General features: G+C 72.9%; 99 protein-coding genes (2 of these 99 only partly in view). 66 read left to right on the forward strand and 33 right to left on the reverse strand.

Annotated elements, in window-relative coordinates; all coding sequences use genetic code 11:
- From ACIBCA_RS12070 to glmM, 4 genes are all read left to right on the forward strand, one after another.
- A protein-coding gene (locus ACIBCA_RS12070; RefSeq protein ID WP_396282740.1) for an ABC-F family ATP-binding cassette domain-containing protein crosses the window boundary here: on the forward strand, nt 1–158 show its final stretch. It extends 1,501 nt beyond the left edge of the window; 158 of the gene's 1,659 nt are visible here — the last part of the coding sequence; its start codon lies off the left edge, out of view; its stop codon occupies nt 156–158.
- A gap of 233 nt (nt 159–391) precedes the next feature.
- Nucleotides 392–835, forward strand: coding sequence for a 50S ribosomal protein L13 (gene rplM, locus ACIBCA_RS12075; RefSeq protein ID WP_030055846.1), 444 nt, complete (start codon nt 392–394; stop codon nt 833–835).
- A gap of 45 nt (nt 836–880) precedes the next feature.
- Nucleotides 881–1,390 (forward strand): 30S ribosomal protein S9, encoded by a 510-nt coding sequence (rpsI, locus tag ACIBCA_RS12080; protein WP_396282741.1) that lies wholly within the window; start codon nt 881–883, stop codon nt 1,388–1,390.
- A gap of 168 nt (nt 1,391–1,558) precedes the next feature.
- Nucleotides 1,559–2,923, forward strand: a complete 1,365-nt coding sequence (glmM, locus tag ACIBCA_RS12085; protein WP_396282742.1) for a phosphoglucosamine mutase — start codon at nt 1,559–1,561, stop codon at nt 2,921–2,923.
- A 55-nt stretch (nt 2,924–2,978) separates the two neighbouring features.
- On the opposite strand, the gene coaA is transcribed toward glmM, so the two are convergent.
- Nucleotides 2,979–3,974 (reverse strand): type I pantothenate kinase, encoded by a 996-nt coding sequence (gene coaA / locus ACIBCA_RS12090; protein WP_396282743.1) that lies wholly within the window; start codon nt 3,972–3,974, stop codon nt 2,979–2,981.
- Nucleotides 3,975–4,073: 99 nt separating this feature from the next.
- Here coaA and glmS point away from each other — a divergent pair, with 99 nt between their 5' ends.
- On the forward strand, nt 4,074–5,930 hold the full coding sequence (glmS, locus tag ACIBCA_RS12095; RefSeq protein ID WP_396282744.1) for a glutamine--fructose-6-phosphate transaminase (isomerizing): 1,857 nt from the start codon (nt 4,074–4,076) through the stop codon (nt 5,928–5,930).
- A 29-nt stretch (nt 5,931–5,959) separates the two neighbouring features.
- Here glmS and ACIBCA_RS12100 read toward each other — a convergent pair whose 3' ends face one another.
- Nucleotides 5,960–6,607, reverse strand: coding sequence for a Uma2 family endonuclease (locus ACIBCA_RS12100; RefSeq protein ID WP_396282745.1), 648 nt, complete (start codon nt 6,605–6,607; stop codon nt 5,960–5,962).
- Between ACIBCA_RS12100 and ACIBCA_RS12105 the strand changes: the two genes are divergently transcribed.
- The 3 genes from ACIBCA_RS12105 (at nt 6,595) to ACIBCA_RS12115 (ending at nt 10,738) form a co-directional block, all read left to right on the forward strand.
- A complete protein-coding gene (locus tag ACIBCA_RS12105) occupies nt 6,595–8,070 on the forward strand; it encodes an NAD(P)H-hydrate dehydratase (protein ID WP_396282746.1) in 1,476 nt (491 codons plus the stop codon). The genes ACIBCA_RS12100 and ACIBCA_RS12105 overlap by 13 nt on opposite strands.
- A 170-nt stretch (nt 8,071–8,240) precedes the next feature.
- Nucleotides 8,241–9,440, forward strand: coding sequence for an alanine racemase (gene alr, locus ACIBCA_RS12110; RefSeq protein WP_396282747.1), 1,200 nt, complete (start codon nt 8,241–8,243; stop codon nt 9,438–9,440).
- On the forward strand, nt 9,437–10,738 hold the full coding sequence (locus tag ACIBCA_RS12115) for an alpha/beta hydrolase (protein WP_396282748.1): 1,302 nt from the start codon (nt 9,437–9,439) through the stop codon (nt 10,736–10,738). Before alr ends, ACIBCA_RS12115 begins: the two co-directional genes overlap by 4 nt.
- Before the next feature lie 80 nt (nt 10,739–10,818).
- On the opposite strand, the gene ACIBCA_RS12120 is transcribed toward ACIBCA_RS12115, so the two are convergent.
- Complete coding sequence (locus ACIBCA_RS12120) at nt 10,819–11,760, reverse strand: LAETG motif-containing sortase-dependent surface protein (RefSeq protein ID WP_396282749.1); 942 nt, start codon at nt 11,758–11,760, stop codon at nt 10,819–10,821.
- 302 nt (nt 11,761–12,062) lie between these two features.
- Between ACIBCA_RS12120 and tsaE the strand changes: the two genes are divergently transcribed.
- Both tsaE and ACIBCA_RS12130 read left to right on the forward strand, forming a co-directional pair.
- On the forward strand, nt 12,063–12,557 hold the full coding sequence (tsaE, locus tag ACIBCA_RS12125; RefSeq protein ID WP_396282750.1) for a tRNA (adenosine(37)-N6)-threonylcarbamoyltransferase complex ATPase subunit type 1 TsaE: 495 nt from the start codon (nt 12,063–12,065) through the stop codon (nt 12,555–12,557).
- 170 nt (nt 12,558–12,727) lie between these two features.
- Nucleotides 12,728–12,937, forward strand: a complete 210-nt coding sequence (locus ACIBCA_RS12130) for a hypothetical protein (RefSeq protein ID WP_396282751.1) — start codon at nt 12,728–12,730, stop codon at nt 12,935–12,937.
- A gap of 22 nt (nt 12,938–12,959) precedes the next feature.
- Here the strand turns inward: ACIBCA_RS12130 and ACIBCA_RS12135 are convergent, their stop codons facing one another.
- On the reverse strand, nt 12,960–13,526 hold the full coding sequence (locus ACIBCA_RS12135; RefSeq protein WP_396282752.1) for a L,D-transpeptidase: 567 nt from the start codon (nt 13,524–13,526) through the stop codon (nt 12,960–12,962).
- 157 nt (nt 13,527–13,683) lie between these two features.
- Between ACIBCA_RS12135 and tsaB the strand changes: the two genes are divergently transcribed.
- From tsaB to ACIBCA_RS12165, 6 genes are all read left to right on the forward strand, one after another.
- Nucleotides 13,684–14,340 (forward strand): tRNA (adenosine(37)-N6)-threonylcarbamoyltransferase complex dimerization subunit type 1 TsaB, encoded by a 657-nt coding sequence (tsaB, locus tag ACIBCA_RS12140; RefSeq protein ID WP_396282753.1) that lies wholly within the window; start codon nt 13,684–13,686, stop codon nt 14,338–14,340.
- A 23-nt stretch (nt 14,341–14,363) separates the two neighbouring features.
- The gene (gene rimI / locus ACIBCA_RS12145) at nt 14,364–14,843 is read left to right on the forward strand and encodes a ribosomal protein S18-alanine N-acetyltransferase (RefSeq protein WP_396282941.1); all 480 of its coding nucleotides are present in this window, start codon (nt 14,364–14,366) and stop codon (nt 14,841–14,843) included.
- Nucleotides 14,836–15,942 carry a tRNA (adenosine(37)-N6)-threonylcarbamoyltransferase complex transferase subunit TsaD gene (tsaD, locus tag ACIBCA_RS12150; protein ID WP_396282754.1) on the forward strand — a complete coding sequence of 369 codons (1,107 nt, stop codon included), beginning with the start codon at nt 14,836–14,838 and terminating at the stop codon, nt 15,940–15,942. The genes rimI and tsaD overlap by 8 nt, the downstream gene beginning before the upstream one ends.
- The gene (locus tag ACIBCA_RS12155) at nt 15,939–16,199 is read left to right on the forward strand and encodes a hypothetical protein (RefSeq protein WP_396282755.1); all 261 of its coding nucleotides are present in this window, start codon (nt 15,939–15,941) and stop codon (nt 16,197–16,199) included. Before tsaD ends, ACIBCA_RS12155 begins: the two co-directional genes overlap by 4 nt.
- A 100-nt stretch (nt 16,200–16,299) precedes the next feature.
- On the forward strand, nt 16,300–17,604 hold the full coding sequence (locus ACIBCA_RS12160) for an RNA-guided endonuclease InsQ/TnpB family protein (protein ID WP_396282756.1): 1,305 nt from the start codon (nt 16,300–16,302) through the stop codon (nt 17,602–17,604).
- Nucleotides 17,605–17,636: 32 nt separating this feature from the next.
- Entirely contained in the window at nt 17,637–18,563 is a 927-nt protein-coding gene (locus ACIBCA_RS12165) for a polysaccharide deacetylase family protein (RefSeq protein ID WP_396282757.1), read from the forward strand.
- Here the strand turns inward: ACIBCA_RS12165 and ACIBCA_RS12170 are convergent, their stop codons facing one another.
- On the reverse strand, nt 18,564–19,730 hold the full coding sequence (locus tag ACIBCA_RS12170) for a methyltransferase domain-containing protein (protein ID WP_396282758.1): 1,167 nt from the start codon (nt 19,728–19,730) through the stop codon (nt 18,564–18,566).
- A gap of 37 nt (nt 19,731–19,767) precedes the next feature.
- Nucleotides 19,768–20,100: a hypothetical protein gene (locus ACIBCA_RS12175; RefSeq protein ID WP_396282759.1), complete on the reverse strand. Its 333-nt coding sequence runs from the start codon at nt 20,098–20,100 to the stop codon at nt 19,768–19,770.
- Nucleotides 20,101–20,348: 248 nt separating this feature from the next.
- Between ACIBCA_RS12175 and groES the strand changes: the two genes are divergently transcribed.
- The 3 genes from groES (at nt 20,349) to ACIBCA_RS12190 (ending at nt 23,535) form a co-directional block, all read left to right on the forward strand.
- Nucleotides 20,349–20,654, forward strand: coding sequence for a co-chaperone GroES (groES, locus tag ACIBCA_RS12180; RefSeq protein WP_014136232.1), 306 nt, complete (start codon nt 20,349–20,351; stop codon nt 20,652–20,654).
- Nucleotides 20,655–20,770: 116 nt separating this feature from the next.
- Complete coding sequence (groL, locus tag ACIBCA_RS12185) at nt 20,771–22,399, forward strand: chaperonin GroEL (RefSeq protein WP_031062936.1); 1,629 nt, start codon at nt 20,771–20,773, stop codon at nt 22,397–22,399.
- A 131-nt stretch (nt 22,400–22,530) separates the two neighbouring features.
- A complete protein-coding gene (locus tag ACIBCA_RS12190) occupies nt 22,531–23,535 on the forward strand; it encodes a LysR substrate-binding domain-containing protein (protein WP_396282760.1) in 1,005 nt (334 codons plus the stop codon).
- A 99-nt stretch (nt 23,536–23,634) separates the two neighbouring features.
- Here the strand turns inward: ACIBCA_RS12190 and ACIBCA_RS12195 are convergent, their stop codons facing one another.
- A complete protein-coding gene (locus ACIBCA_RS12195) occupies nt 23,635–23,961 on the reverse strand; it encodes a WhiB family transcriptional regulator (protein WP_031062931.1) in 327 nt (108 codons plus the stop codon).
- A 561-nt stretch (nt 23,962–24,522) separates the two neighbouring features.
- Between ACIBCA_RS12195 and ACIBCA_RS12200 the strand changes: the two genes are divergently transcribed.
- From ACIBCA_RS12200 to ACIBCA_RS12215, 4 genes are all read left to right on the forward strand, one after another.
- The gene (locus ACIBCA_RS12200; RefSeq protein WP_014136228.1) at nt 24,523–25,134 is read left to right on the forward strand and encodes a response regulator transcription factor; all 612 of its coding nucleotides are present in this window, start codon (nt 24,523–24,525) and stop codon (nt 25,132–25,134) included.
- A gap of 338 nt (nt 25,135–25,472) precedes the next feature.
- A complete protein-coding gene (locus tag ACIBCA_RS12205) occupies nt 25,473–26,189 on the forward strand; it encodes a sigma-70 family RNA polymerase sigma factor (RefSeq protein WP_396282761.1) in 717 nt (238 codons plus the stop codon).
- A 262-nt stretch (nt 26,190–26,451) separates the two neighbouring features.
- Nucleotides 26,452–27,954 carry an IMP dehydrogenase gene (guaB, locus tag ACIBCA_RS12210; RefSeq protein WP_396282762.1) on the forward strand — a complete coding sequence of 501 codons (1,503 nt, stop codon included), beginning with the start codon at nt 26,452–26,454 and terminating at the stop codon, nt 27,952–27,954.
- A gap of 148 nt (nt 27,955–28,102) precedes the next feature.
- On the forward strand, nt 28,103–29,230 hold the full coding sequence (locus tag ACIBCA_RS12215) for a GuaB3 family IMP dehydrogenase-related protein (RefSeq protein ID WP_396282763.1): 1,128 nt from the start codon (nt 28,103–28,105) through the stop codon (nt 29,228–29,230).
- Nucleotides 29,231–29,321: 91 nt separating this feature from the next.
- Here the strand turns inward: ACIBCA_RS12215 and ACIBCA_RS12220 are convergent, their stop codons facing one another.
- Nucleotides 29,322–29,876, reverse strand: coding sequence for a hypothetical protein (locus ACIBCA_RS12220; RefSeq protein ID WP_396282764.1), 555 nt, complete (start codon nt 29,874–29,876; stop codon nt 29,322–29,324).
- A 238-nt stretch (nt 29,877–30,114) separates the two neighbouring features.
- Here ACIBCA_RS12220 and ACIBCA_RS12225 point away from each other — a divergent pair, with 238 nt between their 5' ends.
- Nucleotides 30,115–32,067: a serine/threonine-protein kinase gene (locus tag ACIBCA_RS12225; protein ID WP_396282765.1), complete on the forward strand. Its 1,953-nt coding sequence runs from the start codon at nt 30,115–30,117 to the stop codon at nt 32,065–32,067.
- Between the two features lie 58 nt (nt 32,068–32,125).
- Here ACIBCA_RS12225 and ACIBCA_RS12230 read toward each other — a convergent pair whose 3' ends face one another.
- Entirely contained in the window at nt 32,126–32,704 is a 579-nt protein-coding gene (locus ACIBCA_RS12230) for an SHOCT domain-containing protein (protein WP_396282766.1), read from the reverse strand.
- 56 nt (nt 32,705–32,760) lie between these two features.
- Between ACIBCA_RS12230 and ACIBCA_RS12235 the strand changes: the two genes are divergently transcribed.
- The 7 genes from ACIBCA_RS12235 to ACIBCA_RS12265 all read left to right on the forward strand — a co-directional run bounded on the left by ACIBCA_RS12235 (nt 32,761) and on the right by ACIBCA_RS12265 (nt 45,518).
- Nucleotides 32,761–33,837 (forward strand): protein kinase, encoded by a 1,077-nt coding sequence (locus tag ACIBCA_RS12235; protein WP_396282767.1) that lies wholly within the window; start codon nt 32,761–32,763, stop codon nt 33,835–33,837.
- A gap of 162 nt (nt 33,838–33,999) precedes the next feature.
- On the forward strand, nt 34,000–35,763 hold the full coding sequence (locus ACIBCA_RS12240) for a serine/threonine-protein kinase (RefSeq protein WP_396282768.1): 1,764 nt from the start codon (nt 34,000–34,002) through the stop codon (nt 35,761–35,763).
- Between the two features lie 151 nt (nt 35,764–35,914).
- Nucleotides 35,915–37,558, forward strand: coding sequence for a succinic semialdehyde dehydrogenase (locus tag ACIBCA_RS12245; RefSeq protein ID WP_396282769.1), 1,644 nt, complete (start codon nt 35,915–35,917; stop codon nt 37,556–37,558).
- Nucleotides 37,559–37,661: 103 nt separating this feature from the next.
- Nucleotides 37,662–39,455 (forward strand): GMC oxidoreductase, encoded by a 1,794-nt coding sequence (locus tag ACIBCA_RS12250; RefSeq protein WP_396282770.1) that lies wholly within the window; start codon nt 37,662–37,664, stop codon nt 39,453–39,455.
- Between the two features lie 145 nt (nt 39,456–39,600).
- Nucleotides 39,601–41,619 carry a hypothetical protein gene (locus ACIBCA_RS12255; protein WP_396282771.1) on the forward strand — a complete coding sequence of 673 codons (2,019 nt, stop codon included), beginning with the start codon at nt 39,601–39,603 and terminating at the stop codon, nt 41,617–41,619.
- Nucleotides 41,620–42,699: 1,080 nt separating this feature from the next.
- The gene (guaA, locus tag ACIBCA_RS12260; protein WP_396282772.1) at nt 42,700–44,295 is read left to right on the forward strand and encodes a glutamine-hydrolyzing GMP synthase; all 1,596 of its coding nucleotides are present in this window, start codon (nt 42,700–42,702) and stop codon (nt 44,293–44,295) included.
- 188 nt (nt 44,296–44,483) lie between these two features.
- On the forward strand, nt 44,484–45,518 hold the full coding sequence (locus tag ACIBCA_RS12265; RefSeq protein ID WP_396282773.1) for a Rieske 2Fe-2S domain-containing protein: 1,035 nt from the start codon (nt 44,484–44,486) through the stop codon (nt 45,516–45,518).
- Nucleotides 45,519–45,552: 34 nt separating this feature from the next.
- Here the strand turns inward: ACIBCA_RS12265 and ACIBCA_RS12270 are convergent, their stop codons facing one another.
- Nucleotides 45,553–45,756 carry a hypothetical protein gene (locus ACIBCA_RS12270; RefSeq protein WP_396282774.1) on the reverse strand — a complete coding sequence of 68 codons (204 nt, stop codon included), beginning with the start codon at nt 45,754–45,756 and terminating at the stop codon, nt 45,553–45,555.
- A complete protein-coding gene (locus ACIBCA_RS12275) occupies nt 45,753–47,174 on the reverse strand; it encodes a PspC domain-containing protein (protein ID WP_396282775.1) in 1,422 nt (473 codons plus the stop codon). The genes ACIBCA_RS12270 and ACIBCA_RS12275 overlap by 4 nt, the downstream gene beginning before the upstream one ends.
- 235 nt (nt 47,175–47,409) lie before the next feature.
- Here ACIBCA_RS12275 and ACIBCA_RS12280 point away from each other — a divergent pair, with 235 nt between their 5' ends.
- From ACIBCA_RS12280 to pcrA, 3 genes are all read left to right on the forward strand, one after another.
- Nucleotides 47,410–48,774, forward strand: a complete 1,365-nt coding sequence (locus ACIBCA_RS12280) for a PspC domain-containing protein (protein ID WP_396282942.1) — start codon at nt 47,410–47,412, stop codon at nt 48,772–48,774.
- Nucleotides 48,767–49,444, forward strand: coding sequence for a response regulator transcription factor (locus ACIBCA_RS12285; protein ID WP_031062893.1), 678 nt, complete (start codon nt 48,767–48,769; stop codon nt 49,442–49,444). The genes ACIBCA_RS12280 and ACIBCA_RS12285 overlap by 8 nt, the downstream gene beginning before the upstream one ends.
- Nucleotides 49,445–49,550: 106 nt before the next feature.
- The gene (pcrA, locus tag ACIBCA_RS12290; protein ID WP_396282776.1) at nt 49,551–52,211 is read left to right on the forward strand and encodes a DNA helicase PcrA; all 2,661 of its coding nucleotides are present in this window, start codon (nt 49,551–49,553) and stop codon (nt 52,209–52,211) included.
- Nucleotides 52,212–52,221: 10 nt separating this feature from the next.
- Here the strand turns inward: pcrA and ACIBCA_RS12295 are convergent, their stop codons facing one another.
- Nucleotides 52,222–52,992: a M23 family metallopeptidase gene (locus ACIBCA_RS12295; RefSeq protein WP_396282777.1), complete on the reverse strand. Its 771-nt coding sequence runs from the start codon at nt 52,990–52,992 to the stop codon at nt 52,222–52,224.
- 320 nt (nt 52,993–53,312) lie between these two features.
- Here ACIBCA_RS12295 and ACIBCA_RS12300 point away from each other — a divergent pair, with 320 nt between their 5' ends.
- A complete protein-coding gene (locus ACIBCA_RS12300; RefSeq protein ID WP_396282943.1) occupies nt 53,313–53,717 on the forward strand; it encodes a cobalamin B12-binding domain-containing protein in 405 nt (134 codons plus the stop codon).
- Between the two features lie 57 nt (nt 53,718–53,774).
- On the opposite strand, the gene ACIBCA_RS12305 is transcribed toward ACIBCA_RS12300, so the two are convergent.
- Both ACIBCA_RS12305 and ACIBCA_RS12310 read right to left on the reverse strand, forming a co-directional pair.
- Complete coding sequence (locus tag ACIBCA_RS12305) at nt 53,775–55,400, reverse strand: DUF5691 domain-containing protein (protein WP_396282778.1); 1,626 nt, start codon at nt 55,398–55,400, stop codon at nt 53,775–53,777.
- Between the two features lie 11 nt (nt 55,401–55,411).
- Entirely contained in the window at nt 55,412–56,737 is a 1,326-nt protein-coding gene (locus tag ACIBCA_RS12310; RefSeq protein WP_396282779.1) for an SWIM zinc finger family protein, read from the reverse strand.
- A 348-nt stretch (nt 56,738–57,085) separates the two neighbouring features.
- Here ACIBCA_RS12310 and ACIBCA_RS12315 point away from each other — a divergent pair, with 348 nt between their 5' ends.
- From ACIBCA_RS12315 to sucD, 5 genes are all read left to right on the forward strand, one after another.
- Nucleotides 57,086–58,168 (forward strand): AAA family ATPase, encoded by a 1,083-nt coding sequence (locus ACIBCA_RS12315; RefSeq protein ID WP_396282780.1) that lies wholly within the window; start codon nt 57,086–57,088, stop codon nt 58,166–58,168.
- Entirely contained in the window at nt 58,165–60,552 is a 2,388-nt protein-coding gene (locus ACIBCA_RS12320) for a DUF5682 family protein (protein ID WP_396282781.1), read from the forward strand. The genes ACIBCA_RS12315 and ACIBCA_RS12320 overlap by 4 nt, the downstream gene beginning before the upstream one ends.
- A 57-nt stretch (nt 60,553–60,609) precedes the next feature.
- Nucleotides 60,610–61,788, forward strand: a complete 1,179-nt coding sequence (locus ACIBCA_RS12325) for a VWA domain-containing protein (protein ID WP_396282782.1) — start codon at nt 60,610–60,612, stop codon at nt 61,786–61,788.
- Nucleotides 61,789–62,078: 290 nt separating this feature from the next.
- Nucleotides 62,079–63,251 (forward strand): ADP-forming succinate--CoA ligase subunit beta, encoded by a 1,173-nt coding sequence (sucC, locus tag ACIBCA_RS12330; protein ID WP_396282783.1) that lies wholly within the window; start codon nt 62,079–62,081, stop codon nt 63,249–63,251.
- A 17-nt stretch (nt 63,252–63,268) separates the two neighbouring features.
- Nucleotides 63,269–64,153: a succinate--CoA ligase subunit alpha gene (gene sucD / locus ACIBCA_RS12335; RefSeq protein WP_396282784.1), complete on the forward strand. Its 885-nt coding sequence runs from the start codon at nt 63,269–63,271 to the stop codon at nt 64,151–64,153.
- A gap of 67 nt (nt 64,154–64,220) precedes the next feature.
- Here sucD and ACIBCA_RS12340 read toward each other — a convergent pair whose 3' ends face one another.
- Nucleotides 64,221–66,224: a sigma factor-like helix-turn-helix DNA-binding protein gene (locus ACIBCA_RS12340; protein ID WP_396282785.1), complete on the reverse strand. Its 2,004-nt coding sequence runs from the start codon at nt 66,222–66,224 to the stop codon at nt 64,221–64,223.
- Nucleotides 66,225–66,356: 132 nt separating this feature from the next.
- Between ACIBCA_RS12340 and ACIBCA_RS12345 the strand changes: the two genes are divergently transcribed.
- A complete protein-coding gene (locus ACIBCA_RS12345) occupies nt 66,357–67,706 on the forward strand; it encodes a DUF6350 family protein (RefSeq protein ID WP_396282786.1) in 1,350 nt (449 codons plus the stop codon).
- 35 nt (nt 67,707–67,741) lie between these two features.
- On the opposite strand, the gene ACIBCA_RS12350 is transcribed toward ACIBCA_RS12345, so the two are convergent.
- Nucleotides 67,742–68,401: a hypothetical protein gene (locus ACIBCA_RS12350; protein WP_396282787.1), complete on the reverse strand. Its 660-nt coding sequence runs from the start codon at nt 68,399–68,401 to the stop codon at nt 67,742–67,744.
- A gap of 479 nt (nt 68,402–68,880) precedes the next feature.
- Here ACIBCA_RS12350 and purN point away from each other — a divergent pair, with 479 nt between their 5' ends.
- Nucleotides 68,881–69,540 carry a phosphoribosylglycinamide formyltransferase gene (gene purN, locus ACIBCA_RS12355; RefSeq protein ID WP_396282788.1) on the forward strand — a complete coding sequence of 220 codons (660 nt, stop codon included), beginning with the start codon at nt 68,881–68,883 and terminating at the stop codon, nt 69,538–69,540.
- Complete coding sequence (purH, locus tag ACIBCA_RS12360; protein ID WP_396282789.1) at nt 69,537–71,114, forward strand: bifunctional phosphoribosylaminoimidazolecarboxamide formyltransferase/IMP cyclohydrolase; 1,578 nt, start codon at nt 69,537–69,539, stop codon at nt 71,112–71,114. The genes purN and purH overlap by 4 nt, the downstream gene beginning before the upstream one ends.
- A 108-nt stretch (nt 71,115–71,222) precedes the next feature.
- Here purH and ACIBCA_RS12365 read toward each other — a convergent pair whose 3' ends face one another.
- The gene (locus ACIBCA_RS12365; protein ID WP_396282790.1) at nt 71,223–71,867 is read right to left on the reverse strand and encodes a hypothetical protein; all 645 of its coding nucleotides are present in this window, start codon (nt 71,865–71,867) and stop codon (nt 71,223–71,225) included.
- A gap of 478 nt (nt 71,868–72,345) precedes the next feature.
- Between ACIBCA_RS12365 and ACIBCA_RS12370 the strand changes: the two genes are divergently transcribed.
- The 6 genes from ACIBCA_RS12370 (at nt 72,346) to ACIBCA_RS12395 (ending at nt 77,853) form a co-directional block, all read left to right on the forward strand.
- Complete coding sequence (locus tag ACIBCA_RS12370) at nt 72,346–73,200, forward strand: bifunctional methylenetetrahydrofolate dehydrogenase/methenyltetrahydrofolate cyclohydrolase (protein ID WP_396282791.1); 855 nt, start codon at nt 72,346–72,348, stop codon at nt 73,198–73,200.
- Nucleotides 73,201–73,221: 21 nt separating this feature from the next.
- Complete coding sequence (locus tag ACIBCA_RS12375; protein ID WP_396282792.1) at nt 73,222–73,647, forward strand: DUF3017 domain-containing protein; 426 nt, start codon at nt 73,222–73,224, stop codon at nt 73,645–73,647.
- Between the two features lie 215 nt (nt 73,648–73,862).
- A complete protein-coding gene (locus tag ACIBCA_RS12380; protein WP_396282793.1) occupies nt 73,863–74,855 on the forward strand; it encodes a malate dehydrogenase in 993 nt (330 codons plus the stop codon).
- 89 nt (nt 74,856–74,944) lie between these two features.
- Nucleotides 74,945–76,270: a hemolysin family protein gene (locus ACIBCA_RS12385; RefSeq protein WP_396282794.1), complete on the forward strand. Its 1,326-nt coding sequence runs from the start codon at nt 74,945–74,947 to the stop codon at nt 76,268–76,270.
- A 75-nt stretch (nt 76,271–76,345) separates the two neighbouring features.
- Nucleotides 76,346–77,341 (forward strand): tryptophan--tRNA ligase, encoded by a 996-nt coding sequence (gene trpS / locus ACIBCA_RS12390; protein WP_396282944.1) that lies wholly within the window; start codon nt 76,346–76,348, stop codon nt 77,339–77,341.
- Nucleotides 77,342–77,364: 23 nt separating this feature from the next.
- Entirely contained in the window at nt 77,365–77,853 is a 489-nt protein-coding gene (locus ACIBCA_RS12395; RefSeq protein ID WP_396282795.1) for a 2'-5' RNA ligase family protein, read from the forward strand.
- A gap of 76 nt (nt 77,854–77,929) precedes the next feature.
- Here the strand turns inward: ACIBCA_RS12395 and ACIBCA_RS12400 are convergent, their stop codons facing one another.
- Both ACIBCA_RS12400 and ACIBCA_RS12405 read right to left on the reverse strand, forming a co-directional pair.
- Nucleotides 77,930–80,395 carry a CDP-glycerol glycerophosphotransferase family protein gene (locus ACIBCA_RS12400; protein ID WP_396282796.1) on the reverse strand — a complete coding sequence of 822 codons (2,466 nt, stop codon included), beginning with the start codon at nt 80,393–80,395 and terminating at the stop codon, nt 77,930–77,932.
- A gap of 342 nt (nt 80,396–80,737) precedes the next feature.
- Complete coding sequence (locus ACIBCA_RS12405; protein WP_396282797.1) at nt 80,738–84,310, reverse strand: CDP-glycerol glycerophosphotransferase family protein; 3,573 nt, start codon at nt 84,308–84,310, stop codon at nt 80,738–80,740.
- A gap of 130 nt (nt 84,311–84,440) precedes the next feature.
- On the opposite strand from ACIBCA_RS12405, the gene ACIBCA_RS12410 reads away from it, so the two are divergent.
- Nucleotides 84,441–85,439, forward strand: a complete 999-nt coding sequence (locus ACIBCA_RS12410; RefSeq protein ID WP_396282798.1) for a glycosyltransferase family 2 protein — start codon at nt 84,441–84,443, stop codon at nt 85,437–85,439.
- A 112-nt stretch (nt 85,440–85,551) separates the two neighbouring features.
- Nucleotides 85,552–86,448 (forward strand): YihY/virulence factor BrkB family protein, encoded by an 897-nt coding sequence (locus ACIBCA_RS12415; RefSeq protein ID WP_396282799.1) that lies wholly within the window; start codon nt 85,552–85,554, stop codon nt 86,446–86,448.
- Here ACIBCA_RS12415 and ACIBCA_RS12420 read toward each other — a convergent pair.
- Nucleotides 86,445–87,626 carry a D-alanyl-D-alanine carboxypeptidase family protein gene (locus tag ACIBCA_RS12420; protein WP_396282800.1) on the reverse strand — a complete coding sequence of 394 codons (1,182 nt, stop codon included), beginning with the start codon at nt 87,624–87,626 and terminating at the stop codon, nt 86,445–86,447. The genes ACIBCA_RS12415 and ACIBCA_RS12420 overlap by 4 nt on opposite strands.
- A 106-nt stretch (nt 87,627–87,732) precedes the next feature.
- Between ACIBCA_RS12420 and ACIBCA_RS12425 the strand changes: the two genes are divergently transcribed.
- Nucleotides 87,733–87,990, forward strand: coding sequence for an SCO4848 family membrane protein (locus ACIBCA_RS12425; protein WP_396282801.1), 258 nt, complete (start codon nt 87,733–87,735; stop codon nt 87,988–87,990).
- Between the two features lie 63 nt (nt 87,991–88,053).
- Here the strand turns inward: ACIBCA_RS12425 and ACIBCA_RS12430 are convergent, their stop codons facing one another.
- The 7 genes from ACIBCA_RS12430 to ACIBCA_RS12460 form a co-directional block, all read right to left on the reverse strand.
- Nucleotides 88,054–88,824: a succinate dehydrogenase iron-sulfur subunit gene (locus ACIBCA_RS12430; RefSeq protein ID WP_396282802.1), complete on the reverse strand. Its 771-nt coding sequence runs from the start codon at nt 88,822–88,824 to the stop codon at nt 88,054–88,056.
- Entirely contained in the window at nt 88,824–90,566 is a 1,743-nt protein-coding gene (sdhA, locus tag ACIBCA_RS12435; protein ID WP_396282803.1) for a succinate dehydrogenase flavoprotein subunit, read from the reverse strand. Before sdhA ends, ACIBCA_RS12430 begins: the two co-directional genes overlap by 1 nt.
- A 51-nt stretch (nt 90,567–90,617) precedes the next feature.
- The gene (gene sdhD / locus ACIBCA_RS12440) at nt 90,618–91,115 is read right to left on the reverse strand and encodes a succinate dehydrogenase, hydrophobic membrane anchor protein (protein ID WP_396282804.1); all 498 of its coding nucleotides are present in this window, start codon (nt 91,113–91,115) and stop codon (nt 90,618–90,620) included.
- A gap of 8 nt (nt 91,116–91,123) precedes the next feature.
- On the reverse strand, nt 91,124–91,504 hold the full coding sequence (sdhC, locus tag ACIBCA_RS12445; RefSeq protein ID WP_396282805.1) for a succinate dehydrogenase, cytochrome b556 subunit: 381 nt from the start codon (nt 91,502–91,504) through the stop codon (nt 91,124–91,126).
- Nucleotides 91,505–91,800: 296 nt separating this feature from the next.
- Nucleotides 91,801–92,286, reverse strand: coding sequence for a 2-oxo-4-hydroxy-4-carboxy-5-ureidoimidazoline decarboxylase (locus ACIBCA_RS12450; RefSeq protein ID WP_396282806.1), 486 nt, complete (start codon nt 92,284–92,286; stop codon nt 91,801–91,803).
- A gap of 309 nt (nt 92,287–92,595) precedes the next feature.
- Nucleotides 92,596–94,224 (reverse strand): alpha/beta hydrolase, encoded by a 1,629-nt coding sequence (locus ACIBCA_RS12455; RefSeq protein WP_396282807.1) that lies wholly within the window; start codon nt 94,222–94,224, stop codon nt 92,596–92,598.
- A gap of 82 nt (nt 94,225–94,306) precedes the next feature.
- Entirely contained in the window at nt 94,307–95,047 is a 741-nt protein-coding gene (locus tag ACIBCA_RS12460; protein ID WP_396282808.1) for an SDR family oxidoreductase, read from the reverse strand.
- Nucleotides 95,048–95,480: 433 nt separating this feature from the next.
- On the opposite strand from ACIBCA_RS12460, the gene ACIBCA_RS12465 reads away from it, so the two are divergent.
- The 9 genes from ACIBCA_RS12465 (at nt 95,481) to ACIBCA_RS12505 (ending at nt 105,016) form a co-directional block, all read left to right on the forward strand.
- The gene (locus tag ACIBCA_RS12465) at nt 95,481–96,734 is read left to right on the forward strand and encodes an amidohydrolase (RefSeq protein WP_396282809.1); all 1,254 of its coding nucleotides are present in this window, start codon (nt 95,481–95,483) and stop codon (nt 96,732–96,734) included.
- A 253-nt stretch (nt 96,735–96,987) separates the two neighbouring features.
- Entirely contained in the window at nt 96,988–98,049 is a 1,062-nt protein-coding gene (locus ACIBCA_RS12470; RefSeq protein ID WP_396282810.1) for a BMP family protein, read from the forward strand.
- A gap of 360 nt (nt 98,050–98,409) precedes the next feature.
- The gene (locus ACIBCA_RS12475; protein WP_396282945.1) at nt 98,410–99,975 is read left to right on the forward strand and encodes an ABC transporter ATP-binding protein; all 1,566 of its coding nucleotides are present in this window, start codon (nt 98,410–98,412) and stop codon (nt 99,973–99,975) included.
- Between the two features lie 4 nt (nt 99,976–99,979).
- Nucleotides 99,980–101,149 (forward strand): ABC transporter permease, encoded by a 1,170-nt coding sequence (locus ACIBCA_RS12480; RefSeq protein WP_396282811.1) that lies wholly within the window; start codon nt 99,980–99,982, stop codon nt 101,147–101,149.
- Nucleotides 101,146–102,438 (forward strand): ABC transporter permease, encoded by a 1,293-nt coding sequence (locus ACIBCA_RS12485; RefSeq protein ID WP_396282812.1) that lies wholly within the window; start codon nt 101,146–101,148, stop codon nt 102,436–102,438. The genes ACIBCA_RS12480 and ACIBCA_RS12485 overlap by 4 nt, the downstream gene beginning before the upstream one ends.
- Entirely contained in the window at nt 102,435–102,854 is a 420-nt protein-coding gene (locus tag ACIBCA_RS12490) for a cytidine deaminase (protein WP_396282813.1), read from the forward strand. The genes ACIBCA_RS12485 and ACIBCA_RS12490 overlap by 4 nt, the downstream gene beginning before the upstream one ends.
- 119 nt (nt 102,855–102,973) lie before the next feature.
- Nucleotides 102,974–104,251, forward strand: coding sequence for a thymidine phosphorylase (locus ACIBCA_RS12495; protein WP_396282814.1), 1,278 nt, complete (start codon nt 102,974–102,976; stop codon nt 104,249–104,251).
- Between the two features lie 46 nt (nt 104,252–104,297).
- Nucleotides 104,298–104,681 (forward strand): type II toxin-antitoxin system RelE/ParE family toxin, encoded by a 384-nt coding sequence (locus ACIBCA_RS12500; protein WP_396282815.1) that lies wholly within the window; start codon nt 104,298–104,300, stop codon nt 104,679–104,681.
- Nucleotides 104,678–105,016 (forward strand): helix-turn-helix domain-containing protein, encoded by a 339-nt coding sequence (locus ACIBCA_RS12505; protein WP_396282816.1) that lies wholly within the window; start codon nt 104,678–104,680, stop codon nt 105,014–105,016. The genes ACIBCA_RS12500 and ACIBCA_RS12505 overlap by 4 nt, the downstream gene beginning before the upstream one ends.
- A 52-nt stretch (nt 105,017–105,068) precedes the next feature.
- On the opposite strand, the gene ACIBCA_RS12510 is transcribed toward ACIBCA_RS12505, so the two are convergent.
- The 3 genes from ACIBCA_RS12510 to ACIBCA_RS12520 are packed head-to-tail and all read right to left on the reverse strand — an operon-like array spanning nt 105,069 to nt 107,137.
- On the reverse strand, nt 105,069–105,623 hold the full coding sequence (locus ACIBCA_RS12510; RefSeq protein ID WP_396282817.1) for a Uma2 family endonuclease: 555 nt from the start codon (nt 105,621–105,623) through the stop codon (nt 105,069–105,071).
- 26 nt (nt 105,624–105,649) lie between these two features.
- A complete protein-coding gene (locus tag ACIBCA_RS12515) occupies nt 105,650–105,850 on the reverse strand; it encodes a hypothetical protein (protein ID WP_396282818.1) in 201 nt (66 codons plus the stop codon).
- Nucleotides 105,851–105,859: 9 nt separating this feature from the next.
- Nucleotides 105,860–107,137, reverse strand: coding sequence for an MFS transporter (locus ACIBCA_RS12520; protein WP_396282819.1), 1,278 nt, complete (start codon nt 107,135–107,137; stop codon nt 105,860–105,862).
- Between the two features lie 92 nt (nt 107,138–107,229).
- On the opposite strand from ACIBCA_RS12520, the gene ACIBCA_RS12525 reads away from it, so the two are divergent.
- From ACIBCA_RS12525 to ACIBCA_RS12535, 3 genes are all read left to right on the forward strand, one after another.
- Nucleotides 107,230–108,198 carry a LysR family transcriptional regulator gene (locus ACIBCA_RS12525; RefSeq protein WP_396282820.1) on the forward strand — a complete coding sequence of 323 codons (969 nt, stop codon included), beginning with the start codon at nt 107,230–107,232 and terminating at the stop codon, nt 108,196–108,198.
- Between the two features lie 126 nt (nt 108,199–108,324).
- A complete protein-coding gene (locus ACIBCA_RS12530; RefSeq protein ID WP_051837872.1) occupies nt 108,325–109,479 on the forward strand; it encodes an adenosine deaminase in 1,155 nt (384 codons plus the stop codon).
- A gap of 236 nt (nt 109,480–109,715) precedes the next feature.
- Nucleotides 109,716–110,123, forward strand: coding sequence for a hypothetical protein (locus ACIBCA_RS12535; protein WP_396282821.1), 408 nt, complete (start codon nt 109,716–109,718; stop codon nt 110,121–110,123).
- A 133-nt stretch (nt 110,124–110,256) separates the two neighbouring features.
- On the opposite strand, the gene ACIBCA_RS12540 is transcribed toward ACIBCA_RS12535, so the two are convergent.
- A complete protein-coding gene (locus tag ACIBCA_RS12540) occupies nt 110,257–110,439 on the reverse strand; it encodes a PspC domain-containing protein (RefSeq protein WP_031073456.1) in 183 nt (60 codons plus the stop codon).
- 383 nt (nt 110,440–110,822) lie between these two features.
- Between ACIBCA_RS12540 and ACIBCA_RS12545 the strand changes: the two genes are divergently transcribed.
- Entirely contained in the window at nt 110,823–112,205 is a 1,383-nt protein-coding gene (locus ACIBCA_RS12545) for a hypothetical protein (RefSeq protein WP_396282822.1), read from the forward strand.
- A gap of 141 nt (nt 112,206–112,346) precedes the next feature.
- On the opposite strand, the gene ACIBCA_RS12550 is transcribed toward ACIBCA_RS12545, so the two are convergent.
- Nucleotides 112,347–112,898 carry a hypothetical protein gene (locus ACIBCA_RS12550; RefSeq protein ID WP_396282823.1) on the reverse strand — a complete coding sequence of 184 codons (552 nt, stop codon included), beginning with the start codon at nt 112,896–112,898 and terminating at the stop codon, nt 112,347–112,349.
- Nucleotides 112,899–113,041: 143 nt separating this feature from the next.
- Between ACIBCA_RS12550 and ACIBCA_RS12555 the strand changes: the two genes are divergently transcribed.
- Nucleotides 113,042–113,680, forward strand: a complete 639-nt coding sequence (locus tag ACIBCA_RS12555) for a PhzF family phenazine biosynthesis protein (protein ID WP_396282824.1) — start codon at nt 113,042–113,044, stop codon at nt 113,678–113,680.
- A gap of 23 nt (nt 113,681–113,703) precedes the next feature.
- Here ACIBCA_RS12555 and ACIBCA_RS12560 read toward each other — a convergent pair whose 3' ends face one another.
- Nucleotides 113,704–113,710, reverse strand: the final stretch of a protein-coding gene (locus tag ACIBCA_RS12560) for a VanZ family protein (RefSeq protein ID WP_396282825.1). The gene runs 614 nt beyond the window's last position; only the last 7 of its 621 coding nucleotides appear in the window; the start codon falls outside the window, past its right edge; the stop codon is at nt 113,704–113,706.

Below are 113,710 nucleotides of genomic sequence, written 5' to 3' on the forward strand. Positions count from 1 at the left end.
CCGGTCTGGAGGCGTTCGAGGGCACCGTCCTGTGCGTCACCCACGACCGGTGGTTCGCCAGGACCTTCGACCGTTTCCTGGTCTTCGGGGCCGACGGGAAGGTGTTCGAGTCCACCGATCCGGTCTGGGACGTCACCCGCGTGGAGCGCGAACGCTGAGTGACGACGGGGGGTCGGTCCGGGGATTTTTGACCGGCTCCGGCCCGCCCGGTAACCTGGACGCTTGATGTGCGTATTGGCTCGCTCTATCTCACGTGAGAGGTCGGTACGCCGGAGACATCAGGTCGTCGACCAGCGGTCCCCCCTTGAATTGCGTCCAAGGGTGGCCAGGCTGCTCTGCCGTCCCGGTGCTCCTGTCAGGACTCACTCACTGAAAAGCGAAGGCTACGACCGTGCGTACGTACAGCCCCAAGCCCGGCGACGTCCAGCGTCAGTGGCACGTCATCGACGCGACCGACGTCGTGCTCGGCCGCCTGGCTTCCCAGGCCGCCAACCTCCTCCGGGGCAAGCACAAGGCGATCTACGCGCCGCACGTTGACACTGGTGACTTCGTCATCATCATCAACGCCGACAAGGTGCACCTGTCCGGTAACAAGAAGACCCAGAAGCTGGCCTACCGCCACTCGGGCTTCCCGGGCGGTCTGCGCTCGGTGCGCTACGACGACCTGCTGGCGAACAACCCGGAGAAGGCCGTCGAGAAGGCCATCAAGGGCATGATCCCCAAGAACAGCCTGGGCCGTCAGATGCTCTCCAAGCTGAAGGTCTACTCGGGCGACCAGCACCCGCACGCTGCCCAGCAGCCGGTGCCGTTCGAGATCACCCAGGTCGCGCAGTAATTCGGCCACCAAGCCCCCCAACACTGAAAAGAGCTGAGGAACATCGTGGCCGAGACCACTGAAACCCTTGAGGTCGACTTCGACGAGGCCGTTGAGGCCGTCGAGGGCGAGTACACCTCCGAGGAGAGCTACACCTCCGAGTCGCTGGCCGGTCGCTTCGGCGAGGCCACCCCGGGCGCCGGCCTCGGCCGTCGCAAGGAGGCGATCGCCCGCGTGCGCATCGTCCCCGGCACCGGCGTGTGGAAGATCAACGGCCGCACCCTCGAGGGCTACTTCCCCAACAAGGTGCACCAGCAGACCGTGAACGAGCCCTTCAAGCTCCTCGAGCTTGACGGCCGTTACGACGTCGTCGCCCGCATCAGCGGTGGCGGCGTCTCCGGCCAGGCCTACGCGCTGCGCCTCGGCGTGGCCCGTGCCCTGAACGAGGCCGACGTGGACAACAACCGCGCCGCCCTCAAGAAGGCCGGCTTCCTGACCCGTGACGCCCGCGCCGTCGAGCGCAAGAAGGCCGGTCTCAAGAAGGCCCGCAAGGCGCCGCAGTACAGCAAGCGCTAGTCGCGACCCCCGGGGGTGCGTACCGCCCTGGTGGCGGCACACCCCCTGGATGCGCGAAAACCGTCGCCCCGGAGTACCCCGTGTACTCCGGGGCGACGTGTTCCCCGGCTAACGTGCGGCGGCCGGGTCAACGATCGGGTTCCGAGCATGGTGATGGAGGACGGGACAGTGGGACGACTCTTCGGTACGGACGGCGTTCGCGGTGTGGCCAACGAGGGGCTGACGGCCGAGCTGGCGCTCGGGCTGTCGGTCGCGGCCGCGCACGTGCTCGGCGAGGCCGGCGCCTTCGACGGGCACCGGCCGGTCGCGGTGGTCGGCCGTGATCCGCGTGCCTCGGGGGAGTTCCTGGAAGCCGCCGTCATCGCCGGCCTGGCCAGCGCCGGCGTCGACGTCCTGCGGGTCGGCGTGCTGCCCACCCCGGCCGTGGCGTACCTCACCGGCGCGCTCGGCGCCGACTTCGGCGTGATGCTCTCCGCCAGCCACAACGCCATGCCGGACAACGGCATCAAGTTCCTCGCCCGCGGCGGCCACAAGCTGGACGACCGCATCGAGGACGCGATCGAGGCGCACTACCACAAGCACACCGCCGGCGGTGAGGACTGGAACCGCCCGACCGGTGCCGCGGTCGGCCGGGTGCGCGAGTACACCGAGGGCTTCGACAAGTACGTCGCCCACCTGATCGGCGTGCTGCCCAACCGGCTCGACGGCATCAAGGTCGTCATCGACGGCGCCCACGGCGCCGCCGCCTACGTCGCCCCCGAAGCCTTCGCCCGCGCCGGCGCCGAGGTCGTCCACACCCTGGGTGCCGAGCCGACCGGCCTCAACATCAACGACGGCGTCGGCTCCACCCACCTGGACCGGCTGCGCGTCGCCATGAAGGAGCACCGGGCCGACCTCGGCATCGCCCTCGACGGCGACGCCGACCGCTGCCTGGCCGCCGACGCCGACGGCAACGAGGTGGACGGCGACCAGATCATCGCCATCCTCGCCGTCGCCATGAAGGAGGCCGGCACCCTGCGGCGCAACACCGCCGTGGCCACCGTCATGTCCAACCTCGGCTTCAAGCTGGCGATGCGCCGCGAGGGCGTCGAGCTGGTCGAGACGGCCGTCGGCGACCGGTACGTGCTGGAGTCGATGAAGGAGCACGGCTTCGCGCTCGGCGGCGAGCAGTCCGGCCACGTCATCCTGCTCGACCACGCCACCACCGGCGACGGCACCCTCACCGGCCTGATGCTCGGCGCCCGCCTGGCCGCCACCAAGCAGCCGCTGGCCGACCTGGCCGCCGTGATGACCCGGCTGCCGCAGGTGCTGATCAACGTCAAGGGCGTCGACAAGTCCCGGGTGAGGTCCAGCACCGAGCTGGCCGCCGCCGTCGCCTCCGCCGAGGCCGAGCTGGGCGACACCGGCCGGGTGCTGCTGCGCCCGTCCGGCACCGAGCCGCTGGTGCGGGTCATGGTCGAGGCGGCCGACGCCGCGCAGGCGGAGACCGTCGCGCAGACGCTCGCCGAGGCCGTCCGGACGCACCTGGGCTGATCGCCCGTCCGTACGCCGAAGGGCCCCGCACGCGGCGGGGCCCTTCGGCGTCCGTTCAGAGCTTGCGCAGCAGCGCCCGGCGGACCTTGTGGTCCTGGCCCTTCTGCAGGATCAGGGTGGCCCGGCCGCGGGTGGGCAGCACGTTCTCCAGCAGGTTGGGCTTGTTGATGGTGCGCCAGACCTGGCGGCCGTACTCCATCGCCTCCTCCTCCGGCACCTCGGTGAAGCGGCGGAAGTAGGAGTTCGGGTCCTGGAAGGCGGTCTGACGCAGTTTGCGGAACCGGTCCAGGTACCAGTGCTCGATGTCGTCGGTGCGGGCGTCCACGTAGATCGAGAAGTCGAAGTAGTCGGCCACCGCCAGGCGGGTGCGCCCGTCCGTGCCGGGCAGGGCCGGCTGGAGCACGTTCAGGCCCTCGACGATCAGGATGTCCGGGCGCTCCACGGTGAGGCGCTGATCCGGCACGATGTCGTACACCAGGTGCGAGTACACCGGCGCGGTGACGCGGTCCTTGCCCGCCTTCACGTCCGCGACGAAGCGCATCAGCGCCCGGCGGTCGTACGACTCCGGGAAGCCCTTGCGGGCCATCAGGCCGCGGCGGCGCAGCTCGGCGTTGGGCAGCAGGAACCCGTCCGTCGTCACCAGCTCCACCCGGGGGTGCTCCGGCCAGCGGGCCAGCAGGGCCTGGAGCAGGCGGGCGGTGGTGGACTTGCCGACCGCGACGGAGCCGGCCACGCCGATGATGAAGGGCGTCCGGGTGCGCTCGGTGTCCGGGGTGTCCAGGAACGTGCCCAGGGCCCCGCGCAGGTCGTGCGTGGCGTGGATGTACAGGTTGAGCAGCCGGGACAGCGGCAGGTAGACGTCACGGACCTCGTCGAGGTCGAGGGCGGTACCGAGGCCACGCAGCCGTTCCACCTCCTCGGCCGTCAGCGGCAGCGGCGTACGCTCGCGCAGCGCGCTCCACTCGGCCCGGCTGAGGTCCACGTAGGGGGACGGGGACGGGCCGGGCGTGGTGGCGCCCCGCGTACAGAGTTCGGTCAGCACATGCTCCATTGTGAGCCGTAGCGCCGTTCACGGTGGCTGTGGTGTCGGTCACCCAGCGTTCCGGAGTGCCGGGAAAAGTGCCGCGAAACCGCCCTTATGCTGGCACGCATGTGCGGAATTGTTGGATACGTGGGCGCGCAGTCCGCCCTCGACGTCGTCATCGCAGGCTTGCAGCGACTGGAGTACCGGGGTTACGACTCGGCCGGTGTCGCGGTACAGACGCAGGACTCCACCGGGCAGTGGGGTCTCGTCACCGACAAGCGGGCCGGCAAGCTCGCGAACCTGGAGAAGTCCCTCGCCGAGACCCCTCTTCCCGGCGGAACCACCGGCATCGGCCACACCCGTTGGGCCACCCACGGCGGCCCGACCGATGCCAACGCCCACCCCCACCTCGACGACCACCTCAAGGTCGCCGTGGTGCACAACGGCATCATCGAGAACTTCGCCCAGCTGCGCGCGGAGATCGCCGAGCGCGGCCACACCCTGCGCTCCGAGACCGACACCGAGGTCGTCGCCCACCTGCTCGGCGAGGCGTACGCAGGCGACCTCGCCGAGGCCATGCGGATCGTCTGCCGCCGGCTCGACGGCGCCTTCACCCTCGTCGCCGTCCACGCGGACGCCCCCGGCGTCGTCGTCGGCGCCCGCCGCAACTCGCCGCTGGTCGTCGGGCGCGGCGAGGGCGAGAACTTCCTCGCCTCCGACGTGGCCGCGTTCATCGCGCACACCCGCGAGGCCATCGAGCTGGGCCAGGACCAGGTCGTCGAGCTGCGCCGCGACGGCGTGACCGTCACGAACTTCGACGGCACCGAGGCCGAGGTGCGCGAGTACCACGTCGACTGGGACGCCTCCGCCGCCGAGAAGGGCGGCTACGACTACTTCATGCTCAAGGAGATCGCCGAGCAGCCGAAGGCCGTCGCCGACACCCTCCTCGGCCGCATCGGCACCGACGGGCGGCTCATCCTCGACGAGCTGCGCATCTCGGACGCCGAGCTGCGCTCCGTCGACAAGGTCGTCATCGTCGCCTGCGGCACGGCGTTCCACGCCGGCATGATCGCCAAGTACGCGATCGAGCACTGGACCCGCATCCCCTGCGAGGTCGAGGTCGCCTCGGAGTTCCGCTACCGCGACCCGATCATGGGCCCGGGCACGCTGGTCATCGCCATCTCGCAGTCCGGCGAGACCATGGACACCCTGATGGCGCTGCGGCACGCCCGCGAGCAGGGCGCCAAGGTGCTGGCGATCTGCAACACCAACGGCTCGACCATCCCGCGCGAGTCGGACGCGGTGCTCTACACCCACGCCGGGCCGGAGGTCGCGGTCGCGTCCACCAAGGCGTTCCTCACCCAGCTGGTCGCCTGCTACCTGGTCGCCCTCTACCTGGGGCAGGTGCGCGGCACCAAGTGGGGCGACGAGATCTTCGCCGTCATCCGCGAGCTCGGCGACGCGCCGAAGCAGGTCGAGCAGGTGCTGGAGACCATGGAGCCGGTGCGTGAGCTCGCCCGCTCCCTGGCCGACGCGCGCTCGGTCCTGTTCCTCGGCCGCCACGTCGGCTTCCCGGTGGCCCTGGAAGGCGCGCTCAAGCTCAAGGAGCTCGCCTACATGCACGCCGAGGGCTTCGCGGCGGGCGAGCTCAAGCACGGCCCGATCGCCCTCATCGAGGAGGGGCTGCCGGTCGTGGTGGTCGTCCCCTCCCCGCGCGGCCGGTCGATCCTGCACGACAAGATCGTCTCCAACATCCAGGAGATCCGCGCCCGCGGCGCCCGCACCATCGTGATCGCCGAGGAGGGCGACGAGGCCGTCGTCCCCTACGCCGACCACCTGATCCGCATCCCGGTCACCCCGACCCTCCTCCAGCCCCTGGTCTCCACCGTCCCGCTCCAGGTCTTCGCCTGCGAGCTGGCCACCGCCAAGGGCCACGAGGTCGACCAGCCCCGCAACCTCGCGAAGTCGGTCACCGTCGAGTAGTCACCCGCTGTCCCACGGCGCCCCTGCGGCTATCGCAGGGGCGCCGTGTCGAGCGTGAAGGAGAACGGGGCGGGCAGGTCGAGCGACTGACCGAACCCGGTCTCGGTGAGGACGGTGTACTCCCCGTCCTCGGGCTCGGTGAACAGGGTGATCCGTTCCCTGTCCCGATCGACCAGCAGGTAGCAGGGGATACCTGCGGCGGCGTAGCCGAGCCGCTTCTGGTCGCGTTCCTTGAGCGGATTGGCCGCCGTGATCTCCAGAACGAGCAGGATGTCGGTCGGCGGTGACCACTCCTGCTGGTCACGGAAGCAGCCGACCGGGGCCACGGTCGCGGCCGGGACGAATCGGCCTGTCGGGGTGATCAGGCCCCCACCCGTGCCGACGTACAGATCCCCGTCCGCTCGGCGCGCCACGGCACGGGCGAACCGGGCGACGGCGTCCCTGTGTGCACCGTCCGGTGGCGAGGTCACGATGATCTCCTCCCAAAGCTGGAAGAACTCGCTCTTGAAGCCCTGGGGCACATGCAACCCGAGGAACACCTGAAGGAAGTCCACGAGCGACAACGTAGGCGTGTGGTCCGGGGCGGACGGGGGATCGATGATCAGGTCACCCGAAAGTGCGCCGGGGCCCGGCGTCGCGGCAGATTGCTGAAGGAGCTCTCTCCATGCGTCATGCACACCCTGTGGAAACCGTTCGGGCCGCCGAGGCGGAGCTGATGGCGCGGCTGCCGGAGGGCACGCTGATGCAGCGGGCGGCGGCCGGGCTCGCCGCTACGTGTGTGCGGCTGTTGAAGGGGCGTCGGGGGCGGGTGTACGGCGCTCGGGTGACGGTGCTCGCCGGGAGTGGGGACAACGGGGGTGACGCGCTGTACGCCGGGGCGGCGCTGGCCCGGCGCGGGGCGCGGGTGACGGCGGTGCTGCTGGCGCCGGGGAAGGCGCATCACGGCGGGCTGGCGGCGCTGAGGGCGGCCGGGGGGCGGGTGACGCTGGAGCGGGAAGTCGGGCTGGCCGACTTCTCGCGCGCGGACCTCGTCCTCGACGGGATCGTCGGCATCGGCGGGCGGGGCGGGCTGCGCCCCGAGGCCGTCCCGTACGCCGAGGCGCGGCGGCGCGGGGTGGTGGTGGCGGTGGACCTGCCCAGCGGGGTGGACGCGGACACCGGGGAGGTGCCCGGGGCGGTGCTGCGCGCGGACGTCACGGTCTGCTTCGGCACGTACAAGCCCGGGCTCCTGATCGACCCCGGGGCCTCCTACGCGGGAGCCGTGCAGCTGGTGGACATCGGGCTGACGCTGCCGCGGCCGGAGCTGACGGCCCTGCAGCACGCGGACGTGGCGGCCCTGCTGCCGCAGCCAGGCGCGGAGAGCGACAAGTATCGGCGCGGCGTGGTCGGGGTGGCGGCCGGCTCGGCGACGTACCCGGGGGCGGCGCTGCTGGCCGTCGCCGGGGCGCTGCGCGGGGGCGCGGGCGCCGTACGGTACGTCGGCGCGGCGGCGGAGGAGGTCGTGCGGCGCTTCCCCGAGACGCTGGTGACGGAGGGCGGGCCCGCCGGGGCCGGGCGGGTGCAGGCGTGGGTGGTCGGGCCGGGCGGGGGAGAGGGCGCCCGGCAGTCGCTGGCCGAGGCGCTGGCGAGCGACGTCCCGGTGCTGGTCGACGCGGACGCGCTGACGGAGCTGGGCCGCCTCGGCCCCGCCGCCCTGGCCGGCCGCACCGCGCCCACCCTGCTCACCCCGCACACCGGCGAGGCCGCCCGGCTGCTCGCCGGCGCGGAGGGCGGCGCCCCGCCCGCCGCCGCCGAGCTGGCCGCCACCCGGCTGGCCACCGCCCGGCGCCTCGCGGCGGCCTACCGGGCCACGGTGCTGCTGAAGGGCTCTACCACGGTGATCGCCGACCCGGGCGGCGCCGTCCGGGTGAATCCGACCGGCACCTCCTGGCTCGCCACCGCCGGCAGCGGCGACGTCCTCGCGGGCCTCGCGGGCTCCCTCCTCGCCACCGGCCTCCCGCCCCTGGACTCCGCCTCGGTGGCCGCCTACCTCCACGGCCTCGCCGGCCGCGAGGCCGCGGGCACCCCGGGCGCCCCGGTGACGGCGACGGCGGTGGCCGAGGCCCTCCCGGCCGCCTGGCGCGCGGTGCGGGAGGCGTAGGGGAGCGGGGCACGGCCGCCGCGCGGAACCGGGGGGTCCGTTCCCGGCGTCGTGGTCAGGGTGGGCGAGTGTTTCGTCGCAGGTCGGCGGGGGTGTCCGGGACGGGGGCCCGGGGGCCGGGCGTCGGGCCGTTCGGCGAGGACTCCGGGACGTCTGGGAGACTGACCCTGATGACAACAGCGAACACGACCGGCACAACCACCCTCACCGAAGGCGTTCGGGCCGAGGCGACCATCGATCTGGCGGCCCTGCGCGGCAACCTGGACGCGCTGCGCGCGCGCACCGGCGCCGCCTCGGTGATGCTCGCGGTCAAGGCGGACGCCTACGGCCACGGGGCGGTCGAGTGTGCCCGGGCGGCGGTCGCGCACGGGGTCGGCTGGCTGGGCTGCGCCACCCCGGAGGAGGCGCTGGCGCTGCGCGCCGCGGGCATCCGCCCCGAGCAGGCGCGCATCCTGTGCTGGCTGTGGACGCCGGGCGGCCCGTGGCGCGAGGCCCTGCGCGCCGGGCTGGACATCTCCGTCAGCGGCCTGTGGGCACTGGACGAACTGCTCCCGGCCGTCCGCGAGACCGGCATCCCGGCGCGGGTGCACCTCAAGGCCGACACCGGGCTGGGCCGCAACGGCTGCCAGCCGCACGACTGGCCGCGCCTGGTGGAGGCCGCCCGCCGCGCCGAGACGGACGGGCTGCTGACCGTCGTCGGCGTCTGGTCGCACTTCGCCGCCGCCGACGAGCCCGGCCACCCGTCCATCCAGGCGCAGCAGGACTCCTTCCGCACCGCACTGGCCGCCGCGGAGGCCGCCGGGCTGCGCCCCGAGGTGCGCCACCTCGCGAACTCCCCGGCCACCCTGCTGCTGCCGGAGGCGCACTACGACCTCGTCCGTACGGGCCTGGCCGCGTACGGGCTCTCGCCGGTGCCGGAGGTCGGCTCCCCGGCGGACTTCGGGCTGCGCCCGGTGATGGCGCTGACGGCCCGGCTGGCGCTGGTCAAGCACGTGCCCGGCGGGCACGGGGTCAGCTACGGCCACCACTACACGACGCCCGGCCCGACGACCCTGGGCCTCGTCCCGGTCGGCTACGGCGACGGCATCCCGCGTCATGCCAGCGGCTCGGGCCCGGTGCAGGTCGGCGGCAAGTGGCGGACGGCGGCCGGCCGGGTCGCGATGGACCAGTTCGTGGTGGACCTCGGCGGCGACACCCCCGCGATCGGCGAGGAGGTGCTGCTCTTCGGCAACGGCGACCGCGGCGAGCCGACCGCCGAGGACTGGGCCCGCGCCGCCGGCACCATCTCGTACGAGATCGTCACCCGGATCGGCGCCCGGGTGCCCCGCCGCTACCTGGGCGCCGAGCACGCCGAGGGCCTGCCGGCATGACCGGCACGCCCGACGGGAGCAGCCCGGTGACGGCGGTGGCCAAGGCCGCCGGCGGGGTGAGCCGGGCGGGCGTGATCGGGATCTCGGTCGGCGTGCTGGCGGCCGGCGCGGCCGCCGGGGTGGCCATAGAACGGCTGACGGTCGGACGGGCGACACGCCGCCGCGCCCGGGCGGAGCTGGACGCCGCCGCCCCGTACGGCTCCCTGCGCGGACGCCCGCTGACGGTGGCGGCCCCGGACGGCACCGAGCTGTACGTGGAGCTGGACGGCACCGGCTGGGACGGCTTCCGCCCCGAGCAGAAGGGACGCGCCGGTGCCGTGAGGGAGGAGCGAGGAGGCCCGAGGAACGAGGGCATCGGAGCGACGACCGTCGGCACCGGGTTCGAGCGTTCCGGAGGCGAGCGGGCGAGTGACGACGACCAGCCGACGGTGGTGTTCTGCCACGGCTACTGCCTCAACCAGGACAGCTGGCACTTCCAGCGCGCCGCGCTGCGGGAGGGCCTGCGGCTGGTGTTCTGGGACCAGCGCAGCCACGGCCGGTCCGAGCGCTCCCGCTCGTACCTGGCGGGGGAGCCGGCGAGTATCGACCAGCTGGGCGGGGACCTCGAGGCGGTGCTGGACGCCGTCGCACCGAGCGGGCCGCTGGTGCTGGTGGGGCACTCGATGGGCGGGATGACGGTGATGGCGCTGGCCGACCGGCGTCCGGACCTGTTCCGCGAGCGGGTCGCCGGGGTCGCGCTGATCGGCACGCTGGCGGGGGACTGGAACGAGGTGAGCCTCGGGCTGCCGAAGGCCGGGGCGAAGCTGTTCAAGAAGGTCGCGCCCGGGGTGGTACGGCTGCTGGGCCGTCAGGTGGAGCTGGTGGAGGCGACCAGGCGGCTGGGCTCGGACGTGGCGGCGGTGTTCTACCGGCGGTTCTCCTTCGGGGGCAAGGACGTCGACCCGGGCGTGGTGCGCTTCGCCGAGCAGCTGCTGGACGCCACGCCGATCGACGTGGTCGCCGAGTTCTACCCGGTGTTCGGCGCGCACGAGAAGTACGCGGCGCTGGCCGCCGTGCGGGGCCTGCCGGCGCTGATCCTGGCCGGGACGAAGGACCTGCTGACCCCGGCGGCGCACAGCGAGGCGATGGCCGAGCGGCTGCCGGAGGCGGAGCTGGTGGTGGTCGAGGGCGCCGGGCACCTGGTGATGCTGGAGCGGCCGGAGCTGGTCGACCACGAGCTGGCGGTGCTGCTCAGGCGCGCCGCGGCGTTCTGCGGGGCGGCCGAGCCGCCGGCCTCCGTCCTCGACCTGGCGCAGTAGGAAACACCGAGGCCCGACACGCCGAGGCCCGACACCCCGAGGGGTGCCGGGCCGGTTCGGTCAGCCGAGGGTGGGCGCTATCAGGCGCCGGCACCGGCCTTGCGACGACGCAGGAACACCAGGGTGCCGGCGCCGAGGGCGACGACGGCGCCACCGGTCAGGGCGATGGCGGTGGTGTTGCTGCCGCCACCGGTCTCGGCCAGGTTGCCGGCACGGGCGCCGGCCTTGGACTTGGCCTTGGCGACGGCGTCACCGGAGGGCTTCTTGCCCTTGGCGTCCGGCACGGTCACCGGGGTGCCGCCACCGGCGTTGGTGCCGGCCTTGCCGATGGCGAACGGGGTGACCGCGCTCACCGGGAAGCCGACCTTGTCGTTGCCCTTCTCGATGTAGGCGGCGCCCAGCGCGGAGGCGGCGTTGTCGGCCTCGGTGTCCGCGGTGACGGCCAGCTTGAGCTGGAACGTCAGGGTCTCGCCCTTGTTGATGTAGAAGCCCTCGTCGCCGAGGTCCAGGACGCGGGCCTTGTCGGTGCCGGTGTCCGGGGTGGCGTCCTTCCACGCCTTGGTGTCGGGGTCCTGGTACTGCAGCTTGATCTGAGCGTTGGTGATCTTGTTGTGCTCGGTCGCGACGATCAGGTACGGGAAGACGGCCGACTCGTGACCGGAGACGTTGGCAACCTCGGCGCTGAACTCGACGGCCGGGGCGCCCGGGACGACGCTGGTCGGGAAGCCCTTGACCGTGATCTTCGGCAGGGTCAGGTCACCGACCGGGGCCGGGCTGGTGCTGGTGCTGGGCTTGGCGGTCGCCGTGGCCGTCGCCGTGGCGGAAGCCGAGGCGGACGTGCTGGGCGTCGCGGCCGGAGTGGCGGCGGTGGACGCGCTGCTGGTCGCGGTCGGCGCGGTGCTCGCACTGGTGGTCGCCGTCGGCGCCGGAGACTCGGCGGAGGCGATCGGAGCGGCGGCGATGACGGCGGCCGAGGCGATGACGGCGGCAGTCGGTATCGCGAAACCGCGGCGGAGCTTCATGAATGGGACCTCTGCGTAGCCGGTCCGGGCCTGTGTGGCCCGGGCGAATGGGTCCGGACAGGCAGGGGTGTCTCCAGAGACGAGCCCCCCGCTCGCGTCCGGTAAGGACATGATGAGAGGACCGTACGCCATCATGAGAATCCCATGAAACCGGGGGGTGGTTCGTGGGCATCACGCATCCCCTGAAAGGCGTTCACAGTCGGGCGAAACGACACCCCGAGCGCGCGCGGGCGGCGATGTGGCACGGTAGCGGTGGCGCCCGGACGGCGGTGCGCCGGTACGGACCGAAGGACTGGAACCGCATGGGCGCGCACGCCACTCTCACCGTCCCCACCCCGGAGCGGATGGGCCGGCTCGGCCGCGAGCTGGCCGCGCTGCTGCGGCCGGGGGACCTCGTACTGCTCTCCGGCGAGCTGGGCGCGGGGAAGACGACGCTCACCCGAGGCCTGGGGGAGGGGCTGGGGGTGCGCGGTGCGGTGACCTCGCCGACCTTCGTGATCGCCCGGGTGCACCCGTCGCTGGTCGGCGGCCCGGCGCTGGTGCACGTGGACGCGTACCGGCTGGGCGGGGACCTGGACGAGATGGAGGACCTCGACCTGGACGTCTCGCTGCCGGAGTCGGTGATCGTGGTCGAGTGGGGCGAGGGCAAGGTCGAGCGGCTGTCGGAGGACCGGCTGGAGGTGCGGATCGAGCGGGCGATCGGCGACGACGCCGGGGAGGACCACGACCCGCGCCGGGTGCTGCTCACCGGGATCGGCCCGCGCTGGACGGGCGTCGAGCTGGAGGCGCTCGCCTGAGCCGTACGGCGGCGCGTGCCCGAGCCGTACGGCGCCTGCCCGCCTCGCGCGCCGCCCAGGGCGGCGCGTACGCCGTTTTGCCGACAGGCTGTCGGCAAGGTGTTGCGGCAGAGGTGCCGGGCGTGGTGGGATGGTTGCTGCGGTTAGGTCTGCCTAACTAGGGAGGCGCCATGTCGAGCACCACCCCCGCCCCGGAGCGCGCCGCGCGCCCCGCCGGGGCCGGAGAGTCCGCCCGTCGCGCACCGGGGGAGTCGATGCGGGCGCTGCTGGCCGCCTGCGCGGCCGCCGAGGCGGTGTCCACCCCGCCCGAACCGGAGCCCCGGCCGGCCCGTAGCGGCGCAGCGGAACGGCCCGAGGCGCAGGCGCCCCGGGCCGCGTAGCCGCACGGTCGCGAGGTCGGCCTCAGGCGACCACGACCACCTTCACGCCGTTGGTGGCGAAGTCCCAGAGCAGCTGGGCGTCCTGCCGGCTGCTGCGGATGCCGCCGGTCTTGCCCGTCGGGTCGACCGTCGGCGTGCTGCCGTCCACGGCCGCGCTGAAGCCGAACACCACGCCGTTCTGCTGCGCGAACCGCACCACGTGCTCGATCGCCTTGTGGTCCGTCCCGGTGCCGCTCGCGGTGCGGCTGTACACCGAGTAGCTGCCGGGAGTCGGCTCGACCGAGCCCGGGGTGACCGGGAAGGTGGCCGCGACCTGCGGGTTCTTCTTGGGGTCGATCAGCCAGACGTAGTGGCCGCTCACCGAGTAGACCACCCGCAGGCCCGTGCCCGAGGAGGCGGGCAGCGTCGGGGCGGTCGGCGTCGGGGTGGCGCTGGGCGCCGCCGAGGCGGGGCCGCCGGTGGCCGAGGCGCTGACGACGGGCTTGGGGCCGCCGGCCCGGTCCTGGGCGCCGTTGGCCTGGAAGGCCAGCAGGCTCACCACCGCCAGGGCCCCCAGGGTCAGCCCCGTGACCACCACTCCAGGACCCATCTTCGCCACCGTGCCGCTCCCGCCGCCGTCCCGTTTACGTACCCGGCTAATCGTGCCAGGTCCGTCCGCGCGGTTCGCAGCGCCTCGGAAGTGTGTTCCCGGTTGGCACACCTCTCCGATCGGCCGGTCGGAGCAACCTCGGTCTAACCTTGACCCCGTGCTGCTGCTCGCGTTCGACACCGCCACCCCCGCCGTCACCGCCGCCGTCCACGACGGCACGGCCGTCCTCGCCGAGACCCACCAGGTCGACGCCAGGCGCCACGGCGAACTGCTGCTGCCCGCCATCGACCAGGTGCTGCGAACGGCCGGTGTGGACAAACACGCGCTGACCGGCGTCGCGGTGGGCGTCGGCCCCGGCCCGTACACGGGCCTGCGGGTCGGCCTGGTGACGGCCGCCGCGCTCGGCGACGCCCTCGGGATTCCCGTGTACGGCGTCTGCACCCTGGACGCGATCGCCTTCCAGGCCCGCGCCGAGGGCCTGACCGGCGAGCCCTTCACGGTGGCGACCGACGCGCGCCGCAAGGAGGTCTACTGGGCCTCCTACGACGCCGAGGGTCACCGCGTCGAGGGCCCGGGCGTGGACCGCCCGGCCGAGCTGACGCCCGCGGCCCGCGCGGTCGGCGCCGGCGCGCTGCTCTACCCCGACGGCTTCCCGGGCGCGCACGGCCCCGAGCACGTCTCGGCCGGGGCCCTGGCGGGCTTCGCCGCCGCCGAACTGGCCGCCGGGCGCGAGCTGCTGCCGAACGTCCCGCTCTACCTGCGCCGCCCGGACGCCCAGGTGCCGAGTGGCTACAAGGCGGTGCTCCCGGCGTGAAGCACGGCACCACTCTGCGCCCGATGCGCTGGTGGGACATCGAGCCGGTGATGGACCTGGAGCTGGAGCTCTTCCCCGAGGACTCCTGGTCCCACGGGATGTACTGGTCCGAGCTGGCCGAGGCCCACCCCGGCGGTACCCGTCACTACACCGTCGCCACCACCGAGGACGGCACGGTCGTCGGCTACGCCGGGCTGATGGCCGTCGCCGGCGACGGCGACGTCCAGACCATCGCCGTCGCCGGGCGCCACCAGGGCACGGGCCTCGGCGCCGCCCTGCTCGTCGACCTGATCCGGGAGGCCGCCCGGCGCGGCTGTACCGAACTGCTGCTGGAGGTCCGGGTGGACAACCCGCGCGCCCAGCGGCTGTACGAGCGGTACGGCTTCCAGCCGGTGGGCATCCGGCGCGGCTACTACCAGCCCGCCAACGTCGACGCGCTGGTGATGCGCCTCGACCACCCGAGCACCGAACCGAAGGACATTGAGGACCTCCACCATGGCTGACGAACCGCTCGTCCTCGGCATCGAGACCTCCTGCGACGAGACCGGCGTCGGCATCGTGCGCGGCACCACGCTGCTGGCCGACGCGGTCGCCTCCAGCGTCAACGACCACGCCCGCTTCGGCGGCGTCGTCCCGGAGATCGCCAGCCGCGCGCACCTGGAGGCGATGGTCCCGACCATCCAGCGCGCCCTGGACACCGCCGGCGTCAAGGCCGGCGACCTGGACGGCATCGCCGTGACCGCCGGCCCCGGCCTGGCGGGCGCGCTGCTGGTCGGCGTCAGCGCGGCGAAGGCGTACGCCTGGGCGCTGGACAAGCCGCTGTACGGGGTCAACCACCTCGCCTCGCACATCTGCGTGGACCAGCTGGAGCACGGCCGCCTGCCCTCGCCGACGATGGCGCTGCTGGTCTCCGGCGGGCACTCCTCGCTGCTGCTCAGCGAGGACATCACCACCGACATCCGCCCGCTCGGCGCGACCATCGACGACGCGGCCGGCGAAGCCTTCGACAAGGTCGCCCGGGTGCTCGGCCTGGGCTTCCCCGGCGGGCCGATCGTCGACCGGACGGCCCGCGAGGGAGACCCGAAGGCGATCCACTTCCCGCGCGGCCTGAGCGGGAAGAACGACCCGGCGTTCGACTTCTCCTTCTCCGGCCTCAAGACGGCCGTCGCCCGCTGGGTCGAGGCCAAGCGCCGCGCCGGTGAGCCGGTGCCGGTCGCCGACGTCGCCGCGTCCTTCCAGGAGGCCGTCACCGACGTGCTGACCCGCAAGGCCGTCAAGGCGTGCCGGGAGAACGGCGTCGACCACCTGATGATCGGCGGCGGCGTCGCGGCCAACTCCCGGCTGCGGGAGATGGCCCAGCAGCGCTGCGACCGGGCCGGCATCCGGCTGCGGGTGCCCCGGCCGGGCCTGTGCACCGACAACGGCGCGATGGTGGCGGCGCTGGGCGCCGAGATGGTCTGGCGCGACCGCGCGCCCTCCTCCCTCGACCTGTCAGCGGACTCCTCGCTGCCGGTGACGGACGTCCACGTGCCCGCCGCGCACCTGGAGCACGGCCACTTCCACGACCAGGCGTACGACGCCCTCGGCGGCGGCGCGGCATGACCCTCGCCGCGATGTGGGAGGCCCGGGCGGCGGCCGGGCGCGGGCCCGAACTCGCCGCCTGGGCACGGGAGTCCGCCCTGCCCGCGCTGCGCGGCGCGGTGGGGCTCGAACGGCTGGAGCTGCTCTCCGCCCCCGGTGAGCGCGTGCTGCTGATCGCCTGGTGGAGCGGCGAGCCCGTGCCCGTCCCGGACCCGCCGGAGGACCTGCTCGGGCGCCCGGTGCACCGCTGGTCCTTCAGCAGCGAGCACGTCGAGTAGCGGGGTTCGGAAACGCCACCGGGCTGCTGGCTACCGGGACCGATCGCTTCACCATCGGGCCTCAGCCCGATGGTGAAGCGATCCTGGACCCCGCTCTGACATGCACGTTTGCCGTCTCCGCGCTGTGGTGTCAGTAACACCCGGTAGGTTGGTCGTCGTGCAGCTTCGGTACTCGTTTCGCGTGTATCCGAACGGACCTCAGCGCTGCGCGCTGGCGAGGGCATTCGGGTGTGCGCGGGTGGTCTTCAACGACGCGCTTCGCGTCCGCGAGGATGCGCGTGCCGCTGGGCTGCCGTTCGTCACCTCCGGTGAACTGTCCAGGAAGCTCACTGCCTCGAAGGCGACGCCGGAGCGGGCCTGGCTCTCCGAAGTGTCGTCGGTGGTGTTGCAGCAATCACTGCGGGACCTGGAGGCCGCCTACCGGAACTTCCTCGATGGGTTGAAGGGCGGAGGCTCGAAGATGGGACCCCCGCGGTTCAAGTCGAAGAGGGACACCCGGCAGGCGATCCGGTTCACGGCGAATGCCCGGTGGAGGATCACTCCGGGTGGGGATCTGTCCTTGCCGAAGATCGGTGAGGTGCGGGTGAAGTGGTCCCGCGCGTTGCCGTCGGTGCCGTCCTCGGTGACGGTGGTCAAGGACAGTGCGGGCCGGTACTTTGCTTCGTTCGTCGTGGAGACCAAGCCGACGGTTCTGCCCGAGGTCGAGCCGGTGATCGGCCTCGACCTCGGGCTCGGGCACTTCGCCGTCCTCTCGGACGGTACGAAGATCAACAGCCCGCGGTTCCTGCGCCGGGCCGAGAAGCGCCTCAAGCGTGCCCAGCGCTCCCTCGCCCGCAAGGAGAAGGGCAGCAGGAACCGGGAGAAGGCGCGGGCGAAGGTCGCCCGCGCCCACGCACGGGTGGCCGACGCCCGGCGCGATTTCCACCACCAGCTCTCCACCCGGCTCATGCGCGACAACCAAGCCGTGGCCGTGGAGAACCTGGCGGTGAAGGCACTCGCCCGAACGAGGCTGGCTAAGTCCGTGCACGACGCCGGATGGTCGGCGTTCGTCTCGATGCTGGAGTACAAGGCCGTCAAATTCGGTCGCTCCCTGGTACGGATCGGCCGGTTCGAGCCGACCTCCCAGGTGTGTTCCTGCTGCGGCGTCAAGGACGGCCCCAAGCCCCTGCACGTGCGCGTGTGGCAGTGCGCCGCGTGCGGGGCGCGGCTGGACCGGGACGTGAACGCCGCCGTCAACATCGCCAAGGCCGCCGGACTGGCGGTGACAGCCTGCCGAGCGAAGGTAAGACCGGGATTCGTCCCGGCACAGCGTGAAGAAGCAGGAACCCGCCGAGACGGCCAACCCGGCCGTGGCAGGAATCCCCGGGCGCTAGCCCAGGGAGCGGAAGTCAACGTGCATAGCTGAGAGCAAGCAAGCTGGACGGAGCCGGGAGCGCGGTGCGGGTGAACAGGGACGGGCTGAGCAGGGGCCGGAGCAGGACCAGGGCGTACGCGGCCGGAGCGGTGGCCGTGCTGGCCTTCGCCACCGCGTGCGGCAGCGGAGGCGGCGACGGCGGCGCGGCCCCGGTCGCCACCTCGGCGGGGGCGGCCGCGCCGAATCCCGCCGGCACCGCCGCGCCGACCGGCGCCGCCACCACGCCGGGCGCCGCCCCGGCCGGGGGCGACGCCGCGGCCTGGGCGAAGTGGAACCTCAAGCCGCTCGCCCCGGCCCCCGCGCCGCCCGCCGACAAGCCGATCAAGCTGGAGAAGACCGGCACCGTCCCGGTGTTCAGCGACGTGAAGACCACCGACAAGGTCGTCTTCATCACCATCGACGACGGCGCCGAGAAGGACCCGAAGTTCGTCGAGATGCTCACCGAACTGAAGGTGCCGATCTCGATGTTCCTGACCCGGGACATCGTCAAGAACGACTACGGCTACTTCAAGCCGCTCCAGGCGCTGGGCAACCACATCCAGAACCACACCGTGGACCACCCGGTGATGAGCAAGATCTCCCCGGAGAAGCAGAAGTCCGAGGTCTGCGACGCGCAGTCCGCGCTCACCCAGCAGTACGGCACCGCCCCGCTGCTGTTCCGCCCGCCCTTCGGCGACGGCGCCAACACCCCGACCCTCAACAACTCGGTGCAGCAGTGCGGCCCGCGCGCGATCGTGCTGTGGCGCGAGTCGATGCAGATCCACGACATGCAGTACCAGTCGGGGGACAAGCTCAAGGCGGGCGACATCATCCTGGCGCACTTCCGCGGCCCCAAGGAGCTCAAGGGCTCCACGATGACCCAGATGTTCGGCGAGCTGCTGGCCCGCATCCAGGAGCAGGGCTTCTCGGTGGCCCGGCTGGAGGACTACATCCAGGCGCCCGCCTCGTAGCTACACCGGCTGCCCGAGCATCATCAGCGGCCCGTCGTCGGTGCGGCTGAGGATCACCGTGACGCTGTTCGGCCCGGAGGGCTTGAGCTGGCGGCGCAGCTCCTCCGGGGTGATCGCCATGCCGCGCTTCTTGATCACCACGGTGCCGACGCCGCGCTCGCGCAGCAGCGCCTTGAGCTTCTTGACGTTGTACGGCAGCACGTCGGTCAGCTCGAAGGCGTGGGCGTACGGGGTGGGGACCAGCGCGTCCGAGGTCAGGTAGGCGATCTTCGGGTCGATCAGCCGGCCGTCGACCATCTCCGCCACCTCGGCGACCAGGTGGGCCCGGATCACCGCGCCGTCCGGCTCGTACAGGTACCGCCCGACCGGGCCGGCCGGCGGGTCGGGCAGGTCGCCGCCGGTGAGGCTGGCGGCCTGCGGCAGCAGGGTGGCGCGGTGCGGGCCGGTGGTCTCGGTGCCGAACCAGAGCACCGCCTCCTTGACGTCCCCGTGGTCGGAGACCCACTCGGCCTCGGCGTCCTCGGGGACGGCCTCGTGGGGGATGCCCGGGGCCACCTTGAGCGCGCCGACGGGCGTCCTGCGGCCGGCCTCGATCGCCCAGGACAGCGGCGGGGCGTACGCCTCCGGGTCGAACACCCGGCCGCGGGCGGTGCGCCGGGCCGGGTCGGTGAAGACCGCGTCGTACCCGGTGACGTCCACCTCGGCGACGTCCGCGCAGACCACCTCGACCAGGTCCGCCAGGCCCAGGGCGGCGGCGTTGGCCGCCGTGGCGGCACAGGCGGCCGGGTCCCGGTCCACGGCCAGCACCTGGATGCCCGCCCGGGCCAGCGCCAGCACGTCCCCGCCGATCCCGCAGCAGAGGTCGGCCAGGCGCCGTACGCCCAGCTCGGTGAAGCGCCGGGCCCGCCACTCGGCGACCTCGCGCCGGGTGGACTGCTCGACGCCGTTGGGCGTGAAGTACATCAGGTCGGCGTCCGCCCCGAACTTCGCCCGCGCCCGCTGCCGCAGCCGCGCCTGCCCGAACGCCGCCGACACCAGCTCCGCCGGATGCTCCCGCCGCAGCCGCGTGGCCAGCGCCAGCTCCTCCTCGGGCGCGAACTCGCGCAGCTCGGCGAGCAGGGCCTGACCCTCGGCGGTCAGGAGGGGCTGGAGGTTCTCGGTGTCCACGGGATCATTCTCGCCGGTCCCGGGACGGGGGCCGCGTTCACCAGAGGATGCCGGAGGAGAAGACGGCCGGGACGACGAAGGGGGAGATCGAGGCGGCGATCGGCAGGTAGCGGTAGCCGGCGCGGTGGCTGCGGACGGCGACCACGATGTCCGCGACCAGGGCGGCGGCGGGGCCGGCGATCATTCCGTAGGCCATGAAGGCCCAGATGAGGCCGTCGCCGTCGTCCCCGTGGCCGGGGCCGTCGCCGAAGGCGGCGACGATGCAGAAGACGACGTACGGGAGCGCGATCCCCAGCAGGGGCAGTGCCAGCAGGGCGAGGACCGCGTCCTGGAGCCGGGACGGGCCGATGCGGGCCGGGGTGTCGGTCATGGCACGAGTCTGGCCGCGCGGCCGAGGCCCGCACATGAGTACGGCTACTCATTCGTCATTCGGGCTCCGCGGGCGCGCCGTTGGCACTCTGGTTGACTGAGTGCTAACACGGGCCTATGGTCGTCCTTGGCACTCCCCACTGGGGGAGTGCTAACGCGAAGACGTGTGTCTGACCCCCGCGACGGCAGGCACGCAGGTTCGCCCCTACCTGTTAGAAAACCCCGTAATCTCCGAAGGGGAGCTCGGACGTGACCACCAGCAGCAAGGTTGCCATCAAGCCGCTCGAGGACCGCATTGTGGTCCAGCCGCTCGACGCCGAGACCACCACGGCCTCCGGCCTGGTTATCCCGGACACCGCCAAGGAGAAGCCCCAGGAGGGCGTCGTCCTGGCCGTCGGCCCGGGCCGCTTCGAGGACGGCCAGCGTCTGCCGCTCGACGTCGCCGTGGGTGACATCGTCCTGTACTCGAAGTACGGCGGCACCGAGGTCAAGTACCAGGGCGAGGAGTACCTCGTCCTCTCGGCCCGCGACGTCCTCGCGATCATCGAGAAGTAAGACGTCACCGCCCCGCCCCGGATCGCCTCCTCAGTGACGGTGGCCCGGGGCGTGGTCGTTGGTCCACCTAGTTCGGCGGCCACCGAACCGGCCGCAGCCCCGAGGGAATAGGGAACATGGCGAAGATCCTGCAGTTCGACGAGGACGCCCGCCGCTCGCTGGAGCGCGGTGTCAACAAGCTGGCCGACACCGTCAAGGTGACCATCGGCCCCAAGGGCCGCAACGTCGTCATCGACAAGAAGTTCGGCGCCCCGACCATCACCAACGACGGTGTCACCATCGCCCGTGAGGTCGAGCTCGACGACCCGTACGAGAACCTTGGCGCGCAGCTCGTCAAGGAGGTCGCCACCAAGACCAACGACGTCGCGGGTGACGGCACCACCACCGCCACCGTGCTGGCCCAGGCCCTGGTCAACGAGGGTCTGCGCAACGTCGCCGCCGGTGCCGGTCCGGCTGCCCTGAAGAAGGGCATCGACAAGGCCGTCGCCGCCGTCTCCGAGCACCTGCTGTCCGTCGCCCGCGAGATCGAGGGCAAGGACGACGTCGCCGCCGTCGCCTCCCTCTCCGCGCAGGACACCCAGGTCGGCGAGCTGATCGCCGAGGCGATCGACAAGGTCGGCAAGGATGGTGTCATCACCGTCGAGGAGTCGAACACCTTCGGCGTGGAGCTGGACTTCACCGAGGGCATGCAGTTCGACAAGGGCTACCTGTCGCCGTACTTCGTGACCGACGCCGAGCGTCAGGAAGCGGTCCTCGAGGACCCGTACATCCTGATCAACCAGGGCAAGATCTCCTCGATCCAGGAGCTGCTCCCGCTGCTGGAGAAGATCCTGCAGGGCGGTGCCTCCAAGCCGCTGCTGATCATCGCCGAGGACGTCGACGGCGAGGCGCTGTCGACCCTGGTCGTGAACAAGATCCGTGGCACCTTCAACGCCGTCGCCGTCAAGGCCCCGGGCTTCGGTGACCGCCGCAAGGCGATCCTCGGCGACCTCGCCGTCCTGACCGGCGGTCAGGTCATCTCCGAGGAGGTCGGCCTCAAGCTCGACCAGGTCGGCCTGGACGTGCTGGGCACCGCCCGCCGCGTGACCATCACCAAGGACGAGACCACCGTCGTCGACGGCGCCGGTGACACCGAGGCCGTGGCCGGCCGCGTCGCCCAGATCAAGGGCGAGATCGCCGCGACCGACTCCGACTGGGACCGCGAGAAGCTGCAGGAGCGCCTGGCCAAGCTGGCCGGCGGCGTCTGCGTCATCAAGGTCGGCGCCGCCACCGAGGTGGAGCTCAAGGAGCGCAAGCACCGCCTCGAGGACGCCATCTCGGCGACCCGCGCCGCGGTCGAGGAGGGCATCGTCGCCGGTGGTGGCGCCTCCCTCGTCCACGCCGCCAAGGTGCTGGACGGCGGCCTGGGCCTGTCGGGTGACGAGGCCACCGGTGTCGCCGTCGTCCGCAAGGCGCTGCACGAGCCGCTGCGCTGGATCGCCCAGAACGCCGGCCTCGAGGGCTACGTCATCACCCACAAGGTCGCCGAGCTGGAGTCGGGCTTCGGCTTCAACGCCGCCACCGGCGAGTACGGCGACCTGGTGAAGGCCGGCGTCATCGACCCGGTCAAGGTCACCCGCTCCGCCCTGGAGAACGCCGCCTCGATCGCCTCCCTGCTGCTCACCACCGAGACCCTCGTGGTGGAGAAGAAGGAGGAGGAGCCGGACGCCGGTCACTCGCACGGCGGCCACGGCCACTCCCACTGAGGCCGAACGGCTGATTCGACCGGAGGCCCGGCCGCTCCCCGCGAGGGGAAGTGGCCGGGCCTCCGGCGTGTTTCAGCGTTCAACTATCATGAGAATTTTGTAGAACGCAAAGATTGCCTTATAACTGAGGCATGATCGAGGCCCGCCATCTGCGCGTCCTGCGTGCCGTCGCCCGCACCGGCTCCTTCTCCGCCGCCGCGCGCGAACTGGGCTGCACCCAGCCCGCCATCAGCCAGCAGATGAAGGCGCTGGAGAAGTCCGTCGACACCCCGCTGGTGGTCCGTTCGGGCCGGGGGATGCAGCTGAGCGAGGCCGGGAAGGTCCTGCTCAAGCATGCCACCGGCATCCTGGCCGGGCTCTCCGCCGCCGAGGAGGAGGTGGCCGCCATCGCCGGGCTGCGGGCCGGGCGGGTGCGGCTGGTGTCCTTCCCGACCGCGAGTTCCACCCTGGTGCCGCCGGCCGTCGCCCGGTTGCGGGACGGCCACCCGGGGGTGCGGGTGTCGCTGGTCGAGGCGGAGCCGCCGGAGTCGCTGGCGATGCTGCGCGGTGGGGAGTGCGAGATCGCGCTGGCCTTCCGCTACCCGCAGTCGGAGGGCGCGCCCCCCGCGGTGGGCTCCTCCGCCGGGCACGGGACGCCGCGCGAGGCGCGGGCCGAGGCCAACCTGGAGGCCCAGCAGCTGAGCGCCGGCACGGACTGGTCCGATCTGGTGGTCACTCCGCTGCTGGACGACCCGCTGGTGGGCCTGCTGCCCGCTTCCCACCCGCTCGCCGGGCGCGAGGGGCCGGTGGAGCTGGCCGAGCTGGCGGGGGAGCAGTGGATCGCCGGCTGCCCGCAGTGCCGGGGGCACCTGGTGGAGCTGTGCGCCGGGGCGGGCTTCGAGCCCCGGATCGACTTCGCGACCGACGACTACCCGGCGGTGGTCGGCCTGGTGGCGGCCGGCCTGGGGGTGGCGGTGCTGCCCCGGCTGGCGCTGCAGTCGGTGCGTCCTGACGGCGTGTCGACGGTGCCGGTGCGGACGGCCTCGGGGGCTCCCGCGCTGCGCCGGGTGGTGGCGCTGACCCTGCCGGACCTCGCCGAGGTGCCGGCGGTGGCGCTGATGCTGGAGCGTCTCGCGGGGGCGGCCGCCGACCGCTGACGGTCGGTGACGGCCGGGCTTCCCGGGGGCTCTCGGTGGGTTGCGGTGTCCTACGGCGCCGCGAAGGAACGTTTCTTCACGGCGCGACGACGGCCGATGCTAACGCTGGGCGATCGCCGGCGGGGTCAGCGGGACCTCCACCAGCCGGTGCCGCGAGCGGCCCAGCATCTCCTCGCGCTCGTCCTCGGTCATCCCGCCCCAGACCCCGTACGGCTCCCGGACCGCCAGCGCGTGGGCCGCGCATTCGGCGATCACCGGGCAGCGCATGCAGACCTCCTTGGCGCTGGTCTCCCGTGAACTGCGCGCGGCTCCGCGCTCACCCTCCGGGTGGAAGAAGAGCGAGCTGTCCACGCCGCGGCAGGCCGCCGAGAGCTGCCAGTCCCAGAGGTCCGCGTTGGGACCGGGGAGGCGGGAGAAATCTGCCATGGCTCATTCCCTTCAGAGGCTCTACCGCCCGGACCGGGCGCTCGGCGGGGTTGCCGCCGGGCGGCGCGGTGGGCCGTCGATGCACCGGTGTGGACACCTGGAAATATGACTTAAGGCAACTCCATGGACAAGTCACCCACAGACTGGCACAACAGTCAATGACCGTACGAAAGCTATAAAAACGGGCAAAGAGGGCAATGGTTTCGGCGGGCGCGGGCGTGGCAATCGGGTGGCCTACCGGCGCACGACGCTCCGTATGGGTGTGCGGGTCGCACGCCCACCGCGCGCGAGCTGCGGAAAAGTGCGGCGTGTGCACCGCGATGCGGCTGATCCGTAATGGGTTGGCCACGTACAGTGGTGGATATGGCCCTGAAGGCCGTAACTCATTCGAGTGACGGTCGTTGGAAGTGCGGAGGCGGTTAGCGGGCGCCGGACGTCGGGAAAGATCGCGGACAGTCGGGGCGATCAGGACGGACGCTGACGCCGATCGGCCGTGTCGGAGAGGTTCGTACCAGCCAGGAGGCTCAACGTGACGCGGATCAGCTGCGGAGGACGACGGTCATGACTTCCGTTCTCGTTTGCGACGATTCCCCGCTCGCCCGCGAGGCGCTTCGCCGCGCCGTAGCGACCGTACCCGGCGTCGACCGGGTCACCACCGCGACGAACGGGGAGGAGGTCCTGCGCCGCTGGGTGGCCGACCGCTCCGATCTCGTCCTGATGGACGTCCGGATGCCCGGCCTCGGCGGGGTGGAGACGGTCCGGCGGCTGCTGTCCGCCGACCCGGGCGCGCGCATCATCATGCTCACCGTCGCCGAGGACCTCGACGGGGTGGCGCTCGCCGTCGCCGCCGGCGCCCGCGGGTACCTGCACAAGGACGCCTCGCGCGCCGAACTGCGGGCCACCGTCACCCAGGCCCTCGCCGACCCGACGTGGCGGCTCGCCCCGCGCCGGCTGCGCAGCCCCGACATGGGCGCGGCGCCCACCCTGACGGCGCGTGAGATCCAGGTGCTCGAAGGCATGAGCCACGGCCGCAGCAACGCCGAGATCGGCCGCGAGCTGTTCCTCTCCGAGGACACCGTCAAGACCCACGCCCGACGGCTGTTCAAGAAGCTCGGGGCCTCGGACCGCGCGCACGCGGTGGCGCTGGGTTTCCGCTGGGGCCTGGTCCGCTGACCGCCGCCGGCGCCGTCGCCCAGGGCGCGCCGCCGTCGAATCGCGGTGCGGGAGCCGCACGGGCGTGTGACGTCACGGCCCCGAGGTTGCACCATGGAGGAGTGGAGCACCTCGGGGACCAGCGGACAGGCACTGCGGCGAACCACGCAGCCGCAGGACACTCGGCGGACGGCGCGACGGACGGGACCGCCCACGACGGCGGGGCGGGAGGCGGCACGGTGCAGGAGGGGCCGGTGGTGCGCGGCGCGGTGCCGTACGGTGCCGCAGCGCATAACGTTCCGGTGCACAACTCCGGACGCGGTGCCGCGTTTTCCCGGACGACCAGGCACCATGGACCGATGCGCGACGACGTCGCCGGCGTGGCCGGCCAGACGGACGCGGTGGAGGGGGAGCCCCCCGGGCCGGGTCATGATCCGTCGTACGCGGACCCCGGCGAGGGCCGGTCGGCCGTGGGCCCCGGCCGTCCGCCGGTGCTCGGCACGGGCGGATCGCCGCTGGTGGGCGAGCTGGTCGCGGCCGCCGTCCGCGGCGAGAACCCGGCCATCGACGCACTGCTCGCCTACGTCCACCCGCTCGCCCTGCGCTACTGCCGGGCGAAGCTGACCAGGCTGCCCGGCGGCGCCCGGCACCACGTGGACGACGTGGCGCAGGAGGTGTGCGTCGCGGTGCTGTGCGCGCTGCCCCGGTACAAGGACCAGGGGCGTCCGTTCGAGGCGTTCGTCTACGGGATCGCCGCGCACAAGATCGCCGACCTGCAGCGGGCCGCGATGCGCGGGCCCGGCTCGACCGTCGTGCCGCAGGACGACCTGCCGGAGGTGCCGGACGAGGCGCTCGGGCCGGAGGAGCAGGCGCTGCTGAGCAGCGACGCGGCCTGGGCCAAGGAGCTGCTGTCCAACCTGCCGGCCCGCCAGCGCGAACTGGTGCTGCTGCGGGTGGCCGCGGGGCTGTCCGCCGAGGAGACCGGCGAGGTGCTCGGGATGTCGCCCGGGGCCGTCCGGGTGGCGCAGCACCGGGCGCTGAGCCGGCTGAGGGCGCTGGCGGAGGAGTCCTCCTGAGCCTCTCCCCGTGCGGGAGGGGTGCGGAATGGCCCATGGCCGGTCGTTGTTGTCAAGGGCACACGAGGAGCCATTCGCGGTGCCAGTACCATGGGGTATCGGCGCCTGGGCGGGTCGCCAAAGTTTCGCGGGTGTGGACGGGATTTCCTTGGAGGTTCCTCCAAAGCACCCGGCTTTCGGCGGTCTGCGCGAGTGAGCGATGAGCGCGCCCCCACCCTCGGGCGTGAGCGGATCAAGGCCGGCCACGGAAGGTACCCCCGAAATGTCTTACAACGCCGCAGGCGTACCCGAGAAGTTCGCGATGCTCGGGCTCACGTTCGACGACGTCCTGCTGCTGCCCGGGGCCTCCGCGGTGCTGCCGAACGAGGTCGACACCTCCTCGCGGGTCTCCCGGAACGTGCGCGTCAACATCCCGCTGCTGTCCGCGGCCATGGACAAGGTCACCGAGGCCCGCATGGCCATCGCCATGGCCCGCCAGGGCGGCGTCGGCGTGCTGCACCGCAACCTGTCGGTCGAGGACCAGGCCAACCAGGTCGACCTGGTGAAGCGCTCCGAGTCCGGCATGGTCACCGACCCGATCACCGTCGGCCCCGACACCACGCTCGCCGAGGCGGACGCGCTCTGCGCCAAGTTCCGCATCTCCGGCGTCCCGATCGCCGACGCGTCCGGCAAGCTGCTCGGCATCGTCACCAACCGCGACATGGCCTTCGAGTCGGACCGCAGCCGCCAGGTCCGCGAGATCATGACCCCGATGCCGCTGATCACCGGCAAGGTCGGCATCTCGGGCGAGGACGCGATGGCGCTGCTGCGCCGCCACAAGATCGAGAAGCTGCCGCTGGTCGACGACGAGGGCCGCATCAAGGGCCTCATCACCGTCAAGGACTTCGTCAAGGCCGAGAAGTACCCGAACGCCGCCAAGGACGCCGAGGGCCGCCTGCTGGTCGGCGCCGCCGTGGGCGCCAGCGCCGAGGCGTTCGACCGGGCCCAGGCCCTGGTCGAGGCGGGCGTGGACTTCCTGGTCGTCGACACCTCGCACGGCCACAGCCACAACGCGCTGGCCTGGATCGAGAAGATCAAGTCGGCCGTCAAGGTCGACGTCGTCGGCGGCAACGTCGCCACCCGGGACGGCGCCCAGGCGCTGATCGACGCCGGCGTGGACGGCGTCAAGGTCGGCGTCGGCCCCGGCTCCATCTGCACCACCCGCGTCGTCGCCGGCATCGGCGTCCCGCAGATCACCGCCATCTACGAGGCCGCGGTGGCCTGCCAGGCGGCCGGCGTGCCGGTCATCGGCGACGGTGGCCTCCAGTACTCCGGCGACATCGGCAAGGCGCTGGCCGCCGGTGCCGACACCGTGATGCTCGGCTCGCTGCTGGCCGGCTGCGAGGAGTCCCCGGGCGAGCTGCTGTTCATCAACGGCAAGCAGTTCAAGTCCTACCGGGGCATGGGCTCGCTGGGCGCCATGCAGTCGCGCGGCCAGGGCCGCTCGTACTCCAAGGACCGCTACTTCCAGGCCGAGGTCGCCTCGGACGACAAGCTCGTGCCCGAGGGCATCGAGGGCCAGGTGCAGTACCGGGGCCCGCTGTCCGCCGTGCTGCACCAGCTGGTCGGCGGCCTGCGCCAGACCATGGGCTACGTGGGCGCCGGCACCATCGCCGAGATGGAGAGCAAGGGCCGCTTCGTGCGGATCACCTCGGCGGGCCTCAAGGAGAGCCACCCGCACGACATCCAGATGACCGTCGAGGCGCCGAACTACTCGGCCCGCTGACACACGCACCAGGGAAGGGCCCGCTCCGGCGGGCCCTTCCGTGCGTCCGGGGGCCGGGCCGTCCGGGCGGGCGCCCGTCCCATTTGGGATACTGAGCTGCGGCCGGGGTGACCCGGCCGGCATGAGCAACAAACCAGAAGGGCTCGAAGTGACTGAGATCGAGATCGGGCGAGGCAAGCGCGGCCGCCGGGCGTACGCCTTCGACGACATCGCCGTCGTCCCCAGCCGCCGCACGCGGGACCCGAAGGAGGTCTCGATCGCCTGGCAGATCGACGCCTACCGCTTCGAGCTCCCGTTCCTCGCGGCCCCGATGGACAGCGTGGTCTCTCCGCAGCATGCCATCGCCATCGGCCGGCTCGGCGGTCTCGGTGTGCTGAACCTCGAAGGCCTCTGGACCCGCTACGAGGACCCGCAGCCGCTGCTCGACGAGATCGCGACCATCACGGACGAGGCCGCCGCGACCCGCCGCCTCCAGGAGATCTACGCCGCGCCGATCCAGGCCGAGCTGATCAAGCAGCGCATCCAGGAGGTCCGCGACTCCGGCGTCGTCACCGCCGCGGCGCTGTCTCCGCAGCGCACCGCGGAGTTCTCCAAGGCCGTGGTGGACGCCGGTGTCGACGTCTTCGTCATCCGTGGCACCACCGTTTCGGCGGAGCACGTCTCCAGTGCCGCCGAGCCGCTCAACCTCAAGCAGTTCATCTATGAGCTCGACGTGCCGGTGATCGTCGGCGGGTGCGCGACGTACACCGCCGCGCTGCACCTGATGCGGACCGGCGCGGCCGGGGTGCTCGTCGGGTTCGGCGGCGGGGCCGCCCACACCACCCGTAACGTGCTGGGGATCCAGGTGCCGATGGCCACCGCGGTGGCGGACGTGGCCGCGGCTCGTCGTGACTACATGGACGAGTCGGGTGGCCGCTACGTGCACGTGATCGCCGACGGTGGCGTGGGCTACAGCGGCGACATCCCGAAGGCCGTCGCCTGCGGGGCGGACGCGGTGATGATCGGTGCGGCGCTGGCGCGGGCGACGGACGCCCCGGGCAAGGGCTTCCACTGGGGCATGGAGGCCGTGCACGAGGAGCTGCCGCGGGGCAAGCGGGTGGACCTCGGGACGGTCGGCACCACCGAGGAGATCCTCACCGGGCCCTCGCACACTCCGGACGGGACGATGAACCTGTTCGGTGCGCTGCGGCGGGCGATGGCGACGACGGGGTACACGGAGCTCAAGGAGTTCCAGCGGGTCGAGGTGACGGTGAATCCGGGACTCAACCACCGCTGAGCCGTGGGCCGTGGCCATCGCCCGGACAGGGCCTGGCCGTACGGCTCTGACGAAGGCCTCCGCCGTTCCTCGGCGGGGGCCTTCGGGCTGTTCAGGGGCGGGCGGCGGTGCGGTGGGTGAGGAGGTGGCCGCCGATGAGGGCGATGGCGTAGAAGGCCAGGTCCAGGGGGCGCAGGTCGGCGTGCCAGGTGGCCAGGGTGTCGTGGAGGAGGCCGGCCGGGCCGGGGCCGTCGGCGTGGACCTGGCGCAGGTGCTGGGTGAGCTGGCCGAGGAGGAGGGCGGTGGCGGCCAGGAGGGCGCCCAGGGGCGGGAGGGCGCGGGAGGGGCCGCCGAGGCGGCCCAGGGGGAGGGCGATCAGGCCGGCCAGGGCGATGGCGAGCCAGCCGAGGGTGTCGGCGGCGCGCAGGGGGGCGAAGCCGTACGCCAGGCCGCCGAGGAGGGTGGCGAGCAGGGCCGTGAGGATCGCGGTGGTGGGGCGGTGGCGGGGGGCGGCGCGGCGGCGGGTGGGGGCGTCCGGTACGGGGGTGCCGGGCATGCCGGGGGCGATGTAGCCCTCGGGGGGAGGCGGGAGTGCGGCGACCGTGTAGTGCTGCGCGGCCGGGGGCTGGGCCGACTGGCCGTCAGCGCCCGGTATGGGTGCGGTCATGGGCGTGCTATCCCCCCGGAAAGACGGTGAGCTGCCGAACGGTAGCAAGACTCGGGCGGTTCTCGGCGAGTTTTCGATCACAGATCGGGCACGGAGCGCCGCGAGCGTTCCGGTTCGTCCGAGTTGCGACGGGGGGTGGGTGGTCCCGACCGGTGGGGACAGGGGATGATGGAGGCTTCGGTGTCGGGCCGATGCGCCGTCACCACGACCGCCAGCAGCACATGGGGGAACGTTCCGAATGACCCAGGCGCAGGGTTCCACCGACGGCCGCCTCCTGGCGGGTCGATACCGGCTGAACGCGGTGCTCGGCCGCGGCGGTATGGGCACCGTCTGGCGCGCCGAGGACGAGATGCTGGGCCGTACCGTCGCGGTCAAGGAACTGCGGATGAACGCCAGCGTCGACGAGGAGGAGAAGCACCGGCTGATCGTCCGGACGCTGCGGGAGGCCAAGGCGACCGCGCGGATCCGGCACGCCTCGGCGGTGACCGTCTTCGACGTGGTCGAGGAGGACGACCGGCCGTGGATCGTCATGGAGCTGGTCGAGTCCCGCTCCCTGGCCGACGTCGTCCGCGAGGACGGGCCGCTGGCGCCAGCCCGGGCCGCCGAGATCGCGCTCGACGTGCTGGGCGTGCTGAGTGCCGCGCACGCGTTGGGAATCCTGCACCGGGACGTGAAGCCGTCCAACGTGCTGATCGGCGAGGACGGCCGGGTGGTCCTGACGGACTTCGGCATCGCGAGTGTGGAGGGCGACGCGTCCGTCACCTCCACCGGGATGCTCGTCGGCGCGCCCTCGTACATATCCCCGGAGCGGGCGCGCGGGCAGAAGCCCGGGCCGCCGGCCGACATGTGGTCGCTGGGCGGCACGCTGTACGCGATGGTCGAGGGGCGTCCGCCGTACGACCGGGGGTCGGCGCTGGCCACGCTCACGGCGGTGATGACGGAGGAGCTGACCGCGCCGGAGAACGCCGGGCCGCTGCTGCCGGTGATCGAGGGGCTGCTGGAGAAGGACCCGGCCGAGCGGCTGGACGCCTCGCAGACCCGGTCGATGCTCAAGCGGGTGGTCGCGGAGGCCACCGCCAAGGCGGAGTCGACGACGGAGTCGGCCGTGCCGGTGGCGGGCGTGGAGGAGGCCGGGAAGAGGGATGCGGGGAAGAGGGACGCGGGGGCGAAAGACGTCGAGCCCGGGCCGGTGAAGGCTGCGCCGGAGGCGCGGCGCAGTATCGGGGGGCTGCTGGGGACCGTCCGGGTGGGGAGCAGGGCGAAGGACGTGGAGCCGGTCGAGTCGGCCGAGCCGGCTGCTGAGGCCGTGCCGGCCGAGGCTGCCGAGGCGGCGGCTCCGGCGGCCGATCCGATTCGGCCGGTGACCAGCGAGTGGAAGATGGGCGCGACGCAGGCGGCCGGGGCGGATCCGCGCAAGGGCCGGCGGCGGCTGGCGGTGGTCACCGTGGTGCTGGTGCTGCTGTTGATCGCCGGGGTGGTCGCGGTGGTGCGGGCGGTCGGCAGCGGTGACGACGGTGGTGCCGGCGGTGCCGGGACGAACGGGGCCGGGGCGACTGGTGCCGGGACGAACGGTGCCGGGGTGAGCGCTCCGGCGGTGGTGCCGGTCGTGCCGAGTGCCACCGAGGCGGCGACCACGCCCGTGGCGACGACGCCGCCCCCGGCGGCCGCTCCGGCCGCGGGCACCCCTTCGGAGGCCGCGCCTGCGCCGGCTGCCACGACGGCCGCGCAGCCGCAGGCGCCGGCCGTGCCCGCCGGGTTCCACGAGTACAAGGACCCCAGCGGGTTCTCCGTCCTCCTGCCGGACTGGCTGCAGCCGGCCGATTCGGACTCCGGCAACCGGCGGATCTTCAAGAATCCGGCGGACGGCAGCCAGCTGCGCTTCGAGTGGACCACCTCGCCCGGCCCGAGCGCCGTCGCCGACTGGCAGGGCTCCGAGGCCGGGGTGCGCGGGCAGGTCACCAACTACCAGCGGCTGAACCTGGCGGCGATCACCTACCGGGACTGGACGAACGCGGCGGACTGGGAGTGGACCAACGGGACGCCCAAGACGCACTCGCTCAACCGGGGGTTCGTGACGGGCAGTCCGGCGAAGTACGGCTACTCGATCTACTGGATCGTGCCGGACGCCCAGTGGGCCGCCCAGGCGGCCGCCCGGGACACGGTGTTCAACAGCTTCCAGCCGGCTCCGTAGCCGTGCGCCGGACCGGGCGGGCCGCGAACTCCCGTGGCACGCCCGGCGGTCGGGTGGCTCAGCCGATCAGGCGCTGCTTGGCGCGGCTGAACTCCTCGTCGGTGAGGGCGCCGGAGGTGTGGAGGGCGGCCAACCGCTCTAGCTGGCCGAGGAGTTGGTCGCCGGCCGACAGCTCGGCGGGCACGGCGTCGGCCGGGGCGGCGGCGGTCGGGGCGGCGTTCGGGGCGGTGGCGGCCGGGCGCGGGGTGGTGGCGGTGCGGGCCTTGCGGGCGGCCTCGCGGATCTGCTCGGCGAAGACCTCGGCCTTGAGGACGTCCTCGAAGCGGTGCGCGCCGGTGAGGGCGACGACGGTGAGCACCTCGCCGTTGAACTTGGTCTGGACGACGGTGGCGTCGGTGACGGCCGGAAGCGGAACCGGGACCGGCGGTTTTCCGTCCTTCAGGAAGAGCAGCCGGTGGGTGGTGAGCACCAGGACGCCCCTGCGGAAGTGGTCGGGGTGGCGCCCGGCCGTGGAGGCGACCGGCAGTTCGCCGTCGATGACGGCCGCCTCGACCGAGCGGACGGCTTCGGCGCGGTTGGTTTGGCTGCTGTTGCCCGCCACCTTGAAGGCGGTGTCGATCAGATCGGTCCAGTCCATGGGCCGAGCGTAGAGGAACCGCTCAGTAGGCTGCTCGGTGAGCGAGAGGAACTGGCATGCGAGGCGGCGCCGGGCAGTTGTTGGCAGGACGGTACCGGCTGACGGACCGTCCCGAACCGCTGCGCGCCCTCGCGGTGGACGAGCGGACGGGCGAGTCGGTGCTGATGCGCGCCCTGGAGCTGCCCGCGCTGCTGACCGCCGTTCAGGAGTTCGACGACCCGGTGCCCGCCCAGGCCGACCGGCTGGTGAGGCGGGTGGCGAAGGCCGGTTCGGTGGCGCCGACCTGGCATCCGAGGCTGCTGCGCGGGGTCGGGGCCTTCGTCGAGGGCGAGCTGTTGTGGACGGTGGAGGAGCGCCCGGCCGGGCGTTCGCTGGCGGATCTGCTCACCGCCGGGCCCGTACCGCCGTACCGGGCGGCCGAGTTGGCGGCGGACCTCGCGGGGGCGCTGCGCGCGCTGCACGAGGCCGGGCTGGCCCACGGGAACGTCACCGCCGAGACGGTGCTGATCTGCGAGGACGGCGCGGCGATGCTCGGCGGGCTGCTCGCCGGGGTCGCCGAGGAGGCGATGGCCGAGGACCTGGGCGGGCCGGGTGGGCGCAGGCGCTACGACGTGCGGGCCGCCCTGGTCGGCGCGGTGGCCGAGCGCTGGCCGCTGGACGGCGGCCCGGCGGGGGACTGCTGGGCGCTCGGGGTGCTGGTGCAGCGGATGGTCACCGGGCGTTCGCCGTTCCCGGAGGGCGGGGTGCCGGAGCTGGTGACGGCCGTACGGGACGGGCGGCGCGAGCCGGCGGTGGTGTGCGGTCCGCTGGCGCCGTTGGTCGAGCGGCTGGTGCGGCCGGATCCGGGGCAGCGGCCGGGCGCGGAGGCCGTGCAGCGGGAGCTGGCGGCGCTGCTGTCGGGGGCGCCCGAGCCGGCGGAGGCGGAGGGGCCGGCGCGGGACGTGGTGCTCAAGCCGGCGGCGCCGCCGGTGCCGACCCGGCGCGGGCGTGGGCCCCGCCCGGCTCCGGCGGAGGGCGGGCGGGAGGCGAAGCCGCCCCGGATACCGCCGGCCCTGCTGGGGCCGCTGCTGGTGGGGGGAGTGTTCGTGCTGCTGGCGCTGGGGGTGGCCGCGGTGGTGCTGTTCGCAGGCTGACGGCCCCGGCGGGCGCGGCGCGCGCGGTTCGGCCTCCGGACGTGATTACCGGGCCCGGCGACGTGCGCCTAATGTGTGTCTGGGATTTGTTCGAACAGTGGTCCGCACCGGGCCTCCCCGTCGCGGTGACGGCAGGCGGATGAGAGAGAGGCTCGGTCGCCCATGGGCGTGCAGGACCGGCCGGAGGCGGCCGAGGCGGAGCGGTTGCTTGCCGGGCGGTACGAGCTCGGCGACCGGCTCGGCCGGGGCGGGATGGGCACCGTCTGGCGGGCCTGGGACCGGATGCTGGACCGCGAGGTGGCGGTCAAGGAGCTGACGGTCAACCACCTGCCCGAGGAGGAGCTCCAGATCCTGCACACGCGGATGAAGCGCGAGGCCAGCGCCGCCGCCCGGATCAAGCACCCCGGTGTGATCACCGTGCACGACGTGCTGGAGCAGGACGGCCGGCCGTGGATCGTGATGGAGCTGGTCGACGGCCGCTCGCTGGCCGACGTGATCAGCCAGGACGGCACCCTGCAGCCGCGCGCCGCCGCCGAGGTCGGCAGCCAGGTGCTCGCCGCGCTGCACCGGGGCCACCAGCTCGGCGTCCTGCACCGCGACGTCAAGCCGGCCAACGTGCTGCTGGAGCGCGGCACCGGCCGGGTGGTGCTGCTGGACTTCGGCATCGCCAAGTACGAGGGCTCCACCGAGCTGACCAGGCCGGGCGACCTCGTCGGCTCCCCGGACTACCTGGCGCCCGAGCGCGCCCAGGGCGAGCGGCCCGGGCCGGCCTCCGACCTGTGGGGCCTGGGGGCCACGCTGTGGGCGGCCGTCGAGGGGCGCTCGCCGTTCCGCCGGGATTCGCCGATCACCACGCTGGCCGCCGTCGTCGACGAGCCGCTGCCGGACTCGCGCCGGGCCGGGCCGCTGGGGCCCGTCCTGGCCGCGCTGATGGCCAAGGACCCGGCCGACCGGCCGTCCGCGGACGAGGCCGCGCGGATGCTCGCCGAGGTGCGGGCCGGGCACACCATCGGGCTGAAGTCCGTCGCGCCGGTGCGCATGCCCACCCAGTCGGTGCCGGTGGTGGACCGCGGTGAGCGGTCGCCGGAGGGGGCGGAGCCCGAGGCAGCGGAGGAGGAAGCGACCGAGCGGCGTGCGCCCGGGGCCTCGACCGCCGTTGCGGGCACGGTTCCGACCGCTGCGGATACGACCGCTGCGGATACGGCGGGGGGCGCGCTCGCCACGGCGCAGGCGCACACCGCGCCCGTCGCGCCGGTGGTGCACCCCGTCACGCCCGCGCGCGGCCCGGCCCGGCGCCGCAACGCGCTCAAGCTGGCCGCCATCGGGCTGGCCGTCGGGGTCCTGGCCGCCGGGGCCACCTACTTCCTGACCCGGCACACGGCCGGCCCGGACGTCGCCGACCCGACCCCGACCAGCAGCTTCGACCGGCCCGACCCGACCACCTCGACCGGCCCGCTGACGACCCTGCCCGGCGGCTACCGCTGGGCCGAGGACCCGGCCGGCTTCCGCTTCCCGCTGCCGACCGCGGCCCCCGCCTGGGCGCGGGCCACCTCTCCGGACGGCAACCAGATCTTCTACACCCCGGACAACAAGGTCCACTACCTGCAGTTCGCCGTCACCGTCGGGCAGTCGGTCAAGCCGCTGGAGCACATGAGGCAGCTGGAGGGCGACGTCTCCAAGTCCCTCAAGGACTACAAGCAGCACCGCCTGGCGAGCGCCGGGGTCAACGGCCACGAGGCCGCCGTCTGGGAGTTCAGCTACCTCGCCAAGGAGGGCGGCCGCAGACGCGCGATCGAGGCCGAGTTCATCGACGAGAACGGCACCGGCTACGCGATCTACTCCTCCAGCCCGGACAAGGGCAACGAGTGGAACGAGGCGTACCAGCGGTTCACCACGGTGCTCAACGGGTTCACCCCGACACGCTGAGGCCCGACGCGCTGAGGCCCGACGCGCTGACGCCCGACGCGCTGAGGCCCGACCCGTCGAGGGTGACCTTTCGCCCGGGTTCGGCCCGAGGCGGGAGATTCTTGTTACCCATGGGTACCGCGCCGGGCGCCGAACGCCTAGGCTGCGCCGTATGTCGGACCTCTCAGCAGACGCAGCGGCCCCCGAACACCCCGGCACCGCCCCCTCGGGCGGCAACCCGGCCGCCCCCGGCGGCGGGCGCACCGTCTCCTCGGCCGTCCCGCCGTCGCTGGTCGCCCGGCTGGCCGCCGGCATCACCGCCACCGGCGATCCGGACCTCGTGGAGACCGTCGCCCCGCTGACCGGCGAACGGCTGGCCGGCCTGCCGCAGTCCAGCACCGCGGACGTCGAGGTGGCCTACGAGCTGGCCCGCCGCGCCCAGCCGGGCTGGGCCGCGCTGCCGGTGCGCCGCCGGGCCGCCGTCCTGCTGCGCTTCCACGACCTGCTGCTCAAGCGGCAGGACGAGGTGCTCGACCTCGTCCAGGCGGAGACCGGCAAGGCCCGGCTGCACGCCTTCGAGGAGGTGCTGGCCGTCGCCATGGCCGCCCGGCACTACGGGCGCGCCGCCCACGGCTACCTCAGGGACAAGCGGCGCGGCGGAGCGCTGCCTGTGCTCACCCACGCCGTCGAGGCCCGCCGCCCCAAGGGCGTCATCGGCCACATCTCGCCCTGGAACTACCCGCTGGAGCTGTCCGTCGGGGACGCCCTGCCCGCCTTCGTGGCCGGCAACGCCGTCGTCAACAAGCCCGACACCCAGACCGCGCTGACCGCCCTGTGGGCCCGCGAACTGCTGATCGAGGCCGGGCTGCCCGCCGACCTGTGGCAGATCGTGATCGGCGACGGCCCGGTGGTCGGCCCCGCCGTGGTGGAGCACGCCGACTACGTCTCCTTCACCGGCTCCACCCGCACCGGCCGCGACGTCGCCCAGCGCGCCGCCGCCCGGCTGGTCGGTGCCTCGCTCGAACTCGGCGGCAAGAACGCCATGCTGGTCCTCTCCGACGCGGACCTGGACGCGGCCGCCGCCGGCGCCGTCCGGGCCTGCTTCTCCTCCGCCGGGCAGCTGTGCATCTCCATCGAGCGGCTGCTGGTGCACCGCTCGGTGGCCGACGACTTCCTGGAGCGCTTCGCCGCCCGCACCCGGGCGCTGCGCCTGGGCGGCGGGCTCGCCTACGGCGCCGACATGGGCTCGCTGGTCTCCGTACGGCAGCTGGACACCACCACCCGGCACGTCGAGGAGGCCGTCAAGGCGGGCGCCACCGTGCTGGCGGGCGGCCGGGCCCGGCCCGACCTCGGCCCGTACTTCTTCGAGCCGACCATCCTCGACGGGGTGACCCCCGAGATGGCCGTCTGCTCCGAGGAGACCTTCGGCCCGGTGGTCTCGGTCTACCGCTTCGACACCGAGGACGAGGCGGTCGCGGCCGCCAACTCCACGCCGTACGGCCTGAACTCCAGCGTGTGGACGCGGGACCACCGGCGCGGCCGGGCGGTCGCGGCGCGGTTGCGCACCGGCACCGTCAACGTCAACGAGGCGTACGCGGCCACCTACGGCTCGGTCGCCGCGCCGATGGGCGGCATGGGCGACTCCGGGCTCGGCCGCCGCCACGGCGCCGAGGGGATCCTGCGCTTCACCGAGGCGCAGACCATCGCGACCCAGCGGATGATGCCGATCGCGCCCTCCTTCGGGCTCGACGACGAGAGGTTCGCCGCGGTGATGACCAGCGGGCTGCGGGCGCTCAAGGCGCTGCGCTTCAAGTAGGGCCGGTCGGGTTCTGGGGCAAGACGGGCCCCAGGGCTTCGGTAGGGCCGTGGGCGGGTGCGCGCCCACGGCGGGCAGGTACGACCTCGAAGGGGCAGGGCAGATGGTGGAGTCCGACGGTGCGGCGGCGGAGTTCGACTACGACGTGGTCGTGGTCGGTTCGGGCTTCGGCGGTTCGGTGGCCGCCCTGCGGCTGACGGAGAAGGGGTACCGGGTCGCCGTCCTGGAGGCCGGGCGGCGCTTCGAGCGCGACGAACTGCCGCGCGACTCCTGGGACCTGCCGAACTACCTGTGGGCGCCGAAGCTGGGCCTGTACGGCATCCAGCGCATCCACCTGCTGGCCAACGTGCTGATCCTGGCCGGTGCCGGGGTCGGCGGCGGCTCGCTGAACTACGCCAACACCCTGTACGTGCCGCCGAAGGCGTTCTTCGAGGACCGCCAGTGGCGCCACATCACCGACTGGCAGGAGGAGTTGGCGCCGTTCTACGACCAGGCGCAGCGGATGCTCGGCGTCCGGCTCAACCCGACGGTCACCCCCTCCGACGTCCACCTCAAGGCGGCCGCCGAGAAGATGGGCGTCGGCGACACCTTCCACCTGGCGCCGGTCGGGGTGTTCTTCGGCGACGGCTCGGACTCCGACGGCACGGCTGCGGCGGCGCCGGGGTGCGAGGTCCCCGACCCGTACTTCGGGGGCGCGGGCCCGGCGCGCAAGGCGTGCGTGGAGTGCGGCGAGTGCATGACCGGCTGCCGGCACGGCGCCAAGAACATGCTCACCGAGAACTACCTGTACCTGGCCGAGAAGGGCGGCGCCGAGATCCATCCGCTGACCACGGTGGCCCGGATCAGGGACCTGGGTGACGGTTTCGCCGTCGATGTCCGCCGAACCGACTCCCGCTCGAAGACGGACCGGGTCAAGGCCGGCGCGCGGACGATCACCGCCGCCCGGGTCGTCGTCGCGGCCGGCACCTACGGCACCCAGTCGCTGCTGCACCGGATGCGCGACGCCGGCCACCTGCCCCGGATCTCCGCCCGGCTCGGCGAGCTGACCCGCACCAACTCCGAAGCCCTGGTGGGCGCCCAGACCACCGACCGCCGCTACGGGACGAAGACGGACTTCACCAAGGGCGTCGCGATCACCTCCTCGATCCACCCGGACGCCAACACCCACATCGAGCCCGTCCGCTACGGCAAGGGCTCCAACGCGATGGGCGCCCTGTCGATCGCCCAGGTCAAGGGCGGCGGCCGGGTGCCGCGCTGGCTGCGCTACCTGGGCAACTCGGCGCTGCACCCGGTGACCTTCGCGCGCTCGATGAACCAGCACCGGTGGTCCGAGAAGACGATCATCGGCCTGGTGATGCAGTCCCTCGACAACTCCATCACCGTCTCGCTGAAGAAGGGCCCGCTCGGCAAGCCCCGGCTCACCTCCGCCCAGGGCCACGGCGAGCCCAACCCGACCTGGATCCCGGCCGCCGAGAAGGGCGCCCAGGCGCTGGCCGACGAGATCAACGGCTTCCCCGGCAGCACCGTCGGCGAGATCTTCGACATCCCGATGACCGCCCACTTCCTCGGCGGCTGCGCGATCGGCGACTCCCCGGAGACCGGCGTCGTCGACCCGTACCACCGGCTCTACGGCCACCCCGGGATCAGCGTGGTGGACGGCGCCGCCGTCTCCGCCAACCTCGGGGTCAACCCCTCCCTGACGATCACCGCGCAGGCCGAGCGCGCCCTGTCGATGTGGCCCAACAAGGGCGAGGCCGACCGGCGCCCGGAGCAGGGCGAGCCCTACCGGAGGGTCGCCGGGGTCGAGCCGCTGAGCCCGGCGGTGCCCAAGGACGCCTTCGGGGCGCTGCGGCTGCCGCTGCTGCCCGTTCCGGCTGTCCCGAAGAAGAGCGACTGAGCGAGGGCCGGGGTGATGGCGGCGAGTGCTCTCAGCAGGCCAAACCTCCCGCCGCCGTTCCCGGTTGACACCGGTTCGGGTCCGGTGGGATAAACGGGCTCCCTGGGGGGACCAGGAATCTCGTCGAGCGGGGGGAAAGCGGTTCATGACCAATTGCGCATGGTGCGGCGCGGCTTCGGTGGAGGGTTCGCCGGTCTGTGCGGCCTGCGGACGGCCCGCCGCCCCGCCGGCCGCTGCCGCGGTGCCTCCCGTGCCGCCGCCCGCCCCCGCGTACGCGCCCCCGCCCGGCGGCCCCGGCTACCCGCCGCCGCCCGGGGCGGGATACCCGCCGCCCCCGCCCGGCTACGGCCCGCAGGCCCAGGCTCAGACCCCGGCCCAGTACCAGGGCCCGTGGGGCGCCGGGCAGCCGTACCGGCCGCCGTACGAGCGCTCGCCGCTCCAGCGCTGGCTGAGCGCGGACTGGCGTCCGGTGCTCAAGGCGGCCGTCGCGCCGACCGTGCTGCTGCTCCTGCTGGCGCTGGCCCTGGCCGTCCCCACGGACAACGCGGCCAACGAGGCGACCACCGGCTCCTTCGGCAGCGGCAGCCGAGGGGCCGACACCCCCGGCTTCGGGGACCGCTTCACCGCCGGGCTCGCCGCCACCCTCAACGCGCTCGGCGCGCCGCTGAGGGCCGGCACCCACAGCGCCCGCGGCATCGGGCAGGACATGCAGTTCGAGTTCACCGCGGTGCCGATGGCCGTCACCGTGGTCTGGCTCCTCCTGCTCTGGCTCGGCGTGCGCGCCGGTGCGCGCCGGCACAGGGGCGACGGTGGCCAGCTGACCCGCGGCCAGGCGTTCGGCGAGGCGCTGCGCGCCACCGTGGTGATGACCGCGGTGACGCTGGTCCTCGGTCTGGTCTCCGGGACGACCTGGTCCCCGGCGAACGGCCCGCGCACCTACGGCTCCGACTCCTACGGCTCCGACATCTACGGGTCCGGCGGCTACCCCTCGGGCGGTCGCGGCTCCAAGTCCTCGGGCATCGAGGTCTTCATGGAGTCCGGCTGGGCGCAGGCGCTGGCCTGGACGGCCCTGTTCGCCTTCCTGGTGGCCTTCACGGTCTACGGCACCGACGCGCTGCGCTGGGCCGCCTGGCGCAGCCGGGCCGTGCGCGGCTGGGCGGTGGCGGCGCTGACGGCCGGGCAGGCGCTCGCCCTGACCTGGGGCCTCGCCTCGCTGGCGGGCCTCATCGTGGCCGCGAGCAACGCCGACAACGGCTGGCAGGTCGCGGCGGCGTTCGCCTTCATGCCCAACATGGGCCTGCTGATCCTCGGCTTCGGCTCGGGGGCGACCCTCCAGGGCTTCTCGCTCGCCGACAGCAGCGGGTCCTCCTCCGCCCTGCGGGACCCGTACACCCACCACGTCGAGTACTCCTTCTTCGACCTGCACGACCTCACCGCGGACTGGCGCTGGACGGGCGCGGCGGCGATCGTCTCGGCGATCGCGCTCGGCTGGGCGGCGCACCGGCGCCGGCTGGACACGACGGACCGGGTGCGCCTGGCGGTCATCCACGCGGTGGTGCTCACGGCGGTGACGGCCGCGGCCGGCGTGGCCATGGAGAACTCGATGACCATGACCGGGTGGACCTCCTCGGCGCGCTCGACGATGTCGCAGGAGATGTCGCTCAGCCTGAGCTTCGGGACGGTGCTGCTGGCGAGCGCGATCTGGGCGGCCGTCGGTGCGCTGCTGATCCCGCCGCTGCTGGCGATGGGCCGCGGCGGCGCCGCTCAGTACGGGGCCGCTCAGTACGGGGCCGCGCCCTACGGCGCCGCTCCCTACGGCGCCGCTCCCTACGCCGACCCGTACGGTGGGGCGGCCCACGGGCCCGAGGGCGGCGCGACGTACGCCGGCCAGCCGGTGCCGCCGCAGGCGCCGTACCCGTCGGCCGCTTCGGCCGGTCCGGCCGCTCAGGGGTACGGCTTCCCGGCGCAGGCGGCGGGGCCGCAGGACATCACCCCGCAGGCGCCCGTGCCCGCTCCGGCCCCGTCGCCCGAGGCGGCTCCGGCCGCCGCGGCCGGGGTCGGCGAGGTGCTCGGCTCGCACGATCCGGCGCCCGCACCCGCTCCGGCGGACGCGCGGCCGGGCGAGGAGCCGGTCGACCCGGAGGTCTGGCGCAAGCACCCCTGACGCGACTGGAGGCCGGGGCCGGGTGTCGACGGACACCCGGCCCCGGCCTTCGTACGTCCTGGAGCGGCCGAGGAGGCCGGAAAAGGGCAAAGGGCCCCGCGGGGGAACGGGGCCCTTTGTCGCTCAGCACTCGGCGTCAGGGCCGCGCCGGTGCTGTGGTGACGGCGCCGGGGGAGGAGCGCCGTCGTGTCGGTTGGTCTCGGGGCCCCGCCGCGGCTCCGGCGTGGGTGGCCGGCGTGCGGGGCGCGCGCTCCCGTCGCGACGGTCCGTGCGCTGGTGCGCGCCACCCGTCACTTACGGAGCGTGAGCTGATCGCCGACATCCGCCTCCCTGGGCGACGGCGTCGGCCGGCCACTCCGAAGGTCGTTCGGCCTGTCGGGTGAACCGTTCACACGCAGCATCGTGCTGGACGGAGGGCCTGCTCTGCAACCGATTCGGCACAGTTCGCCGCAGTTCGTTTACCGCGGGGCCGCTCGGACGGCCCCGGTCGGATCCTGGGCGGACGTCGTGCGGGGGCCTCCGGACAGTCCTCGGAGGCCGACATGAATGATCACGGTGCGTAGCGGTGCGGGGGGTGCGGCGCAAGGGGACGCGCGTAGCGGCGCAAAGGGCGGGAGGGAAGTGCGCCGGGGGTGCGACGGTCGGCCCCGGGCGTCCCCGGCGCCGGCCGTCCCACCTCTCGGCCCAGTCGCGGCCGGGGTCGCTGTCCCCTGCTGGCCGGCCGCGGCACCCGCGCACGGTCCCACGGCACCGCCCTCCCCGGCGGGGCCGGGGTCGGCGGCGCCACATGCGCCGGTGGACTGGGGTGAAGCTCCACGCGTGGTCCTGCAGCCCGTACGGCAGTGCCCCCGGCCGGGGGCTTGGGGCGGCGTGCCTGGCGGGCGCGCCGCGGGCCGTGCGGTCGTAGGAAGCAACGAACCGCGGCCCCGCCCGGTCACGGTCGCCTGGACGGGCAGACGAGTGAAACCGGACAGCCCGGTAGAATCGGTGTCCAGACACCCCACACCCGTCCGCCGCCGACGCCCCCGCCGGGGAGACGGTCCGGCGCGACACCTCGATACCGCTGCCGGAAGGCCGTCTGTGTCCTCTGCAATTCCCAGCCAGTCCGTGCCGGACAACGACCCCGTCCTGGTGGTCGACTTCGGCGCCCAGTACGCCCAGCTCATCGCCCGTCGGGTGCGTGAGGCGCGGGTCTACAGCGAGATCGTGCCGAGCAGCATGCCGGTCGCCGAGATGCTCGCCAAGAACCCGAAGGCGATCATCCTGTCCGGCGGCCCGTCCTCGGTCTACGAGGAGGGCGCGCCGCAGCTCGACCGTGCGATCTTCGAGGCCGGTGTCCCGGTCTTCGGCATGTGCTACGGCTTCCAGCTGATGGCCAAGTCCCTCGGCGGCACCGTCGACAACAACGGCGCCCGCGAGTACGGCCGCACCCCGCTGACGGTCTCCCGCACCGGCTCCACCCTGTTCGAGGGCGTCCCGGCGCAGCACTCGGTGTGGATGTCGCACGGCGACGCCTGCTCGGCGGCCCCGGAGGGCTTCACCGTCACCGCCTCCACCGATCTCGTGCCCGTCGCGGCCTTCGAGAACGACGAGGCGAAGCTGTACGGCGTCCAGTACCACCCCGAGGTGCTGCACTCCGACCACGGCCAGCAGATCCTGGAGCACTTCCTCTACCGCGGCGCCGGCATCGCCCCCACCTGGACCACCGGCAGCGTGGTCGAGGAGCAGATCGCCCTGATCCGCGAGCAGGTCGGCGACAAGCGCGCCATCTGCGGCCTGTCCGGCGGCGTGGACTCCGCCGTCGCGGCCGCCCTGGTCAACCGCGCCATCGGCGACCAGCTGACCTGCGTCTACGTCGACCACGGCCTGATGCGCAAGGGCGAGACCGAGCAGGTCGAGAAGGACTTCGTCGCCGCCACCGGTGTGCAGCTGAAGGTCGTCGACGCCTCCGAGCGCTTCCTGACCGCGCTCAAGGGGGTCACCGACCCCGAGGAGAAGCGCAAGATCATCGGCCGCGAGTTCATCCGCGTGTTCGAGCAGGCGCAGGCCGAGATCATCGCCGAGGCCGGCGAGCACGGCCAGTCGGTCGACTTCCTCGTCCAGGGCACCCTGTACCCGGACGTGGTGGAGTCGGGCGGCGGCACCGGCACCGCCAACATCAAGTCCCACCACAACGTCGGCGGCCTGCCCGAGGACCTCCAGTTCCAGCTGGTCGAGCCGCTGCGCAAGCTGTTCAAGGACGAGGTCCGGATGGTCGGCCAGGAGCTGGGCCTGCCGGAGGAGATCGTCCAGCGCCAGCCGTTCCCGGGCCCGGGCCTGGGCATCCGGATCGTCGGCGAGGTCACCCAGGAGCGCCTGGACCTGCTCCGCGACGCCGACGCGATCGCCCGCGAGGAGCTGACCGCGGCCGGTCTGGACCGTGAGATCTGGCAGTGCCCGGTCGTGCTGCTCGCCGACGTCCGCAGCGTGGGCGTGCAGGGCGACGGCCGCACCTACGGTCACCCGATCGTGCTGCGCCCGGTCTCCTCCGAGGACGCGATGACCGCGGACTGGTCGCGCCTGCCGTACGACGTGCTGGCGAAGATCTCCACCCGCATCACCAACGAGGTCCGCGACGTGAACCGCGTCGTCGTCGACGTCACCAGCAAGCCCCCGGGCACCATCGAGTGGGAGTAGCCCTCCCGCCGGCCTCCCGGGGAACGCCCCGGGAGGCCGGAGCCTGAACGCCCGCGCCGTCGTTCCCGTACTGGGGAGCGGCGGCGCGGGCGTGCGTGGCCCCCGGTTCCAGCGAAAGCGTTCGGAAGCGGGCAGAATGCGGACCGGACCTGTCAGGTGCTGGCAGGCCGAGAGGGAAGGTGTGAGCGATGTCGGAGGCCAGCAACTCCCGGCCGGACGACGGGGGAACCGCCGGTCGGGCCGACCGGGCGGCGCAGCGGCGGGCGCTCGCGTCCAGGTACGCGCTGCTGCCCCTGCGGCTCTTCCTCGGCGTCACCTTCGTCTACGCCGCGCTCGACAAGCTCTCCGACGCGCACTACCTGGGCGGCGCGGCCGACCCGGCGTCGTTCGTCTCGCAGACCCAGGCGGCCAAGGCCGGCGGCAGCCCGATCTCCTTCCTGCTCGGCCCCGCGCTCGACCACCCGACGCTGTTCGCGCTGGCCATCGCCTTCGGCGAACTGGCCGTGGGCCTGGGCACCCTGCTGGGCCTGTGGGGCCGGGTCGCGGCGCTCGGCGGCGCCACGCTCAGCCTCAGCCTCTGGCTGACCGTCAGCTGGAGCGTCTCCCCGTACTACCTCGGCAACGACCTCGCCTACCTGATGGCCTGGACCCCGCTGCTGCTGGCCGGCACGCCGTACCTCTCGGTGGACGGCTACCTGGCCCGGCGCGCCGGACGGGACCGCGCGCGGGGCCTGAGCGACGAGCACGTCCGGCGCCGGGCGCTGGTGGACGGCGGCATCGCGGCCGTGGCGATCGGCGGCGCCGGGCTGCTGACCGGCTCGCTGACCCGCACCTACGGGCGGGACGAGAAGGCCGGGCCCAAGCAGTCCGCCGCCCCCGTCTCCGCCGCCCCCACCGGTTCGCAGGAGGCCCCCTCGGTGGCGGCCGCGAGCGTGCCCGTCGGTGGATCGGCCCAGGTCAAGGACCCGGCCACCGGGGACGCCGTCTACATCCTGCAGCCCAAGGCCGGCCAGTACTGCGCCCTGTCCTCGGTCTGCACCCACTCCGGCTGCGCCGTGGACGCCCCGAAGAACGGCCAGCTGTACTGCCCCTGCCACGGCTCGCGCTTCGACGCCGCCACCGGCGCGGTGGTCAACGGGCCGGCGAAGAAGCCGCTGCCGAAGTACGCCGTCACCAAGGACGGGGACAAGCTCACCCTCGGGCCGCTGCAGTCGCAGGCGTAGTCCCCGGCGCGTTCGCGGCTGCGCCGGGACTGCGCTAGCTCCGGTCCCGGCTGCGCCGTGACACCGCGACCACCGCACCCGCGAGGCCGCCCGCGCCCAGCACGATGAAGGCGACCGGGATGACGATCCGTCCGTTCACCGACTGGTCGTTGAGCGCCGCGACCAGGTAGACGAGGGAGATCACGGTGAACAGCGCCCCCGCGATCAGCGAGAACAGGTCGAGCTGGTGCTTCCTCACTGCTGGACCACCTTGATGTCGCCCAGCCCGATGCCGAGCCGGAGTCGGAGGGTGCCCTTCGAGGCTTGGCCGCCCCTCGGGTCGAGCTGGTAGGTGTGGCGCCCGGTGCCGTCGGAGCGGCCGTCCGGGAGGTTGACGTTGCCGAGGCCCACCCGGGCCTCCAGGTCCACCGTGACGTTCGTCGGCACGGTGACGGTGACCTGGCCGACGCCGACCTCGACCTTGGTGGTGAGGGTGGTGCCCGCCGGGTCGAGCGCGGAGAGGTCGAGCCGGATCGAGCCGGCCGCCAGGTTGTAGCGGTCGCGCAGGTCGCCCGCGGTGGCCACCGTCCAGTCGCGGTCGCCGACGGCGTTGTCCATCGAGTGCGGCGTCCGGCCGACGACCGTCAGGGCGAGGGTCATCAGCAGGCCGATCACGGCGAGCTTGCGGGCCCGGCCGACCTTGGCGGCGAGCAGGATGGTCAGGCCGACCACCAGCAGCCCGGCGGAGAGCATCAGCGTGCTCAGCTTGGTGACATCGGTGTGGCCGTAGCCCACCGACCAGACGGAGGCGGCCGCGCCGATCGCCAGCAGGAAGCCGAAGAAGCCGAGCGGCGAGCGCTCCCGGGGGTGGCGGACCACGGCCGGGCGGCGCGGCTGGCGCGGGTGCCTCGGGTGGCGGGAGCCCTCCTTGCGCAGCGGGTCGCCCTCGGGCAGGTCCGGCCGCTGCCACCAGGGCTGGGCCGACGGGACGGGCGGCGGCGTGGCGGAGGCGCCGCCGTACGGGTTGCGCTCCGGGTGGCGCGGGTCCCACAGGTAGCCGCTGGGGCCGGGCACGGGGGAGTCGGCCGGGACGGTGCCGGCGGCCCGCTCGGCGGCGTGCCTGGCGCGGGCCTCCTCGGCGTCGTCCGGCCGGGGCCACTGGTACGCCTCGGCCTCCGGGTACATCCGGTCGTACGGGCCGCCGCGGCGGCGCCCGCGACGGCGGCCGCGACGGCGCTCGGGGTCGTAGCGCACCGCGAGGAAGACCAGCCCGGCGAGGAGCAGCAGCGGGAACATCTGGTCGCCGTCGCCCATCATCGAGAAGAACACCCCGGTGCCGATCACCGTCAGCAGCACCGCGCCGATCGACTGGCCGTCGACCCGGCCGGTGAGCACCCGCTGGAGCTCGGTGCGCCCGCCGCGCCCGTCGGCGCCGGTGCTGCCCTCGGTCGGGACGACCAGCCAGGCCAGGCCGTACAGGAACAGCCCGAGGCCCCCGGAGAGGCAGAGCACCACGGTGACCACCCGGAAGACCACCGGATCGATGTCCAGGTGCCGGCCCAGGCCCCCGCAGACGCCGGCCACCACGCGGTGGCGCTCGGCCCTGGTGAGCGGCGGGCGTTCCGCCTCGGGCGGGGAGGCGGGCCCGGTCTCCTCGATGCGCTGGTCCTCGGTCATGGGGACCATCCTTCCGGCTGGGCCCGGCCCGGCCCAACCGGGTGCGCCCCTGTCCGTACCCTGACTTGTCCCTGATAAGGGGTAGGGCGCCACCCTGATGCGCCCGCGGGCGCCCGCGTGGAACCATCGTGGCGTGGCAGCACCCGGTACCGATCCCCGTCCCCTCGCCCCCGACGCCCCGTCGGCCGGCGCCGATCCGGCCGCGCCCGACGAAGGGCGCCCGCCCTACCGCCGGCTGTACCGCAGCCCGCGCGGGCGGATGCTCGGCGGCGTCGCGCACGGACTGGCGCTGCACCTCGGGCTGCCGGTGCGCTGGGTGCGCCTCGCGTTCGTGCTGCTGTTCCTGGCGCAGGGGATCGGCGCGCTGCTGTACGCCGCGTTCTGGTTCGTGGTGCCGATCGGCATCGGCGAGCCCGCGCGGCGCGGCGCCTCGCAGTGGGCGTACGTCAACGGCGTCTTCGTCCCGGCCGGCAGCTGGCAGCAGAGCGGCGCGCTCACCAAGGGCCGTCCCGGGGGCGGCGGTTGGGTCGGACGGCTGCGCTCGCTGCTCCAGCACGCCCTCCAGGGCGAGCCGGTCGCGCCCGCCGCCCCCGTGGAGGGCGAGGACGAGGCCCCGGCCAAGGGCGGGCAGGGCGGCATCGGGCAGCTCGCCGCGCTCGTGCTGACCGTCGTCGGCCTGATCGCCCTGCTCAACCTGCTCGGCTGGCAGACCGCCAAGCCGTACACCTGGCCGCTGCTGGCGATCGGCGTCGGCGTCGCCCTGGTGTGGCGTCAGGCCGACGACTCGCGCTGGCAGCGCTGGTTCGGCCTCGAGGAGGGCGAGAAGCGCCGCAGCGCCTACACCCGCGTCGGCGCCGGCGTGCTGCTCGCCGTGGCCGGCACCATCGCGCTGCTCGCCATGCAGGGCGACGGCTCGACCATCGGCTCGGTGATCGAGGCCTCCATCGCGGTGCTCGCCGGGGTGCTGGTGCTGCTCGGCCCGTACGGGCTGCGGCTCTGGCAGGACCTCAACGCCGAGCGCACCGCCCGTATCCGCGCCCAGGAGCGCGCCGAGATCGCCGCGCACATCCACGACTCGGTGCTGCACACCCTGACCCTGATCCAGCGCCGCTCCGAGGACCCCAAGGAGGTGCAGCGCCTGGCCCGCTCGCAGGAGCGCGAGCTGCGGCTGTGGCTGTACCGCCCGGAGGCCGTCGCCGAGGCCGCGCCGGACACCATGGCGGAGAGCCTGCGCGCCGCCGTCGCCGAGGTCGAGGACCGTCACGGCGTGCCCGTCGAGCTGGTCGTCGTGGGCGACTGCCCGATGGACGACCGGATCGCGGCACAGATGCAGGCCGCGAGGGAGGCGACCGTCAACGCGGCCAAGTACGGTGGCGGGGGACCGGTCCAGGTCTACGCCGAGGTGGAGGGGAAGAAGGTGTCGGTGTTCGTGCGCGACCACGGCCCCGGCTTCGACCCCGACACGGTGCCCGAGGACCGGATGGGCGTACGGGAGTCGATCATCGGCCGGATGAAGCGCAACGGCGGCACCGCCAGGGTGCGGCCCGCGGCGGGCGGCGGGACCGAGGTCGAGCTGGAGATGGAGAGAACGAATGACTGAGGCAGCTCCGGAGCGCACGGCGAGGGTCGTCCTGGTGGACGACCACCGGATGTTCCGGACGGGGGTCAGGGCCGAGATCGGCCGTACCGAGGTGACCGGCATCGACGTGGTCGGCGAGGCCGACGACGTCGACTCGGCGGTCCGCGTCGTCGCCGAGACCAGGCCCGACGTGGTGCTGCTCGACGTGCACCTGCCCGGCGGGGGCGGCGTCGAGGTGCTGCGCCGCTCGGCCGGGCTGATGGGCGAGCAGGGAGGGGTCAAGTTCCTGGCGCTGTCCGTCTCGGACGCCGCCGAGGACGTCATCGGCGTGATCCGCGGCGGCGCGCGCGGCTACGTCACCAAGACCATCACGGGCACCGACCTGGTCGACGCGATCTTCCGCATCGGCGACGGCGACGCGGTCTTCTCCCCGCGGCTGGCCGGCTTCGTCCTGGACGCCTTCGCGGCCACCGACACCCCGCCCGTGGACGAGGACCTCGACCGCCTCACCCAGCGCGAACGCGAGGTCCTGCGCCTGATCGCCCGGGGCTACGCCTACAAGGAGATCGCCAAGCAGCTCTTCATCTCGGTGAAGACGGTCGAGAGCCACGTCTCCGCGGTCCTGCGCAAGCTCCAGCTCAGCAACCGCCACGAACTCACCCGCTGGGCCACCGCCCGCCGCCTGGTCTGACCAGGGAACTACATCCGTAGTGCCACGACTTCCGTAGTGCTGAGCCCGTCCGGTTCCTCGGGACCGGGCGGGCTTGTCGGTGGGTGGCCATAGACTCGGCAGTGCCATGAATAGCCTCTTTGACGACCTTCCGCTCCCCGGTTTCGAGGTTCCGGCCGCCGGGTCGAAGCAGCCCGCCGTGTCCCCGGCGCCCCTGGGCGAGGAGCCGCCGCCGTACGAGGACGACCAGCCGTACGACGCGTACGAGGAGTCGATCCCCGAGGGGCTGTTCCAGACGGACCACGCCGCCGAGACCGAGCGGGACGCCTGGTACCGCAACGGCTCCGCGCGGACGGTCGTCGATCCGGCGCAGCTGCTGGAGGGCATGAACGACCCGCAGCGCGAGGCCGTGCTGCACGCCGGCTCGCCGCTGCTGATCGTGGCCGGGGCCGGCTCCGGCAAGACCCGGGTGCTCACCCACCGGATCGCCCACCTGCTGGGCGCGCGCGGGGTGCAGCCGGGCGAGATCCTGGCGATCACCTTCACCAACAAGGCCGCCGGGGAGATGCGCGAGCGCGTCGAGGCGCTGGTCGGCCCGCGCGCCCGGGCGATGTGGGTGTCCACCTTCCACAGCGCCTGCGTGCGCATCCTGCGCCGCGAGTCCAAGCAGCTGGGCTTCACCTCCAGCTTCTCGATCTACGACTCCGCCGACTCGCAGCGCCTGATGTCGCTGGTCTGCCGCGACCTCGACCTGGACCCGAAGCAGTTCCCGCCGAAGTCCTTCACGGCGAAGGTCAGCAACCTCAAGAACGAGCTGATCGACGAGGAGACCTTCGCCGACCAGGCCGCCAACCCGATGGAGAAGAAGCTCGCTGAGGCGTACGCGCTGTACCAGCGGCGCCTGCGCGAGGCCAACGCGCTGGACTTCGACGACATCATCATGACGACGGTGAACCTGCTCCAGGCGTTCCCCGACGTCGCCGAGCACTACCGGCGCCGGTTCCGGCACATCCTGGTCGACGAGTACCAGGACACCAACCACGCCCAGTACACCCTGGTGCGCGAGCTGACCGGCGGCTCGGTGGCCGACGCCCCCAAGCGCACCGTCGACGGGGACTTCGTGAACCCCGCCGCCGGCCGCCTGGCCGAGGTGCCGCCGGCCGAGCTGTGCGTCGTCGGTGACGCGGACCAGTCGATCTACGCCTTCCGCGGCGCGACCATCCGCAACATCCTCCAGTTCGAGGAGGACTACCCCGACGCGACCACGATCCTGCTGGAGCAGAACTACCGCTCCACGCAGACCATCCTCAGCGCCGCCAACGCCGTCATCGAGCGCAACGCCAACCGCCGCGCGAAGAAGCTGTGGACGGCCGGCGAGCACGGTGAGAAGGTCATCGGCTACGTCGCGGACGACGAGCACGGCGAGGCCCAGTTCATCGCCGACGAGATCGACCGGCTCACCGACAAGGGCGAGGCCAAGCCCGGCGACGTCGCGATCTTCTACCGGACCAACGCGCAGTCCCGCGTCTTCGAGGAGGTGTTCATCCGCGTCGGCCTGCCGTACAAGGTCGTCGGCGGGGTGCGCTTCTACGAGCGCAAGGAGGTCCGGGACGTCCTGGCGTACCTGCGGGTGCTCTCCAACCCGGAGGACACCGTGCCGCTGCGCCGCATCCTCAACGTGCCCAAGCGCGGCATCGGGGAGCGCGCCGAGGCGATGGTCGACGCGCTGGCCGCGCGGGAGCGCATCTCCTTCGCCCAGGCGCTGCAGCGCGTCGACGAGGCGTACGGGATGGCCGCGCGCTCGGCCAACGCGGTGAAGAAGTTCAACGTGCTGATGGCCGGGCTGCGCCAGGTCGTCGAGTCGGGCGCGGGCCCGGCCGCCGTGCTGGAGGCCGTCCTGGAGGAGACCGGGTACCTGGCCGAACTGCAGTCCTCCACCGACCCGCAGGACGAGACGCGGGTGGAGAACCTCCAGGAGCTGGCCTCCGTCGCCCTCGAGTACGAGCAGGACCCGGGGGAGCGGCCGGACGCGGGCGAGGACGGCGCGCCGCCGGTCGGCTCGCTGGCCGACTTCCTGGAGCGGGTCGCCCTGGTCGCCGACTCGGACCAGATCCCGGATGCGAAGCAGTACGGGACAGAAGGAGGAAGCCCGGACGAGGACGAGGAGGGGCGGGGCGTCATCACGATGATGACCCTGCACACCGCCAAGGGCCTGGAGTTCCCCGTCGTCTTCCTGACCGGCATGGAGGACGGGATCTTCCCGCACATGCGGGCGCTCAACCAGGTCAAGGAGCTGGAGGAGGAGCGCCGGCTCGCGTACGTCGGCCTCACCCGGGCGCGGGAGCGGCTGTACCTGACGCGCTCGGTGCTGCGCAGCGCCTGGGGGCAGCCGGCGTACAACCCGGCCTCGCGGTTCCTGGAGGAGATCCCGGACGCGCTGGTCGAGTGGAAGCGGACGGGGGCGGCGCAGGCGCCCGTCCAGCGGGGCTTCTCCTCGGGCTCGTCCTGGGGCAAGTCCTCGTCCGGGGGCGGGGGTTCGCGCTCCTCCTCGGCCGCGGCGGCCTCGCCGAAGGCGGGCTGGGGGCAGTCGGTGCGGCGCGGCGGGAAGGTCGTGGAGCGCGAGGTGCCGGCGCTCGCCGTCGGCGACCGGGTCACCCACGACACGTTCGGGCTGGGCACGGTGGTGAGCGTGACGGGCGTCGGCGACAACGCCCAGGTCGAGGTGGACTTCGGCTCGGGCGGGCGCAAGCGGCTCGTCCTGCGCTACGCGCCGGTCGAGAAGCTGTGATGTCGCGGGCCTAGCGCGGGTCCAGACCGTTCTGGAGGAACCACGGCAGCGGGTCGACCGGCCCGCTGCCGTCCGCCGGGCGGATCTCGAAGTGCAGGTGCGGCCCGGTGCTGTTGCCGCTGCTGCCGACGAAGGCGATCACGTCGCCCTGCTTCACCGGCCCCTTGCGGACCTTGTACGCCCGCAGGTGGCACATCCAGGCTTCGGTGCCGTCGGACATCTTGAGTATCGACATGTAGCCGTAGAACGGGTTCCACTGGGTGCGGATCGTGCCGTCGGTGACGGCGTAGACCTCGGAGCCGCCGTCCACCGGGAAGTCGATGCCGGTGTGCTTGCGCATCCAGTGCTCGCCGGAGGCGCCGAACAGCTCGCCGAGGCCGTGCCGGGCCACCGGCATGACCACCTTCGGCGCGGCCGGCTGGGCGGGGGCGGGCTGCGCGGTGGTGTCGGAGGCGGGCTGGGCGCCGGCCAGCGGCTTGCGGGCGTCGCCGCGCGAAGCCTGCGCGGTGGTGTCGGTCGCGGCGGCCTGGGCGGCCTGCCGGGCGGCGGTCCGGTCCGGGGCGTCGGCGGCCGAGGCCTGCGCCGGGACCCCTCCGTCCTGCTGCACCACCGTGATCGCCGCGGCGCCGGCCACACCCAGGGCGGCGACCGAGGGGACGGCGACGCGGAACAGCGCGACCCGGGTGGCGGCCTTGGCGGCGCCGCGGCGCTGGGCGCGGGACTGCTCGCGGGCCGCGACACGCAGCTCCGCACGGGTCGGGCGGGCTGCTTCGGGAGCCATCGGGGGCTGCCTCCTCGGTGGGCCTCGGGCGCGTCGTCGGGCGAGGGGAAAACAGGCGTGACTGTAGCCGCAAGGTCGACACCCCGGAAAAATTCCCGCTTGTCAAGAGGTCGCAAGGGGGTCGTCCCGGTGTGCCCGGGCATCCCTACTCGCCGGTAGCAAGGGCTCCGGCCTGTGACTTTGCCCTCCTCTTGGCAGGCGGTCGAGCCAACCGGGCCCGGTGGCGCTAACCTCCCCTCAGGTTGGTTATCAGCCGTTAACCGCGCCGCTGGCCCACGAGGTCCGGTCGGATGGTGGACGACGAGGTCCAGGAGGCAGTGATGAGTGTGTCGGGGCCGATCCGTGTGGTGGTCGCCAAGCCGGGGCTCGACGGCCACGACCGTGGCGCCAAGGTCATCGCCCGCGCCCTGCGCGACGCCGGTATGGAGGTCATCTACACCGGCCTGCACCAGACGCCCGAGCAGGTCGTCGACACCGCGATCCAGGAGGACGCGGACGGCATCGGGCTGTCGATCCTCTCCGGCGCGCACATGACGCTCTGCGCCCGGGTGCTGGAGCTGCTCAAGGAGCGCGACGCGGCGGACATCAAGGTGTTCTGCGGCGGGATCATCCCGGACGAGGACGTCGCCGAGCTGAAGGCGATGGGCGTCGCGGACATCTTCACCCCGGGCACGCCCACCCGGGACGTGGTCGCCTGGGTCGAGGCCAACCTGCGCGCGGGCTGATCGTCATACGGATGCGGGCCGGCCCTCCGAGGAGGAGGGCCGGCCCGCATCCGTGCGTCAGGCGCCCAGTTCGGCCAGCATCGCCGCCCGGAAGCGCAGGGTGCCGGCCAGCCTCGCGAAGGTCTCCGACCAGGCCGAGTCGGGCGTGGCGCCCGCCGCCAACTCCTCGACGGAGGCGGCCGTTTCGGGCGCGAGCGCGCGTTCCGTCATGCTGAGCACCCCGCTGTGGCTCCACGGGTACGCGCCGGAGGCGGCGGCCCGGGCCAGGGCCGTCACCACGGCGGTGGACAGCGGCGGCGTCCACGGCGCGGTGCAGGCGCCCAGCAGCTGGAACGCCTCGCCCAGGCCGTGCACCTCGATGAACGCCGCCGTCCAGGCGGCCCGCTCCTCGGCCGGCAGGACGGCCAGCAGCTTGGCCGGGGCGCCCGTGGCGCGCGGCGCGCGGGCCCGTCCGGAGCCCCGGGCGGGCGGGGTGGGGGCGGGGCCGAGCAGGGCCCGGGCCCACTCGGCGTCCTGCTGGCGGACGGCGGCGCGCGCCCATGCCTCCCGCAGGTCGTCGGCCCAGCTGCTGCTGGTCTCGTCGATGCTGTCGCCCACCCGCAGGGCGATCAGCCGCTCGGGCGTCAGCCCGGTGCTCTCCGGCCAGGTCGCGAGCGGGGCCGCCGCCACCACCTCGCCGAACCACCAGGCCCGCTCGCCGCGCCCGGTGGGGGACTTGGGGGCGACGCCGTCGCGCTGCATGGCCGCGTCGCACTCGGCGGGCGGGGCGACCAGCAGATGGGTGCCGGCCTCGGCGAGGCGTACGGAGGTGCGGGCGCGCTCGGCCATCCGGGTGGCCAGAGCGGAGCCGGGCAGGGTGGAGAGCAGCTCGGCGGCGGTGGCGCGGACGTTCTTGCTGCGGTCGCCGAGGGCGGCCTCCAGGAACGGCTCGTCGGCGATGGAGAGGCCGTCCTGCAGGGCGTCCAGGAACAGCAGCCGGTCCTCGGCGCGCTCGGTGGCCCAGGTGCCGCGCAGCAGCTCCAGACCGGCGGCCGGATCGCGGCGGCGCAGCACGGTGAGGTGGGCGACCCGCTCGGCGAACAGGCCCTCGTGCCAGGGCTGGTGGTCCTCGGCGGGCTCCTGGGGTGCGGCGGGTGCGGCCGGTGTGGCCGGTGCGGCGAGCCCGTCCGGTGCGGCGGGGGTGCGCAGCACGAACCGCCAGTCCGGGTTCTGCTCCGCCAGCCAGCGCCCCAGCGGGCCGGCCAGCGCGACGGCGTCGGGGCGCAGTTCGCTGCGGGCCCGGGCGGCGTCGAGCAGCCCGGGTATCAGCGCGGCGGGCGGGCGCAGGCCCCGGGCGCGGGCGGCGTCGAGCCACTGCGGCAGCAGCTCGGCCAGGTTGGCCAGCGTGCCGCCGCCGGCCCGGCCGGTGAGCAGCACGGCCAGCCGGCGGGCGGCCGCGGCGGGCAGTTCGGGGCGGCCGTCCTCGGGCGCGGCCGGGCCGGGCGGCTCGGCCGCGGGGACGGGCAGCGCACCCGCCCGGCGGCGGACGGCGGCGAGCGCGGCCAGCTCCAACAGTGCGGTGGCCGGGTCGGAGCCGTCCACGGAGTCGGCGAGCGGCAGACCCGTGGCCGGGAGCGGGCGGCGGTCGGTGCCGAGCAGCGCGGTGGTGTGCAGGGTCTCCCACGGGTCCTGGGTGGTGGTCATCTCTGGTGCTCCTAGAGGTTCGTCAGGCCGACCGGCCGCTGGTCGGCGGCCCAGGCCGTGACCGGGGCGAAGCCCTGGTGGCCGTACTCGCCGAAGACGGTCAGCGGGCGGCCGATGGAGACGGCGGCCAGCCGCCACAGCGCCGCCTCCGGCACGGCCCCGGCGCGGACGGGCACGGTGTGGTGGCCGTCCGTCAGGTACCAGCCGTCCGGGGTGCGGACGGGGACGACCTCGGCGAGGACGGTCGGGCGGCTCTCCAGCCACGGGTCGTCCGCGACGGCCGTGCCGTACCCGGCCACGGCCTCGGCGACGGTCAGGCCGTCGGGCGCGGCGGCAGGGCCGGGCTCGGGCGCGCCGTAGCGGGTGCCGAGGGCGGCGCGCAGCGGGTGGGCGCCGGGGTGGTAGGCGAGTTCGGCCTCCAGCAGGTGGCCGGTGGGCAGGGCGAGGTCGGGGGCCTGGCCGGGGCGTCCGAAGGCCAGCAGCAGGGCGGGGCGGCCGGTCTTGGCGCCGCGCAGCCAGACGCGGCGGGTGGTGAGCCGCTCGTCGGAGCTGTCGCGCGAGCCGAGGACGAGCCAGCGGTCCCGTACGGTCGGGCCGGAGAGGACCTCGGCGGCGTCCAGGGTGTAGCCGACGCGGCTGCGCACGGTGGCGGCCAGCGCGGGCGGCAGCTCGTCCGTCCGGGTGGCGGCGGTGGCGAGCAGGTGCAGCAGGGCGTACTCCTCCAGCAGCCGCTCCTGCGGCAGCGCGTCCAGCTCCCGGACGCGGGTGGCCAGGCCGGGGGCCTGCGCGTCGACCATGCGGGCGGCGACCTCCTCCCAGGGCCCGGCGGTGCTCTGGTCGGCCAGGCCGTGGCGGACCCGGTCGGCGAGGCGCAGCCGCAGCTCGGCCGCCCCGGCCGCGACCCGGGCGCCGCGCCTGGCGGCCCGGCGGCGGGCGGCCTCGGGGTCGACGGGCTCGGCGGTGGCGCGCTTCTCCGCGCTCTTCTCGGCGCTCTTCTCGGCGCGTTCGGCGCGGGCCTTCAGCCAGTCGTCGGCCCAGTCGGCGGGTTCGGCGGTGGGGACGGCCTCCGGGGTGCCGCTCCACAGCAGGAGGAGCCCGAGCGCGTGCTTGCACGGGAACTTCCGGCTGGGGCAGCTGCACTGGTACGCGGGCGTGGCCAGCTCGATCACGGTCCGGTAGGGCGTGCTGCCGCTGCCCTTGCACGCGCCCCAGAGCGCGGTGCCGTCGGTGCCCGTGCCGGACCACGACGCGGGCGAGGAGAGCTTGCCCGCCGCCTTCTGCGACGAGGCGTCAGGGGCCAGGGACAGGACGTGTTCGGTGCTCCAGCGTTCCTCCATGCGACCGACCGTAGGTGCTGCCACTGACACTGGCTGACCTTCCGTCCGGTGGTCGCGGCCGTTGTCAGTGCCGGGGTGCAGGCTGGTTCCCACTTGGCCGTGTCTTGCGGATCACGTCGGGTCAGCGGGCGGCTCCCCCAGCCTTCGGCCGGGAGGTGCCCCCATGGGTGCGTGCATCGGCGGTGCCGAGGAGGGAGCCACTGCGGAGCATTGGCGACTGACGAGAAGCCGTCGAGGTGCGTGCCCCGGCGGCGACCGCCCGGCGTGATCCGCAAGACACGGCCTAGCCCCGACGACCTCATCATCCGGGCATCCCCATGCCCGCCGGCCGACCCGAAGGAGCCCGAGATGGCCGACGTTCTGCGGCAGCACGCCGAGGACGCGTTCGCCGGTGAACTGGCCGCGCTGGCGGCCCAGGACGACCGCCCCCGCCCCGAGCGCTGGAAGCTCTCGCCCTGGGCCGTGGCCACCTACCTGCTCGGCGGCGAGCTGCCGGACGGCACCTCGATCAGCCCCAAGTACATCGGCCCGCGCCGCGTCGTGGAGGTCGCCGTCACCACCCTGGCCACCGACCGCGCGCTGCTGCTGCTCGGCGTGCCCGGCACCGCGAAGACCTGGGTGTCGGAGCACCTGGCCGCGGCGATCAGCGGCGACTCCACCCTGCTGGTGCAGGGCACGGCCGGCACCCCGGAGGAGGCCGTCCGCTACGGCTGGAACTACGCCCAGCTGCTCACCCACGGCCCCAGCCGGGACGCCCTGGTGCCCTCGCCGCTGATGCGGGCGATGGCGGACGGCAAGATCGCCCGCGTCGAGGAGCTGACCCGCATCCCCGCCGACGTACAGGACAGTCTGATTACGATCCTGTCGGAGAAGACGCTCCCCATACCGGAGTTGGGCGGCGAGACCCAGGCCGTGCGCGGCTTCAACGTGATCGCCACGGCCAACGACCGCGACCGCGGCGTCAACGAGCTCTCCAGCGCGCTGCGCCGCCGCTTCAACACCGTGGTGCTGCCGCTGCCGTCCTCCCTGGACGAGGAGGTCGACATCGTCACCCGCCGGGTCAACCAGCTCGGCCGCTCCCTCGACCTGCCCGAACTGCCCGGCGGCGCCGAGGAGATCAGGCGCGTGGTCACCGTCTTCCGCGAGCTGCGCGCGGGCCTCACCGTGGACGGCCGGACGAAGGTCAAGACCCCCAGCGGCACCCTCTCCACCGCCGAGGCGATCTCCGTGGTCACCAACGGCCTCGCCCTGGCCACCCACTTCGGCGACGGCGTGCTCCGCGCCGGCGACGTGACGGCCGGCATCCTCGGCGCCGTCGTCCGTGACCCGGTGGCCGACCGGGCCGTCTGGCGCGAGTACGTCGAAGGGGTGGTGCGCGAGCGCGACGGCTGGAAGGACTTCTACCGCGCCGCCCGCGAGGTGACGGTATGACGGCTTCGGAGACGGCCCTGCTGGGCATCCGCCACCACGGGCCCGGCTCGGCCCGGGCGGTGGCCGCCGCGCTGGCGCACTGGCGGCCGGACGCGGTGCTGATCGAGGGCCCGCCGGAGGCGGACGCGATCGTCCACCTCGCCGCCGAGAAGGACCTCGTGCCGCCCGTCGCCCTGCTCGCCCACGCGGTGGACGACCCGGCGAAGGCCGCCTTCTGGCCGTACGCCGAGTTCTCCCCGGAGTGGGTGGCCATCCGGTACGGCGTCGAGCACGACCTGCCGGTGCGCTTCATCGACCTGCCCGCCGCGTACGGCTTCGCGGACGCCGCGTACGAACCCGGGGAGGCGGAGGAGCCCGCCGCCGACCCGCTCGCCCTGCTCGCCGAGGCCGCCGGGCACGACGACGCGGAGCGCTGGTGGGAGGACGTGGTCGAGCACCGCGCCCCTCTTGTCGGCACCCCCACCGCCGACCCGCTCGCCCCGTTCGCCGCCGTCGCCGAGGCCATGGGCGCCCTGCGCGCCGAGGGCCTCGGCGAGTCCCGCCGGGACCTGCGGCGCGAGGCCCACATGCGCCAGCAGATCCGCGCCGCCCGCCGCGCCGGGCACCGGCGGATCGCCGTCGTCTGCGGGGCCTTCCACGTCCCCGCGCTGGAGAGCATGCCGACCGTCGCCCACGACCGGGCGCTGCTCGCCGAGCTGCCGAAGAAGGTGAAGACGGACATCACCTGGGTCCCGTGGACGCACCGCCGCCTCGCCCAGTCCTCCGGCTACGGCGCCGGCGTGCCCTCGCCCGGCTGGTACCACCACCTGTTCGCCACCGAGGGCGACCCGGTGCCGCGCTGGCTCACCCGGGCCGCCGAGCTGCTGCGCGGCCAGGACCACCCCGTCTCCTCCGCCCACGTCATCGAGGCCGTCCGCCTCGCCGAGACCCTCGCGGTGGTGCGCGGCCGCCCCCTCGCGGGCCTCACCGAGACGCTGGACGCCGTGCGCGCGGTGCTCTGCGACGGCTCCGACGTCGCCCTGGAACTCGTCCGCGACGGCCTGGTCATCGGCGACGCGCTCGGCGAAGTCCCGGACGCCGCACCGGCGGTGCCGCTCCAGCGCGACCTCACGCGCCTGCAGCGCACCCTGCGCCTCAAGCCCGAGGCCGCGCTGAGGGACCTCGACCTCGACCTGCGCAAGGACACCGACGCGGCCCGCTCCCGGCTGCTGCACCGGCTGCGGCTGCTCGGCGTCGACTGGGGCGTGCCCGCCCGCTCCACCGTCAACTCCACCGGCACGTTCCGGGAGAGCTGGCTGCTGTGCTGGCAGCCCGAGTTCGCCGTACGGATCGCCGAGGCCGCCCAGTGGGGCACCACGGTCGAGGAGGCGGCCGTCAACAAGGCGGTCGGCACCGCCCGCGCGGCCGGCGAACTCGCCGAGCTGACGGGCTTGGTGGAGACCTGCCTGCTCGCCCACCTGTCCGCCGCCCTGCCCGCCGTGATGCGGGTGCTCGCCGACTGCGCCGCACTGGACACCGACGTCGCCCACCTGGCGAGCGCCCTGCCCGCCCTCGTCCGGGCGCTGCGCTACGGCGACGTGCGCGGTACCGACCACGGCGCCCTCGCCGAGGCCGCCACGGGCCTGGCCGACCGGATCTGCGTCGGCCTGCCGAGCGCCTGCGTCGGGCTGGACGCCGAGAGCGCCGCCGCGATGCGCGCCCGGCTGGACGAGGTGCACGGCGCGATCGGGCTGCTGGGCTCGGGCGCGGAGCCGACCGATTCCGAGCGCGCCGATCCTGAGCCGACCGATTCCGAGCGGGCCGATTCCGAGCGCGCCGATCCCGAGCACGCCGAGGAGAACGGCGACGCCCTCGCGGACCGCTGGGCCGCCACCCTGCGCGCCCTCGCCCGCCGCGAGCCCACCGCGGGCCCGGCCACCGGCGCCCCCGGCCTGCTGCGCGGCCGCGCCGTCCGGTTGCTGCTGGACGACGGCCGGCTCGACTCCGAGGAGGCGTCCCGCCGCCTGCGGCTCGTCCTGTCCGCCGCCAACTCCCCGGTGGACGCGGCCGGTTGGATCGAGGGCTTCCTCACCGGCGGCGGCGCCCTGCTGCTGCACGACCCCCGGCTGCTCGCCCTGCTCGACGAGTGGCTGACGGGCGTCGGCGGCGAGGTCTTCACCGACGTCCTGCCCCTGCTGCGCCGCACCTTCTCCGCCCTGGAGACCGGGGTGCGCACCACCATCGGCTCCCGGGTCGCCGCCGGCCCGCTCGGCGAGGCCCCGGAGGCGCCCGCCGCCTCCGGCGAGCTCGACCGGGCCCGCGCCGACGCCGCCGTCCCGGTGGTGGCCCTGCTGCTCGGCATCCGCCCCGTCATTCCCCGCCAGCCCGCCGGCCGCGACACCTGAGACCCGACGAGACGCGACGAGACCCGAAGAGACCCGAAGAGATCCGAGGAGACCCCGATGGCGACCACCACCGACGAACGCCTCCGCCGCTGGCGCCTCGTCCTCGGCGGCGAGGCGGACGGCACTGGCTGCACTCTGCGCGGCCGCGACGCCGCGATGGACGGCGCCCTCGCCGCCCTCTACCGCTCGGCCCCCGAGGAAGGGGCCCGCCCCGCCAAGGGTGCCCGGCGCAGCGCCGGTCTCGGCGGTTCGGCCCCGCAGGTCGCCCGCTGGCTGGGCGACATCCGCGAGTACTTCCCGTCCACCGTCGTGCAGCTGATGCAGCAGGACGCGATCTCCCGCCTGGGCCTGGACCGGCTGCTGCTGGAGCCGGAGATGCTGGAGGCCGTCGAGCCGGACGTCCACCTGGTCGGCACCCTGCTCTCCCTCAAGCACGCGCTGCCCGAGACCACCCGGGAGACGGCCCGGGCCGTCGTCGGCAAGGTGGTCGCCGCCCTGGAGCGCCGCCTCGCCGACCGTACGCGGGCCACCCTCGGCGGCGCCCTCGACCGCAGCGCCAAGGTGAACCGCCCCAGGCACCGCGACATCGACTGGGACCGCACCATCCGGGCCAACCTCAAGAACTACCTGCCCGAGCACGGCACCGTCGTGCCCGAGCGGCTGGTCGGCTACGCCCGCGCCCAGCGCGCGGTGAGGAAGGACGTCATCCTCTGCATCGACCAGTCCGGCTCGATGGCGCCCTCCGTCGTCCACTCCGCCGTCTTCGGCGCGGTGCTCGCCTCGATGCGCACCCTGGACACCCGGCTGGTCGTCTTCGACACCTCGGTGGTCGACCTGACCGAGCAGCTGACCGACCCGGTCGACGTCCTCTTCGCCACCCAGCTCGGCGGCGGCACCGACATCAACCGGGCGCTCGCCTACTGCCAGTCCAGGATCACCCGGCCCTCCGAGACGATCGTCGTCCTGATCAGCGACCTGTACGAGGGCGGCATCCGCGACGGCATGCTCAAGCGCGTCGCCGCGATGAAGGCGGCCGGCGTCCAGTTCATCGCCCTGCTCGCGCTCTCCGACGAAGGGGCGCCCGCGTACGACCACGCCCACGCCGCCGCCCTGGCCTCGCTCGGCGCCCCCGCCTTCGCCTGCACCCCGGACGCGTTCCCGGAGATCATGGCCGCCGCGATCGAGAAGCGGCCCATCCCGCAGCCGCAAGGGGAGGGGGCGCCCGACGGGCGGTGATCGTTCACCCGGAGGTGTGAATTCATCCGATCGGTGGACAAGGTGTCCCAGCCCGGCTGTGACGGTTCTCACCCAAGCCGGGCAGGCCCCGGGCGGAACAGGCCCGTCCCACGGGGATAACCTGCCAGACGGACGTGACGCGCGTGTTGATTGACGTGTGCGCCCGTGGCTGTGTGGGCCGCAAGGCCGTACCTCTGCGTACCCGCACCAGCCCCGACGACCCGCAGCGAAGATCCTGCCGTGGCACGCTCGTAGAGACACAATCCGCGACCACGAACAAGGACAAACACGTGGACCTGTTCGAGTACCAGGCGAGGGACCTCTTCGCCAAGCACGGTGTGCCCGTGCTTGACGGCGATGTCATCGAGACCGCCGCAGACGCTGCCGCCATCGCGGAGCGCTTCGGCGGCCGCGCCGTCGTCAAGGCTCAGGTGAAGGTGGGTGGCCGAGGCAAGGCCGGTGGCGTGAAGCTCGCCGCCGACCCGGCCGACGCCGTCGCCAAGGCCGGCGAGATCCTCGGCATGGACATCAAGGGCCACACCGTTCACAAGGTGATGCTCGCCCAGACCGCCGACATCAAGGACGAGTACTACGTCTCGTTCCTGCTGGACCGCACCAACCGCACCTTCCTGGCCATGGCCAGCGTCGAGGGCGGCGTGGAGATCGAGGTCGTCGCCGAGCAGAACCCCGACGCGCTCGCCAAGATCCCGGTCGACGCCAACGAGGGCTGCACCCCGGAGAAGGCCGCCGAGATCGTCGCCGCGGCGAAGTTCCCGGCCGAGATCGCCGACCAGGTGGCCGAGGTCCTGCAGAAGCTGTGGACCGTCTTCATCAAGGAGGACGCCCTCCTCGTCGAGGTCAACCCGCTGATCAAGTCCGGTGACGGCAAGATCATCGCGCTCGACGGCAAGGTCTCCCTGGACGAGAACGCCGAGTTCCGTCAGCCGGAGCACGAGGCGCTCGAGGACAAGGCCGCGGCCAACCCGCTCGAGGCGGCCGCCAAGGCCAAGGGCCTGAACTACGTCAAGCTCGAGGGCCAGGTCGGCATCATCGGCAACGGCGCGGGCCTCGTCATGAGCACCCTCGACGTGGTCGCCTACGCCGGCGAGAACCACGGCGGCGTCAAGCCCGCCAACTTCCTCGACATCGGCGGCGGCGCCTCGGCCGAGGTCATGGCGAACGGCCTGGAGATCATCCTGGGCGACCCCGACGTCAAGTCGGTCTTCGTCAACGTCTTCGGCGGCATCACCGCGTGCGACGCGGTCGCCAACGGCATCGTGCAGGCCCTGGAGCTCCTCGCGAGCAAGGGCGAGAACGTCACCAAGCCGCTCGTCGTCCGCCTGGACGGCAACAACGCGGAGCTGGGTCGCAAGATCCTCGACGACGCCAACCACCCGCTGGTCCAGCGCGTGGACACCATGGACGGCGCCGCTGACCGCGCCGCCGAGCTGGCCAACAAGTAAGGAAGGGACTCAACACCATGGCTATCTTCCTTACCAAGGACAGCAAGGTCATCGTCCAGGGCATGACCGGCGCGGAGGGCATGAAGCACACCCGCCGCATGCTCGCCTCCGGCACCCAGATCGTCGGCGGCGTGAACCCGCGCAAGGCCGGCACCACGGTCGACGTCGACGGCACCGAGATCCCGGTCTTCGGCTCCGTCGCCGAGGCGATGGAGAAGACCGGGGCCGACGTCTCCGTCCTCTTCGTCCCGCCGGCGTTCACCAAGGCCGCCGTGGTCGAGGCCGTCGACGCCGAGATCCCGCTGGCGATCGTCATCACCGAGGGCGTCCCGGTGCACGACACCGCCGCCTTCTGGGCCTACGCCGGCGCCAAGGGCAACAAGACCCGGATCATCGGCCCGAACTGCCCCGGCCTCATCAGCCCCGGCCAGTCCAACGCGGGCATCATCCCGGCCGACATCACCACCTCCGGCAAGATCGGCCTGGTCTCGAAGTCCGGCACCCTGACCTACCAGCTCATGTACGAGCTGCGCGACATCGGCTTCTCCTCGGCCGTGGGCATCGGCGGTGACCCGATCATCGGCACCACCCACATCGACGCCCTCAAGGCGTTCCAGGAGGACCCGGACACCGAGATCATCGTCATGATCGGTGAGATCGGCGGCGACGCCGAGGAGCGTGCCGCGGCCTACATCGCCGAGCACGTCACCAAGCCGGTCGTCGGCTACGTCGCGGGCTTCACCGCCCCCGAGGGCAAGACCATGGGCCACGCCGGCGCCATCGTCTCCGGCTCCTCGGGCACCGCCCAGGCCAAGAAGGAGGCCCTCGAGGCCGCCGGTGTCAAGGTCGGCAAGACGCCGTCCGAGACCGCCCGCCTGGCGCGCGAGATCATCGCCGGCTGACCCTCGTCAGCGGCGCACCGAGCGCCCCCGCCCCCCGGCTCTCCGAGGGGGCGGGGGCGCTCGTGCGTCACGGCGCCCCGTGGGTGCACGGACGGACGACGAACACCGGACAGGCCGCCGGGCCCGCCGGCGGAGGAGCGTCCGCACCCCGGCCCATCTGCGGCTGCCTCCACCGGCCCGCCGCCTGCGGCTGAGGCTCCACCACCACCGCCTCCAGCCCCGGCGCCGGACTGCACCACAGACTCCGCACACCCACCGGCTCACCGCCCGGAAGCACCGGCACCCCCGGCGCCTCCACCTCCGCCCCAGGCGCCGCCACGCACAACGCCGGCGCGGGCGGCTCCGGCGGCCGCATCAGCACCGCCGGCCGCAACCCCGCCAGCGTCGCCAGCGTCGCCCCGCCCACCGCCACGGTCAGCAGCGCCGCCGCGCCCGTCCGGCTCGCCGTCGACAACCGGTGCCGCGCCCGCAACACCGGCACCGCCGCCCGGTGCGGCTGCGGACACCCGCGCACGGCCGCCCGGTGCAGCAGCCCGCTCAGCCCGTCCGCGAACCCCGGCGCGGCCGGATCCGGCCCCACCAGATCCGGCACCCACCCCGCCAGCGCCACCCGCGCCGACCACACCCGCGCCTGCGCCGCCGCCAGCGTCGACTCCACCTCGATCGCCACCGCCTCCGCCGGCAGCCCCAGCCCGTCGTGCAGCACCAGCGCCCGCCGCTGCGGCCGCGACAACCGCTTCAACGCCTTCAACAACGCCCGGTCCCGATCCGTCAGCCGGTCGTGATCCGGCAGCACCGCCTGCCCCTCGTCCGCCGGCCGCACCCTGATCCGCCGCCGGGGCCACGACCACCCGTGCGCCCGCCTGGGCCCACCCCGATGCCACGGCGACAACGCCAACTCACTCGCCCGCCCCCGCACCCACCCCTCCGGATCCCCCGACACCCCCACCCGCGCCCACCCCCGCCGCGCCTCCCCGAACGCCAGCCGCACACAGTGCACCGCCCGATGCCGGCACCCCGTCAGCAGGAACACCTGCTGCACCAGCCGCACATACGCCCCCTCGTACAGCCCCTCGAACCCCCCACCCCCGGCCACCGCCGCAGAGGGCGCCTCCACCCCCGGCTTCGCCGCCGCACCGGAGACGCCACCGGCAGCCGCGGCGGAGGGCACCCTCGCAGCAGCACCGAGCACGCCCTCACCCGCCGCCGCGCCCACATCGCCGCCCACATCGCCGCCCGCCTGACCGCCCGGCTTCGCCGCACGGTCGTCGCTCCGCCCGCCACGCGCCTTCGCCGTGGCGGGCGGATCAGCGGTCACCTTCGCCCCGGAGCCGATGTCCCGCTTGCCGGTTTGCTTCGTAGCCACGTTGTCTGGCGCCTGCCTGCTCGGTCTCACGCCGGTGTTGTCCGTCTGCCCACCACGCGTCTCCGCCGTGGCGGGCACCTCGCCGGGCGACTTGGTCCCGGTGCCTTCAGCCCGCCTGCCGTGGCGCATGTCGCCGGACAGCGGGGTGGGGGAGTGGGCGGCCGACTGCTCGGGGTCGGCCGGGGTGCCGGAGCGCTCGGGGCCGGCGGTCGGAGCCTTCGGCTGACGACCGCCTGAATCCGTGGTGCCCGGTTGCGCCGAACGGTTGGTGACCGCGTTGCGTCGTCGTGTCCGGTCGCCCCCGTCCGCACCGCTTCGCCGGGCTGCGGCGGTCGGTTGCCCGTGGCCGGTGGGGGCGCCACCGCGCTGCGGGCCGGCGGTCGGCGCCTTGGGCTGAGGACCGCCCGAGGCCACGTCGCCGGGCTGCGCCGGGCCGCCTCCGCCGCCCGCCGTCGGGCCGTCCGCGCCCGCTTCCGCCCCAGCCGGGTGGGCGAGGGCGATGGCGGCGGCTGCGGTGGGGGCGCCGAGTTTGCGCATGGCGCGGTGGAGGTAGTTGCGGACGGTGGTGGGGGTGACGCCGAGGGTGGTGGCGATGTGGGCGAGGTCGTGGCCTGCGGCGAGGTGGGCGAGGGCCTGGGCCTCACGGGGGGTCAGCTTTCGCAGCAGGTGGGCGAGGTCGGGCTCGTGGGTGGGTGGCGTGGTCATCAGACGCTCCGGGCCGGGGCGCCGGCGGCTTGGGGGCAGGGTCTGAAAATGCGCATAAGCCAATAATCTGGGACACGGCGGTGGTTTGCCGCTTCACGGAGCATGGCGAGTCGCCTTGGCACCATGAGGCGCATGACGCAGCTGACGGGTCGTCCGATCCTCGGGGTTCCGGGCGAGGTGGGCGGACGCCCGGTGCCCGCCGACCTGTTGACGGGGGTGCGGACGGCCCTGGTCGGGCTCGCGGTGGTCGGGGTGCCGGTTCTCGGGCTCTGGGTGATCACCCCGTACGCGGATGACGGCGCCGCCGGTGCCACCCGTCTGGCGGCGGCCCTGTGGTTGCTGGGGCACGGCGCGCCGGTGCTTCGCGGGGGTGCGCAGGCGCCGTTGTCGGTGACGCCGCTGCTGTTGGGCGTGCTGGCCGTGGTGCGGCTGTACCGGGAGGGGGCCGCGCTGGAGCGGCGGCGCGGGCTGCGGTCGCGGTGGGGCGGGCCGGTGGCGCTGTGGGCGGGGTACTGCGCGGTGGCCGTCGGGGTGGCGCTGCACTGTGCGGGGGCCGGGGTGTTCCGCAGCCGGGTGCTGCTGGACGTGCTGGTGGTGGCCCTGGTGGCGGGGGCCGCGCTGGCCGCGGGTGTGCGGTCGGCGGATCCGGAGGCCCGCGCCCACCCCGTCCTCGGTCTGCTCGACCGCCTGCCGGCGCCGTACCGTCCGACGGCCGGCGCGGAAGCGGTGGGACGCGCCGCGCTCGCGGCCGGGGCGGGCCTGGTGGCGGCGGGCGGGGTGCTGGTCGCGGTGTCGGCGCTGCTCTCGGCGGTGGCCGGGGGTGGCCGGGGCGCGGCGTGGCTGGCGGGTGGGCCGGCGGCGCTGGCGGGGCTGGTCCTGCTGGCCGTGGTGCTGCTGCCGAACGCGGTGGTGTGGGGTGCGGCGTACGCGCTGGGCCCGGGGTTCGCGGTGGGCGCGGGTACGGCGGTGGCGCCGGCCGGGACGCGGCTGGGTCCGTTGCCGGACTTCCCGATGCTCGCCCTGCTCCCGGCGGAGGGGCCGGGCGGCTGGCGGTGGGCGGCGCTGCTGCTGCCGGCGCTGGCGGGCGTGGTGCCGGCGCTCCTCCTGGGACGGGCGGCGGCGCGTGAGCCCTGGGCGCCCGCCGCGACGGTGGTCGCGGGCCTGGCGGTGGCCCTGCCGGCCGGGGTGGGGGCGGCGGTGCTGGCCTGGCTGTCGGGCGGTGCGCTGGCGGCGGAGCGGATGGCCCGCCTGGGGCCGGTGCCGTGGTGGACGGGCCTGGCGGCGGCGGGCTGGGTCGCGCTGGTGGCCGTTCCGGGCGCGCTGCTGGTCCGTCAGCCGGCCCTGGCGCCGTCCCGGTGGACGGGGCTCGCACGCCGGGGTGCGCTGCGGCTGCGCGCCGGGGCGTACGCGGCCGTCCTGCGCCTGTCCTCCCTGCGTACGCGCCGTCCGACGGAGGACCGGGGACCGGCGACCGAGGACTGAGGACCGAGAACTGAGGACTGAGGCCTGAGCGGCCCCTACTCGGCGTTGCCCGTGAAGTCGACGTACCACTTCGGCGCGTACCGGTCGCAGTTGTCGGCGCCGACCGAGGTCAGGGAGTCCTGCACGCAGGTCTCGTACTCGTGGTAGTAGAGGCCGAGCCCGATCACCGAGGTGGTGACCACCACCGTCATCGCGCCGGTCAGGATGCCCGCGAGCGCGGCCGGGGTGAGCGGGTTCGGTGCCGGCGGCTCGTACGGCGCGTTGCCGGTGCGGGTGTCGGCCGGCTTGGGGGTGCGCATGGCGCTGATGCCCCAGGCGATGCCCAGCAGGCCGACGAGCAGGGCGAGCCAGTGGAGGCCCAGGAAGAGGCAGACCAGCGCGAGCGGCCCGGCGAGGGCGGCGTTGCGGGCCCGGCGGTGGGCCGGGTTGGTCGGGTCGAGCCGGGGCGGCTGCGGGGCCGGGGGCCGCTGGCCGGGCCGGCCGTCGCCGAGGCCCGCGCCCCACGGCGGCGGGAACGGCGGGCGCTCCCCGGAGCCCGGACCGGCATCGGCGCCGGAACCCGGCCCGCCGTCGACCGGGCCGTGGTCGCCGCCCTCGCCGGGCCGGGGACCGCGCGGCTGCCACGGCTGGTCCGGGGCATCCGCCGGCGGCGGCGCGAAGGGGTTGCGCTCGCCGGTGTCGTCACCGCTGCTCATGGTTCGGCCATTCCTTCTCGGTCGGTGGCCCGGTCGGTCGATCCGTCGAGGACCGGTCGGCTCGGAGGCTCGGTCGGCCGGAGCGTCGCCCCGGCGTCCCCTATGATCCCGCAGCCGTTCACCGGCCCACCGGGCGGCCCGCCCCGCCGCCGCCCGGCCGCCGCCCGGCAGCGGCCGAGCCGCCCGGCCGTACCGCCGCGACGGCACGTCGGGGCACCTCGCCGCGCCGCCCGCAACTCCCGTACGGCGAACGTGAGGAGATCCCCGTCTCAACTACGCGCGTAGCGCCGCCGAGGGCGTGTGGAGGCCGTCCGACCAGCCGTTATCGTGGTGACGGTCAGCAGCTCACCACGGTTCCCCGGGGCCCGCGTCGCGGCGGGTTCCCCTGGTGTTCCCCCTTGCTCGACCTGCCGTTCGTAGTGGCCCCACCGCCGGTGGACGTACCAGCGGGCGGCGCCCGACCTACGGAGAATCGCGCAGTGGCCGCCGCCCCCGCTCAGCTCTTCCCGCCCCGCACGCCCGGACCGGCCCGCCTGGTGGTGCTGGTCTCCGGCTCCGGAACCAATCTGCAGGCGCTGATCGACGCCGCCGCCGACCCGGCCTACGGCGCCGAGATCGTCGCCGTCGGCGCCGACCGGGACGGGATCGCGGGCCTGGAGCGTGCCGCGAAGGCGGACATCGCGACCTTCGTCCACCGGGTGAAGGACTTCCCGGACCGCGCCGACTGGGACGCCGTGCTGACCGCCTCCGTCGCCGCCCACGAGCCGGACCTGGTGGTGACGGCCGGCTTCATGAAGATCCTCGGCCCCGCGTTCGTCGCGGCCTTCGCCGGGCGGATCGTCAACACCCACCCCGCACTGCTGCCCGCCTTCCCCGGCGCCCACGGCGTCACCGACGCCCTCGCGTACGGGGTGAAGGTCACCGGCTGCACCGTTCACCTGGTCGACGCCGGTGTGGACACCGGGCCGATCATCGCGCAGGGCGTCGTCGAGGTCGTCGACGCCGACCACGCCGATGGCGGCGACGCGCTGCACGAGCGCATCAAGACTGTCGAGCGCAAGCTGCTCGTCGACGTCGTGGGCCGGCTGGCCCGCGAAGGTCACCGCATCGAGGACCGAAAGGTATGGATTCCGGCATGAGTGCCAGCTCCACCACCCCCCCTGTCTCCGAGAACGTCCGTCCGATCCGTCGCGCGCTGATCAGCGTGTACGACAAGACCGGTCTGGAGGAGCTGGCCCAGGGCCTGCACGCCGCCGGGGTCGCCATCGTCTCCACCGGCTCCACCGCCGGACGGATCGCCGCCGCCGGCGTCCCGGTGACCGAGGTCTCCGAGCTGACCGGCTTCCCGGAGTGCCTGGACGGGCGCGTGAAGACGCTGCACCCCCGCGTGCACGCCGGCGTGCTCGCCGACCTGCGCCTGGAGTCGCACCGCGCGCAGCTGGCCGAGCTGGGCGTCGAGCCCTTCGACCTGGTCGTGGTGAACCTCTACCCGTTCAAGGCCACCGTCGCCTCCGGCGCCACCCCGGACGAGTGCGTCGAGCAGATCGACATCGGCGGCCCGAGCATGGTCCGCGCCGCCGCCAAGAACCACCCCTCGGTCGCCGTCGTGGTCGACCCGGCCCGCTACGAGGACGTCCTGACGGCCGTCCGCGAGGGCGGCTTCGACCTGGCCACCCGCAAGCGCCTGGCCGGTGCCGCGTTCGCCCACACCGCCGCCTACGACGTGGCCGTGGCCTCCTGGTTCGAGGCCGGCTACGCCCCGAGCGACGCGGAGTTCCCCGAGTTCCTGGGCGCGACCTGGGAGCGCCAGAACGTGCTGCGCTACGGCGAGAACCCGCACCAGGGCGCCGCGCTCTACACCGATGGCGCCGGCGGCCTGGCCGGCGCGGAGCAGCTGCACGGCAAGGAGATGTCGTACAACAACTACGTCGACACCGATGCCGCCCGCCGCGCCGCCTACGACCACGCCGAGCCGGCCGTCGCGATCATCAAGCACGCCAACCCGTGCGGCATCGCGACCGGCGCCGACGTCGCCGAGGCGCACCGCAAGGCCCACGAGTGCGACCCGGTCTCCGCGTACGGCGGCGTGATCGCCGTCAACCGCCCGGTCACCGTCGCGCTGGCCGAGCAGATCGCCCCGATCTTCACCGAGGTCGTCGTGGCCCCGGGCTACGAGGACGGCGCCCTCGAGGTGCTGACCAAGAAGAAGAACCTGCGCGTGCTGCTCGCCGCCGAGGCCCCGGCCAACCGCCAGGAGGTGCGCCCGATCTCCGGCGGCGTGCTGCTCCAGGACGCGGACCGGGTGCACGCCGAGGGCGACGACCCGGCGAACTGGACCCTCGCCACCGGCGAGGCGCTCTCCGAGGCGGAGCTGGCCGAGCTGGCCTTCGCCTGGCGGGCCTGCCGGGCCGTCAAGTCCAACGCGATCCTGCTGGCCAAGGACGGCGCCTCGGTCGGCGTCGGCATGGGCCAGGTCAACCGGGTCGACTCCTGCAAGCTCGCGGTGGAGCGGGCCGGCGAGCGGGCCAAGGGCGCGTACGCCGCCTCGGACGCCTTCTTCCCGTTCCCGGACGGCCCGGAGATCCTGATCGCCGCCGGCGTGAAGGCGATCGTGCAGCCCGGTGGTTCGATCCGCGACGAGCAGGTCGTCGAGGCGGCCCAGAAGGCCGGCGTGACGATGTACTTCACCGGCGCGCGGCACTTCTTCCACTGACGGACCCGCACTGACGGCATGACACAGCGGCCCGGTACCTCCTCGGAGGTACCGGGCCGCTGCGTTGGCGTCGGACGCTGTCAGTCCGTCCGTCAGTCAGTCAGTCAGTCAGTAGCGCGGCCGGTTGAACCAGGCCACGCCGTCCCGGGTGCTCATGGCGACGATCCAGAGGATGGCGATCCCGATCCACAGCGCACCGATGATGAGCCCGAACGGGCCGCCCGGGTTGCTCGTGGAGCTCTGGGACAGGCCGCTGATCAGTACCAGCAGCCCCAGCAGCAGCGAGATGCAGCCGTACACGAGGGTGGTGATCCTGGTCGCCGGGCCGCCCTTGCCGAACTTCGCGCCGAGCGTGATGGACAGGACCGAGGCGAGCAGGTACACGATCCCGAGCACCAGCAGGACGCCGGCCGCGGCGTTGCCGAACACCGCGGTGTCGCCGTGGCGGGTGTTGGCCTCGTGCTTGGCGGTGGCGGCCACGAGCAGCAGGATGCCCGTCAGGATGACCTGCACGCCGCCGATGACGAACAGCAGCACGCGGGTGGTCAGCACCAGGCCCGGCATGCTCTGCGGCACGGCCGGCTGGAAGCCGTAGCCCTGACCCACCGGCGGGTAGCCGTACGCGGCGGGCTGAGGCTGCGGCGGCTGCGGGTAGCCGTACCCGGCCGGCTGGGGCTGGGGCTGCTGCGGGTAGCCGTAACCCTGGGGCTGCTTCTGGCCGTACGGGTTGTTCGGGTCGGGCGGGTAACTCATGGATGCCTCCGGGCAGTTACGGGGACGCGGGGACGGGACGGCGGAGGACCCGGTTGCGGCCGGCGGGTCGGGCTGCTTGGTCTGCTGCGGCCGACCTGGACGGGACGGTGGTCGAGCGCGCCGACGGCCCGGCGACGGTGACGGGCGGCGCGGGGCTCAGCGGCGAGGTGAGCGGGCGGCGAGCGGGGCCGTGCGCGGGCGCGTGGCGAAGGGCCGCGCGCGTGGGCGGTCGGGCTGCTCGGTCTGCTGTGGTCGGCTCACATCTTCCCCCGGGTACGCCCCGCCGCGGCGTCCGGCGGCCCGTCACGGGGCCGGTCGCGGCAGGGTATGCCCCGACATCGTCAACCGGACGGCACGGCCCTGTCCAGCCGGTTGCCGGACGGGGCGCGAGACTGTGGCGCAACCGCAACGTGGTCCGGACCTTCCGCCGGTGTCGCCCCTGGTTCGGGGGCGTTCCGCGATCCGGGAGAATGGGGTCATGAGCGCCCAGATTCTCGATGGCAAGGCCACCGCCGCCGCGATCAAGTCCGAACTCGCCGCCCGCGTGGCGGCCCTCAAGGCGAAGGGCGTCACGCCCGGCCTCGGCACCGTCCTGGTCGGCGACGACCCGGGCAGCCGCTGGTACGTCAACGGGAAGCACAAGGACTGCGCCGAGGTCGGCATCGCCTCCATCCAGCGCGAGCTGCCCGCCACCGCCAGCCAGGAGGACGTCGAGAACGTCGTCCGCGAGCTCAACGCCGACCCGACCTGCACCGGCTACATCGTCCAGCTGCCGCTGCCCAAGGGCCTGGACCAGAACCCCGTCCTCGAGCTCATGGACCCGGACAAGGACGCGGACGGCCTGCACCCGACCTCGCTCGGCCGCCTGACCCTGGGCATCGAGGGCCCGCTGCCCTGCACCCCGCTGGGCATCGTCGAGCTGCTGCGCCGCCACGAGGTGCCGATCGACGGCGCCGAGGTGGTCGTCGTCGGCCGCGGCATCACGGTCGGCCGCTCGATCGGCCTGCTGCTGACCCGCCGCAGCGAGAACGCCACCGTCACCCTGTGCCACACCGGCACCCGGGACCTGGCCTACCACCTGCGCAAGGCCGACATCATCGTGGCCGCCGCGGGCGTGCCGCACCTGATCAAGCCGGAGGACGTGAAGCCGGGCGTCGCGGTGCTGGACGTGGGCGTCAGCCGCAGCGAGGGCAAGATCGTCGGCGACGTGCACCCCGGCGTGGCCGAGGTGGCGGGCTGGATCTCCCCGAACCCGGGCGGCGTGGGCCCGATGACCCGCGCGATGCTGCTCAACAACATCGTCGAGGCGGCCGAGCGCCGCGCCGGCGTCTGACACCCCAGGGAGACGGCGAGCATGTCTGAACCGCGACCGGCGCGGTCCCGGCGCAGGCCGGTCAAGACCACCGGCACCCTGCCGCCCGAGGGTTCGCGCGCGGCCCTCGGCTCCGGCCACGCCCTGCCGGTCCGGCAGTGGCCCATAACCCTGGTCCTGTCGGTGGTCGGGGCCGGTCTCGCGGTCACCTGGTTCGCCGACTTCAAGGACGGTTTCAGGTACGGGCTGCTGATCCTCGGCTGCGGCGTGCTGCTGGGGGCCGTGCTGCGGCTCGTCCTGCCCGAGGTCGGCATGCTGGCGGTGCGCAGCCGCTTCACCGACGTCATCGTGATGGGCTTCCTGGGTGCCTCGATCGTGCTGCTGACGCTCGTCGCGCAGCCGAACCCGTGGCTGGAGATGCCCTGGCTGGACAACATCGGCCAGCTCATCGGCAGGCCCAAGCACTGATCCGCAGGTCCACGGCGGCCCCCTCCCTCGCCCCATGGAATCTATGGGCGGGGGCGGGGGCCGCCTTTCGGCTGTGACGCATCAGCCACGCCCGGACATCGGGCGTACGCCCCGCTTTGCGGTAACCTGACGCCGGTCTCTCGATGTCGAGAGATCATCCTGGCTCCAGCGCCGGTGTGCCTGGGGCACCTGGCGATCTGCTGGAGAAGGTAGAAATGACTCGCACCCCCGTCAACGTCACCATCACCGGAGCGGCCGGCCAGATCGGCTACGCGCTGCTCTTCCGCATCGCCTCGGGCCACCTGCTCGGCGCCGACGTGCCGGTGAACCTGCGCCTCCTCGAGATCCCGCAGGGTCTCAAGGCCGCCGAGGGCACCGCGATGGAGCTCGTCGACTGCGCCTTCCCGCTGCTGCGCGACATCAAGATCACCGACAACCCGAACGAGGCGTTCGACGGCGCCAACGTCGCCCTGCTGGTCGGCGCCCGCCCGCGCACCGCCGGCATGGAGCGCGGCGACCTGCTGTCGGCCAACGGCGGCATCTTCGGCCCGCAGGGCAAGGCCATCAACGACAACGCCGCGGACGACATCAAGGTCCTGGTCGTCGGCAACCCGGCCAACACCAACGCCCTGATCGCCCAGCGCAACGCCCCGGACGTCCCGGCCGAGCGCTTCACCGCGATGACCCGTCTGGACCACAACCGCGCCCTCGGCCAGCTCTCGGCCAAGACCGGCGCCCTGGTCTCCGACATCAAGCGCGTCACCATCTGGGGCAACCACTCCGCGACCCAGTACCCGGACATCTTCCAGGCCGAGGTCGCCGGCAAGCCGGCCTTCGAGGCCGCCGGCAGCGACCAGGCGTGGCTGGAGAACGACTTCATCCCGACCGTCGCCAAGCGTGGCGCGGCCATCATCGAGGCCCGCGGCGCCTCCTCGGCCGCCTCGGCCGCCAACGCCGCCATCGACCACGTGTACACCTGGGTCAACGGCACCGCCGAGGGCGACTGGACCTCCATGGGCGTCGTCTCCGACGGCTCCTACGGCGTCCCGGCCGGCCTGATCTCCTCCTTCCCCGTCACCACCAAGGACGGCAGGTTCGAGATCGTCCAGGGCCTGGAGATCTCCGACTTCTCCCGCGCCCGCATCGACGCCTCGGTCAACGAGCTGGTCGAGGAGCGCGACGCGGTCCAGGAGCTGGGCCTCATCTGAGCCCCCCTCCCCACGCGTTCGACGGCCCGCCACCCCTCGATGGGGCGGTGGGCCGTCGCCGTGGCACGGCCGCCCTACACTGACCGGCTGTGAACGAAACCATCGGCGACGCCGCGCTCGTCCTCGTGTTCATCCTCCTGGGCGGGCTGTTCAACGTCGCCGAGATCTCACTGATCTCCCTGCGCGAGGGCCAGATCCGCACCCTGGAGTCGAACGGCACCCGGCGCGCGGCCCGGGCCGCGCACCTGGCCGCCGACCCCAACCGGTTCCTGGCCGCCGTCCAGGTCGGTGTGACGTGCATGGGCTTCCTGTCCGCCGCCTTCGGCGCGGACACCCTGGCCGGCAAGGTCGCCCCGGTGTTCGTGGAGGCCGGCCTCTCCCCGGGGGTGGCCGACGCCCTCGCCCTGGTCGGCCTCACCCTGGTGATCAGCTACGTCTCGCTGGTGCTCGGCGAGCTCACCCCCAAGCGCATCGGCCTGCAGCGCGCCGAGTCCATCGCCGTGGTCGCCGCGCCCGTGGTGGACGTCATGTCGGTGGCGCTGCGCCCGGTGATCTGGTTGCTCGGCCACTCCACCAACCTGATGGTCCGCCTCCTCGGCGGCGATCCGGCCGCCGGCCGCGGCTCGATGAGCTCCGAGGAACTGCGCGGCCTGGTCGCCGCCAACACCGAACTCGGCAGCGACGAAAGGGCGTTGATCGCCGACGTGTTCTCCGCCGGGGAGCGCCAGCTGCGCGAGGTGATGGTCCCGCGCACCGAGGTGACCTTCCTGGACGCCGAACGCCCGCTCGCCGCCGTGCGCCACCAGGCCGAGACCTCCCCGCACTCGCGCTACCCGGTGGTCGAGGGCAGCGCCGACGCCGTCGTCGGCTTCGTCCACGTCCGGGACCTGTACGGCGCCCGCGGCGAGCAGGCCGTCAAGGTCCGCGACCTCGCCCGCCCGGTCAAGCTGCTGCCCGGCACCAAACGGGTGCTGAAGGCGATGGGCGAGATGCGCCGCGAGGGCCACCACCTGGCCATCGTCGTCGACGAGTACGGCGGCACGGCCGGCATCGTCACCCTGGAGGACCTGGTCGAGGAGGTCATCGGCGAGATCCGCGACGAGTACGACCGCCCCGAGACCGCCACCACCCGCCGGCTGGCCGGCGGCGGCATGGAGCTGGACGGCCTGCTCAACCTCGGCGACTTCGAGGAGGAGACCGGCGTCGCCCTGCCCGAGGGCCCCTACGAGACGGTGGCGGGCTGCCTGGTCGCCTCCCTCGGCCACCTGCCCCGGCAGGGCGACCAGGCGCGGATCGTCGCCGAGAGCGGCCAGGGCGTGCTGCTGACGGTCGCCAAGCTGGAGGGCCGCCGGATCGCCCGGGTCGGGGTGAGTGCCGTCACACCGCCGGAACCCGAAGGGCCGGAGGTTTCCTGACCGAGCGGGGGAACTGGAACAATGGCCCGCATGGTCAACGCAGCGGTCACCGGTCCGGTCAAGGACCGTCCCCGGGTGCTCTCCGGCATCCAGCCCACCTCCGGCTCGTTCCACCTCGGCAACTACCTGGGCGCGGTGCGCCAGTGGGTCGATCTGCAGAAGGACAACGACGCCTTCTACATGGTGGTCGACCTGCACGCGATCACCGTGCCGCAGGACCCGGCGACCCTGCGCGAGAACACCCGGATCTCCACCGCGCAGCTCCTCGGCGCGGGCCTCGACCCGGAGCACTGCACCCTGTTCGTCCAGTCGCACGTGCCCGAGCACGCGCAGCTGGCCTGGGTGATGAACTGCCTCACCGGCTTCGGCGAGGCGTCCCGGATGACCCAGTTCAAGGACAAGTCCTCCCGGTACGGCGCCGACAGCACCACCGTCGGCCTGTTCACCTACCCGATCCTGCAGATCGCGGACATCCTGCTCTACCAGGCGGACGCCGTCCCGGTCGGCGAGGACCAGCGTCAGCACGTGGAGATCACCCGGGACATCGCCGAGCGCTTCAACTCGCGCTACGCCCCGGTGTTCACGATCCCGAAGCCGTACATCCTCAAGGAGACGGCCAAGATCATGGACCTCCAGGACCCGGCCATCAAGATGAGCAAGTCGGCCTCCTCGCCCAAGGGTCTGGTGAGCCTGCTGGACGAGCCGAAGGCCAGCGCCAAGAAGATCAAGAGCGCCGTCACCGACACCGGCACCGTCGTCTCCTACGACGAGGAGCAGAAGCCGGGCGTCTCCAACCTGCTGCGCATCCACTCCGCGCTCAGCGGGCAGTCGGTCGAGCAGCTGGTCGCGCACTTCGAGGGCAAGATGTACGGCGCCCTCAAGACCGAGCTGGCCGAGCTCTACACCGAGTGGGTCACCCCCTTCCAGGAGCGCACCCGCAGCTTCCTGGACGACCCGGCGGAGCTGGACCGGGTGCTCGCGATCGGCGCCGAGAAGGCCCGCGCGGTCGCCTCCGAGACGCTGGCGACGGTCTACGACCGGATCGGCTTCCTCCCGGCCGCCAAGCGGTGACTCCCCTCACCATCGGCGTGTCCGTGAGCGTCCCGGAGCCGTACGGCACGCAGCTCCAGGACGCCCGGGCCGCGCACGGCGATCCGCAGGCCCGGTCGATACCGACGCACGTGACCCTGCTGCCGCCGACGGAGGTGCCCGCCGAGCTGCTGCCCAAGATCGAGGAGCACCTGGCGGCGGTGGCGGCCGCGCACCGGCCGTTCCGGATGCTGCTGCGCGGGGCCGGCACCTTCCGCCCGGTCTCCCCGGTGGTGTTCGTCCGGGTCGAGGAGGGCGCGCAGGAGTGCCGGCTGCTGGAGGCGGACGTCCGCTCGGGCCCGCTGGCCCGCGAACTGGCCTTCCCGTACCACCCGCACGTGACGGTCGCGCACGGCCTGAGCGAGGAGGTGCTGGAGCGGGCGTACGAGCAGTCGCGCGGCTACCGGGCGTCCTTCCGGGTGCCGGGCTTCTCGCTCTCCCGGTTCGACGCGGACGAGGTCTGGCGGCCCTGGCGGGCCTACCCGTTCGGCTGAGGGCGTTCGGCTGAGCGTGTTCGGCTGAGCGTGTTCTCCCGAGCGCGTTCTCCCGAGGGCCTGACGCGCCGCAGGACTACTCGGCGGCGCTCCCGAGTTCGAGCATCCGGTCGACCACCCGGCGGGCCGCCCCGCCGTCGTCCAGCGCGCAGTGCGCGGCCCGGAAGCGGCGGTAGCGCTCGGCGTAGCCGGGCGGCAACTCGGCCTCGCCGTCCGCGAGTTCGCGCAGCGCGCCGAGCAGTTCGGCGGAGGTCGGCACCAGCGGTCCCGGGGCGTCCCGCTCGAAGTCGAAGTAGAAGCCGCGCAGGGTGTCGCGGTAGTGCTCCAGGTCGTACGTGAAGAAGTAGACCGGGCGGCCGGTGATCGCGAAGTCGAACATGATCGACGAGTAGTCGGTCACCAGGACGTCCGCGACGAGCAGCAGCTCCTGCGGGTCCGGGTAGTCCCCGCAGTCGTACAGGAAGCCGTCCCCGGCCGAGGGCAGCGGCTCGCGCACGTGCGAGTGCGGGCGGATCAGCAGCACGTGGTCCTCGCCGAGCAGGCGCCGCGCGTGCTCCACGTCCAGCTTCAGGTCGAGCCGGAAGCCCTGGCCGTCCCCGCGCTGCTGGTCCTCGCGCCAGGTCGGCGCGTACAGCACGATCCGCTTGCCCTCGGGGATGCCGAGCTTGCGGCGGACGGCCTCGGCGGTGCTCCGGTCGGCGCGGGCGAGGACGTCGCCGCGGGGGTAGCCGGACTCCAGCACCTCACCGCCGTAGTGGAAGGCGCGCCGGAGGATCGGGGTGGCGAAGGGGCTGGGGGAGAGCAGCAGGCTCCACTGCGGGGTCTCGCGGTCGAGCGCCTCCAGGTACCCGTGGTCGGACAGCCAGGAGTTCTCGACGTCGTGGGCGATGCGCTTGAGCAGCGAGCCGTGCCAGGTCTGCACGACGACCTGGCCGGGGCGGCGCTCCAGGAAGTCCGGGAAGTGCGTGTTGCCGACGAGGTAGCGGCAGGTGGCCAGCGCGCGGTACCACTCCGGGCTCCAGATCCGGACGGCGCGCACCCCGGGCGGCAGGTCGGCCTGGGCGTCGTCGACGACCCACAGGTGCTCCAACGCCTCGCCGCGGCGCACGAGTTCGGCGTGTACGGCGCGCGGGGAGTCGGCGTAGCCGCGGCCGCCGAACACGTCGTACAGCACCGCCTCGCGCACCGGTTCGCGGCGGGCGGCGGGGTAGCGCTCGGTGCGCTGGCGCCGCTGGGTGAAGGCGCTGCGCTCGGTCGCGTCGAGCACCGGGGTGGAGTCCACGAGCAGGGTGTCGGCCCAGCGGCGCTGCAGCAGGACGCGCTTGCCGCCGGCCGTGGTGGCGGCGGGCAGGGCGGGCAGCACGGCGGGGGCGGCGAGCAGCGGCCGGCCGGGGCCGGAGCCGTCGGCGGGCTCCAGGGAGACGCCCCAGACGCCCTTGCGCAGCGGCAGCGCGACGCCGTCCGAGCCGGTGCGGGTGGCGGGCACCCGGGCCAGGAAGCGGCCGTCGCCGGTGGCGGATATGGGGGTGCGGACCTCCTGGGCGAGGGAGTCGTGCCGCAGGACGAGTTCGAGGCCGTCCTCGGCCGCGCCCGGGCAGTGGCCGGCGAGCTCGAAGGCGCCGGCGCGCCCGGTGATCCGGTCGACGAAGCCGGCCGGGGGCTGGACGCACAGCTGGAGGCGCCCGTCCGCGAGGTGCTTGAGGTAGAGCGCCCGGTCCGGGGCGCCCGGCAGCGGGTGCTGGCCGGCGACCGGGCCGCCGCGCTCGTCGAGGCAGAGCTGCTCGGTGCCGCCGTCGGGGAACAGCAGCTCGGCGTCCCAGTGCTCCAGGCGGCCGGTGCCGCGCCCGTCCTCGGTGAACGGCCGGTACGGCAGGTGGACGGAGAAGGTGTTGCCGGTGCGGGCGAGGGGGCGCTCGATCACGGCCTCGCTCTCCCGGTGGCGCAGCCGCAGCACGGTGCCGGAGGGGCAGGAGTCGGCGGCGCCGCGCAGGTCGAGGCCGTCCGGGCCGGGGGCGGCCTCGGTGAGCCGGGCGCCGGGGCGTTCGAGACGCAGGGTGAGCCGGCCGTCTTGGAAGAACGGCTGGAGGCGGACGTCGCCGTCCACCCAGCGGGCCGGCGGGTACTCGCCGGAGCCGCACCAGTGCGGGGCGAGGGTGCCGTAGCGGCGGCGCAGCCGGGCGGGGGCGGGGCGGGTGAACAGAGTGGTCTCGATCCGCCAGTCGCCGAGCAGCCACCGGCCGTCGCGGCGCAGCCGGGTGGGCTCGACGAGCGCGGTGAAGCCGGACCAGTCGTGGTTGAACGCGGACTGGGCGCTGTCGTCCGTGACTTCGGGCATCCTGCGCGGTCTCGACCGCAGGTGGACGGGCGGTCGTGAGGGGTCCCGGTGGCGCAGGGTCAGCCAGGTCCAGGCGGAGCCGGGGCGGCCGGTGTCGAGGTCCGCGGGCCGGGCGAAGCCGGTGAGCTCCAGGCCCCGGGCGTGCCAGCGGGCGCGCAGCAGGCCGAAGGCCACGTCCTCGTCCGCGGCGGGCCGGTCGGTGGTCACACGGGGTACGGCATGGGGGAGGACGAACCGTGTGAGCACAGGCATGGTGGGGATGGCCCTTCGGGGAACGGGACTCCCGGTCATGGCGGTGTACCGGGAGCGTGGCCGACGATCCGTTCTGCTCAGGGGGGTCGGGGCCGATCTCACATCCCATACCTCGGCGACGTTCCCGGTCAACCGTACGGAGCGTCGAATTTCGCCGAAGATTCGCTCGCCAATCACCGGCCGGAGGGCAAAGCGGACGCAAAGGTCGTAAACGTAGTGTGATTTCTCTCAGTCGATTCCCAGGAATTGCCGGGGGCGCCCGCACCGGTGGTGTCGGGCGCCCCGGAAAAGCCCTCGCTACTCCTGGCGGAGCATGGCCTCGACCACGCGGGCCGAGGCGTTTCCGTCGTCCAGGTCGCAGTACGCCTCGCGGAAAGCGGCCGCCTTGTCGGCGTACTCGGCCGCGACCTCGTCGATCCGGCCGAGCGCCTTCACCAGGTCCTCCGAGGTGGCCAGCAGCGGGCCGGGCGCCTCGGCCTCGAAGTTCAGGCTGAATCCGCGCAGGTTGTCCCGGTAGTGCTCCAGGTCGTACGTGAAGAACAGCAGCGGCTTGCCGGTCGAGGCGAAGTCGAACACGCTCGCCGAGTAGTCGGTCACCAGCACGTCGGCGATCAGCAGCAGCTCCGCCATGTCGGGGTAGCTGCCGACGTCCCAGACGTAGCCGTTGCCGGCGTCGGGGATCTGCCCGCACATCAGGTGGTGGCGGCGCACCAGCAGCACCTGGTCCTCGCCGAGCGCCGCCCGGGCCGCCTCCAGGTCGATCCGCAGGTCGATCTGGTAGCCGCCGTTCGGTCGGCGCCGGTCCTCGCGCCAGGTCGGTGCGTAGAGCACGACCTTCTTGCCCTCGGGCAGGCCCAGCCGCTCGCGGACCTGCTCGGCGGTCTTCTCCCGGTCGGCCGCGAACAGCAGGTCGTTGCGGGGCGAACCGCTCTCGACGATCTCGCCGCGGTAGTCGAAGGCGCGCCGCAGCACCGGGGCCGACCAGCTGTTGCCGGCCACCAGCAGGTTCCAGTGCTGGACCTCGCGGGCGAGGCCCTTCAGGTAGTTCGAGTCGGTGAACCAGACCTTCTCGAAGTCGAAGCCGACCTGCTTGAGCGGGCTGCCCTGCCAGGTCTGCACGACCACCTGGCCGGGGCGGCGGACGAAGAACTCGGGCAGGTGGGTGCTGGTGACGATGTACTTGGCGGTGGCCAGCGCCTCGAACCACTCCGGGCTCCACATGCGCACGGAGCGCGCGGTGCCCGGCAGGTCCGCCTGCATGTCGTCGCTGCTCCACAGGTGCTCCAGGGGCAGGCCGCGGCGGACCAGCTCCTCGTGGACGGCGCGCGGGGAGTCCCCGTACCGGCTGATCTCGCCGACGTGGTACAGCACGGCGTCGCGCACCGGCTTGCGGCGGGCGGCCGGGTAGTCGACGGTGCGCTCCTGGCGCTGGCGGTAGCCGGCCCGCTCCTCGGGCAGCAGCACCGCGTGGGACTCCAGCGACAGGCCGTCGTGGCGGCGGCGCTCCAGCGCGATGCGCTTGCCGCGCGACTCCACCTCCAGCGGCAGCGTGCCGAAGCAGCCGGGGCCGAGCAGCGCGGAGGCGTCGGGCAGTGCCTCGGCCGTCGAGCCGACCGGGCGGAAGTAGACGTTCCAGGTGCCCTTGGTCAGCGGCACCCGCCCGGCGAAGGAGGCGGTCGGCACGGCGGGCAGCGCGGTGCGGAACCGGCCGTCCGCGATCTCCACGGGGTAGACGTGCTCCTCCTCGCGCCAGTGGTGGCGGACCACCAGCTCCCAGCGGTGCGCGCCGGGCAGCGGGAACGAGCCGCTGAGCAGGAAGCCGTCCTCGCCGCGCGCGGAGACCTCGTCCACCACCGGCTGGAGCACCTGGTCGACCAGCTGCAGGTGGCCGCCGGGGGAGGGCTTGGAGTACAGCGCCCGGCGCAGGTCGGTCGGGGCGCCCGGGTTCAGCGGCAGGTGCAGCTGCTCGGGCGCGTTGCGCTCGTCCCAGGCGATCTGGATCGTCCCGCCGTCGGCCGGCTCCAGGACGGCGTCCCAGCGGTCGCGGCTGCGCTCGCCGGCCACCGGGTCCAGCTCGGCCCAGGCCTCGCGCACGGCCGTCAGCTCGGCGATCGGGACGTCCACGGTGAACGGCTGCAGCGAGCCGGCCGGCACGCCCAGCTCCAGCGGGAAGGACACGTGGCGGTCCGACTCCACGTGGGTCAGCCGCAGCCGGCCCCCGGCGAAGCTCGGGCCGGAGCGGGCCGTGCCGGAGATCTCCAGCCGGTCGTTGCGGGCGGTCAGGCCCGTCACCCGGGCTCCGACGGTCTCCACCCGCAGGTGCACGTGGTTGTCCCGCACCCACGGGGTGATCCGCACATCCGGCTCGACCCAGTGCGAGGGGAGGTGCTCGGCGCTGTCGCTCCAGCCCGCCGAGATCCGGCCCTTGTACACCCCGCCCTTGCCCGCGCCGGCCACCAGGACGCGCCAGTGGCCGTCCTTCCACTGGCCGCGGCTGCGGAGCTTCTTCGGGTCGATCGCGACGCTGAAGCCGGACCAGTCGCAGGTGTACAGGTCGTGGTTGCAGCTGGCGGTGGCCTCGGGGCTGTACGTGGTCTTCATCGGCACCGCGATCACCCGGCGGCCGTTGGTCTCCCGCAGCACCAGCGTGCGCACCATGTCGTGCTTGCCGGCCGCGCCCAGCTGCTCCGGGTACGCGTGCCCGGTCAGCTCCAGCTTCCCGCCCACCCAGGCGCTGCCGTACAGCCGGCTGCGCATGACCAGCGAGTTGTCCAGCTTGAGCACCCCGGCCGGCACGCTGCGGCGCCCGCCGCGCAGGAACGGGTAGTCGGCGTACGGCCGCAGCAGGCCGCGGGCCTGCACGCCGCCGCCGCTCTCGCCCTCGTACCGGATCTGCTCGACCAGCTCGTCGATGCGGCCCTGCAGGGTCAGGTGGTACTTCAGCCGCAGCGGCGCGCGCAGCTTGCGGACCTGCTCGGGGCCGATGGCGCGCAGCAGCCGGCTGACGTTCTGGAGGTAGGCGTCCCGGTACTCCTTGTCGCCGTCCACGACGGACCAGAAGAACATCGGGATCTCCTCGACGAGGGTGTTCTCGTCGTAGGAGCGCAGGTACTCGGCGAAGCGCGGCTCGGTCCGGTTGCGCAGCCAGGCGCGGACCAGCTCGACCGAGGCGACCCGGTCGACCAGGCCCTTCGGGTTGGTGCGCATCTGTGTGATCGACATCTCGCCGACCTCGCGCTCGCGCCAGTGGTAGATCGGCTCGGACAGCACGTCCACGCTCGCGGCGAGGTAGTGGTGCGGCACGCTGACCGGCGCGTCCTCGTAGAGGATGCCCTCGGGGTACAGGATGTCGGCGGCGTCGAAGAAGGACCGGCGGTACATCTTGTTCCAGGCGGTGCGGTCGGTGACCAGCGCCGGGATCTCCGTGATGTGGGTCTTGAGCCTGGTCTCCTTGAACGGCTTCAGGTGCCCGCCGGACTGGTAGTAGCCCACCGCGCGGAACCGCAGCACGTTGCCGGTGCAGAAGTCGGAGCCGGTCTCGTCGAGCGTGTTGATCATCAGCTCGTACGCGCTCGGCGGCATCGAGTCGTCGCTGTCCACGAAGCACAGGAACTGCGAGTCCGGGTCGATGTGCCGGATGCCGGTGTTGCGGGCCGCCCCCAGGCCCTTGTTGACCTGCCGGACCAGGCGGAACCGGGAGTCCTTCGCCGCGTACGCCTCCGCGAGCGCCGCACTGCCGTCCTTCGAACCGTCGTCGACCATGACGCACTCGAAGTCCGTGAAGGTCTGGGCGGCGATCGAGTCGAGGCATTCGACGAGGTAGCGCTCGACGTTGTAGATCGGAACGACGATGGAGAGGCGGGGAGCCATCGGCTACGCGGCCTTTCTCTGGAGGAGCGGAGCCGCCCGGGGACGGGCCTGACCGCACGGGGATCGGTGCGTTTTGCCCCCGATCCTACCTAAGCGCCAGGCCCCGGCCCGGGCCCACTACGCTGGGCCCGTGCCCCGTTTCAGCGTCATCGTGCCCGTGTACCAGGTCCAGGACTACCTGATCGAGTGTCTCGACTCGGTCCTCGGACAGGACGGCCCGAGCCTGGAACTCATCGCCGTGGACGACCGTTCCCCGGACGGCTGCGGCGCCCTCCTCGACGGGGCCGCCGCCGCGGACCCGCGTGTGACGGTGCTGCACCTGCCCGAGAACGTGGGCCTCGGCCGCGCCCGCAACGCGGGCCTGGAGGTCGCCACCGGCGACTACGTCGTCTTCCTCGACAGCGACGACACCCTCACCCCCGGCCTGCTCAGGAGCATCGACGACCGCCTGCGCGCCACCGGCGACCCGGACGTCCTCGTCTACGACTACGCCCGCACCTACGCCGACGGCCGGATCACCCGCGCCGCCTCCGCCCACGTCTTCGGCGCCCCCTCCCCGGACGTCTTCGACCTCGCCGCCCGCCCCGACCTGCTCGACCTGCTCCAGGTCGTCTGGAACAAGGCGTACCGCCGGGACTTCGTCACCGAGCAGCGGCTGGTCTTCCCGGCCGGCTACTACGAGGACACCCCCTGGACGTACCCGGCGCTGCTCGCCGCCGGGAGCATCACCCTCCTCGACGAGATCGGCGTGCACTACCGCCAGCGCCAGGAGGGCGGAAACATCCTCGCCACCGCCGGCCGCAAGCACTTCGACGTCTTCGCCCAGTACGACCTGGTCTTCGCCTTCCTCGACCGCCGCCCCGACCTCGACCACTGGCGCCCGGTCGTCTACGGCAAGATGCTGCACCACCTCAACACCGTCGTCGCCAAGCCCGGCCGCGTCCCCGCCGGCGACCGCCGCGAGTACTTCCGCCGCGCCGCCGAGCACTGCGCCCGCCTGCGCCCGGCCGGCTACCGCCCGCCCGCCGGCGTCGAGGGCGTGCGCCTCGAACTGCTCGGCCACGGCCGCTACGGCGCCTACCAGGCCGTCCGCGCCCTGGCCGGGGCCCGCCGCCTGGTCCGGCGCTGACGGTCCTTTCCCCGGTCCGACGCCGACGGCCGTTCGCCGGTCCGGCTCTGACGGCCCTTGGACGGTGCGCCGCTGACGGCCGTTCGGGGGACGCATTGGTATAACCGGTCGGGTGGACTTCCTCACCCGCCTGCCGGTCCTCGGCCCGCTCGTCACCCGGGCGCTGCACAGCCGCCCCTACCGGGCCTACGAGTGCTTCACCGCCGCCCGGGGCAACCGGCTGGCCGGAGCCGTCACCTTCTTCGGCTTCCTCGCCCTGTTCCCGCTGCTGACCGTCGCCCTGGCGATCGCCGTCGCCACCTTCGACAACGCCCGGGTCGACGACCTCCAGCGCCGCATCTCCGACCAGCTGCCCGGCCTGTCCGACTCCCTCAACCTGCCCTCCCTGGTCGCCAACGCCGGCACCATCGGCCTGGTCGGCGGCGCCCTGCTGCTCGTCTCCGGCCTCGGCTGGGTCGACACCATGCGCACCTCCGTCCGGGACGTCTGGCAACTGCCCGACGACGACGGCAACGTGGTGGTGCGCAAGCTCTGGGACTGCCTGGTGCTGGCCGGCCTCGGCGCGGTGTCGCTGCTCTCCATGGGCCTGTTCACCGTCGGGACGACGGCCGCCGGCTGGGTCGCCGACCACACCGGCTGGCACAACGGCTACGTGCTCACCGTGTTCGGCCTGCTGCTCGCCGTCGCCTGCGACACCGTGCTCTTCGCCTACCTGCTGGGCCCCTTCCCCGGGATCACCGACCAGGCCCGCCGCCCCCTCCTCCAGGGCGCGCTGATCGGCGCGGCCGGCTTCGAGGTGCTGAAGCTGGCGCTCGCCTCCTACCTCGGCTCCGTCGCCGGCCGCAGCCTGTACGGGGCCTTCGCCACCCCGGTGGCGCTGCTGCTGTGGATCAACTTCGTCTGCCGCCTGCTGATGTACTGCGTCGCCTGGACGGCCACGGCGGACCCGGAAGCGGCCCTGGAACGCACCCGCGCCCACGGCCGCGCCCTGATCGAGTCCGCTTCCTAAACCTTCCTGCTCCGCCGCCGCAGCACCAGCCCGCCGTACGCGACCGCGCCGCCCGCCGCGGCCACCACCAGCCAGCCCGCGAGCCCCAGGCCCCCGTCGTCGCCCCCGGCCGCCGCCTTCGCCGTCGCGGCGCTCGGCGAGGGGTGCGGCGGCGGCGCGGGGGTGGCCTTGTCCTCGGCGGGCCCGCCGCCGGGCGGCAGCTCGTCGACCAGCTTCCCGACCGGCTTCACCTTGCCCGCCGCGGCGAACCCCCAGTCCAGCAGCGCGGCCGTCTCGTCGTACACCTTCTGGTAGCTCGCCGGGTGCATCACGGTGACCAGCAGGGTGCGCCCGTCGCGCTCGGCGGCGCCGACGAAGGTCGAGCCGGCGTTCGTGGTGGTGCCGTTCTTCACCCCGATCAGGCCCGGGTACTTGCCCAGCAGCCGGTCGGTGTTGGCGATCCCGAAGCTGCCGCGCTGACCGGTCTTCGGGTCGACGGCCCCCGGGAACATCGCGTCCTTGGTGGCGCAGTACATCCGGAAGTCCGGGTTGCGCAGGCCGGAGCGGGCGAACAGCGACAGGTCGTACGCCGAGGAGAGCTGCCCGTCCATGTCGTAGCCGTCCGGGGAGATCACCTTCGTGTCCCGCGCCTGCAGCGCGTCCGCGCGGGCCTGCATCTCGGCGACGGTCTGCGGCACACCGCCGTTCATGTGCGCCAGGACGTGCACGGCGTCGTTGCCCGAGCTCAGGAACACCCCGCGCCACAGGTCCTCGACCCGGTAGTCCAGGTTCTCCTTGATGCCGACCAGGCTGCTCCCGGCACCGAGGCCGCTGATCTCCGCGTCGGCGACCTTGTGCACGGCGTTGCGGTCGAACTTGGGCAGCACGGTGTCCGCGAAGAGGATCTTGAGCGTGCTCGCCGGAGGCAGCCGCAGATGCGGGTTGTAGGACGCCAGCACATCGCCCGTGGCGGCGTCGGAGACTATCCAGGACTGCGCGGTCAGCCCCCCGGGCAGCGCCGGCGCACCCGCCTGCGGATCGACCTGCACCCCGGCCCCCGCGAGCCGCTCCCCGCCGATCACCGCCTGCGGCGGCGGCTCGAACGGCGCCGCGACGGCCGCCGGGGCGCAGAGCAGGACGGGCAGCGCCACGGCGAGGGCGGCGCACAGCTGAGTGAGGGACTGACGGCGTGTCGGCACCAGCAGACCGTACCCAGTGAAGCCGACCCCCGTCCCCACCAGGTCCCCGGTCCTCCGCAGGAGGGCCCCGCCCTACGCCGTTCGGAGGCCCCCGCATACTGGACCGATGAAGCTCAGCCGTCGCGCCTCCTGGTTCCTGACCGCCTTCGGGGTCTGGTCGATCATCATCTGGACCACCTTCGTCAAGAACCTCTGGAAGGACTCCGGCGGCCAGGCCTTCACCGACGGCGACCACTCCCGGCCCACCGCCTTCTTCTGGATCCACCTCCTCCTCGCCGTCACCTCCGCCCTCCTCGGCATCGCCGTGGGCACCCTCGGCCTGCGCGGCCTCCGCGCCACCCGCCGCACCCCGGCCACCGACTGAGAACGCCGCAGGCCCCCCGTCCGGTGGGACGGGGGGCCTGCGTACGTGTCGGGCGCGGGAAGGTCAGAAGCGGCGGGTGACCAGGGCGCGCTTGACCTCCTGGATGGCCTTGGTGACCTCGATGCCGCGGGGGCACGCCTCGGAGCAGTTGAAGGTGGTGCGGCAGCGCCACACGCCCTCGCGGTCGTTGAGGATCTCCAGGCGCTGCTCGCCGCCCTCGTCGCGCGAGTCGAAGATGAAGCGGTGCGCGTTGACGATGGCGGCCGGGCCGAAGTACTGGCCGTCGTTCCAGAAGACCGGGCAGGACGACGTGCACGCGGCGCACAGGATGCACTTGGTGGTGTCGTCGAAGCGCTCGCGGTCCTCGGCGGACTGCAGTCGCTCGCGGGTCGGCTCGTTCCCCTTGGTGATGAGGAACGGCATGACGTCCTTGTACGCCTGGAAGAACGGGTCCATGTCCACGATCAGGTCCTTGAGGACCGTCAGGCCCTTGATGGCCTCGATCGTGATCGGCTTCTCCGGGTCGACGTCCTTGATCAGGGTCTTGCACGCCAGCCGGTTGCGGCCGTTGATCCGCATGGCGTCGGAGCCGCAGATGCCGTGGGCGCAGGAACGGCGGTAGGTCAGGGTGCCGTCCTGCTCCCACTTGATCTTGTTGAGCGCGTCGAGGACGCGCTCCTTCGGGTCCATCGTCAGCTGGTAGTCCACCCACACCGGCTCCGGGTGCTCCTCCGGGTTGAACCGGCGGATGCGGAAGGTGACGGTGATCGGCTGGACGGCTCCGGCCTCGACCGCGTCCAGAGCGGCCGAGTGCTCCACAGTCGGAGTGCTCATCAGTACTTACGCTCCATCGGCTGGTAGCGGGTCGTGACGACCGGCTTGTAGTCGAGGCGGATGGAGGTGGCGCCCTCGGCGTCGACCTCCTGGTACGCCATGGTGTGCTGCATGAACTTCACGTCGTCACGCGTCGGGAAGTCCTCGCGGTAGTGGCCGCCGCGGGACTCCTCACGGGCCAGCGCGGAGACGGCCAGCACCTCGGCCAGGTCGAGCAGGTTGCCCAGCTCGACGGCCTCCAGGAGGTCCGTGTTGTAGCGGAAGCCCTTGTCCTGGATGGAGACGTTCTTGTAGCGCTCCTTCAGCGCGGCGATGTCCTCGACCGCCTGCTTCAGGGTGGCGCCGGTGCGGTACACCATCGCGTTGGCGTCCATGGTCTCCTGCAGCTCCTTGCGGATCTGCCCCACGGACTCGGTGCCGGTGGACTCGCGCAGGCCGTCGACGAGCGCCTGCACCTTCTCCTCCGGGTTCCCCGGCAGCTCGACGAACTCGTGCGCGTTGGCGTAGTCGGCGGCGGCGATGCCCGCGCGACGGCCGAACACGTTGATGTCGAGCAGGGAGTTGGTGCCCAGACGGTTGGCGCCGTGCACGGACACGCAGGCGACCTCGCCGGCCGCGTACAGGCCCGGGACGATGTCCGTGTTGTTGCGCAGGACCTCACCCTCGACGTTGGTCGGGATGCCGCCCATGGCGTAGTGCGCGGTGGGCTGGATCGGGATCGGGTCCGTGTAGGGCTCGATGCCGAGGTAGGTGCGCGCGAACTCGGTGATGTCCGGGAGCTTGGCGTCCAGCTGCTCCGGCGGCAGGTGGGTGAGGTCCAGGTAGACGTGGTCGCCGTCCGGACCGCAGCCGCGGCCTTCGCGGATCTCGGTGTAGATCGCGCGGGAGCAGACGTCACGGGACGCGAGGTCCTTCATGACGGGGGCGTAGCGCTCCATGAAGCGCTCGCCGTCCTTGTTGCGCAGGATGCCGCCCTCGCCGCGGGCGCCCTCGGTGAGGAGGATGCCCATGCGCCAGATGCCGGTCGGGTGGAACTGGAAGAACTCCATGTCCTCCAGCGGCAGGCCGCGGCGGTAGACCAGGGCCTGGCCGTCACCGGTGAGGGTGTGGGCGTTGGAGGAGACCTTGAAGAACTTGCCGGTGCCGCCGGAGGCGAACACGACGGACTTGGCCTGGAAGACGTGGATCTCGCCGGTGGCCAGCTCGTAGGCGACGACGCCGGCCGTCTTGCCCTCGTTGATCAGCAGGTCCAGGACGTAGAACTCGTTGAAGAACTCGACGCCGTGCTTGACGCAGTTCTGGAACAGCGTCTGGAGGATCATGTGACCGGTGCGGTCGGCCGCGTAGCACGAGCGGCGGACCGGGGCCTCGCCGTGGTTGCGGGAGTGGCCGCCGAAGCGGCGCTGGTCGATGCGGCCCTGCTCGGTGCGGGAGAAGGGCAGGCCCATCTTCTCCAGGTCGAGGACGGCGTCGATGGCCTCCTTGCACATGATCTCGGCGGCGTCCTGGTCGACCAGGTAGTCACCGCCCTTGACCGTGTCGAAGGTGTGCCACTCCCAGTTGTCCTCCTCGACGTTGGCCAGGGCGGCGCACATGCCGCCCTGGGCCGCGCCGGTGTGGGACCGGGTCGGGTAGAGCTTGGTCAGGACGGCGGTGCGGCTGCGCTGCGTCGACTCGATGGCCGCGCGCATGCCGGCGCCGCCGGCGCCGACGATGACGGTGTCGTACTGGTGAATCTGCATGGGGGGTTAACTCGCCTCTGGCCTCTGCCGGTGGTCGATGGTGCTCGCGGCTCAGATGTTGGGGTCGAAGGTGAAGATCACCAGGGTGCCCAGCAGCACGGTGAAGACCGTGGCGGTACCCATGAGCCCCTTGAGCCAGAGCCGGGTCGAGTCCTTCTCGGCGTAGTCGTTGATGACCTGCCGCATGCCGTTGGCGCCGTGCAGCATGGCGAGCCAGAGCATCAGGAGGTCCCAGCCCTGCCAGAACGGCGAGGCCCAGCGACCGGCGACGAAGGCGAACCCGATCTTGGAGACGCCACCGTCCATGATCAGCATGATGAACAGGTGGCCGAGGATCAGCGCGACCAGGACGACACCGGACAGGCGCATGAAGAGCCAGGCCAGCATCTCGAAGTTGGTGCGGGTGCGACGCGGCGTCTTGCCCGTCCGCTTGCGCGGCGGCTCGATGACGAAGGCGTCGGCGGGGTTGCCCGTGCCGAGGCCCTTGCCGGTGTGCGCCTGCTTGGAGGGGACGTCGATCGCGTCGGAGTACGTGTATTCCGTGGACATCAGTCAGCTCACTTCCCGAACCAGTCGATCAGGGTGTGCTGCAGGATGCCGTAGAAGGACCCGGCCATCATGACGACCCAGATCCCCATGACGGTCCACAGCATCTGCTTCTGGTACTTCGGGCCCTTCGACCAGAAGTCCACGGCGACGACGCGCAGGCCGTTGAGGGCGTGGAACAGGATGGCGGCCACGAGGCCGTACTCCATCAAGTTCACGAGGGGAGTCTTGTACGTCTGGATGACGGTGTCGTAGGACTCCGGCGACACTCGCACCAGGGCGGTGTCCAGGACGTGGGCGAACAGGAAGAAGAAGATGAGGACGCCGGTGACTCGATGAGCCACCCAGCTCCACATGCCTTCCCGGCCGCGGTACAGCGTTCCAGCCGGCACGGAAAAACCCTCCGGAAGCGATTGGGGGCTCGGCCGGCTTCGGTGTCGGTCAGCCCGGCCGGGTACGGTCCACCGGCCGCCAGCATCCTATCGGCGCGTTATCGCTCGTCGCCTCCGGGGCCCCCGGGTGTGATCAATCAGGCACTTCTGGCCTAGTGGGGCGGGAACAAGCGGGCTTTTCGCCACACAGAGTGAACGCACGACCGCGCCGCGGTGACAGAGGGTCTGTCACCGCGGCGCGGAGGGGTGCCGGGCATCCGAGGGGCATCTGAGGAGCGGTGAGGTCTGGCACGGACTCAGCGGGCCGCGGCCTCCGAATGGGTGGCGACCAGGTGCTCCAGACGGGTGAGCGCGATCCGCCGGAGCTCGTCGGCCGCGATCAGCCGCTCCTCGTCGGGGTCGTTCGCCAGCCGGGTGCGGATGGAGGAGAGCACCGCGTCGAGCATCTCCTCCGGCTCCACCCCGTCGAGGCAGACGACGAAGACGTGGCCGAACCGCGCCTCGTACGCGGCGTGCGCCGCCCGCAGCGCGGTGTGCGCGGCCTGGCTGCCGGGCGCCCGCATGCCGAGGAGGGGCTGGGGCATCCAGCTCTCGTCGGCGAGCGCCTCGGTCAGGTCGGCGTGGCGCAGGTCGTACGAGGCTTCGCTGGCGGCGGCCAGCAGGGACTCTATGTCGGGGTACGGGCGGTGGGCGGCGAGCCGCAGGGCCCAGCGGTGGCTGCCGCAGCAGGCCAGGAGGGCCTCCTCGGCGGCGCCGTCGTCGGCCTCGTTGAAGCGGTGCAACCCGAGGAGGGTCGGCTCGGAAATGGGATCGAGCCGCTGTGGCGGGATGTCGCTGGCCAGCGGGTCCTCCTCGTGAGGGCGGGAAGGTGCCGGTGAAGGGGGGTGGTGGAGCAGGTGAAGTATGGGGGCCTCGGGCGGCCGTCTGGGCCGGTCGGGCGGTTCCTCCAAGGTAGTTGAGCGGTCATCAGTTGGGGAGGGCGCACGCCGAATTCATCCGGACGAGCTATCAAGTTGTGACGTTGACACCGGTTCGTCAGCTTCATCGGCTTCGTCGGCTTCGTCGGTACGGCCCTCCCCGGCGGGGAGGTGCTACTCGCAGCGGGTGCCCGCGGCGGGCATGGTGCCCTCGGTCAGGTAGGCGGCCATGGCTTTGTCGATGCAGGCGTTGCCCTGACCGAAGGCGGCGTGGCCCTCGCCGACGCGGGTCAGCAGGGTGGCGTTGGCGAAGCCCTTGGCCAGGGACTCGGCCGAGGCGTACGGCGTGGCCGGGTCACCGGTGGTGCCGACGACCAGGATCGGCGCGGCGCCCTCGGCGCGGATGGGGTGCGGCTTCTCCGTGGTCTGGAACGGCCAGTGGGCGCAGCCCGCCTCGGCGTAGTCGTCCGCGGTGACGCCCTTGGACAGCAGCGGCGCCTCGGCGAGCAGCCGGCTGGCGGCCGCGGCGGCGCGCTCGGGGGTCGCGGCCGGGCGGTTGGCGTCCGCGCAGCGGATCGCGCCGTTGGCCTCGTCCATCGGGCTGTAGTGGCCGTCCTCGTCGCGGCCGTTGTACTGGTCGGCGAAGGCCAGCAGCATGTCGCCCTTGCCGCGGACCATGGCCCAGCCGAGGGCGTTGCGCAGGTACTCCCAGCTCTTGGTGTCGCCGTAGAGCATCGAGATGACGCCGGTCCACGCCTGGTCGCGGCCGAGCTTGCGGCCGTCCTTGGTGGTGATCGGGTTGTCGTGGAGGCCGTCGAGGAAGTCGGCGGCCTTTTTGGCGGCCTTGTCCTTGTCCTTGCCGAGGGAGCACTGGTCGCCGTGGTTCTCCACGCAGTCGGCGGCGAAGCGCTCGAAGGACTTCTCGAAGCCGACCTGCTGGTCGATGCCGTGGTCCAGGGAGTCCTGGGAGGGGTCGACGGCTCCGTCGAGGATCAGCCGGCCGGTGTTCTTCGGGAACTCCTCGGCGTAGACGGAGCCGAGGTAGGTGCCGTAGGAGACGCCGAGGTAGTTGAGCTTCTTGTCGCCGACGACGGCGCGCAGCACGTCGAGGTCGCGGGCGGTGTTACGGGTGCCGACGAAGGGCAGCAGCTTGCCGGACTTGGCCTGGCAGGCGGCGGCGTGGTCGACGGACAGCTTGGCGCGCTCGGCCTTGCGGGTGGCCGGGTCGAGCGGGGCGTCCTGGTCGTTGAGGGCGTCGTGCTGCTTGTCGTCGTAGCAGACGACGGGCGAGCTCGCGCCGGTGCCGCGGGGGTCGAAGCCGATCACGTCGAAGCGGTCGTGCAGGGGGCCGGCGAAGTCCTTGGCGCCGAACTCGACCATCTCGACGCCGGAGCCGCCGGGGCCGCCCGGGTTGACCATCAGGGAGCCGACCCGCTGGTCCGCCTTGGCGGCGGGGTGCTTGATCAGGGCGAGGTCGATGGCGTCGGTGGCGGGGTTGGCGTAGTCGAGCGGGACGTGCAGCTTGCCGCACATCATGCCGGTGGTGTCGACCTTGGCCTTCTCGGCCTTGGGGTCGGCCGGGCACGGGGTCCAGGCGATCTGCTGGCCGTAGAAGGGCTTGAGCGCGGGGTCGGCCTCGCCGGTGGGCTTGGGCGTCGGGGTGGCCGCGGTGCTCGCGGCGGTGGTGCCGGCCTGCTCCTGGGAGGGCGCGGACTTGCCGTCGCAGGCGGTGGCGAGGAGCAGGGTGCCTGCCGCCAGGGCGGTCAGCAGGACGCGTGGGCGGGCGGCCCGGTAGATCTTCATCGCACGTGTGTACCACTGGTGGGTGACACGTTCGATCAGTGGCCCCCGGGCCGCCCGACCTGCGCCTCTGTGTCCGGCGGACCTATGCGCGGTGGACCTTGTGGTTGGCCGCCTGGGCCCGGGGGCGCACGACCAGCAGGTCGATGTTGACGTGCGACGGCCGGGTGACCGCCCAGGCGACGGTGTCCGCGACGTCCTCGGAAGTCAGCGGCTCGGCGACGCCCGCGTACACGGCGGCGGCCTTCTCCTCGTCACCGCGGAAGCGGGTGACGGCGAAGCCCTCGGACTTCACCATGCCCGGGGCGATCTCGATCACCCGGATCGGCTCCCCGCACAGCTCCAGCCGCAGCGTCGCCGCGATGGTGTGCGCGGCGTGCTTGGCCGCGACGTACCCGCCGCCGCCCTCGTACGCGGCCAGCGCGGCGGTGGAGGACATCACCAGGACGGTGCCGTCGCCGGTGGCCCGCAGGGCCGGCAGCAGCGCCTGGGTCACGTGCAGCACGCCGAGCACGTTCACCTCGTACATGGCCCGCCAGTCGGCCGGGTCGCCCTGCTCGACCGTCTCGGCGCCGATCGCGCCGCCGGCGTTGTTCACCAGGACGTCCACCCGGCCCAGCTGCGCCGCGAAGGCGTCCACGGCGGCCCGGTCGGTGACGTCCAGGGTGACGGCGCGGCCGCCGATCTCCTTGGCCAGGGCCTCGATCCGCTCCGTCCGGCGGGCGGTCAGCACCACGTCGAAGCCCTCGGCCGCCAGCCGGCGGGCCGTCGCCGCGCCGATCCCGCTGCTGGCACCGGTGACCACGGCCACCTTCTGCTCGGTCATTGCCACTCCCTGGGGGATCGTCCGTCGTTCGTCCGATCATCTCAACCGCGTCGGCGGCGCGGCGGGGGAGCCCGGGTCGGACCGCGTCGGACCGCGTCGGGTCGTCTCGGACCGCCTCGGATCGCGGGCCGAGCGCCCCTCGACCGCCGTCGGAGGTGCCCCGGCTACGGTGCGCCGTACCGCCGAGAGGTCGGGGAGTGTGGGGCACGTACGCTCCGGTGGAACGTTTCTGACCGCTCGTCAACACCCGTGTCCGTCAAGGCGGCGCCAGCCGTGTCCACCGACCCGGGTGATCGTTGCACAGGTCAGGCAACACCGGGAAGGCGGCTGAAACGAGATGTCATACCCACCTGTCCGGCCGGTATGCGCCCATCCGGGCACTGATTTTCCGGAAGCCGGGAAAAAGTCCCCCGGCGGGCCTACGCTTGGGGAGATGAACCGTCCTGAGCCCGCTCAGCCGGGCACGACGCTCGACGCCGCACGCCCCGCCGCCGGACTGCGCGCCCAGGTCGCGGCGCTCGAGCCCGAGCTGATCGCCTTCCGCCGGGATCTGCACCGGCACCCCGAGCTGGGCCGGCAGGAGTTCCGCACCACCGGGCTCCTGCGCGACCGGTTGCTGGAGGAGGGGCTCAAGCCGCGGGTGCTGCCCGGCGGTACGGGCCTGCTGGTCGACCTCGTCCCGCCCGGCACCGCCCCCGGTACCGAGTTCCTGGCCTTCCGCGCCGACATCGACGCGCTGCCGATCGACGACGCCAAGACCGACGTCTCCTACCGCTCGACCGTCCCCGGCCGCGCCCACGCCTGCGGCCACGACGTGCACACCTCGGTGGTGCTCGGCACGGGCCTGGTGCTGGCGCAGGCCCTGCGCGGCGGCGAGCTGCGCCGGCCCGTCCGGCTGGTGTTCCAGCCCGCCGAGGAGGTCATGCCCGGCGGCGCGCTGGACGTGATCAAGGCCGGCGGGATGGACGGCGTCGGCCGGATCTTCGCCGTGCACTGCGACCCCAAGGTGGAGGTCGGCCGGATCGCCCTGCGCACCGGGGCGATCACCTCGGCCTGCGACCGTCTCGTCCTGCACCTGGACGGCCCCGGCGGCCACACCGCCCGCCCGCACCTGACCACCGATCTGGTGACGGCGATCGCCCGGATGGCCGCCGACCTCCCGGGCGCGCTGGCCCGCCGGATGGACCCGCGCTGGGGCGTCAGCCTGGTCTGGGGCCGGATCGCCTCGGGCTCCGCGCCCAACGTGATCCCGCAGCACGCCGAGCTGGAGGGCACCGTCCGCTGCCTGGAGCTGGCCGGCTGGCGCGAGGCGCCGGACATGCTGCACGAGCTGATCGCCAAGCTCGCCGAGACCTACCGGGCCAAGTGGACGCTGGACTACCACCGCGGGGTGCCGCCGGTGGTCAACGAGGCCGACTCCGTCACCCTGCTGGACGAGGCGATGAACGCCCGGTTCGGGGGCGACGGCGCGCAGGTGGTCGAGAGCACCGAACAGAGCCTGGGCGGTGAGGACTTCTCCTGGTACCTGGAGCACGCCCCCGGCGCGCTCGCCCGACTGGGTGTCCGCGCCCCCGGCGAGACGACGGTCCGGGACCTGCACCAGGGAAGGTTCGACGTGGACGAACGGGCCATCGGCGTCGGGGTCGAGCTCTTTTCGGCACTGGCCCTGGACGGCGACCGGGACTGATCGGTTTCCGCAGCCCTGTGGTCGGCCCGTGATCGGGTCGTCGAGATCCTGGTCCGGTCCGGTTCCGTAAACTGGGCCGGACCAGTCTCGGATTTTCACCGTCCGCGCCGGAATAGAGCCCCGGAGTCGGCATCAGACCACGGTTTGATAACAACCCGAATGCTCAGGCAGCTCGTGACACAACCGTGTTCTACGCGCGTTACGGTGGCGTCCGACCACGCTAATCGGGTGCGTGTGAGAAGGAGATACTCCCTTGCGCCGTTCTATGAAGCTCGCTGCGGTTGTGCTCTCGGGTTCCCTGGGCATGGCCTCGCTCGCCGCCTGCGGCGCAAAGAGCACTGACAGCAACACCGCCTCCTCCGGCGGTGCGTCCGACTCGCTGAAGGTCGGTATGGCCTACGACATCGGCGGCCGTGGCGACCAGTCCTTCAACGACTCCGCCGCCCGTGGCCTGGACAAGGCCAAGGCCGACCTGGGCGTCTCGGTCACCGAGGCCGAGGCCAAGCCGGGCGAGGCCGAGGCCGACAAGGAGACCCGTCTCAAGAACCTCGTCGACGGTGGCTACAAGACCATCGTCGCCGTCGGCTTCGTCTACCAGGACGCGGTCAACAAGGTCGCCAAGGACAACCCGACCGTCAAGTTCGCGATCATCGACTCGAACAGCAAGGACCAGCCGTCCAACGTCACCTCGCTGCTCTTCGCCGAGCAGGAGGGGTCGTACCTCGCCGGCGTCGCCGCCGCGAACAAGTCGAAGTCCAAGCACGTCGGCTTCATCGGCGGTGTGCAGTCCGAGCTCATCAAGAAGTTCGAGGCCGGTTACAAGGCGGGTGTGAAGTCCGTCGACGCGAACATCGTCGTCGAGACCACCTACCTGACCACCCCGCCCGACTTCTCCGGCTTCGCCTCGCCCGACAAGGGCAAGGAGGCCGCGCAGGGCCAGCTCGACAAGGGCGCGGACGTCATCTACTCGGCCGCCGGCTCCTCCGGCAACGGCGCCATCGAGGCCGTCGCCAACGCGAAGAAGTACGCGATCGGCGTCGACTCCGACCAGGCCGCCCAGCCGGCCCTGGCGAGGTACAAGGACTACATCCTGACCTCGATGGTCAAGAACGTCGACACCGCGGTCTACAGCTACATCGACTCGGTCAAGAAGGGTCAGAACCCGACCGGCATCAAGCTGTTCGACCTCAAGGCCCAGGGTGTCTCCCTCGCCACCACCGGCGGCAAGATCGACGACATCCAGGACAAGCTGAAGACCGCCACCGACGCCATCACCAGCGGTCAGACCAAGATCCCGGTCACGCCGGAGGGCTGAGGCCCGAGCATCCCGGAGTCGTAGCCGCGCCCAGCCGCCTGCCCGGCAGCGCGAACGCCCGGTGACGCAGCACGGGAGGGGCCCGGAAGGGTGCGCTCAACGCGTACCCCCGGGCCCCGTTCCGTCCCCGCACGTTTCCCCGTTCCCCCCTTGGCCCTCCAGCGCAACGACGCGCCCCCAGACCACCAGGAGATCGCCATCACCGCATCCGACCCCGTCCCCCTGCGCAAGGACGGCACCCCCAGCGCGGGGACGGCGACACCGGCCGTCGAACTGCGCGGCATCACCAAGCGCTTCCCCGGCGTCGTGGCCAACCACGACATCAACCTCACCGTCCGCAGCGGCACCGTGCACGCCCTCATGGGCGAGAACGGCGCCGGCAAGTCGACGCTGATGAAGATCCTCTACGGCATGCAGAAGCCGGACGAGGGCACCATCGCCATCAACGGCGCGCAGTGCGAGTTCAACACCCCCGGCGACGCCATCGCCCGCGGCATCGGCATGGTGCACCAGCACTTCATGCTCGCCGACAACCTGACGGTGTGGGAGAACGTCGTCCTCGGCGGCGAGAGCCTCTACGGCATCGGGGCCAGGGCCAAGGCGAAGATCAAGGAGATCTCCGACCAGTACGGGCTGAGCGTGCGCCCGGACGCCCTGGTCGAGGACCTCGGCGTCGCCGACCGCCAGCGCGTCGAGATCCTCAAGGTGCTCTACCGCGGCGCCAAGATCCTCATCCTCGACGAGCCCACGGCCGTGCTCGTCCCGCAGGAGGTCGACGCGCTGTTCGACAACCTGCGGGAGCTCAAGGCCGAGGGCGTCACCGTCATCTTCATCTCGCACAAGCTGCACGAGGTGCTCTCGGTGGCCGACGCGATCAGCGTCATCCGGCGCGGCACCACCGTCGGCGACGCCGACCCGAAGGCCGTCACCGCCCGCCAGCTCGCCGAGCTGATGGTCGGCGCCGAACTGCCCTCCCCGGAGACCCGCGAGTCCACCGTCACGGACGAGGTGATGCTCCAGGTCGAGGGCCTGCGCATCGCCAAGACCGACGCCGAGGGCATCGAGCGCGTCGTCCTCGACGACATCTCGCTGCGCATCCGCAAGGGCGAGATCCTCGGCATCGCCGGCGTCGAGGGCAACGGCCAGGCCGAGCTCGTCGAGGCCATCATGGGCATGCTGCCGCTGAACGCCGGCGCCGTCTCCCTGGACGGCAAGGACCTCTCCGGCACGCTCACCCGCGCCCGCCGCGAGGCCGGCATCGGCTACATCCCCGAGGACCGCCACAAGCACGGCCTGCTGCTGGAGGCCCCGCTCTGGGAGAACCGCATCCTCGGGCACGTCACCGAGAAGCCCAACTCCAAGGGCATCCTGCTCGACCCGGCCGCCGCCCGCGTCGACACCCAGCGCATCGTCGAGCAGTACGACGTCCGCACCCCCGGCATCGAGGTCACCGCGGCCTCCCTCTCCGGCGGCAACCAGCAGAAGCTGATCGTCGGCCGCGAGATGAGCCACGAGCCCAAGCTGCTCATCGCCGCCCACCCCACCCGCGGCGTGGACGTCGGCGCGCAGGCCCAGATCTGGGAGCACATCCGGGTCGCGCAGCGCGCGGGCCTGGCGGTCCTGCTGATCTCGGCCGACCTGGACGAGCTGATCGGGCTCTCCGACACCATCCGGGTCATCTACCGCGGGCGCCTGGTCGCCGACGCGGACCCGGCCACCGTCACCGCCGAGGACCTCGGCACCGCGATGACGGGTGCGGCCAGCGGCCACCTGGAGTCCGAGCCGGAGGCCGTCGAGGAGTACCACGAGATCCTCGTCGAGGGCACCGAGGCCGAGGCCGAGGGCGACGGGGACCGTCCGTCCGAGGCCGACCCGAGCGACGCCGTTCCGTCCGACACCGCCGACGATCCCAAGGCGGGGGAGTAGCCACATGACCAGTCCCAACCCCCCGGCCGGCGCCAAGCCCGGCCCGGCGAAGAGCTTCAGCTTCGAGCGCGTCGCGTTCGCGCTGGCCGCGCCGGTGCTCGCGATCCTGCTCTCCGTCGCGATCTGCTCCATCCTGCTGGCGACCTCGGGCAAGAACCCGTTCGACGCGTGGAACGTGATGATCACGTACGCCACCAAGTCGGACGGCCAGGTCAACATCATCAACCGGGTGAGCACCTACTACCTGGCCGCGGCCGCCGCCGCGTTCGGGTTCCGGATGAACCTGTTCAACATCGGCGTCGAGGGCCAGTACAAGGTGGCGGCGCTGTTCGCGGCCTTCGTCGGCGGCCAGCTCGACCTGCCGTCCTTCATCCAGATCCCGCTGCTGCTGATCACCGCCATGCTGATCGGCGGCCTGTACGCGAGCATCGCCGGTCTGCTGAAGGTCTACCGCGGCGTCAGCGAGGTCATCGCGACCATCATGCTGAACTCGATCGCCACCGCGATCGTCGGCGTCCTGCTCGTCCCGGGCATCTTCGCGCCCAAGGTCAGCGGCACCAGCAACTCGATCGGGACCAAGCCGATCTCGGAGTCCAGCCGCTTCTTCGCGTTCGACACGAACGGCGGCCAGGTCTGGGGCTTCCTGCTCATCGCCGTCGTCGTCGGCGTCGTCTTCCAGTTCACGCTGACCCGCACCCGCTTCGGCTTCGACCTGCGCGCCACCGGCCGCTCGGAGAGCGCCGCGACGGCCTCCGGTGTGAACGTCAAGAAGATGGTCGTCATCTCGATGGCGGTCTCCGGCGCGATCGCCGGTCTGATCGGCCTGCCCGAGCTGATGCAGCACTCGTACTACTTCGGCCAGACCTTCCAGCCCGGCCTCGGCTTCCTGGGCATCTCCATCGCCCTGCTCGGCCGCAACAGCCCGATCGGCATCGCCTTCGCGGCGCTGCTGTTCGCCTTCCTCGACGCCGCCGGCTCGGTGCTCCCGCTGCCCCTCAACGGTGAGTTCCCCTTCGAGATCGTCGACGTCATGAAGGGCACCATCGTCATCTGCGTCGTCGTCGCGTACGAGCTGGTGCGCCGCTACGGCCTCGTCCGCCAGCAGCGCCGCGTCGGCGCCGAGCTCGCCGCCCAGGCCGCCGCGGCCGCTGAGAACAAGGAGGTCGCGGCATGAGCCAGAACTTCACGACCGAGTTTTGGAAGAGGGTCGCCTTCCCGCTCGGAGAGCCATCGGGCAAGCCGACGAAGAAGCGCAAGCTGTCCTGGCCGGTGGTGCTCCTGCTGATCGCGGGCGCGCTGCTCCTGATCGCCGCCGTCGGCATGGCCACCGGCAACCACTCGGTGACCTCCTCCGGTCAGATCACCGCCGCACTCGGCGCCGCCGTGCCGATCGGCATGGCCGGTCTGGGCGGTCTCTGGTCCGAGCGGGCCGGTGTGGTCAACATCGGCCTCGAAGGCATGATGGTCGCCGGCACCTTCTGCGGTGCCTGGGCGGGCTACCTGGTCAACCCGTGGGTCGGCCTGCTGGCCGGCATGGCGGGCGGTGCGCTCGGCGGTCTGCTGCACGCGGTCGTCACCGTCACCTTCGGCGTCGACCACATCGTCTCCGGCGTCGGCATCAACCTGCTGATCCCCGGCATCTGCGCGTACGTCAACCGGATCTACTACAAGGACTACGTGTCGGCGGGCGCCGGTCAGGGCCAGTCCCCGCCGGCCGATCCGCTGCCGTACATCACCGTCCCGGGCCTGTCCTCCTGGCTGAAGGACATCGAGGGCCACCACTGGTTCTTCGTCTCCGACGTCGCGGGCGTGCTCGGCGGCCTGGTCACCAACCTCTCGGTGGTCGTGGTGCTGGCCGGCGCACTGATCGTGGTCAGCTACTTCGCCCTGTGGCGCACGGTCTTCGGCCTGCGTCTGCGCTCCTGCGGCGAGAACCCGACGGCGGCCGAGTCGCTGGGCGTCAACGTCTACAAGTACAAGTACATGGCGGTCATCGCCTCCGGCGCCTTCGCGGGCCTCGGCGGTGCGTACCTCTCGCTGGTCGCCTCGCACTTCTACAAGGACGGCCAGACGGCCGGGCGAGGCTTCATCGGCCTCGCCGCGATGATCTTCGGCAACTGGCTGCCCGGCGGCCTGGCCATGGGCGCGGGCCTGTTCGGCTTCACCGACAGCCTCCAGCTGCGCGACCCGGAGTCGGTGCACGTGCTGATCCTGATCGTCGGCATCGCGATGATCCTGCTGGCGCTGTGGCACCTGTACCGCCGCAAGTACGTCGCGACGGCGATCACCGCCGCGGCGGCCGCGGGCCTGCTGTGCTGGTACGCCTTCACCGAGCAGGTGCAGCGTCCGCTGATCGTCGCCACGCCGTACGTGATCACCCTGGTGGTCCTGGCGCTGGCCTCGCAGCGACTGCGCATGCCCAAGGCGGACGGCCAGATCTACCGCAAGGGGCAGGGCAAGTGACGGCACCCGTCGCGGACGCGGCCGGCGCGGCCTCCGCGGTCGACTGGGAGCGGCTGCGCGAGGCGGCGCGCGAGGCGATGAGCCACGCGTACGCCCCGTACAGCAAGTTCCCGGTCGGCGCGGCGGCGCTGGTGGACGACGGCCGGCTGGTCTCCGGCTGCAACGTCGAGAACGCCTCGTACGGGCTCGGGCTGTGCGCCGAGTGCGGCCTGGTGTCCGCGCTGCACGCCTCCGGCGGCGGCCGGCTGGTCGCCTTCACCTGCGTCGACGGCGCGGGCGAACTGCTGATGCCGTGCGGGCGCTGCCGCCAGCTGCTGTACGAGCACGGCGGCCCGGAGCTGCTGGTCGACCTGGCCTCCGGCGTGAAGCCGATGAGCGAGGTCCTGCCCGACGCGTTCGGGCCGGAGCGGCTCTAGCCTCTTGATTTGTTACGCGCGTAGAGTGTCGCGAGCGGGCCGATGACCGGTCATCTCGCGACACTCTTCGCGTTTGCTGCGCATTCGATGCCTTTCTGAACAACCCTCTTGGAGCACGCATGGACGCCATCTCCGTCATCAGGACCAAGCGCGACCGCGGAGAGCTGAGCGACGCTCAGATCGACTGGGTCATCGACGCCTACACCCGCGGCGAGGTCGCCGACGAGCAGATGTCCGCGCTGGCCATGGCGATCTTCCTGAACGGTATGAAGGCGCGGGAGATCAGCCGCTGGACCGAGGCGATGATCCGCTCCGGCGTCCGGATGGACTTCTCCTCCCTGCCGCTGCCCACCAGCGACAAGCACTCCACCGGCGGCGTCGGCGACAAGATCACCCTCCCGCTCGCCCCGCTCGTCGCCGCCTGCGGCGCCGCCGTCCCGCAGCTCTCCGGCCGCGGCCTCGGCCACACCGGCGGCACCCTCGACAAGCTGGAGTCCATCCCCGGCTGGCGCGCCCTGCTCTCCAACGAGGAGATGATGGACGTCCTGCGCGGCGCCGGCGCCGTCATCTGCGCCGCCGGCGACGGTCTCGCCCCCGCCGACAAGAAGCTGTACGCGCTGCGCGACGTCACCGGCACCGTCGAGGCCATCCCGCTGATCGCCTCCTCGATCATGTCCAAGAAGATCGCCGAGGGCACCGGCGCGCTCGTCCTGGACGTCAAGGTCGGCTCCGGCGCGTTCATGAAGAACATCGACGACGCCCGCGAACTCGCCCGCACCATGGTCGGCCTGGGCACCACGGCCGGCGTCAACACCGTCGCCCTGCTCACCGACATGTCCACCCCGCTCGGCCTCACCGCGGGCAACGCCCTGGAGGTCCGCGAGTCCGTCGAGGTCCTCGCCGGCGGCGGCCCGGCCGACGTCGTCGAACTCACCCTCGCCCTCGCCCGCGAGATGCTCGCCGCCGCCGGCGTCCACGGCAAGGACCCGGCGGACGCCCTGCGCGACGGCTCCGCGATGGACCACTGGCGCCGCATGATCGCCGCCCAGGGCGGCGACGTCGACGCGCCCCTCCCCGTCGCCCGCGAGCAGCACGTCATCGCCGCCCCCGCCTCCGGCGTCCTCACCAAGCTCGACGCCTACGCCGTCGGCGTCAGCGCCTGGCGCCTCGGCGCCGGCCGCGCCCGCAAGGAGGACCCGGTGCAGGCCGGCGCCGGCATCGAGATGCACGCCAAGCCCGGCGACACCGTCGTGGCCGGCCAGCCCCTCCTCACCCTCCACACCGACACCCCCGAGCGCTACGACTACGCCATCGCCGCCCTCGATGGCGGCATCGAGGTCGCCCCGGCGGGCACCGCGTTCACCCCGAACCCGATCGTCCTCGACCGCATCGCGTAGTCATATGATTACTCCATGTGCGGCAGCGTGCCCTACGCTGCCGCACATGGGAGTTGACCGCTTCACGGTCGAGATCGAACCTGAGGTTCGGGATTGGCTCATCACACTCTCGACACGGCACTACGCTGCCATGGAGAGACGCGTTGATATTTTGGCCGAGAACCCGACGACGCTCGACGAGCCGCGCTCGCGGCACCTGGAAGGACCGTTGCGGGAACTGCGCTTTCGTCTGGACGGCACGGCCACGAGAGTTACCTATTGGCTGGCGCCCGGTCGGCGGATCATTCTGCTGACGGTGTTCACCAAGAGACGGATGCGGGAGACAGCTGAGGTCACCCGGGCGCTATGGGCTCAGAAGATCTGTGAGTCCGAACACGAGCCCGCGCATGGCGAGTTCAGCCGGATCATCCCGGAAGAAGGGTTGAGATGAACCACTCCCAGTGGAAGACCCGCCGCACGCGCGAGCTGTTGGGCGAGCAGGTGGAGGAGAGCCCGGAGATGGCGGCGTTCCGGCTGGAGATGCAGTACTCCGAGGCGCTGGGGCAGGCGCTCTACGACCGTCGAATCGCTCTCGGCCTCTCGCACGCCGAGGTGGCCCGGCGTGCGGGGATGACTGAAGACGAGATCGAGTGCATCGAGGAGGCCGGTGTCGTGCCGACGCTCCCGCTGCTGCAGCGGCTGGCAGGCGCTCTGGAGGCGGAACTCGACATCCATGTCACGCCCGACACCCAGGCCACCGTCCGCTTCCAGGCCCCGGCTGCCTGAACGTCGTCGAGGAGCCCGTACCCGGTCACCGGGGACGGGCTCCTTCGTGTTCTCAGGTGTAGGTCCGCAGGACGCTGGTGTCGAGGGTCCAGGGGCCGACGGTGATGGTGTCGCCGAAGACGAAATCCGTGCGGCGTGTGTAGCCGGGCTCGTCGTGGATGATGCCGGTGCCCTTGCGGGGGTCAACCAGGAGATAGAGCGGGATGCCCATGGTGGCGTAGTCGTGGACCTTGTTGTGGTAGTCGTTCTCGGGGTTGGACTTGGAGACGATCTCTACGACGAGAAGGATCTCGTGGGGCCGGAACGCCGGCGTGTCGTCGTCCAGAGCGGCCTCGGGGAAGACCATCAGGTCGGGATTGCGAAGTCGGCCGAGGCCGATGTCCTCCAGATCCGCACCGCCGTGGGCGATGTATCCGGGGTGGGTGTCGGGCAGCTGGGCGTTGAGCTGCTGCGCGAGGCGGATGACGGCCAGTTCGTGGCGCTTGACGGGCGACATCATCATGACGATCTCGCCGTCGGCGATCTCGATCTTCCCTATTCCCGGCATCTGCGGCAGCTGATCAGCGATCTCACGCAACCGGGCGAACACAGCAGGTTCGATGCTCATGTCTCGGAGTCTATCGGCGCCAGCTGTCATGGGCTGTCGTCGATCGTGGGTGCCGATTCGGCAAGGCGCTTGACCTGCTCCAGGTCCAACCTGGCCTCGTCGGCGAGGGACTGGAGGAACGCGTCCCCGTCCTGGAACACCTGGCCGCGCTCGCCCTCGGCGAGCGCGGCGTCGACTTCCCGCTCCTTCTCCCGCCATGCCTGCTGATGGTGCCTGTGGTCTGCCATGAGGCCGGTTTACCGGACGGAGAGTCCGCCTGTCTGCCGCGCCGCGTGGGCCTGGTGGGTGCCGTAGAGGGTGACTGCGGTGGCGAGGGTCATGGCGGTGAGGGCGATGGTCGCGGCGCCGGGCCAGGCGGTGGAGTGGTAGGCGTCGGCGCCGAGGGTGCCGCCGAGGCTGTTGCCGAGGTAGTAGGCGATCAGGTAGAGGGCGGAGGCCTGGGCGCGGCCGTGGGTGGCGGTGCGGCCTACGGCGGCGGAGGCGGTGGCGTGGCCGGCGAAGAAGCCGGCGGTGATGAGGACGAGGCCGAGGAGGGTGAGGGGGAGGGAGTCGGCGAGGGAGAGGAGGAGGCCCGCGGTGGTGACGGCGATGGCGGTGTAGAGGGCGCCGCGGCGGCCGAGGCGGGTGGTGAGGCGGCCGGCGGCCGCGGAGGTGCCGGTGCCGACGAGGTAGACGACGAAGATCGAGGCGGCGATCGACTCGGGCAGGTGGAAGGGGGCGGCGATCAGCCGGTAGCCGATGGTGTTGTAGACGGCGCCGAAGACCGCCATGAAGAGCATCCCGAGCAGGTAGAGCCGTACCAGCAGCGGGTTGCGCAGGTGGGCGCCGACCGTGCGGGCGAGGGCGCGGGCGTCCACGGGGGCCGGGGTGAAGTGGCGGGCGGCGGGGATGAGGAGGCGGAAGGCGAGGGCGGCGAGGAGGGCGAGGGCGGCGGAGGCGGCCAGGCCCCAGCGCCAGCCGAGGGCGGCGGCCGTCCAGCCGGAGAGGAGGCGTCCGCCCATGCCGCCGATGCTGTTGCCGGCCACGTACAGGCCCATCGCGGAGGCCAGGGCGCTGGGGTGGATCTCCTCGGCGAGGTAGGCCATGGCGGTGGCGGGCAGGCCAGCGAGGGCCGCGCCCTGGAGGGCGCGCAGGGCGACGAGGGTGGTGAGGTCGGGCGCGAACGGCAGGGCGAGGGCGAGGGTGGCGGCGGCGAGGGTGGAGGCCGTCATGACCGCGGTGCGGCCGTAGCGGTCGGAGAGGGCGCTGGCCGGGAGCAGGCCGAGCGCGAGGCCGAGGGTGGCGGCGGAGGCCGTCCAGCTGGCCTGGCCGGGGGTGAGGTCGAGGTCGGCGGAGAGGATCGGCAGCAGGCCCTGGGTGGAGTACAGCAGGACGAAGGTGGCGACCCCGGCGGCGAACAGGGCGAGGTTGGCGCGGCGGAAGGCGCGCTGCCCGGGGCGGTGGCGGTCGTCCCGGGCGGGCTCCAGGGCGGGTGTGGGGGCAGTCGAGGCTGCCCTGGTATCGGCGGGCTGCATGGGGACGACCGTAGGCCCGTGGCGGTTGATGCGTCCAATGCATGAAGAGGGGATGATCGATGCACACGCGTATGAGGACAGGTGGTGGCGGCATGACGGGGCCGGAGTCGGCGGACGGTGTGGAACAGGGCCACCGGGTGGCCGAGTTGGGGCCCGGTGAGCCCGCGGTGCTGCTGGCGCCGAGGCTGGCGCAGTTCGCCGCGGTGGCCCGGCTGGAGCACGTGACGCGGGCGGCGGCGCTGCTCGGGGTGCCGCAGCCGACGCTGTCGCGGGCGGTGGCGCGGCTGGAGGAGGAGCTGGGGGTGGACCTGCTGGCCCGGCAGGGCCGGACCGTCCGGCTGACGAGGGCCGGGCGGCTGCTGCTGGCCTCGGTGGAGCGGGCGCTGGCGGAGGTCGAGCGGGGTGCGGAGGCGGCCCGGGCGGAGGCGGATCCGGCGGCCGGGCGGGTGGCCTTCGGGTTCCTGCACACGATGGGGCCGGACGCGGTGCCGGCGCTGCTGCGGGGGTTCCGGGCGGAGAATCCGCAGGTGCGGTTCCAGCTGGTGCAGGACTACGGCGGGGCGATGCTGGAGCGGCTGCGGGCGGGGGAGCTGGACCTGTGCCTGGTCGCGCCGCTGCCGGACGATCCGGCGTTCGTGGCCCGCCCGCTCGACGAGCAGCGGCTGAACCTGGTCGTCCCGGCGGACCACCGGCTGGCCGGGCGGCGGCGGATCAGGCTGGGGGAGGTGGCGGAGGAGCCGTTCGTCGGTCTGGAGCCGGGGTACGGGCTGCGGGTGATCACGGACGACTTCTGCGCGCAGGCGGGCTTCGTGCCCCGGCTGACCTTCGAGGGGGAGGAGGCGGAGACGCTGCGCGGGCTGGTGGCGGCGGGCCTGGGTGTGGCGCTGCTGCCGCCGCCGCTGGTGCCCCGGCCGGGGGTGGTGGAGCTGGAGGTGACGGCGCCGAGGACGCGCCGGGCGGTGGGGCTGGCCTGGGCGGCGGGGCGGCCGCTGACTCCGCCGGTGGCGGCGTTCCGGGATTTCGTGCTGTCGCGGCGGGGGCGGCTGCTGCACCACGACTGACGGCCGGGCCGGGGATTGCGCATTGGTGGATCGTATGGACCGGTCGGTGGAATTCCGCGTGGAGTTTGGACCATCCGGCGGTGTTCCCGGTGGTGGGTCTACGCGCGTAGGGGCTATATTTCCGCAATGGAGAAGCAGATCCCCGTCACCACCGCGGGCACGGGCCCGCGCATTCCCACCCCCGACCAGATCCGCCGCGCGCCGAAGGTGCTGCTGCACGACCACCTGGACGGCGGGCTGCGCCCGGAGACCGTCGTCGAGCTGGCCGCCGCGGTCGGCTACGAGGGCCTCCCGACCATGGACCCCAAGGAACTCGGCGAGTGGTTCCGCGAGGCCGCCGACTCCGGCTCGCTGGTCCGCTACCTGGAGACCTTCGCGCACACCTGCGCCGTCATGCAGACCCGCGAGGCCCTGATCAAGGTCGCCGCCGACTGCGCCGAGGACCTGGCCGCGGACGGCGTCGTGTACGCCGAGGTGCGCTACGCCCCCGAGCAGCACCTGGAGGGCGGACTGAGCCTGGACGAGGTCGTCCTGGCCGTCCAGGAGGGCTTCCGCCTCGGCGAGGCCAACGCCCGCGCGGCCGGCCACCGCATCCGCGTCGGCACCCTGATCACCGCGATGCGCCACGCCGCGCGTTCGCAGGAGATCGCCGAGCTGGCCAACCGCCACCGGGACGCGGGCGTCGTCGGCTTCGACATCGCGGGCGCCGAGGCCGGGTACCCCCCCACCCGCCACCAGGCCGCCTTCGACTACCTCAAGGGCGAGAACAACCACTTCACCATCCACGCGGGCGAGGCGTTCGGCCTGCCGTCGATCTGGGAGGCCCTGCAGTGCTGCGGCGCCGATCGGCTCGGCCACGGCGTGCGGATCGTCGACGACATCACGGTGAACGAGGACGGCTCCGTCGAGCTCGGCCGCCTGGCCGCGTACGTGCGCGACAAGCGCATCCCGCTGGAGATGTGCCCGACCTCCAACCTCCAGACGGCGGCGGCCACTTCGTACGCCGAGCACCCGATCGGGCTGCTGAGCCGGCTGAAGTTCCGGGTCACGGTGAACACCGACAACCGGCTGATGAGCGGCACCAGCATGAGCCAGGAGTTCGGGCACCTGGTGGACGCCTTCGGTTACACGCTGGGCGACATGGAGTGGTTCACCGTCAACGCGATGAAGTCCGCGTTCCTGCCCTTCGACGAGCGGCTGGCGATGATCGGCGACGTGATCAAGCCGGGCTACGCCGAGCTCAAGGCGGAGTGGCTGTTCGCCTCCGGCGCCGGCAACTGAGTCTTCGGCCGTTTCGGCCGTTTCGGTCGTACGCGAGGTCGGATGAACGCCCTTTTCTCGTGCGGAAATTGGTGTTCATCCGACTATTCCCTCGGGTGAGTGAACGCCCTTTGGTGCTGGCGCGAACCTCTCACTACGGTGTGCCAGTCATGCCGTCGACGACAGCGGTGGCGGCGGTCGCCCTTCCGCCCTCCGCGTCGGAGCCGGCCACCGACGACGACCCAAGGGGACGAACCATGAAGCAGGCTCTCAAGGCCGCCGGCACCGCCGCGCTCGGCATCGCCATCGCGGCGGTCGGTGCCGGCACCGCCTCCGCCGAGGCCCCGGCGCCCGGCGGCCTCGGGCTTCCCACCGGCGCGGTGACGAACCCCGCGGTGACCGGTGCGGTCACCGACACCGCCTCCAAGCTGCCCGGTGGTGACAAGGTCACCGGCGCGCTCGGCACCCTCGCCCCGACCGCCGGTCACGCCGCTGCGGCGGCCCCGGAGGCGGCTCCGGTCGCCGCGCCCGCCGTTGCGCCCGCTGCCGCGCCGGTCGCCGGTGTGACGCAGACCCGTGGGGCCATCCCGACCATCCCGGGCGTCGACAAGACCCCGATCGGGGGGCTGACCGGCGCCCTGCCGCTGCCGGGCCTCGCCGGCTGACCCTGGCACGCAGCACGACGGGCCGCCCGCCCCGGGAACTCCGGGGCGGGCGGCCCGTTCTCGTGCGCCCGCCGGGATCACGGCTCAGGAATCACGCTTCTGGGATCACGTCTCCGGGATCACGGTTCTGGGATCACGGCTCCTGGGGGAGCAGCACCCACAGGGCGAGGTAGACCAGGAACTGCGGGCCGGGCAGCAGGCAGGAGGCCAGGAAGATCAGGCGGACGGTCCAGGGCGTCAGGCCGAAGCGCTCGGCGATCCCGGCGCAGACGCCGGCGATGACGCGGTTGTGGCGGGGGCGGGCGAGGCGGGCCATGGTGGTCTCCCAATCGGTTGCGACCCGGTCGGCCGGTCCGGCGGGTGTACTTCCATGCTCCGTCGCGGACGGGCGGCAAGCCTCCGCCCACCAGGTGATTCGCGGCCCCGGCGGGTCACCGGGGAGGCGTACCCGGCCGTCGGGGTCGTCTCGGGGAGGGCCCTGAGGACGGAAGTCCTATTCGGGCGGCGGGGCGGTGGCCGGGTGGGGGCGGAAACCCCGTGGCGAAGCTGTCGGATCATCTGGATATGATTCCGCGGTCGCTGATCATGGGGGGCTGAATCGGCGGCGCCCTCGCGGCTTCCAACGGCTTCAAGCTGCCCCTCACGTCTGCGACTTCGCACTTCCCCGGGCGCTCGCCCGCATTCCTCCGTGAGGTTCCCTTGCGCATTCAGCACCGCCGGCTCCTCGCTGTCGCGGCCGCCGCCACCCTGGTCTCGGGCGTCGCCCTGACCTCGGCCCCCGCCGCGTTCGCGGCCCCGGCGGCACCCGGCCCCACCGCCCCCGCGCCCCAGGGCCAGGCTTCGCCCGTCACGGTCACGGTCAGCGGCTTCCCGACCACCGTCAAGGCGGGCAACGCGGTCGAGTTCACCGCGACGTTCAAGAACACCGCCGATCATCAGATGGATGCGACCACCAGCTTCAGCGTGGCCTCCACCAGCTCCGCCCTCAAGCAGAGCCAGCTCAAGCTGGAGTTCCAGCGCCCGGGTGGCACGCAGTGGCAGGAGGCCAAGCCGTTCGGCCTCACCTCCGGTGGTGCCTGGGAGCTCGACGGGTCCGCCGCCCAACTGCACCTCGCCCCCGGTGCCGAGGCCGTCTACCGGCTGCGGCTGACCTTCTCCGCCGATGCCGCCCCCGGTCAGGCATCCGCGGCCGTCAGCGCGGCGGTCACCGATCCGACCGTTCCCGCCGGCCAGCCCTCCTCCAGCCTGGCCTCCGGCGGCACCCCGAACTTCACCGTCGAGCCGCCGGACGGTCCTGCCACCCCGCCCACGGCCGGTCTGCCGGAGATCAAGGTCGAGGGCCTGCCGGAGACCTTCACCGCCGGTGGCGAGGCGAAGGCGTTCAAGGCCGTCTACACCAACCGCACCGGCAAGGACCTGCGGATCGTCCCCGCGATCGTCTTCCAGGGCGAGGGCGTGCTGCGGCCCGACGCCGTCAAGCTGGAGTTCCAGACGCAGGACGGAAAGTGGCTGGCTGCCACCCCGACGCCGGACGGGGACATCCCCGGCACCCAGCTGGGCGTGGCACTGGCCACGGGTAACAAGGCCGACGACGTCATCCCGCTGCCCAAGGGCGAGACCCGCACGGTCAATCTGCGCCTGGCCTTCACCAAGGACGCGCCGGTCGCCGCCGAGACGGTCTTCGCCAACGCGTACAGCCTGCCCGGGCAGGGCGAGCACCAGGCCGGGACGTCCAGCCCGAAGGCCCCGTTCAAGATCGAGGCCGCGGCCACGGGCGGGGCGACCACCCCGGCCACCCCGGCTCCCACGACGCCGGCCACCCCGTCGACCACCGACCCCGCCCCGGCGACCCAGGCCCCGGTCGTCCCGGCCGCGCAGAGCGGCACGGGCGCGCAGGGTTCGTCGGCCACCGGCTCGTCGGGGACGACCGCCACCGCCGCGTCGGCCACCGGCACCGACCTGGCCTCCACCGGCGGCGGCTCCTCGGCCGCCCCGATGGCGATCACCGGCGCCACCGCGATCGCGCTCGGCGCGGGCACCCTGGTCGTGGCGCGCCGCCGCATGGCTGCCGCTCAGCGCTGATCCCGGATACGGCGAGAGGGCCCGTTCCCCCCTTCGTAGTGCCACTACGGATGTAGTCGCACTACGTACGTAGTGGCACTACTGCAGTAGTTCCACTACGGAAGGGGGGACGGGCCCTCGAGGCGTCCGTACGGGCGGAGCTCAGGCCGTCGGCGGCTGCTGCGGCGGAGTGGGCTGCGCGTAGGGGTTGTCCGCCACCGGCTGGGCGGGCGTGCCCGGCTGATACGGCGCGGCGCCGTGCGGCGCGGCCGGAGCACCCTGCGGGGCCGCCGGGGCGACGGGCGCGGCCGGGGCGGCCGGCTGCCAAGTCTGCGGAGCGGGCGCCTGCGCGGCGTTGGGGTCGAACGGCGCGTTCGGGTTGTACGGGGCGTTCGGGTTGTACGGGGCCACCGGCGCGGCCGGCTGCGCGTTCTTGGCGTTGCTGCGCTCGACGATCGACTTCACCATGGCGACGATCAGCAGCACGGGCAGGATGAACACCTTCAGGAAGATGGTGTAGGTGCCGCCCTCGAAGACGAACGCGAGGTAGTAGGCGTAGCCGAGGAATCCGAGGCCGACCAGGCTGCAGATGATCCGCATCCCGATCTTCACGCGCATGCTGGCCACGCCGAGGCCGAGCAGGATGATGCCGCTGAGGGCAAGCGCCACGACGTACCAGGAGAAGAGCGGCTCGGCGCTGAAATCGAGATTCAAGGTGCTTCCTGTAACCGGAATGAAAAACGGAGGAACCGTTCGGGGACGAGAGCGCACAGTACTGGAGGCGGCTGACATCCGGCGTCGCCTTTTCATCACGGTGTCATTGCGCTGCACCGGAACGGAGATTGACGAGGTGGGAAATGGTCGGCTATGAGCTGCTGCGGGTCTTTTGCGGACCGGACGGTGAGTACGGGAACGAGCTCGGCGTGGTGCGCGAAGGCGCCTCGCTGCCGGCGCGGGCGGATCGTCAGGCCCTCGCCCGTGAACTCGGCTACAGCGAGACGGTGTTCGTCGACGACCCGGTGAGCGGGGAGATCGACATCTACACCCCGACCCTGCGCCTGCCCTTCGCCGGCCACCCCTGCGTGGGCGCGGCCTGGCTGCTCGGCGTCGACCGGTTGGTCACCGCCGCCGGTGTCGTGGGCGTGCGCCGCGAGGGCGGGCTGACCAGGATCGAGGCCCGGCCCGAGTGGGCGCCCGGGCGCACCCTGCGTCAGTACGGTTCGGCGGCCGAGGTGGACGCCCTGGAGGTGCCGCCGCCGGGCGAGTGGATCTACGCCTGGGCCTGGCAGGACGAGGCGGCCGGCACCGTCCGGGCCCGGGCCTTCCCCGGGCGGGGCGACGGCATCGACGAGGACGAGGCGACGGGCGCGGCCGCCCTGTTGCTGACCGCCCGCCTCGGCCGGGAGCTGACGATCACCCAGGGCCGGGGTTCGCAGCTGATGACCGGGCCGCGCCCGGGCGGGCTGATCGAGGTCGGCGGCCGGGTGGTCGCGTAGGCCGTGTCGTTCGGCTCGGGCCCTCAGGGG

Source organism: Kitasatospora sp. NPDC051170, assembly GCF_044455705.1.
In the GTDB taxonomy this organism is placed as follows: Bacteria; Actinomycetota; Actinomycetes; order Streptomycetales; family Streptomycetaceae; genus Kitasatospora.

Coding starts and splice junctions, on each gene's coding strand:
- coaA (WP_396282743.1), bottom strand. CDS start 3,974: ATGGAGCATGTGCTGACCGAACTCTGTACGCGGGGCGCCACCACGCCC.
- glmS (WP_396282744.1), top strand. CDS start 4,074: ATGTGCGGAATTGTTGGATACGTGGGCGCGCAGTCCGCCCTCGACGTC.
- ACIBCA_RS12105 (WP_396282746.1), top strand. CDS start 6,595: ATGCGTCATGCACACCCTGTGGAAACCGTTCGGGCCGCCGAGGCGGAG.
- alr (WP_396282747.1), top strand. CDS start 8,241: ATGACAACAGCGAACACGACCGGCACAACCACCCTCACCGAAGGCGTT.
- ACIBCA_RS12115 (WP_396282748.1), top strand. CDS start 9,437: ATGACCGGCACGCCCGACGGGAGCAGCCCGGTGACGGCGGTGGCCAAG.
- ACIBCA_RS12120 (WP_396282749.1), bottom strand. CDS start 11,760: ATGAAGCTCCGCCGCGGTTTCGCGATACCGACTGCCGCCGTCATCGCC.
- tsaE (WP_396282750.1), top strand. CDS start 12,063: ATGGGCGCGCACGCCACTCTCACCGTCCCCACCCCGGAGCGGATGGGC.
- ACIBCA_RS12130 (WP_396282751.1), top strand. CDS start 12,728: ATGTCGAGCACCACCCCCGCCCCGGAGCGCGCCGCGCGCCCCGCCGGG.
- ACIBCA_RS12135 (WP_396282752.1), bottom strand. CDS start 13,526: ATGGGTCCTGGAGTGGTGGTCACGGGGCTGACCCTGGGGGCCCTGGCG.
- rimI (WP_396282941.1), top strand. CDS start 14,364: ATGCGCTGGTGGGACATCGAGCCGGTGATGGACCTGGAGCTGGAGCTC.
- tsaD (WP_396282754.1), top strand. CDS start 14,836: ATGGCTGACGAACCGCTCGTCCTCGGCATCGAGACCTCCTGCGACGAG.
- ACIBCA_RS12155 (WP_396282755.1), top strand. CDS start 15,939: ATGACCCTCGCCGCGATGTGGGAGGCCCGGGCGGCGGCCGGGCGCGGG.
- ACIBCA_RS12160 (WP_396282756.1), top strand. CDS start 16,300: ATGCACGTTTGCCGTCTCCGCGCTGTGGTGTCAGTAACACCCGGTAGG.
- ACIBCA_RS12175 (WP_396282759.1), bottom strand. CDS start 20,100: ATGACCGACACCCCGGCCCGCATCGGCCCGTCCCGGCTCCAGGACGCG.
- groL (WP_031062936.1), top strand. CDS start 20,771: ATGGCGAAGATCCTGCAGTTCGACGAGGACGCCCGCCGCTCGCTGGAG.
- ACIBCA_RS12190 (WP_396282760.1), top strand. CDS start 22,531: ATGATCGAGGCCCGCCATCTGCGCGTCCTGCGTGCCGTCGCCCGCACC.
- ACIBCA_RS12195 (WP_031062931.1), bottom strand. CDS start 23,961: ATGGCAGATTTCTCCCGCCTCCCCGGTCCCAACGCGGACCTCTGGGAC.
- ACIBCA_RS12200 (WP_014136228.1), top strand. CDS start 24,523: ATGACTTCCGTTCTCGTTTGCGACGATTCCCCGCTCGCCCGCGAGGCG.
- ACIBCA_RS12205 (WP_396282761.1), top strand. CDS start 25,473: ATGCGCGACGACGTCGCCGGCGTGGCCGGCCAGACGGACGCGGTGGAG.
- guaB (WP_396282762.1), top strand. CDS start 26,452: ATGTCTTACAACGCCGCAGGCGTACCCGAGAAGTTCGCGATGCTCGGG.
- ACIBCA_RS12220 (WP_396282764.1), bottom strand. CDS start 29,876: ATGACCGCACCCATACCGGGCGCTGACGGCCAGTCGGCCCAGCCCCCG.
- ACIBCA_RS12225 (WP_396282765.1), top strand. CDS start 30,115: ATGACCCAGGCGCAGGGTTCCACCGACGGCCGCCTCCTGGCGGGTCGA.
- ACIBCA_RS12230 (WP_396282766.1), bottom strand. CDS start 32,704: ATGGACTGGACCGATCTGATCGACACCGCCTTCAAGGTGGCGGGCAAC.
- ACIBCA_RS12235 (WP_396282767.1), top strand. CDS start 32,761: ATGCGAGGCGGCGCCGGGCAGTTGTTGGCAGGACGGTACCGGCTGACG.
- ACIBCA_RS12240 (WP_396282768.1), top strand. CDS start 34,000: ATGGGCGTGCAGGACCGGCCGGAGGCGGCCGAGGCGGAGCGGTTGCTT.
- ACIBCA_RS12245 (WP_396282769.1), top strand. CDS start 35,915: ATGTCGGACCTCTCAGCAGACGCAGCGGCCCCCGAACACCCCGGCACC.
- ACIBCA_RS12250 (WP_396282770.1), top strand. CDS start 37,662: ATGGTGGAGTCCGACGGTGCGGCGGCGGAGTTCGACTACGACGTGGTC.
- ACIBCA_RS12255 (WP_396282771.1), top strand. CDS start 39,601: ATGACCAATTGCGCATGGTGCGGCGCGGCTTCGGTGGAGGGTTCGCCG.
- ACIBCA_RS12265 (WP_396282773.1), top strand. CDS start 44,484: ATGTCGGAGGCCAGCAACTCCCGGCCGGACGACGGGGGAACCGCCGGT.
- ACIBCA_RS12275 (WP_396282775.1), bottom strand. CDS start 47,174: ATGACCGAGGACCAGCGCATCGAGGAGACCGGGCCCGCCTCCCCGCCC.
- ACIBCA_RS12285 (WP_031062893.1), top strand. CDS start 48,767: ATGACTGAGGCAGCTCCGGAGCGCACGGCGAGGGTCGTCCTGGTGGAC.
- pcrA (WP_396282776.1), top strand. CDS start 49,551: ATGAATAGCCTCTTTGACGACCTTCCGCTCCCCGGTTTCGAGGTTCCG.
- ACIBCA_RS12295 (WP_396282777.1), bottom strand. CDS start 52,992: ATGGCTCCCGAAGCAGCCCGCCCGACCCGTGCGGAGCTGCGTGTCGCG.
- ACIBCA_RS12300 (WP_396282943.1), top strand. CDS start 53,313: ATGAGTGTGTCGGGGCCGATCCGTGTGGTGGTCGCCAAGCCGGGGCTC.
- ACIBCA_RS12305 (WP_396282778.1), bottom strand. CDS start 55,400: ATGACCACCACCCAGGACCCGTGGGAGACCCTGCACACCACCGCGCTG.
- ACIBCA_RS12310 (WP_396282779.1), bottom strand. CDS start 56,737: ATGGAGGAACGCTGGAGCACCGAACACGTCCTGTCCCTGGCCCCTGAC.
- ACIBCA_RS12315 (WP_396282780.1), top strand. CDS start 57,086: ATGGCCGACGTTCTGCGGCAGCACGCCGAGGACGCGTTCGCCGGTGAA.
- ACIBCA_RS12320 (WP_396282781.1), top strand. CDS start 58,165: ATGACGGCTTCGGAGACGGCCCTGCTGGGCATCCGCCACCACGGGCCC.
- ACIBCA_RS12325 (WP_396282782.1), top strand. CDS start 60,610: ATGGCGACCACCACCGACGAACGCCTCCGCCGCTGGCGCCTCGTCCTC.
- sucD (WP_396282784.1), top strand. CDS start 63,269: ATGGCTATCTTCCTTACCAAGGACAGCAAGGTCATCGTCCAGGGCATG.
- ACIBCA_RS12340 (WP_396282785.1), bottom strand. CDS start 66,224: ATGACCACGCCACCCACCCACGAGCCCGACCTCGCCCACCTGCTGCGA.
- ACIBCA_RS12345 (WP_396282786.1), top strand. CDS start 66,357: ATGACGCAGCTGACGGGTCGTCCGATCCTCGGGGTTCCGGGCGAGGTG.
- ACIBCA_RS12350 (WP_396282787.1), bottom strand. CDS start 68,401: ATGAGCAGCGGTGACGACACCGGCGAGCGCAACCCCTTCGCGCCGCCG.
- purH (WP_396282789.1), top strand. CDS start 69,537: ATGAGTGCCAGCTCCACCACCCCCCCTGTCTCCGAGAACGTCCGTCCG.
- ACIBCA_RS12365 (WP_396282790.1), bottom strand. CDS start 71,867: ATGAGTTACCCGCCCGACCCGAACAACCCGTACGGCCAGAAGCAGCCC.
- ACIBCA_RS12370 (WP_396282791.1), top strand. CDS start 72,346: ATGAGCGCCCAGATTCTCGATGGCAAGGCCACCGCCGCCGCGATCAAG.
- ACIBCA_RS12375 (WP_396282792.1), top strand. CDS start 73,222: ATGTCTGAACCGCGACCGGCGCGGTCCCGGCGCAGGCCGGTCAAGACC.
- ACIBCA_RS12380 (WP_396282793.1), top strand. CDS start 73,863: ATGACTCGCACCCCCGTCAACGTCACCATCACCGGAGCGGCCGGCCAG.
- ACIBCA_RS12405 (WP_396282797.1), bottom strand. CDS start 84,310: ATGGCTCCCCGCCTCTCCATCGTCGTTCCGATCTACAACGTCGAGCGC.
- ACIBCA_RS12425 (WP_396282801.1), top strand. CDS start 87,733: ATGAAGCTCAGCCGTCGCGCCTCCTGGTTCCTGACCGCCTTCGGGGTC.
- ACIBCA_RS12430 (WP_396282802.1), bottom strand. CDS start 88,824: ATGAGCACTCCGACTGTGGAGCACTCGGCCGCTCTGGACGCGGTCGAG.
- sdhA (WP_396282803.1), bottom strand. CDS start 90,566: ATGCAGATTCACCAGTACGACACCGTCATCGTCGGCGCCGGCGGCGCC.
- sdhD (WP_396282804.1), bottom strand. CDS start 91,115: ATGTCCACGGAATACACGTACTCCGACGCGATCGACGTCCCCTCCAAG.
- ACIBCA_RS12455 (WP_396282807.1), bottom strand. CDS start 94,224: ATGAAGATCTACCGGGCCGCCCGCCCACGCGTCCTGCTGACCGCCCTG.
- ACIBCA_RS12460 (WP_396282808.1), bottom strand. CDS start 95,047: ATGACCGAGCAGAAGGTGGCCGTGGTCACCGGTGCCAGCAGCGGGATC.
- ACIBCA_RS12465 (WP_396282809.1), top strand. CDS start 95,481: ATGAACCGTCCTGAGCCCGCTCAGCCGGGCACGACGCTCGACGCCGCA.
- ACIBCA_RS12475 (WP_396282945.1), top strand. CDS start 98,410: ATGGGCGAGAACGGCGCCGGCAAGTCGACGCTGATGAAGATCCTCTAC.
- ACIBCA_RS12480 (WP_396282811.1), top strand. CDS start 99,980: ATGACCAGTCCCAACCCCCCGGCCGGCGCCAAGCCCGGCCCGGCGAAG.
- ACIBCA_RS12485 (WP_396282812.1), top strand. CDS start 101,146: ATGAGCCAGAACTTCACGACCGAGTTTTGGAAGAGGGTCGCCTTCCCG.
- ACIBCA_RS12495 (WP_396282814.1), top strand. CDS start 102,974: ATGGACGCCATCTCCGTCATCAGGACCAAGCGCGACCGCGGAGAGCTG.
- ACIBCA_RS12500 (WP_396282815.1), top strand. CDS start 104,298: ATGGGAGTTGACCGCTTCACGGTCGAGATCGAACCTGAGGTTCGGGAT.
- ACIBCA_RS12505 (WP_396282816.1), top strand. CDS start 104,678: ATGAACCACTCCCAGTGGAAGACCCGCCGCACGCGCGAGCTGTTGGGC.
- ACIBCA_RS12510 (WP_396282817.1), bottom strand. CDS start 105,623: ATGAGCATCGAACCTGCTGTGTTCGCCCGGTTGCGTGAGATCGCTGAT.
- ACIBCA_RS12515 (WP_396282818.1), bottom strand. CDS start 105,850: ATGGCAGACCACAGGCACCATCAGCAGGCATGGCGGGAGAAGGAGCGG.
- ACIBCA_RS12520 (WP_396282819.1), bottom strand. CDS start 107,137: ATGCAGCCCGCCGATACCAGGGCAGCCTCGACTGCCCCCACACCCGCC.
- ACIBCA_RS12525 (WP_396282820.1), top strand. CDS start 107,230: ATGACGGGGCCGGAGTCGGCGGACGGTGTGGAACAGGGCCACCGGGTG.
- ACIBCA_RS12530 (WP_051837872.1), top strand. CDS start 108,325: ATGGAGAAGCAGATCCCCGTCACCACCGCGGGCACGGGCCCGCGCATT.
- ACIBCA_RS12535 (WP_396282821.1), top strand. CDS start 109,716: ATGAAGCAGGCTCTCAAGGCCGCCGGCACCGCCGCGCTCGGCATCGCC.
- ACIBCA_RS12540 (WP_031073456.1), bottom strand. CDS start 110,439: ATGGCCCGCCTCGCCCGCCCCCGCCACAACCGCGTCATCGCCGGCGTC.
- ACIBCA_RS12555 (WP_396282824.1), top strand. CDS start 113,042: ATGGTCGGCTATGAGCTGCTGCGGGTCTTTTGCGGACCGGACGGTGAG.